The organism is Mediterraneibacter faecis (assembly GCF_055383675.1).
Map to the genome: position 1 here is coordinate 771,886 of NZ_AP043803.1, position 115,343 is coordinate 887,228.

Consider the following 115,343-nt stretch of genomic DNA (forward strand, 5'->3'; position numbering starts at 1 on the left):
GAAGATACCTCATCTGATGTTGAAGTGAAAAATGATACATTCAGTGTATACATCAGTGGCATTGATGTTTATGGAGCAATTGAGACAAACAGCCGAAGTGATGTAAATATCATAGCAGAAGTAAATCCAACAACACACCAGATCCTGCTTGTGACCACACCGCGTGATTATTATGTCGAAATTCCTGAGGTTTCAGGTGGACAGAAAGATAAACTGACACATGCAGGAATCTATGGCGTGGATAAGTCTATGAAGACATTAGAGAAGTTATATGATACGAATCTTGATTTCTACGCGCGAGTAAACTTTACCTCCCTGATCACAATGGTAGATGCACTTGGTGGAGTAGATGTAGAATCCGAGTATGCCTTTACAACAAGTGAAGATTCAGGACTTGTGATGGATGTTGTACAGGGAACCAACCACTTTAACGGAAAACAGGCGTTAGCATTTTCGAGAGAGCGTCAGAATGTACCAGGAGGAGATAATCAGCGCGGTAAGGATCAGCAGGCGGTAATTACAGCAATGATCAAGAAGATGGTATCTCCGGCAATTTTGACAGGAGCAAATGGAATTCTTAATAGTGTAAGTGGAAATGTTGAAACAAATATGTCTGAAGCTCAGATTCAGGAATTGATCAAAACCCAGCTTTCTGAGAACCCGCAATGGACAATTACATCAATGGCAGCAGAGGGAACAGGAGACACTCAGTATTGTTATTCTTATTCCGGTAAGCCTTTATATGTAATGCAGCCAAATCAGGAGTCTGTAGACGCAATCAAAGAAGCTATGGATAAAGTGGAGAACGGAGAAACTCTGGAAGGCGGAACAACAACAGAGTAATAGACAACGAGAGAAACCCGCAGGCAGAAATTTGTCTGCGGGAATCGTGATGTTATAGAGAAAAGATGATTAAGGATAATGATATGAGTAAGACACGCCCATTATTTACAGTTGTAATGCCGGCATATGGAGTAGAAAAATATCTTGCCAAAGCGGTAGAGAGTATAGAATCCCAGACATTTCAGGAATGGGAATTAATTATCGTAGAGGATGGATCTCCGGATAAAACAGGAAGTCTGGCTGAGAAATTAAAAGAGAAGGATGCAAGAATCCGGGTGATACATCATGAACAGAATAAAGGGCTCAGTGAAGCAAGAAATACAGGGATTCAACATGCAGCCGGAAGATATATCTGGTTTATGGATCCGGATGATACAGTAGACATGGACCTTTTACAACAAGTGGCAGATTCTTTAGAAAAAAACAGAGCAAAACTTGTTGTTTTTGGACATCTTGAAGAATATTACAATGAAGATGGAAGCTTTGCTTATGCCCATGAGATCCGGCCAGAAGAAAAATATTTTACGGATATTGAAGAAATCCATAATTATATGATCCGATTGGAACAGGAGACGATTTATGGTTATGCGTGGAATAAAGTGTATGATCTGGACTATATCAAAGAAAATAAATTTCGCTATGAAACGGTCAGATTGATTGAGGATATCGTATTTAATATTAATTATTGTAATGATATTGATTCAATGAATTTATTGAATATTGCACCGTATCATTATGCGAAAAGAATGACAGGAAGTCTGACAACTAAGTTTGTACCGGATTATTATCCGCTTCACAGAAGACGTATTGAAATGTTACTGAATCAGCAGAGGTATTGGAGAGTAGATACGCCTCAACACTGCGCTATTCTTGGAGGACTGTATGGAAGATATATTCTTTCAGCCTTAGAAAGAAATTGCGATCATCAGTCAGGAATGAACTCAAAAGACCGAAAGCAATTTTGCAGGGAAGTATTCCGGGATCCGTTGTTTCAGCAGCTGCTTCCAAAAGCAGAAGCGAAGGACAGTAAGGCACTTAAGATTACTTTAAAATGTTTGAACACACATTCCACATTTTTGTGTACAGCACTTGGAAGAATGGTGCATATTGTGCGAACAGGAATGCCTGTGATTTATTCAAAGACGAAGTCGGAGAGATAGATCATAGAAAAAAATATCAAGCGGGAGAAAAATAATGTATAAAGTAGCAGTTATTACAATGGGAATTCGTCTGGATGATGAAAAAGGATATACAAGATTTCGCTCTGTCTGTGAATTCCTCGCAGATGCTGGTTATCAGGTTGATCTGATTACAACGACCTTTCAGCATTGGGAAAAAGCACAGCGTGATCTGGAAAAAATTAAAAATGAAAAATACAAATTTGGGGTCAAGTTCATTTATGAGCCGGGATATAAGAAAAATATTGATCTACGTAGAATCTATAGTCATAGAATTGCAGCAAAGAACCTGATGAATCTTCTTGAGAAAGAGGGAGACTATGATCTTTTATATGCTGAGATTCCACCGAATGACGTAGCACTGGCGGCAGCAGAATATGCAAAGAAGAAAGGAATTCCGTTTGTTGCAGATGTGAATGATCTTTGGCCGGAAGCAATGAGGATGATAATAGATATTCCGGTGATAAGTGATATTATTTTTTATTCCCTGCTTCGAGATGCAGAGAAAGTTTACAGACTTGCAAGTGGAGTGATCGGTACATCGGATGAATACCGTGACCGCCCGTTTAAAAGACGGAACAGAGATATTCCGAGAGAAACAGTTTATGTGGGAAATGAACTGACGGTGTTCGATGCGGGAGCAGCACAGCGGACAGCTGAGATTGTAAAAGATAAAGAAGAATTCTGGGTATCGTACGCAGGAACGATCGGAACGAGTTATGATATCCGTACGATGGTTTTGGCAGGTGAAGAACTTGCAAAACGCGGTATGCCACAGATTAAGATAAAAATTCTTGGTGGTGGACCAATGAAAGAAGAATTGGAAGAACTTGCAAATTCAAGAAAGATATCAAATGTAGAATTTGTTGGATATGCACCTTATGATCTGATGGCAGCATATCTTAAGAAATCAGATATTCTGGTGAACTCTTTTGTTAAGAAGGCTCCGCAGAGCATTGTCACGAAGATCGGAGATTATCTGGCAGCAGGAAAACCAATGATCAATACCTGTATGAGTCCGGAATTCCGTGCGAAGGTGAAAAACGATGGCTTTGGTGTGAATATTATTCCGGAAGATGTAAATATTCTTGCGGATATGATTGAGAAGCTTTATAAAAATGAAGAAGCAAGAGTAAAAATGGGTGAAAAGGCACGCAAAATTGCGGAAGAGCAGTTTGACAGACCAAAGTCTTACCGAAAAATAGAAGAATTAATTCGAGGATTGATTGAGAAAAATCAGAACAGGAACTAGCGAGACAGATACTAATGAGATAGACACGAAGTGCAAAGGGGATCTAATGGATAAATTAAAACAGAACTATGAAGAAATATTAGAACTTGTATTTAAGATCAGTTATCTATGTCTAGCATTTGCGACATTTATTTCTATAATTTATATATCACCAATACAGCCAATCCTTGTGAAATTGACATTAGTGTTAGGATTATTTGTGATTTTGGTCCGTATTATAAACTGGAAGAAATATAGAAAAATGCCATGTCTGATCTTGATGATATTCTTTTGTTTGAGTTTTCTGCTTAGTACATTTATGAATAGACAGTATGGCATGACAGATAATCTGAAATGGATTCTCTGGACAGGAATTCAGTTTTTTGCATTATATGTATGTGATCTGGATCGTGACACGGAGAAGTACAGAAAAGAATTTAATATTCTTTCACACTTGATGATTATTGTAACGTCTGTATCTGCTGTAACAAGTCTTGTTATGATGGTTCAATCTTATTCGGAATATCTTACAACACCGGAGGGGGAATTCATTGTCACCGGGTATACCTGGGATAGATTATGGGGCGTATATACAGACCCTAATTATGGAGCGGTTTTTAGTGTGATAGGTTTTATCCTGGCTGTTCTATTCATATTTCAGCAGAAAGGAATAAAGAAACTTTTTTATGTAATTGCGGCATTACTTAATTTGGGATATGTAACCTATTCAGATTCAAGAACCGGTGAGATCGCTTTTGTTTTGTGCGGAGGCTTTCTTTTATATTTTTGCCTGATTCATAGGAAAAGTGAAAACAAGAAGTATAGATATGTTAAAAATCTTTTGATCGTATTGTGTATTATGATTGTATCAGTTGGAGGAATGCAGGTATTAAAGGCAGAAAATACCAAGTATCAGACTGAAATGGCAAAGAAAACTGCACAGAAGACTACACAAGATCAAACTACAAAACCTCAGACTACAATTTCTACGAAAACGAAGAAAGGAAACAAGATTCAGACAGCAAGAAATGAGAATATTGAAAAAGATGCTACCAATGGAAGAATCTCGTTATGGAAAAGTGCAGTAGAAGTCTGGCAGACAAGTCCTATATACGGAGCTGGGTATTCCACATTTATTTCATATGCAAAAGAACATGTGCCGGAGACATATGCTGTAAATAATGAAGTGGGTGATTATACGAGTATGCACAATGCATTTTTTAATACTTTGGCATTTCAGGGAATCCTTGGATTTGTTCTTTTCCTTTTGATCACATTTAGAATTATACAATATGTTTTAGTTCCGGTCTTTAAGAAATCGGACAGTGATAGTTTGTATCTTATCGCAATTCTTGCCGTGGCAGGAACAGTACTTATAAGTATGTTGCTTTTATTAGACGGAATCTATACGAATTCCCCAAGTGCTTTTGCTTTATGGGTGTTCAGTGGTTATCTGGTACAATATTCATATCAGGTTCGTAGAGAGGAAAAGGGATGAAAAAGCTTCTGGTAGGATTTATCATGGATGGAAAATCAGGAGGAATTGATAAATATCTTTTGAATTTCCTGACAAAAGTGTCAAATGAAGAGGTGAGGATTGATTTTCTCACAAATGAAATTGACGTAGAGTTACAGACAGAATTAAAAAAATTCCATTCAAATTTATATGCCATTGCCAATTTGAAACATCCGGTGTCTCAATATCGGCAAGTATGTAGAATTATGAAAGAGGGGCAGTATGATGCCGTTTATCTGAATATCTCAACAGCTATTGACTGTATTGCGGCAATTGCCGCAAAGCATTCGGAGGTGGAGAGAAGAATGATTCACAGTCATTCCAGTGGAAATGACTGTGAAAGTGCTTTAAAGAGAAATCTATTTAACGGGATTCATAAGTTCTGCCGCTTGTTTTTATATCGATACGGAACAGAATTTTATGGATGTTCTGTGAAAGCCGGCGAATGGTTATTTCCAAAAAAAATAGTGAATTCATCAAAATTCTGTGTAATTCATAATGCTGTAGATAGAGAAAAATATAAGTACAGTGCGCAGAAAAGAGAAGAAATCCGAGGGAGTATGGGGATAACTGACCAATTTGTAATCGGTCATGTGGGAAACTTCTGCTATCAGAAGAATCATTATTTTCTTCTAGATGTATTTGAAGAAGTTCATAAAAAAGATTCCAACACAGTTCTGCTTCTTGCAGGAGACGGAGTCAGATTTGAAAAATTCAGGCAAATAGTTGCTGAAAAGAATCTGGAAGATGTTGTAAAACTTCTTGGAAGACGAAGTGATACGGACTATTTGTATCAGGGAATGGACGCATTTTTACTACCTTCTAATTTTGAAGGACTTCCAATCGCAGGAATCGAGGCACAGTCAGCAGGTTTACCGTGTTTTATGAGTGATGAGATAACAAAAGAATCTAAAATAACGGAAGCGTGTTATTTTATTCCTCTAAAATCAGGCGCAAAATACTGGGCTGAGGAAATTTTGGACAACAGAATGGAAAGACAATCAGCAGAATTCCTTGATAATGCAGAACAGTATGATCTTGCAAATCAGGATCAGGAATTGAAGAGTTTGATTCGCTAAACTATAATTAGAAAAAGTGAACTGATCATTTTACTATATCATAATAGGAGCAAAATATGGAGCTTGTAAGTGTAATTGTACCCGTCTATAATGTGGAAAAATATCTTGCCAGATGTATTCAGAGTGTATGTGGGCAAAGCTATCAGGGATTAGAAATTATTCTTGTAGATGATGGTTCGAAAGACAAAAGTGGTGTGATCTGTGATGAATATGCAGAGCAGGATGGACGTATAAAAGTAATCCACAAGGAGAATGGCGGACTTGGAGATGCGAGAAACGCAGGCGTGGAAAAGGCAGAAGGAAAGTATCTCTTATTTGTTGACAGTGATGATAGAATCCATGAAAATCTTGTGCGTGATACAGTAGAGACAGCAGAAAAAAATCAGGCGGATATGGTTATCTTTGATTATATCGGAGAAGAGGAAAATGGAAATCTGACAGATCGGTTTACATTTCCTTTTTCAGAAAACCGGGTGATAGAGGTTGCAGAAGAAAAAGAATTGATCATGAGATCCTGTTCGGCTGTAAATAAGCTGATTCGCAGAGAGCTTTGGAAAGAAAGTGGCTTTCAATTTCCAAAGGGGAGATATTATGAAGACCTGGCAACGATTCCAAAAGTTATGACAAAGACGAAAAAGATCGTGTACTTGCCGGAAGTTTATTATTATTATCTTATGCGCGACGGATCAATTATGCACAGCAGAAATTTTGAAAAGAATTATGAAGATCGTACATGGGCGGTAGATCAACTTCTTGAATATTTTGAAAGAGAAAATCTTATAGAGACATATAGAAATGAACTGGAATATCTCGTATTTGAAAATACCTATTTCGTGCCATCAAAAGAAATCGTATTAAATGACAGAAAAAGCGAATATCTTAAGAAGTTCAGAGATTATGCATACAATAAATTTCCACAGATGAATAAGAATTATTATGTGCAGCAGATAGCAGGAAAAGATAAGATCCTCTTGAAACTATTACAGTATCGAATGTATGGAATGATGGTATTGATGTCTCAGTTGAGAAGAATGAAGGACAGACTGGCAGCAGTCAGCAGGAGGTAATGTGAGTGGAACTGGTAAGTGTAGTTGTACCGGTATATAAAGTAGAACAATATCTGGAACGTTGCGTGAAAAGCATCTGTGAACAGACGTATCAGGAACTGGAAATTATACTTGTAAATGATGGATCGCCGGATCGTTGCGGTGAAATGTGTGAAGAGCTGGCTCAAAAGGATAATAGAATTCAAGTGCTGCATAAACAGAATGGTGGATTAAGTGATGCACGAAATGCCGGCGTAAAACTGGCTACAGGGAAATATTTGCTATTTGTAGACAGTGATGATTACATAGCGAAAGATCTGGTTGAAAAAACAGTGACAGAAGCTGAAAAAATGGCATGCGATATGGTTCTTTTTGATTATTATTGCGTGGAAAACGGGATAGAGGAAGTTCGGACAACACAGATTCCTGGCGGAAAAGTGATTTCTTTAGAGAAGGAACACCAATTACTGCTTGCACCACCGGCGGCCTGGGCAAAATTGTTCAACAGAGAATTTTACGTGAAAGCAGATTGTCCATTCCCAAAAGGGTTATATTTTGAAGATCTGGCAACAACACCGATATTTTTCCTGAAAGCGGAAAGAATCAGTTATTTAAAAGAACCATTATATTATTATATTATTCGCGAAAATTCAATTATGACAGGGAAAAATCATGAGAAAAGCAGTCATGATAAAATGGAAGTAATAGATCATATATTGTCGGTATATCGTGAAAATGGAAAATACGAAACTTACCGCGAAGAATTAGAATATCTAGTTTTGGCAAATGCTTATTTTGAACCATCGAAAGAACTTGTACTTGAGGGAGACGATGGGACATATCTTCAGAAGTACAGAGACTATACAAAGTCAAGAATTGGGAATGTTAAGAATAATAAATACATAAATCAATGGAGTAGAAAAGATAAGCTTCATTTATGGATATTGAATTACAAACAGTATTGGCTGATGCGTCTTTTATCTAAAGCCAGAAGAATGGTATCAACAAAACTGTAAAAATCGGAAAGCAGGTAGAAAAGGTGGAAAAAATACTGACGGTCACAGTACCTTCCTATAATGTGGAAAAATTTTTAGAGAACACTCTGGACTCCTTTGTGGATGAGAGAGTGTTGGATGATATTGAAGTGCTTATTGTCGATGATGGTTCGAAAGATAAGACAGCAGAAATCGGAAGAAAGTATGAAGAAAAATATCCAGATACGTTTCGCGTGATCTCTAAGGAGAATGGAGGGCACGGTTCTACGATCAATAGAGGGATTGGTGAAGCAAAAGGAAAATACTTTAAGGTTGTAGACGGAGATGACTGGGTAGATCAGGATGGATTTGCAGAACTGATTCAAAGATTGAAAACATGCGATGCAGACTATGTATTTACTAATTATTATGAAGTGAATGACGTAACAGGCGAATTAAATCCAGTTACCTTCCCGGGAATTAGAAAAGAAGAACAGATGCCGTTTGAGATGATTGCGAATGAGACGAGAATCTCTATGCATGCGCTTGTTTTAAAAACATCAATTCTAAAAGAAAATCAGATCCGTTTAGACGAACACAGTTTCTATGTGGATGTAGAGTACATTTTGTATCCAATCCCGTATGTGAAAAATGTGATTTATTTTGATATTTTTGTTTATATGTATCGTCTTGCACAGGTGAATCAGAGTGTGAGCATGCTGGGATATCAGAAACATATGCAGAATCATATTGACGTTATTTTTCATGTACTTGATTATATTAATGCCTACAAAGAAAAAGCAGACTATGATAAATTAAAAGAATTGTATATGGCACGCAGAATAGCGGAAATGGTGCATGGACAGGTAGATGTGTTTATAAGCTTTGGTTCTGGAGATAAAGTAATACAGAAAAAATTTAAAGAATTTGATGCAGAAGTAAAAGAAAAAAATGCATATGTTTACGAAAAATCCGGAGAATTTAGCGGAATGCTGCGTCTCTTGAGAAAATCCGGATTTAGATTTTACTCGTTGATCGTCCGGTTGAGTAAGGTGCGAAATGGTTAAAGAAAGGTCGTAATATGAAGATTCACTCTGTTAAATTTAACTTTATCATGAATTTTATTATGTCAGCATCTTCAATTGTATTTCCACTGATTACATTTCCGTACATTTCAAGAGTCTTGATGGCAACCGGAAATGGTAAGGTGGCAACAGCGAGTGCTGTTATAACCTATTTCAATATGTTTGCATCTTTGGGAATTCCAACCTATGGAATTCGGGCATGCGCAAAAGTAAGAGATGATAAAGAAAAATTGTCAAAAACAGTGCAGGAATTATTGATCATCAATTCAATTACGATGTTTTTAACCTGTATCGTTTTCGTAGTTACAGTAGCGTCAGTGCCGGAGTTTGCAGCAGAAAAAGAATTGTATATTATTAACGGAATCGGAATGGTTCTAAACATGTTTGCTATCACATGGCTATATAACGCATTGGAGCAGTACGTGTATATTACGGTATGCAACATGGTTGTAAAACTATTATCACTGGTGTTGATGTTCCTTCTGGTACATAATCCGGAAGATTATATTGTCTATGGAGGAATTACTGTATTTGCGAGCTCTGCATCTTATGTGTTTAACTTTGTGTATGCAACAAAATTTGTTTCTTTTAAGAAAAGTGGGACATATGATTTTCGGATACATATAAAGCCGATTTTGCGTTTTTTTGCAATGGCAGCTGCAACCAGTGTTTATACGAATCTAGATGTTGTAATGCTTCGGTTCATGCAGGGGAATACAGAAGTTGGATACTATAATGCAGCAATTAAAGTAAAAACAATACTTGTTACGCTGATCACTTCTCTTGGAACAGTACTTTTGCCAAGGCTTTCTTATTATATTAAGAAAGAAAAAACAGAAGATTTTTACAGAATGATCGGGAAAGCAGTCAATTTTGTAGTTGTAGCAGGACTTCCATTGACCATTTATTTTATGCTGTATGCATCAGAATCGATTCAGTTTCTTGCAGGAGACGGGTATCAGGGCGCGGTACTTCCGATGATTATTCTGATGCCGACAGTACTTTTGATCGGTATGTCTAATATTACCGGGATTCAGATTCTTACGCCACAGAATCAGGAACAGAAGGTGTTAAATTCTATCGTGTGTGGTGCAGTTGCTGATTTCTTTCTGAATCTGGTTCTGATTCCGAAGATGGCATCATCCGGTGCAGCACTTGCTACTGTGATAGCTGAATTGGTGGTACTTCTGGTTCAATGTGTGTACTTGAAAGAGATATTAAAGGATATCATGCGGGATGTCAGTGGTATGAAAATTGGAGCAGCGATTGTAGTGGCAACCATCGGTGGGAGTTTAGTGAAGGGCTTGCTTGATTTAGAATCATCTGGTTGGAGCATGGAGATACAGTCATTTGTAATGCTCGCAATCAGCGCATGCGTGTTCTTTGGGATTTATGGAGTTGTACTCCTTATGACAAAAGAAAAACTGGTCTGGGAGATTGTAGGGAACTATATCGAAAAGAAATAGGAACAATAGAGATCAGGAAACTGATTAAATAGAAAAAAGAAGGTGAGAAGTATGGATAAGACGAAAAAAACAAGTTTGAAAAACTGTATCAGTAAGATCTGGAAATCGGAAATATTGTCTGCTATCACATTGAATCTTCTTTTTTTAGCTTCAATTTTAGTATTTTGTGATGTCAAATATGAAGTGTCAGATGATTTTGTGATGTCTGCGATTTTGTCAGGAGCTTATGGGGGGAGTTTAAATCCACATTTGATTTTTATCAATGTCCTGTGGGGATATCTGTTGACCCCATTCTATCTTATTTTACCAGAAATCAGTTGGTATCTTATTTTTCAGTTATTACTCTGTTTTCTTAGTTTTACAATACTTTCATATATGTTATTGAAAAAATTGAACAGATCAATGGCGCTTATGGTAATAACTTTATTATTGACTGTGTTTGGAAGTGATGCGTATATTCTTGTGCAGTTCACCAAAACAGCAATGATAGCTGTCATGGGAGGAAGCCTTGTATTCCTGTGGGCGCTGTTTGAACAGAGATCGTTGCGGATAGAGATATCGGCGGCGATTTTGTGCGTAATTGGAACGTGGTTCAGGTTTAATATTATTTATCTCGCGGGCGGTTTCCTTTTATTTATTCTTATTGTAGAGATTGTCCGGGTGTGGAAAAATGAGACGGATCACAGACGTTTTTGGCTAAAGATGAGAAAAATTATCAGTGCGGGACTGCTGTTAATCTTAGTAGTAACAGGCTGCAAGTTATTTGATGATTATTCTTATAATAAGGATCCGGAATACAAATACTTCAAAGAATATAGCGAAGCAAGGGCTGCAATCGTAGATGCAAGTGATTACGGATATGAAGCGTACGCGGAAGAATTACAGAAAATCGGAATTTCAGAAAATGATTATAAGATGATGCGTAACTGGAATTTTGCAGATAATGAAGTCTTCTCTTTAGACATTATGCAGAAGGCCGCAGATATTATACAGGATTATAAAAAAAATGTAGAGATATCTAAGGAGGTAATAATAGAAGAGATACAGAACCGTGGTTTACAGGGATATCCTGTTTTCCTTGCCTGTGTGGTGCTTACAATATTAAGTATTGTTTTTCAGAGAAAAAATTGTTGGACAGCAATTGTGATATGGGGAATCGGATTTGCCTATATTTTATATTGCTTTTTGATTGAAAGAACCGTGTATCGAACGGAATATGCAGTATTTTTAGGTGGATTTTTAACTCTCTTTTACTTTTGGAAAAAATTAGAATGTGAAAATAAAAGAGAATTTATTGAATATAGGAGAGTCTGTGTTATAATAAATACAGTATGTCTATTTTTGCAATTGCCGCTTTATTTACCGGATCGATCCTATCAGGATGTAGATAGTTGGGGGCGCAAGGAATATATAGAGAATACATTTTATGAGTCATGGAACTATAAAGCGAGTAAATATCGCAAAATAGTCAATAAAGGGGCGAAGTCGGAAGAACTGATCAACGAGATAGAAACACATAAGAAAAATTTGTATTTACTGGATTTTCAGACAATGATGCAAGTGTTCTATTATGACTGGAATCCGTGGAAAGCAATTCCGGCAGGAGAATTTGACAATGTTTTATATCTTGCAGGTGTAACAACAAATTTCCCGGATTGCAATCAGATATTGCAAACATATGATGCCGAACAGCCATTAAAAGCATTAATAAATGAGAAGGTATATCTTGTGGATTCGGAGTGGAAAACTTTAGACCAAAAAGTGCAGTATTTGCAGGAACGGTATTATCCTGAAGCAAAGGCAGAATTATACAAAGAGTTAGATGGCTATCAAATATGGAAGTTTTCAAAGGAATGAGGAAAAAAGAGAATGATTAATTTTAATGTACCACCAATCGTCGGAACAGAGATCGATTATATCAGACAAGCAATTGAAAATCATAAAATCTGTGGTGATGGAGCATTTACAAAACAATGTTCTAAATGGATTGAAGAAAATACAGGAACAGCCAAGACACTGTTGACGACATCCTGTACACATGCTACAGAGATGGCAGCAATCCTTCTGGATATTAAACCAGGGGATGAGGTGATCATGCCGTCCTATACATTCGTATCAACAGCGGATGCGTTTGTATTAAGAGGTGCCAAGGCAGTATTTGTTGATATTCATCCGGAAACAATGAATATTGATGAGAGGCTGATTGAGAATGCGATTACGGAGAAGACAAAAGCAATCGTTCCGGTTCATTATGCTGGTGTAGCCTGTAAGATGGATGAGATTTGTGCAATTGCACAGAAATATGATCTGAAGGTTGTAGAGGATGCTGCACAGGGAGTTATGGCTTCCTATAAGGGAAAAGCACTTGGTACAATCGGTGATTACGGCTGCTTTAGCTTTCATGAAACAAAGAATTACAGCATGGGAGAAGGTGGAGCACTTCTGATTCGTGATCCGGAAGATATTGAACGCGCAGAGATCGTAAGAGAAAAAGGAACAAACAGAAGTAAATTTTTCCGTGGTCAGATTGATAAATATACATGGATGGATGCGGGTTCATCTTATCTTCCAAGTGAATTGAATGCAGCATATCTCTGGGCACAACTTGAGAAGGCACAGGAGATTTATGATGATCGAATGAAAACATGGAACAGATATTATGAAGCTTTAAAGGAACTGGAAGAAGCAGGAAAGATTGAAATGCCGGTTATTCCTGAGGATTGCGTACATAATGCTCATATGTTCTATATCAAAGCGAGAGATCTGGAGGAACGTCAGAAACTGATTGGATACTTGAAAGAGAATGGTATTATTTCCGTATTCCATTATATTCCACTGCATACAGCTCCGGCAGGTATGAAATACGGAGAATTCCGTGGGGAAGATAAGTATACGACGACTGAAAGCGAAAGACTTCTGCGTTTGCCGATGTATTATGGACTCGAAGCAGAAAATGTAGATTACATTGCGGAGAAAGTAAAAGCATTTTATAGTGGAAAGTAAAAGAACCGGTATAGTAAAAACAGAGGATAAAAGAATGAAGAGAAAATGTGTGATCTTTGGTACGACAGATTTTGGGAAAATGCTTCGATATTATTTTGAAAAATATGCAGACGTACAGACTGTGGCATATACGGTAGATAAAGCATATCTTGAAAGTGATACCTATGATGGTCTGCCGGCAGTGGCTTATGAAGAAGTTGAAAAAGCATATCCACCAACAGAATATACGATGGTTATTGCGCTTGGTTATAAGAAAATGAATCAGATTCGACAGCAGAAGTTTGAAGATGCGAAAAGAAAAGGATATAGGATCGAAAATTTTGTTCATCCGAGTGTAGTAGACGAGAGTGTTGCAATGGGCGAGGGGAATATTATTCTCGAACATGTTACATTGGCGTATGGAACAAAGATTGGAAATTCCAACATTATATGGAACGGAAGCCAGATTTCACATGAATCGCAGGTTGGAGATTATAATTTCTTTTCAGTGGATTCTGTTATCGCAGGAAAAACAGTTGTAAAGAATAATTGTTTTCTCGGAATTAACAGTACGGTACTTGGAAACAGGACGCTGGAATATGCAACACTGGTTGGGGCAGGTGCATTTGTCAAAGAGAATACAGAGCCATATAGTGTCTATGTTCCGGCACGCAGTATCTGTCTGGAAAATAAAAAAAGTACAGAGATGGCTTATACGAGATAAAGAGAAAGGAGTACACAGGTCGGATTTTAATACTTTAGAAAATCTGATCTGTGAAATGATTGAATGGATATTTCATTTGTAATTCCATGCTATTGTTCAGAAAAGAATCTGGAAGGCGTGATCAGCGAGATTGAAGCTGCAATGAAAAAAAGAGAAGGATTTGAATATGAGATTATTCTGGTCAATGACAATTCAAAAGATAATACAAAGGGATTGATCAATCGGCTTTCAAAAGAAAATGGAAGAATCATCGGAATCAATTTTGCTAAGAATTTCGGACAGCCAAACGCATTGCTGGCAGGGTTTAACCAGGCATCCGGAAAGTATATTATGACTTCAGATGATGATGGACAGACACCGGTAGGAATGGTCTGGGATTTCTATGACAAGATGCAGGAAGGATATGATGTAGTCTGCGCAAAATATACAGAGACTACACAGAAATCGGCTGTTCGAAGATTTGGTACAAAAGTGAATGAATTTATGCTGTATCATATGATTGATAAGCCTAAAGAGATAGGATTATCATCTTTTTTTATGGCAAAAAGATTTGTAGTGAAAGAGATGGTCAAATATCAGAATCCATATCCTTACATTGCAGGACTTCTACTCAGAACATCAGGAAAGATAGGAAATGTTCATCTGAAACAGAGAGAAAGAGCAACAGGAAAGAGCGGCTATAATTTTAAGAAATTATTAAAACTGTGGATCAATGGATTTACAGCATTTTCAATTAAACCTTTACGAGTCGGAAGTGCACTTGGATTTATCAGTTCTGTATGCGGAGTGTTGCTAGGAATTATCTCATTAATAAGAAAACTGATTATACCTACAATTCAAGTGGGATATACATCGCAGATGGCTGTTACACTGTTTTTAGGAGGTCTGATCCTGGGAGTGCTTGGAATTATCGGAGAGTATACAGGAAGAATTTATATGTGTATCAATAATCAGCCACAGTATGTAATAGAGAGTATTGTAAAAGACGGAGAAGACCTGTTGTAAAAAAGGTTGTAGATTTAAAGGAAGGTCGGAGCGAATGATGAAAAGAGTAATGGTAATTGCAGGGGGAACATGGCAGGTTCCACTGATTAAGAAAGTAAAAAGTTTGGGATATGAAGTAGTGAATTCAAATCTTTATGAAGATTCTATTGGATTTAAGTACGCGGATTTTACAGGTGTAATGGATGTAAGAGACAAAGAGAAGAATCTGGCACTTGCAAAGGAATATAAGATTGATGCAGTGTTGACAGATCAGAGTGATATTGCTGTTCCAACAGTAGCTTATGTTGCAGAACAGATGGGGTGTCCTGGAATTGGTCATGAAATGGCAGAACTTTTTACAAACAAATTTAAAATGAGAGAGTATTGCCGGGAAAATAAATTTAAGTATCCGGAGTACAGATTATGTACAAATGTAGAAGAAGCAATCGAGTTCTACAGAGAATTGGGAAAAAAGGTGATTATTAAGCCATTGGATTCCCAGTCCAGCCGTGGAATATTTACGATAGAATCCGAACAGGAATTGAGGGATCGATTCGCAGAGACGGAAGCATTTACAAATAGTGGCGATTATGTGCTTGTGGAAAGATATATTGAAGGCACAGAATTTACTGTGGATGGTATTGTGATTGATGGAACACACCATACACTGGCGATCTCTCAGAAAGAACATTATTCTTATAACAGAAATATAGCCTCAAAGTTGTTTTTTACGAACTACAATGAGACATTTGATTATAACCTGCTCAGAAAAACAAATGACGAGCTGATCAGCGGAACAGGAATTAAATATGCGATCACACATTCCGAATACAAGTTCGAAGATGGAGATTATTATCTGATTGAGATGGCGGCACGTGGAGGTGGAAGCAGAATTGCTTCTGATATTGTTCCATTTATGTCAGGGGTAGACAACTATCAGCTGCTGATCAATGCAGCACTTGGCAAGACTCCATCTGTGGAAGAACTGCATATATCAGATGCGGAGAAAATGAAAGAAAGAGCAGCAGTTCTGGAATTTCTGGATATCGAATCAGAAGGAAAGAAGATTACCAAAATTGAAGGTGTTGAGCAGATTAATGCAATTCCGGAAATTTTACAGCTTCAGCTTGAATTTAAAGAAGGCGATATTATAGAGAAGGCACAGGATGATCGTTCCAGAGTAGGATTTTTTATTGCACGTGCAGAATCAAAAGAGAGAATTGAAGAAATTGAAAAAGAAGTAAAGAATACATTGAAAGTATCTTTCGAATCATAGGAGAAAACATGGATATTAAGAACGAAATCATAAGAAAAATCAGAATGAATCGAATTTCTACAACAGAAGTAGCAGACTGTCTGGGGAAAACAGGCGTATTTAAAGATTCTCATGCGGTGAACAGAGGGCATTTTGCGGTGGGAAATGTAAAATGGATCTACGCATTGGATGAATCAAACTGGAGCATACATGAACAGATCCGTGAAGTGCAGGCCGGAGATGTTGTAATGATCGAAGCTTTTAACTGTGGTGACCGTGCAATTATCGGAGAGCTTGTAACAAAGTTTGCAGTACTGTATCGAGAGGCAGTTGCGATTATATCAAATGCCAATATGAGAGATGCAAATGATATCATTAAGCAGAATTATCCGATGTGGTGTAAAGGATTTAGTCCGGTGGGCTGTTTTAATAAATACATTGAACAACCGTTAGACAGTGTAATTGAAAAAGAACACAGAGATAAATATGAAGGAAGTATTGCTGTATGCGATGATACCGGAGTCGTAATTATTCCGAAAGAACAACATACGGAAGAGTTCTTAAAGAAATTGGAAAATATTGAAAATCAGGAAGATATCTGGTTTGAGTATCTTGATAAATATAAATGGGATACATATGATATTGTGTGTTTAAAAAAATACTTAAATGATTAATAAAGTATAAGGATGAAAGAGGATGAATAAAGAACAGTTGTTAAGTAAAAAGGAGCAGTTGTTAAGTAAGAAGGAACAAATTGAAAAAATTGCGAAGATTGTGTTGATCGCAGGAATTTTTCTCTATCCATTTCTTTGCAGCTTTTTTGGCATTGACCTGGGTGATACTGGGATTCATATGTTTAACTATGAAAATATATATAGCAATCCGGATAAAGTTGGTTTTACCTGCTATCTGACAAATGTACTTGCATGGGGATGGCTTCAGATATTTGGTGGATTAGGAATCTGGGGATTAAATCTTCTGGAAGTAATTGTGGAAATGGTTATGGCATTCACTGTCTATAAGGTATTTCATAAATATTTGGGTGATTTACAGACATTATTCGGAATTCTTATTGCAATTATGGCATCAGATACATATTTGAATATTTTCAATTATCACCAGTTCAATGTATTTTTCCTGATTCTTATTCTTGGATTTGAATTTAAGGCTGTAGTTGAGAAGAAGTTTAAATATAGTTTTGTCGCAGGAATTTTCCTGACATTGGTTGTCTTTTCCAGAATGGGTAGTATAACAGCATTGGTTACATGCTTTATCTATGTTTTCTCTTATTTATATAACAATGAAGATGTGAAATATTTTATGAAGCATCTGGGAGTCTTTGCGGGAGGAGTAGCAGCAACGTTCGGAGTTCTGGCAGCATTTCTGGCAATTACAGGTCAGGTTGAATATTTTATCAATAATATTTTTCGATTATCTGGTATTGCATCTACGGCCGGAAGCGGTTACAGCATGGAAAATCTCTGGTCTACCTTTATATTTGGAAATCTTGATGCAATTGCTTCGGGAGTTATTTATCTTGCTGCTTCTATGATTCTTCTCTTAGGAATGAATATTTTGTTTTCATTAAAAGGAATTCATCCGAAGAAAATAATCCTGAATATTGCATTCAGCGCAGTAGTGATTGGAATTGCTGTTTATATGTTGGTTTATGCATATGATGTAAATACAGTACCAAACTGGCCGCAGATGACAACAGGTCCGTCCTTTTTTATAGGTATATTGTATGTAGTAACTTTTTGCTATGTATTTTTTAACATGTATAGTAAGAATGGAAATCCAGATCTGATTATTCTTGGAATCTGTGCCATTATGCTTCCACTTCTGACAATTGCAGGTTCTAATACAGGAACAAAACACGTGATTCTTGCATTTTGGATTATTGCTCCATTTGCAGTATCCGCTGTTTGCAGGTTTGTTTTCAGTAAAGCCGCACTTGAAGCAGTTAATGCAATGACAGAAAAATATGGATTGAAAATCCGACATGGTGCAGTTTTAGCCTGTACAGGGATTATTCTTGTCTGCATGGGAGTGAAATTTGCAGACATGCTTTATTGCACAATGAATTTTGACAGTGTGGATAGAAGTTCACTTCGATATTTTGTTAACAGTGATAAATTAAAATATATGAAGACAACAGAGAGAGAAGCAGATGCTGTCAATGGTGTTCTGGATTGCATAAATCATTTAGATGAGGAGAAAGAACGTCCATTAATGGTATTTGGCGGAGCTATTTTAATGTATTCATTGAATGAAATGGAATCTTATGTACAGCCATGGGTTACCAATCCGAATTATACGGAAGAGAAACTGAAAGAAGACCTGAAACTTGCAAAAGAGAACTGGGAGGAAAAACCGGTTGTTATATTCTGCAGAACAAACAATTATTATGGGTTTGAGGAATATAATTACGATGTTTTGATTGAAAGTGAATTATATAATCAGTACAATGGAAAAAAAGACTGGTTTATGAAATTCCTGCACAGGAATGATTATCGCCTGGAATATGCAAATGATTACTATATTGTACTTGCTCCGGGAGATATGACAAAATCCGAAGATTATGATTATAACTGGTATATTGTAGGAGAATGAAGCAGTCAGGCAGCATGACAACGTCGGAGTAGACATGGAAAGGTTGAAGAAAGTATGAAGAATAAGGGAGTTAAACGTGTACTTGCAATGGCGGTTGTTACAGTTCTGGTTTTGGAAACATTACCTTCTGTTACTGTATTTGCAGAAGAAACAGAAAGTACATCAGTACAAGAAGATTTAACAGAGCCACAGAAGGCACAACGAGAAGACAGAAGCAACAGCTGGAGGTACAAAGATGGAACTCCAATTTTGTCTGATACAGCAGAATATCTGCGCAGTTCTTCGGATGCGTGGTATGAAGAAGACGGGAAATTCTATAATGACCAGGGAGAAGAAATTATAGGAGCTGTTGCCAAAGGAATTGATGTAAGTAAGTGGAATGGAGACATTGACTGGGCAAAAGTAAAGGCAACAGATGTAGATTATGCAATTATACGTTGTGGATATGGAGATGATGAGACAAGTCAGGATGATCCATATTGGAAGACAAATGCAGATGCATGTACAAAAGAAGGAATTCCTTTTGGTACTTATATTTATTCTTATGCAGACAGTGTGACAGCAGCAAAAAGCGAAGCAAATCATGTACTTCGTCTGATCAAAGGATATGATCTTTCTTATCCGATTTACTATGATCTGGAAGAAAATAGTGTGAGGGAAAAACTGAGCACAAAAGAGATCGCAGAAGTTGCACAGACATTCTGTAGTATCATAGAAGATGCAGGATATGATGTGGCAGTTTATGCGAATAAAGACTGGTTTACAAATTATCTGACAGATTCTTATTTTGATACCGTTGATCATTGGGTCGCACAGTACAATTCTACCTGTACTTACCAGGGAGAGTATTCAATGTGGCAATGTACAGATTCTGGTACGGTTGATGGAATTGATGGAAAAGTAGATCTGAACATGGATTTCGGTGCAGAAACTACAAATAAAAAACCGGAAGCAGTTCAGAATTTAAAAGCTTCTTCCAAGATAGGTGCGGTGAATCTGTCCTGGTCAGAAGTAAAGAGGGCAGATGGATATTTAGTTTATGGAATCCGTGGTAGCGGGAAGTATGGTTATATTGGGATGACGAGCAAGACTTCCTTCTCGGATACAAAAGCATTGACGAGTGATTATAATTTTTATTGGGTATTTGCTTATCGTAAAGATTCAGAAGGAAATATGCTCGCCGGAAGTGCGCCGGAAAAATATGTTTATGGAAAAGCTCAAAAATGTGAAGCAGTAACAGACCTGAAAGCATATTCTGTCAGTGGAGGGGTAAAGTTGACCTGGACAAAATCAGAAGGTGCGGAAGGTTATCTTGTCTATGGAATTCGAGGAGAAGGAAGTTACGGATATATTGGCATGACAACAACAGGAACAACGTTTACAGATAAAAATGCATTAAGAGATGAGTATAATTTTTACTGGGTATTCCCATATCATACAGACGGTAATGGAAATAAAGTAGCGGGCGGTACAGCACACTATGTATATGGAAGAGCAGGATTATGATAAAAAAGATTCTATTTGACAGTAAGGACAAAATGAAGTCGGCGTACTTGTGGAATACATGTGCAGCAATGCTGAATGCATTCCAGACAGTATTTATACTGATGCTTATATCCCGCATTGATCCGGTGATCGATGCGGGCGTATTTACAATTGCATTTGCGATAGGAAATCTTATGATGGCGATAGGAAAATATGGAATACGCCAGTTTCAAGTGTCAGATGTCGAAGAAAAATATAGTTTTAAAGAATATACAGTTGCGAGAATCATAACGAGTATAATTATGATTGCTGCATCTTTTGTTTATGTCGGAGTGAATCTTGCATCAGGATTGTATAATTCTTCAAAATCTATAGTTATAATTCTAATCTGTCTGGCAAAAGTGATCGATGCGGTAGAAGATGTGATTCATGGAATGTTCCAGCAATATCTTCGCCTGGATGTGGCCGGAAAGATCCTGTCTATCAGAATGTGTACTTATATTTTTGTATATTTAGTATGTTATTATTTCAGCAAAAACCTTATCCTGACATCTGCAGTGGCTTTGCTTGTATCATTTATTCAGTTCGTGATATTGAATTATACGGCAATAAGAGGCTTTGAAATAAAAAAGAAAACATTTGAAATTAAAAATGTTAAAAATATATTTGTAGAATGTTTTCCGCTTTTTATAGCATCCTATTTGGTGATTTACATTGGAAATGCACCGAAATATGCGATTGATAAGGTGATGTCAAGTGAAGCGCAGGCATGTTTCACCTACATTTTCATGCCGGTCTTTGTTATAAGTCTTTTGAGTCAGTTTGTCTATCAGCCGGTAATCAGCAAAATGGCTCTTTTATGGCATGAGAAAAAGATCAGTCAGTTTAATAAGCTGATTTTACGACAGATTGCTTTGATCCTGTTGCTTTCTGTAGCTGCGATCATAGGGGGATACTTACTTGGAATTCCTGTCTTGTCATTAATTTACGGTGTGGATCTGACAGATTATAAGAAAGCACTTGTAATTTTGCTGATCGGAGGAGGAGCACTTGCGATTGTAAATTTCCTGCAGATGATCATTACTGTCGCAAGAAAACAAAAACTGCTGAATATAGGATATCTGTTAGCTTTTTTATTGTTTGTTTTTGGTGGAAAAACAATCACAGAAAAGCATGGAATGATCGGAATATCAGTTTTTTACACAGCAGTAGTCATGATCCTCGGAGCGGTATTTATTGTGTTGACGATAGGGATTATCAAAGGATATGCAAACAGTGATGGAAAAACGGTTGAAGAGAAAAAACAATAAATTCCAATTAATTATTTTAAATTAAAAAACGGTATGTTAAAATAAAATTAGAAAAAGATCAGATAAAAATAGTAAAAATACGAGGGAAACAGGGAATGAAAACATATTTAGTAACCGGTGGAGCCGGATTTATCGGAAGCAATTATATTCATTATATGTTTAAAAAGTATAAGGATATTAAAATTGTTAATCTGGATAAACTTACTTATGCAGGAAATCCGGAAAATCTGAAAGAATTTGAAAACAATGAAAACTATGTCTTTATTAAAGAAGACATCTGTAATGCAGAAGCTGTGAATAAGATTTTCCAGGAGTACGATATTGACAGAGTTGTACATTTTGCGGCAGAGAGCCACGTAGACAGAAGTATCAAGAATCCGGAGATTTTTGTGCAGACGAATGTAATTGGAACGACAGTTCTTTTGAATGCTGCAAGAAATGCATGGGAACAGGAAGACGGAACCTATAAAGAAGGGAAAAAGTTCCTCCATGTATCAACAGATGAGGTGTATGGATCTCTGGAGGAGGATGGGACATTCTTTTATGAGACAACACCGTATTCACCACACAGTCCATATTCAGCAAGTAAGGCATCTTCAGACATGTTGGTAAAGGCTTATATTGATACTTATAAGTTCCCGGCCAATATTACAAATTGCAGTAACAACTATGGACCATATCAGTTTCCGGAGAAACTGATTCCACTGATCATCAATAATGCTTTGAACGGAAAGAAAATTCCGGTTTATGGAGATGGACTCAATATCAGAGACTGGTTGTATGTAGAAGATCATGCTAAGGGAATCGATATGGTACAGGAAAAGGGCAGACTGGGTGAGACTTATAATATTGGCGGACACAATGAGCGCAGAAATATCGAGATTGTGAAGACAATCTTGAAACTGCTCTATGATGTACTTCCGGAAACTGACCCACGCAGAGAACATATTAATGAAAATCTGATCGAATATGTCGAAGACAGAAAAGGGCATGACAGAAGATATGCAATCGCACCGGACAAAATCCGCAAAGAAGTTGGCTGGGAGCCGGAGACAGACTTTGAGACGGGAATCCGTAAAACGATAAAATGGTATCTCAAGAATCTGGACTGGATGGAGAACATTACAAGCGGAGAATATCAGAACTATTATAAAGAGATGTATCATCTGTAAATAGTAGATGAATGGAGCAGATCATATGAAGAAGAGAAAAGGAATTATTCTTGCCGGAGGATCAGGAACAAGATTGTATCCGATTACACAGGCAGTTTCAAAACAGATTTTGCCGGTTTATGATAAGCCAATGATTTATTACCCACTTTCCGTGCTTATGCTTGCAGGAATCAGGGATGTCCTGATTATTACGACAGAGAGAGATATTAGTGTGTTCAAAGAACTGCTTGGTGACGGTTCACAGCTCGGAATGAGATTCGAATATAAAGTTCAGAAGAAACCAAGAGGACTTGCAGAGGCATTTATCATTGGAGAGGATTTTATCGGTGAAGATGATGTGGCACTGGTCCTGGGAGATAATATTTTCTATGGACAAAGCTTCTCCCCTGTTTTGCAGAGGGTGAACGAACGCGAGGGAGCCACAATCTTTGGATATTATGTAAAGAATCCAAAAGCCTATGGTGTGGTAGAATTTGACGAATACAATAATGTACTTTCTATAGAAGAAAAACCGAAAGTACCAAAGTCTAACTATGCAGTACCGGGATTATATTTCTATGATAATTCTGTTGTACAGTATGCAAAGGAAGTCGAGCCTTCCGAACGTGGAGAGCTTGAGATTACAAGTATCAACAACAGATATCTTCAAGAGGGAAAACTGAAAGTGGAACTTCTGGGTCGCGGCTTTGCATGGCTGGATACGGGAACTCCGGATGGACTTATAGATGCAGCTAATTTCGTAGCAACATTCCAGAACCGCCAGGGATTGCAGGTATCCTGTATAGAGGAGATTGCATATAAAAAAGGATTTATTGATAAAGAACAATTGAAGAAGTTAGGAAGTCGTTTACGTAAGACACCATATGGACAATACATACTATCTTTGTGTAAAGAACCTGGTGAGACGCGCAAACAGAAATAAATAAAGGCAGGTATTATGACACAAAGAAGTGAAAGCTGAATGAAAATGTGGCATAATATCTGCTTTTGGTATTTGGTGGGAAGAGTAATTTTACAGATTGCAAAATTTGTAAAAACATGGATGGTTAATTGACGCTCCGGATTTTAGGTGATATACTATATCTAATATGGACTTACTATTTGTTTTTGTTGAATTATTTACTTATAATTATTGCAGGCACGTTTGAATCAAGGAAGGAGGGTAGGTCCAAAGAAGAAAAAGGGGTGATGACGGGCGAAAAATGGATAGGGCGCTCAGAGGAGAGTATGAAAATTGTTTGAGAAAGGAAATAAAGGAGAACTATGAAAAAGAAAAAGACACAACTTTTAGGTATCGTTCTTTCAGCTGCTATGCTTGCAACATCTGTTCCGGCTCCTGTTTATGCAGAACCGACAGATAATGTGGCAGAAGAAGAGAACAATGGTGCCGTAGTTGCTCAGGAACCAACAGAAGATGCAGAAAATTCTGATGCAGCAGATAAAGTAACTCCTGAAGATGAGCAGACACAGGAAGAAGCACCAACAGCTCAGGTTGAAGAAGGAGAGAAGAATATCACTGTAGAAGATGGATATACAGTTTCTATCCCATCAATTAATTTTCAAGGGGCTAATGCAGCAGTAGCAGAAGCCATTGCGAAAGACGTAGAAATTGATGAAAAAGATCCAGTAATCAAGAGCTTGCGTGGAGCATTGGAAGGTCTGGAACTTGAAGGCGGCGAAGCAGGAATTGAAGACGATATATCTACAATTGCACAGTATGCTGCAGAAGAAAAGAAGAATGCATTGTCAGAAGACCAGATTAATACAGTTGTTGGAATGTACCAGCAGTATCTGAATCAGTGGAAAGATAATGCGGAATACTTAGGAGTTCAGAATCCATTTTTCCTTGACTTTAATGATGAAAAAGATGGTCTTGGAATTATGGGAGAGATGCTTGCACTTGACGGAGCATCTGTGGATGATGTCAGAAATGGTAAATACAGTTATGATGATCTGACAGGTATGATCATGAACTTCATGTATGGAGATAAGCTGGGTATTCAGTATTATGGTAAAGATGTTACCAGTGCAAGAGATTCCGTGCTTGATGCTATCTCAAAATCAGGAGCAAAGACTACAGCACAGAAGCTTCTTGTTATTAACGACTGGCTTGCACATGAGAATACATTTGATATGTCTTATATCATGAACTCAGGCAAGAATGATGAAGATAAACCGATGATCGCAAAGAATCCTCAGAAACAGGAGCACGAGCAGGATGTTTATAATGTGGTTTATTCTGAATACGAGAAGCAGATTAAACAGAACTTCCATGATCAGATTTTTGCAGGAATCGAAAATAATCTTCTCCAGCAGTTTTATGAAAAAGCAATCCAGAACATCGTATATCAGCAGGCTTTAGGAAAAGATGAAAGCGCTGCTACAGATGAAGAGAAAAAAGCTGCACAGGAGCAGGCAGAAGGATTTGTTCAGCAGAACAAAGACGCTATTGATGCGGATCCAGATGGATTTGTAAGAGAGAAGTTTAACGCAGAAGTAGCAGATCAGTTAAAAACACAGGCAGATGCATTTATTAAAGATGCAGAAGAAAATGGAGTCGAGGTTCAGCCAGGGACAAAGATGACAGTAGAGCAGCTGACTCAGAACTCTATGGCGAACGATAAGATTGTGGATCTTGACGGAGATGGAACAAACGATACTACAGCAAATGATGCTGTTCCGATTTATGCTAAACAGGCTGCAGAAGGTCTTACAACAGGTATTCTTAATTACTGGGAAGGTACTCAGTTTGGAGCACTTGGGTTTGGGACATCTGTATGTCTTGGATATTCGAAGGCATATACATATCTTGTACAGTGCATGGATAAGAATATCTATCTGAAAGATGCAAATGCAGGATATACAAGTTCTAACTGGAAGACATCAAAAGACTTGTATTACGATGCAGATGGAAAGATTGATACAAATGCAGGTTATACAGTTGACCTTGTAAGAATCTCCTTCCAGTCAGAAGTTACAATGTTTGGTCATACAGAAGACAATTTCGCATCCGATCATTATTGGAATGCTGTTAAGGTAGATGGAAAATGGTATTATGTAGATCCATGCTATACAGACGTATATACAGAGGTTATGAGCCGTGATCGTGTAGAGACAGATGGAGATATGAGTCATGCATTCTTCATGTTCAGTCACAGCAGTTCAGAAAGTCTGTATAATGGAAATTACAGTGAGATCAGATCACTTTATAAGGATACAGCAAACGATCAGACGTATGAAAAGGCATGGATGGCACGTGCAGCAAGTAATGTATACTCTGATGGAACTTATATGTACTATCTGTATGATTCTACAGATCTGTTCTCAAGAGCATCCGGAAGTATGTCAACTCAGCAGAAATCAGCAGAATATAAGCTGGTTCGTCATAAGATTACTGATTCCGACGGAGGAGAGGGAGACAGTGATTATGAGACATTGATTGATTTTACAGCAAAAGACAATGAGGATGACACAGATACTTATGTAAAAGTTCGCAACAAAGATGGCGAATTAGTAAAGGATAAGGCACTTACAAAACTGTATGCACAGTTTAAAGATGAGCAGAGTGTTTACCCATCAATTGGACTTACAGCCGCTCTTTACAATGGAATACTTTACTTCAATGTATCAAATGACATCATGTCTTATGATCCAGCAACAGGAAAAGTAGCAACTGTGAAAGAATATAATACAGTATCAGCAGTTCGTGACGAAACAAAATTATTCGGCGGTATGGCATTCAGCACAGTAGCTAATGGAACTGATGGAGCACTTACTGTTGAGAATCATCCGATTGCAGGATTGACAATTAAAAGTGACGGAACAATGGTTGTATCCATTGCTACAAACTTTGCATTCATTTCCGGAAAAACAAGCATGACTGATCATAATAGTTACGGATATGAATTTGAAGAAACAGACTATAATCCGAATTACACAAATTATAAAAAGTATGCAAGTATCATGGGTGACCAGAAGAACGATAATGACGAGTTCATGTGGTCAGCAAACTTTGTGGACAAAGTTGATATGAAAAAACTTGCAGGCTCTTCTCATGATTATAAAGAAGTGACTGTACCAGCGTTCTGTGGACGTAATGAATTTACAGAAGAGCGTTGTTCTGACTGTGGACTGATTAAAGAAGGCACACGAAACGAAAAGAAAGATACAGCTCATGAGCATCATTACATCAAGTTTCATGAGGTATATTATACAAAATCAAACGATACAGCAAATGAAGCTGACAACTACGTATGCCCAGAATGTGGAGCTTGTATTACAGAACCTGTAAAATCAAAATTTGAGCAGGCAAATACAACTTATGAAAAGAGAAAAGCAATTTGGGATGCAGCACAGAAGAACGCAGCTGAAGGTCATGCTTATTCTGTAGAAGATGCAGAATGGAGTGAAGATAACGCAACAGTTACATTCCAGACTTTAAAATGTGAATCTTGTGCAAATAAAGTAGATAAACTTGATTGTTTACTTTCCTCTGATACAAATGAAACAAATAAAGCAAACATTGATTCTATTCAGAAGAAACTGGCGGATAAAGTTACAGTTGAGACAAAAGTTGTTGAAAGAACTGGTGTATGTACTGATGGTATAGTTACTCTTTACAAAGCAGAAGGTAAGACTGCAGATGGATATAAATATAAAATATCCAGAAGTGTAAAAGGTGAAGCAGGAAAGCACGCATACGATGATGTAAAATTCAACTGGGATGCAGCAGCAATCAAAGATGATGATGGAAACATCACAGGTTATAAGACAGATCAGAAAGAAGGCACTTCAGTAACAGTTGATGAAGTGAAGTGTTCCGTATGTGGAGAAGTTCAGAAAAATGTATCCGTATCTGTAGTAAAAGATACAGATGCATATAAAGCACCTACATGTGAAGAAGCAGGAAAAGATGTTTATGTAGCAACAGTAACATCAACAGATGATAATACTGTACTTGCAAAAGAGACAAAAGAAGTAGCAATTGCAAAACTTGGTCACAAATACGGCGATCCGGTATGGTCAGACTGGGAAGAAAAAGATGGTAAGTGGACAACAACAGCAACATTTACATGTGCAAATGATGCAACACATGTTCAGACACCGGAAGTTAAGATCGATAGTGAAACAGTCGAGAAAGCAACTTATACAAAAGAAGGAAAAGTTGTTTATACAGCGTCCGTAACATCACCAGATGGAAAGAAAGTTGTTAATCCGACAACTAAGGAAATCGTAGTTGAAAAAGAAAGACTTGCAGCAGTAGAAAACCTGAAAGCATCTTCTTCAGTAGGTAAGGTAAAACTTACATGGAGTGAAGTGAAGGACGCAGAAGGATACCTGATCTATGGAATCCGTGGAGGCGGTAACAAGTATGGCTATATCGGTATGACATCTAAGACATCGTTCGTTGATGTAAAAGCAATTACAAGTGATTACAACTATTACTGGGTATTTGCATATTGCAAAGATGAGAATGGCAAGATGTATCCAGGACTGACAGCACATTATGTATATGGTAAGGCACAGAAATGCGCAGCTGTTACAGACCTGAAAGCTTCATCTGTAAAGGGTGGAGTAAAACTTACATGGACGAAGTCAGCCGGAGCAGAAGGATATCTTGTATATGGAATCCATCCAGGCGAGAAATATGGTTACATTGGTATGACAACAAAAGGCACAACATTTACAGATAAGAAGGCATCCAGCACAGATTGGAACTTCTACTGGGTATTCCCATACCATACAGACTCTAACGGAAACAAGGTTGTTGGTGGAACACCGGAGTATGTATATGGAAAAGCAAAATAATTGAATGAGATCTGAATCATAAGTTATAAACAGGATTCAACTTGTGAAGATTATACGCAGAAAGCACAGTGATTTATTCACTGTGCTTTTTGCATAATATGTTTCTCTTTGATTGTGTAAGACACTGAGGGATGATATAATTAATTCAGTTAATAATATTCGTTATATTCCAAATGTAAGGGAGGGAAAGTGTATGAAGAAGAAGCGAGGCGGGCAGAAAAAAAGAAGGGGGATGGGCCTGTTACTGATTTTATCTATGATAGTTCTGGCTCTTTCAGGCTGCTCTAAGAAAAAGGAGACAAAAACAGAAAAACCACCAACTAAGAAAATAGAAGTGGAAAAGCCGGAATCAGTAGAAGAAGTGCCGGAAGAACCGGAAGAAGAAAAGATTCCGGAAAATCAAAACCTGCTGACAGGTCTTGCAGATCTGACAGATGCTGCTATTGGTAAACGTCCGGTGGCGGTTATGGTGAATAATATTCCGGCAGCAATGCCACAGTACGGAGTAGAAAAAGCAGATATTATCTTTGAAATTCCGGTAGAGGGTGATCAGACACGTTTTATGGCTCTTTATGCGGATTATACAACTGTTCCGCAGATCTGCGCGATACGAAGCTGCAGATATTATTTCCCGGCACTGTCTCAGGGATTTGATGCGTTTTATGTAAATTGGGGAATTGATGACAGTATCGCAGATTATCTGGAAGCTTTGAAACTGGATCAGTATGATGGAATTTACAATGCAGGAGGTCTGTTTGGACGAGATATGGAACGTCGGAATCAGGGGTATGCATTGGAACACACAGGATATTTTGATGGAACAAAGTTTGCAGAAGTAGTGCAAAATACCGGAAAGAGAACAGACCTTGCAGAGGATAAGAAAGGGACAGCATTTCAGTTTAATGGATTAAATGAACAAGTGAAACCATCAGAGGATGTGTGTAAGAAAGTGAGTATTGATTTTGGCGCACAGTCCGCTACACTTGTCTATGATGAAGCAAGCAATACTTATAAAAAAGAAATTGACGGAAATGCCCAGATAGACGGAAAAACAGGAAACCAGCTTGCTTTTACCAATGTGTTTGTGTTAGAGACCACTATCTCTGTCAAAGATGATTTGGGACATAAAGCAGTTGACTGGGATGGCTGGGAAGACTCCATGGGATATTATATTTCGAATGGTGCAAAACAGAAGATTCATTGGAGTAAAGAGGAAAATAATGAATTATCAAGATTAACATTTTATGATGAATCAGGAAATGAAATATCAATTAACCGCGGAAAGAGCTATATTGCATTTAACTATCCGAATCAGACAGCATATGAGTAAACAAATAATCCCCTGCCAGTTGCAGATTGATTTGAAATAGCAACAGGTAGGGGATTACTTTATAGATGTTCATTTTTAGTTGACTTCAAGCATAATTTCTATTGCACGAATTGCATGCTGAAGCATGGAGACGACAGTGTTATGGCTATTTTTATCAACATTAGAATTCCAAACATCATCGAAGAACTCTTCAAAGATACGATGCAATAGAATCTTATTCGGAATGCAGATATTATATTCCGGAGTTAGTTTCTTTAAACGAAGATAGCACATGGAATCTGACATGAAAAGTGTCGGGTGTGCTATATGCTGATGATCAGAAAGAAGTCCTTCCGGAAGAACGCATACGTGCATAAAATCAAGTCTGTTTAACATTTGCTCCAGGTTCTTAAGGCAACGCAGTCTTTGCGATATAGTTAACGACATTCTTACACCAAAGAAATCAAGTTCTCCAGTAACTGTGAAATCTTTTAATACTGAAGCATAAATGATCAGATGGATTGGTGTGGTCTCCAAAATACGTTGTGTCAGGTGAGTTAGTTTTTTGATGTCTTGCTTTTGGAGGTCATTGTTATTCAGGCAGTATTCATCCAGAAGTTCCATGCATAAATCTTCTGGAAGAAAATGCTCTGTCAGATGTCCGATGAGACAATATTGATTCTGCGAAATTAGTGCCTGCTCATATTCAAATCGGTGAATCATTTCTGAAATTGTTGTTTTACGGATCAACAATGTTTCCTTATTGCAAAGAAGCCGAATCTTATGATATAGTTCATTGGTTAGATCACTGTCTTCAATTGTAGTGATTCCAAGACAGTGATTGCTGTCCACTAGCATTCCTGAGATTGCGTAAGTGTCTCTGATTGCAAAAATAAGTTTGCGCTGTGCCTGTGAACCACTATAAAGATTAAAATCAATATTTGCGAGATTGGTCATCACATTCATTAGAAACCCAGCAGTATAAGTAGGAGTTGAAGCGGCAGATTCTAGGTCTATAAGGAGTGAAAAATGTACACCTGGAAGAATAAGATTCCGGTCTCCGTGTGCACTGTTGAGTTCTGCAATCAAAAGCTGGTAATTAGGATCGACATTCAAAATATCAACAATTGCGTATACGTTTAGAGAATTAACTTTTCGAAGTGAAGGATGTTTCATTTTAAAAATGAATTGGTCTAATGTAAGCTCCGGATAATAAGAAATCTTTGGAGCTATTTCTGTACCGGTTGAGTTTTGTAATTCTTTTACATACATATATTCAGATTCGAGATTGTCATAAATAGCAGTTTCAAGATTTTTGATATCCTGTAGCTGATATTCCTGTAACAGTTGTGTAGTGCTTTCTTCCGAAAGAGCTTCAACAATACAGTGACTGATAGCCTGAAGTGTATTTTCATGATTTTTTTCAGTTGGCAACAGTTTTCCGCTGATCCATTTACTGATATAGGAGTCATCATACTGAACAGCTTTTGCGAGAATACTATTTTTTAGCTCAGCAGTAGCCATAAGGTGTTCTAGCAAAATGCTGAAACGGTTTTTATCTTTCATATTTTTGTTATATTACAGAGTATAGAATAACTTGTAATATGTCCCCCTTCCTTTTAAAAATACTTTAAAGAAGTTGATAGTATGATATTAGTTTAGAACAGAGGAAATAAAATTGCAATAAAAGAACCATAATTTACCTACTGATTTTGTATTTATTTCCAAAACGAAGCGTGAAAAACAAAAGAAAAGAGGATAAAATTATGAATTTTACAGAGCAGAAATTGACAGGTAAAGCAAGTATTGATAAACCATGGCTGAACTTTTATCCGGAACAGTTCAGAAATATCGAGATACCAAGAATGACAATCGAAGCTTTTCTGAAAATGAAAAACCCGAATGAGGATAAGATCGCATTTGAGTATTATGGAAATAAGATTACATGGAAGCAGTTATGGGAAGAAGTAGATGTTGCAGCAAGAGCACTGAAAGCCCTCGGACTTAACGAAGGTGACAGAGTTCCGTCCTTTTTAGTATGTACGCCAGCTCATTTTATTTTGCTTCTTGCAGCAGAAAAAGTTGGTTTAACAATTATTTGCCGTGATGACGAACCGGAAGAACTTTGTTTTGCAATCCGTAAATGTAAAACAGATACAGCATTTGTAATGGATTATCTTTCAAAAGAAGATGAAGAGTTATTCCGTACAACAACTCCGATGACACGTATGATTAAAGTGTCACCATTTGAATATGCAGACAAGAGCCAGATGAAAGATTATGTATTAGAAGAAATCACTGCCCGCTATCAGGCAGTGACAGAGACAACAGAAGGTGATATGAGCTGGCAGGAGTTTATGGAGATGGGAAGAAACTTCAAAGGTGAATATCTTGTGTCTGTAGATCCTGAGAGAGCTGTGTTTGGAGCTTACACAAGTGGTTCAACAGGAATCTCTAAACTTGTAATTCACTCTTCAGCGAATATAGTAGCAACTGCATACCAGATGTCAATCTTTATTCCGCCGTCAGATGTGCAGGAAGTTTGGTGGACACCAATTCTTCCACCGGCATTGATCGCGGTAACAGTTTCAATGACAATTTTCCCACTTTCTACAGGATTAATGGTATCACTTGATCCATTCTGTCCGTTAGAGAATATTGACATTGAATTTATGGATCGCAAACCAAACTTCTGGGCACTGATTCCGCGTTATTGCGAACTGTTAATGGCCAGCGATAGAATTCCGGAAGATTACGATATGTCTCATCTGAGAACAATCGGTGCAGGTGCTGAGGCCATGAATGACCGTAAGTATGCAGAGGTAGAAGAGTTCTTCCATAAACACAACGTTCAGGCAAAATTAAGTGCAGGTTATGGACAGAGCGAGGGATGCTCAAACTTCACATTGCCGAACCCAATGTTCCCATTAGAGGATGGATGTGTGGGTATGCCGATGACAGCAACTGTACTTGGTGTATTTGACAAAGATCTGAATGAATTAAATTACGGAGAATCAGGAGAGCTTTGTATGACAGGTCCGTCTATGATGCTTCATTACTCAGGCTGGAGAGGTGAAGAACTGACGGAGCAGACTCTTATTGAACATTCAGATGGAAACACATGGTTACATACAGGAGATGAAGCTTATATCACAGAGCAGGGAATTGTGCATATCCTTGGACGTGGTGAAATCAAAGCTTACGGAGACAAACCGCTTCATGTAATGAGAATGGAGACAAAAACAGTTAGAACTCCTGGTGTAAAAGATGGTTTCTTCTGTCTTGTTCCGGATCAGGAGCATGAAGGATATTATCGTCCATATCTGTTTGTGATTCTTGATGGAACAAAGACACTTGAGGAAGTAGCAGAACTGCTGAAAGATACACTGGAAGAACATGAGTATCCGGTAGAGATCAGAGAAATTACCGAAAGACCTTATTTCCACTTCAAAACAGATAGAAAAGGTCTTACAGCTCAGATTCTTGAAGAATTGGAGCAGGCAAAAGAAGAAAAATAAGAAAATCGAAGGTTTTGATTGTTCCAAGGAGCAATAACCATTGGTTGGGGGAATGTGAAAAAAGTGCTGAGTCATAGGAAAAAATATATGACTTGGCACTTTTTAGGTACGAAATAGAGAGGATTTTGTAAAAGAATAAAAAAGTTTTGCTTTGCTGTTGAGAACTGAAAGAAAAATGCGATTTTATGTAAAAAACACTTGACACAGAACACAAATCAACATATAATAGCAAGGTATGACATAAGGAGAAACAGTATGCACCAAAGCCCCGGAGTATGCTGATTTCAAATAAATAAGCAATAGTAATTAATGATTATTTATAGGAGGAACATCCATGAAAACTTATATGGCAAACCCTGATAAGATTGAAAGAAAATGGTATGTGGTTGACGCTGAAGGCGCTACACTTGGACGTCTTGCATCTGAGATCGCAAAAGTACTTAGAGGAAAGAACAAACCGGAATATACACCGCACATCGATACAGGAGATTATGTAATCGTTGTTAACGCTGAGAAAGTTAAAGTAACAGGAAAGAAATTACAGCAGAAGATTTACTACAATCACTCTGACTACGTTGGAGGAATGAGAGAGACTACACTTGCTGAGCTTCTTGCTAAGAAGCCAGAGAAGGTTATCGAGCTTGCTGTTAAAGGAATGCTCCCGAAGGGACCTATGGGAAGAGATATGATCAAGAAACTTCATGTATACGCTGGACCAGAGCATGCAAATCAGGCTCAGAAGCCGGAAGTTCTTACATTTTAGGTAGAAGGAGGAAATAACAGTGGCTAACGCAAAATATTACGGAACAGGAAGAAGAAAAAAATCTATCGCAAGAGTATATCTTGTACCTGGAACAGGAAAGATCACAATCAATAAAAGAGATATCGACGAGTATCTTGGACTTGAAACTCTGAAGGTTGTTGTTCGCCAGCCGCTCGTGGCTACAGAGACAGCTGACAAGTTCGACGTAATCGTTAATGTATGTGGTGGTGGATACACAGGACAGGCTGGAGCTATCCGTCACGGAATCGCTAGAGCACTCCTTGAGGCAGACGCAGATTACAGACCGGTTCTCAAGTCAGCAGGTTACCTGACTCGTGACCCACGTATGAAAGAGCGTAAGAAACCAGGTCTCAAAGCAGCTCGTAGAGCACCACAGTTCTCAAAGAGATAATTATCTCGCAAGAGAAATACAATTCAAAGAGATCCAAAACCCCAGAACTTCGGTTCTGGGGTTTTTCTTTACCTTTTGATTCAGTGAGACGTCTAGAAACGTGATGAAAATTGGTGGATATGTAGCAAGTATGCAGCAAAAATCACAGCAACTATGAGAATAGATTTACCGGTGAAGCATGGGTGGAAAGGCGCAGACCAGTTTATTATTGTCAAGGGTACCTGGGTTGAAAAATTGATGGCGGAATAATATGATGCTGTGATAGAATGAAGAAAATGATTGGATGTGTAAACTGGAAGTTTCACATGAGATGTGTTATTGGGAAATATTCGTGGAGGGGAACTGAAGGATGAAGAATGAAATTGTATTATTTACAGATGGTGATGTTAATATAGAAGTTCAAATCAATCCTGAGCAGGAGACAGTTTGGCTGACGCAAAAACAAATGGAAGTGTTGTTTGATGTTAAGCACGCTACAGTAAGCGAACATATTTCAAATATTCTTGCTTCAGGAGAACTGGATGAGACTTCTGTCGGTTTTTCCGACAGAAGTACAGGGGGACGAAAACCCAAAATTTATAATTTGGATATGATTTTGTCTGTCGGATATCGAGTTAATTCTAAAAGAGGTATAGCTTTCAGAAAATGGGCAAATAATGTCCTTAAACAGTTTATTTTGCAAGGCTATGCAATCAATGAAAAGCGTCTTCAGGCGCTTAAGAAAACAGTTGATATTCAGTCAAGGATGCTTGCAGATGCACTTGATATAGAGGAGAAAGATGTGCTCAGACGAGGAATTAAGAGATCCCAAGATGCGTTTTTGATTTCCAAGGCAAGCCGTTACGATATTAAGGGAGGGATTTGCATGAAAAGAAATTACTGGGCGTTATTAGTTTTTGCGTTAATAATAGTATTGCAGTGGATCGGATTAGGATTTCACGGTCAAATAAGGTTTATTTTTTTGATAATTATATTAGTTCTAATTGTTTTATTGGCAATATTATTACGGAAATAGTAAAAGTGAATAGCGAGGCGATTGTATGAAAAAGTTAATTGCATCAGTTTTGACATTAGTTTGTATTCTTACTTTGGCAAGGTGTGGAAAATCAGGTAGTGGTGACTACCCTGCAACTATAATGGTAAATGGTACTAACTACTATTCCACTGATCATGCTGTTCCTGTTGAAGTGGACGAGAGTGTTATTCAATATACTACTTCTTATGCAGAAAACGGCATACCTCAAAAAGATGGCGAAGCCAATTTCAACAGAGATTTAGGAACACCTTATGCAGTTATTGAGGATGACAGTGTAGTTGTCCTTATAGATAATGAGTGGATAGAGTTCAAAGCGAAGTAAGATAACTTCAAGTCTGATGAAGAGCGCGAAGCGTGAAAGAAAATACAGAAAGAGGCTAGATACTATCCTGAATTTCTATAAAAAATTGATTCAGTTAAGAAAAAAACTGCCGGTTATTGCAAATGGAACCATTCAGTTTTTAGATGAAGAAAGCGAAGGCGTGATCGGCTATGTAAGAGAATTAGAAGGAACAAAACTTGTTGTGCTGTGCAATTTATGTGAGGAAGAAAATAAAGTTGTATGGCAGAGTGAGTGGGATTCATATGAATTGTTGCTTGGAAATTACTCTGATGGAAAAGTAGATGGAACGTTGAGACCATACGAGTGCAAGGTGATGCGTTCCATCTAGAGAGTATAAATTATGTAGAGAAAGAATCGATTGAGGTTAGGATAAGAAATTCAACTTCAACTGAAATTAAACTGTATGAAGCGATTCCTGCGTCTTCTTCCCCTTGCAAAGAATAAATAACATGATCAAGAGAACAAGTGGAAAGATAAGACCTATCCCCATTCCAACACGGATATTATTATCAGAATTCTGGGTAACATAACCTACAATACCAGGTCCAATGCTGCCTCCCAAATCGCCGGCCATGGCGAGCAATGCAAACATTGCGGTTCCACCGGCCGGCACTCTTTTGGATGTAATACTGATCGTTCCAGGCCACATGATTCCAACCGAAAAACCACATACAATACAACCGGTTAACCCGATTACCGGATTCGATGATAAGGTGGTTAAAAGATAACAGATCACACAAAGGATTCCGGAACCTGTCATAAACTTCATCAAATCCATTTTTTCACCATATTTTCCAAAAATCAGGCGACTTATTCCCATTGTAATTGCAAACATGCAAGGTCCAATCAAATCCCCAAAAGTTTTAGAAAGTCCCAGTGCAGCTTCGGCATAGGCTGATGCCCATTGTGCCATAGCCAATTCAGATGCTCCTGAACAAATCATCAGGCAGATTGCCAGCCAGACAACAGGAGTTCGGAATAACTGTCTGACGCCCATTCCATTTCCGTCACTTACTAAATGTTCTATCGGACAAGTTGCGAAATTATATATATTAATCGCCGGAATAAGTGCCCACATGACTGCCAGCCATTTCCAACTATTCATCCCGAACAGGAAGAAAAATAAGCTCGAAATCAGTATGGTGGCTGCCGCACCCCAACAGTAAAAGGAGTGAAGCAGGCTCATAGTTGCTTCTTTATTTTTAAACGGGCATGCTTCGATGATAGGACTGCAGAGAACTTCGATCAATCCACTCCCCACAGCATAGATAATTACACTTACAATAATTCCGGTAAAAGGATTCGGTAACAGATCAGGAAGAAATGCAAGTCCAACTAATCCGGCAGCAGCGCATATTTCAGAAGTTACGATACATACACGATAACCGATTCGATCTACAAACTTCGCACAAAATAAGTCGACTAAAAGCTGTGTGAAGAAAAAGAATGTAGATATTAAAGCAATGTTACCCAATGAAATATCATAATCATTGTGAAATTTTAAAAATAATAGTGGTGCGAAATTTGCGGATATCGCCTGAGTGACGAATCCCAGATAACATGCCACTTTTGTTTTTTGATAATCTGGCATAACAGAAAACTCCTTTGTTCTTTTTATACCGTATTATATATTAGATAACAAGAAAAAACATTGACTTATATTGCATAAATATTGTATTATATCGTAAATCCAATAAAAAGGTTGTTGTGAGGAAAGATATGGCACAAAATAAAATTGTAACAGATGAGAATTTAATGGAATCAGCAAAACATGGGACGGACAGTTATCCGTTTAAATGCTATTTTGAAAAGTTATCTCAATTTGATTTTCATTGCATTGACTGGCATTGGCATACAGAATGGGAATTTGTATATGTCGAATCCGGAAACATGACGGTATGTGTTGGTGAATCGATGTTTTCACTATCAGAGGGGAATGGTATTTTTATAAATTCAAAGATTTTGCACAAATTTTATTCCAGTGATGAAACTGTCATCCCCAATTTCCTTTGTATGCCGTCCTTTCTTGCGCCGGAAAATAGTTTGATCTATCAAAAATATATTCAACCGATTGTTTCATCATCGTTGTCATACTTGATTTTAAACGGGGAGAATTTATGGCAAGGAGAGGCATTAGAAATTATGAAGCAAATATTTTCCGCACAGGATAGAGAAGGTGATGGTGAGCTGTTTACATCAGTTCTTATGCAGAAATTATGGCTGATCATTTATGAAAATATTGACAAAACGTGTATGGAAGAGCAAGTGGACGATTCCGGTTCAGTTCAGGCACGCTTGCAGCTTATGATGCAGTTTTTGCACCAAAATTATGCAGAAGATATTTCTTTGGAGGAAATTGCCTGTTATGCTAATATTAGTAAAAGTACGGTGTTGAATCTTTTTAATAGATTTTTACATATCACTCCGATTAAGTATTTGATTGGTTACCGGCTGAAGAAGGCAGCATTGTTGATTAAAAATACAGAGAAAAAAATCAATACGATTTCTTACGAAACAGGGTTTCATAATGTAGATTATTTTTGTAGAGCATTTAAAAAGAGTTATAAAATGACTCCAACAGAATATAGGAAAAGTAAAAATTCAACAGTACAATAAAGTTAGGCCAGAAGAGGAAAATGACATTATGATAATTAGAAAATATACAGAAAAAGATATTTCCGAGATGGTTCACATCTGGAATGAAGTAGTAGAAGATGGTGAAGCATTTCCACAGGAAGAGTTCCTGGATGATAAGACAGGGGAAGAATTCTTTGCATCACAGACTTATTGTGGCGTTGCAGATAACGATGGGAAAATTGTAGGACTTTACATTTTGCATCCGAATAACATTGGCCGCTGTGACCACCTTGCAAATGCAAGTTATGCAGTGGATTCAACTTACAGAGGACAACATATCGGTGAGAAACTTGTAAGTGACTGCCTTGTACAGGCAAAGTTGCATGACTTTAAGATTTTACAGTTCAATGCAGTGGTAGAAAATAATGTTCACGCACGTCATTTGTACGAGAGATTAGGATTTGTGCAGATTGGAACTGTACCGAATGGATTCCGTATGAAAGATGGGACATATCAGAATATTTGTTTGTATTATAAGGAAGTGTAATAATAAACAAATATTGACAATATAAAGATACGAGGAAAATGAAATGAACATACAGATTTTTGGAACTAAGAAATGCAATAACACCAAGAAAGCAGAGCGGTTTTTCAAAGAACGTGGAATCAAATTCCAGTTCATTGATATGAAAGAAAAAGGTATGAGTAAGGGTGAATTCAATTCAGTTGCCCAGGTGAATGGTGGATTAGAAAATATGATCAACTGGGAAGGAAAAGACAAAGATCTTCTTGCTCTCATTAAGTATATTGCAGATGAAGATAAGCTGGAAAAGGTGCTCGAAAATCCGCAGGTAATAAAAACTCCGGTTGTCAGAAATGGAAAGCAATCCACACTTGGTTATCAGCCGGATATTTGGAAAACGTGGAAATAAGAAAAGTAAAGGATAAATTATCATGATTTATACAGTAAAGAGAATCGATGAAGATTTAGATTTTGGTTGCGAAGAACGAGCTGAAGGAAGTCCAGTCATGGCAGTGGTTACACTTATAGATTCATCTGGAGAAGAATTGAGAGTGAAAGTAGAGGATGACCTACTTTATAAAAACAATATCAATGAAGGAGACAAGGTTTGTTACGATAAAAATGATCCGGATTTTGTTATTAGTCAGATAGAAGCAAAGAATAGCGATTGTTCAGTGTTTCGGCTGAATTAAGATAAAAAATAAATTGTTTTTTTTGAGGAAGAACTTATCTACAGTTTCTTCCTCTTTTTTGAGCTTTTTGTAAACAAAATCTGTGCAGGAAGCATAGAAAATATCAAGCAGATTCAGATGTTTGTTAATAAGATAACAATACAAGTATTGAGGAAAACGAAGTTGTACTATCGACTAATCTAAAAATTACACATAACGCACAAAAACAATGACAAACATGTGAAAAATGTGTGAAGATAAAGGAAAAATGTATAAAAGAATACAAAAATGAACAATACAACTAGTAAAAATGTTAAAAAATGGTACAACTTTAAAAGAAAACTTTCTTGTATTTTATTGAAAGAAAAAGGGGCAGATAATATAATCAAACCATCAAGAAAAACTTAGATGGAGGAGAAAAATATGAGAAAAGTTTTCAAAAAAGCGTTAGCAGTCACAATGGCAGCTACAATGGTAGTCGGACTTGCTGCATGCGGAAGCAGCGAATCCTCAGACAAGGGTACTTCCAAATCAGATCAGATTAAAATCGGAGTTTCTATCTGGTCATCAACAGATGTACTTGGATCACAGTGTAAAAAGATGCTGGACGAAGCAGCAAAGGCATTGGACGTAAAATTACAGTATGTGGACCAGGGACATGTTTCAGAGAAAGTTACAGCTTCTGTAGAAACACTTGCAGCAGCAGGATGTCAGGGAATCATCATCTGTAACTCATCTGATACAGAGATGACATCTGCAATCAAAACATGTAACGATAACAAAGTTTATCTGTCACAGTTCTTCCGTGTAATCAGTGAAGAAAACAGCCCGGACATCTATCAGGCAGCAAAGGATTCAGAGTACTACATCGGAGCAGTACATGAAGATGAGCCAGCAAATGGTGAAGAGCTTGTGAATATTCTTCTTGAAAAAGGAGATCGTAACATCGGTCTGATCGGCTGGGAGCAGGGAGATGCTACATGGCTTGGAAGATGGGAAGGTTACAAAGCAGGCGTTGAAAAATGGAACAAAGAACATCCAGATGACAAAGCAAACCTTTCAGAACCACAGTATGCAGGTACTACATCAGAAGGTGGATCAAAAGCAGCAGAAGCCTTAATGGCAGCAGATCCGAACCTTGACGCACTGATTCCGGCAGGTGGCGGCGGAGACCCACTTCAGGGAGCAATCGCAGCAGTAGAACGTGCAGGAAAAACAGACAGCATTGATATTGTTTCAACAGACTTCCTTCCAGATCTTGGAGAAAGACTTGAAAACGGTTCAATGGCAGGTGAATCCGGTGGACACTTCTGTGATCCTCTGATTTCTTTCATGATGGTTTACAACGCAATCAAGGGTGACTATGCAGACTTTGGTGGAAAATTCGAAGATGTTCCATTCCCATATCTGTATGTATCATCACCGGAAGACTACAAAGCATATGAAGAATATTTTGTAGATCAGCTTCCATATACAGATGAAGAATTGGTTGAAATGTCAAAACTTAGTCTTGACGACTTAAAAGCAACAGCTGCTAAGGTATCTATTGAAGATGCAGCAGAACGTGCTGGAAAATAAGACAGATAATAATAACGACGATTAACTTGTAAAGGGTGATGTCGCAAAGGCGATGCCACCCTTTCTAAATCAGAAATGATAATTATAAAGAGGTAGATAATATGGGCACTACTAAAAAAATATCAGGGAAAGCGATGGGATATGTGATCTTAATAGGTCTGGTCATACTTTCCTGGGCGATCTTTAAAATTTTAACACCACATAACTTCGGTTCTTTTTCCAATATGCTCAATTACTTTCAGGCCAGCCTGATCGCTACCGTGGGTGCAGTTGGTTTTTACTTTGTAATGGTAATGGGAATGTTCGATTTCTCAATTGGTGCAAATATCATGCTTTCAGCAATCGTTGGATGCGTATTTGCAACCAGATTTAACCTGGGTTATTTTGGACTTATCGCAGGATGTATTATTACAGGTGCGATCGTAGGAACATTAAACGGATTATTCTATGTAAAGCTTCGTATTCCGTCGATGATCGTAACAACAGGTCTGGCTCTTATTTATGAGTCGGTTGCAAACTATATTGCAGGTGGTGTTGAGCAGACACTTCCATCAAATCTTCGTGCATTTGGTCAGATGCCTGGAGATATCATTCTTGCATTAGTGGCTTGCGCAGTAGCTTACATTTTTTTGAATTATACTAAAATCGGAACTTATACCTACGCAATCGGAAGTGACGAGTTCGTTGCAAAGAACATGGGTATTAATGTAAATAAATATAAAGTACTTGCATTTATTTTGAGTGGTGCTTTTCTGGGAGTTATGGCGATTTTAACAATCAGTTATGGTTCCTCTATGGTAGCTGTTACAGGAATGGCGTCCATGAGCCGAAACTTTATTCCGACTATGGGATGTTTCTTTGGTCTGGCATTTAAGAAATACGGAATGCCGCTTCCGGCAATCATTATCGGTGAGTTCGTAATCAACATCATTTTCTTTGGTTTCATTGCACTTGGAGCACCGACTGCAATCCAGGATGTTATCACAGGACTTGCACTGCTTATAATCATTACAGTGACAACAAAGGCTACTAAGGGCGAAATCGTCAAGTAATGAAGGAGGGAGACAGCAATGAGTGAAGTAAGATTACAGGTAAAAAATCTTTGTAAAAACTTCGGTATTACAAAAGCAGTTCAGAATGTATCCTTCAATGTGAATAAAGGAGAGGTTCATGCGCTGATCGGAGAAAATGGTTCCGGTAAGTCAACTCTGACAAATATGCTAACAGGTATTTACAGTATCGGAAGCGGAACATTTATTCTGGACGGAAAAGAGATTCATCCAAAGAACCAGGTAGAAGCAAACAACGAAGGAGTATCCATTATTGTGCAGGAACTTGGAACTCTGTCAGGACTTACTGTTGCAGAGAATATTTTCCTTGGACATGAAGATCAGTTCGTACATTTCGGAATTAAAAATACAAATGCAATGAACAAAAAAGCAACAGAGCTTTTGAAAAAATATGGCTTTGACAGAATCAAAGCAGCAGATATGATCGATAACTACAATTTCGAGGATCGTAAATTGGTTGAGATTGTAAAAGCTACTTATTTTGATCCAAAGGTTGTTGTGATCGATGAGACAACAACAGCGCTTTCACAGGAAGGACGTGAAGAGCTTTACAAACATATGGAAAGAATCAGAAAGAGTGGAAATACAGTTATTTTTATTTCCCATGACCTTCCGGAAATCCTGGATAAGTCTGATACAATTACAATTCTTCGAGATGGTGTTTACATTGATACAGTTAAGAGTAAAGATGTGACAGAAGAAGACTTGAAAAAGCTGATGGTAGGACGTGAAGTGACAGGTGATTATTATCGTTCTGATTATGGCGAAAAAGTATCTGATGAAGTCGTGTTATCAGTGAAAAATGTTACAGTTCCAGGATTGATTGAAAATGTATCCTTTGATCTTCATAAGGGAGAGATTCTTGGATTTGGAGGACTTTCCGAATCAGGTATGCATGAAATCGGAAAAGCTGTTTTTGGAGCATCTTATGATCGTGAAGGTGCGGTGACACTGGCAGACGGAACTCAGATCAACAGCATTCCTACTGCGATTAAAAACAGTATTGCATATACATCTAAGGATCGTGATAATGAATCGGTTGTCCTTAACCAGAGTATCGGAGATAACATTTGCCTTCCGTCACTGGATGAGCTGGCAGGAAAATCACATATTTTAAGAGATAAAAAACGAAAAGAGTTTGCAGATAAGTATGCAAAACAGATGTCTGTAAAAATGGTGGATGTAAACCAGTTTGTATCAAATCTTTCAGGCGGTAATAAGCAGAAGGTTGTTCTTGCAAGATGGATCGGTAAAGATTCTGATATCGTTGTTTTGGACAGTCCGACTCGTGGTATTGATATCAAGGTAAAACAGGATATCTACCAGCTGATGAATCAAATGAGAAAGAATGGAAAATCTATCATTATGATTTCAGAAGAGCTGATGGAGCTGATCGGTATGTGTGACCGCATTATAATCATGAAAGATGGAAAAGTCAGTGGTCAGCTTGATAGAAATAAGGATCTGAATGAAAACAGTCTTATTTCTATGATGGTATAAGGAGGCAACTATGGGAAGTCAAGTGAGTGTAAAAACAAATGATAAAGAGCAGCAGCTGAAAAAAGCATCAAAAATGTCTTTGATCCGTTCGCTCTTACCGATCGTTGGATTGGTTGTTATTTTCCTGTTATTTAACGTTTTGACAGATTTCAGAATGATGGGAAATCTGTCGCTGGTATTTTCACAAATATATGTAACAATGATTGCAGCAATGGGAGTTTTCTTCATTATGACAATGGGAGGCCTTGATTTCTCCCAGGGATCCATTCTCGGTATTTCTTCTATTGTTGTATGTATGCTTTCACAGAAGAGCATTCCGCTTGCAATTATCGGAGGTATTGTAAGCGGTGCTGCAATCGGAGCATTGAACGGTTACTTTTATGTATTTCGTAAGATCAAATCATTTATTGTAACAATCTGTACAATGTTCTTGTTCCGTGGATTTATCAAATACCTTACAACAAATGCGCCGGTTGCGGGTTCTGCAAAACTGATCAACTACGATAGTACAGAGCTTAAGATTGCTTGTACAGTAGTGATCCTTCTTATTGGATTTGTTGCATTTCGTTATACGAAATTTGGAACTTATCTGAAAGCAATCGGAGCAGGAGAGAAAGCAGCGATGTTTTCAGGTATCCGTACAGATAAGATGAAATTCCTTATCTATGTACTTGCAGGAGCAATTACGGGATTTGCTGCATTTATCAATGTAATCAAAGTTGGATCAGTTACTTCTTCAGGAGGTAATCAGCTCGAAACACAGATTCTTATCGCGTTGGTATTAGGCGGAATGCCTATTTCCGGTGGTGCAAAGGTTCGTTTTGAAAATATTATTGTTGGATCATTACTGTATGTTGTACTGAATAGTGGACTGACAATGATGGGATTCTCAACACAGATGATGCAGTTGATTCAGGGAATCGTATTCTTGATTTTCGTTGCAGTATTTGCGGATCGTGAATCTATTCAGGTAATCAAATAATATAGAATAAACTATACGTGATCGGGGAATGCTCTTGTCAGAAGCACTTCCCCGGAAGTATAATATAAAGATCAGAATCTTTACCATAAAGCGCGGTTAGAGAGTCTGGTCTTTATTTTATGGGAAAGGCAGAAGTTATGAGTAACATGGATCAAGAATGTTTGAAATATCAAAAATTATATAATTGGGCTCATACACTTATCACCAGTGGTGTGATAAAAAATATGGATAAATTTCCGTCAGAACCAAGTCTTCAAAAGAAATTTGGGTATTCTAGACAGACTGTAAGAACTGCACTGCAGAAACTAGAGGAAGAGGGGCTGGTAACTCGTGTAAGAGGAAGCGGAACCTATGTGTCTTATGACTGCAGTAAGGTAAATGAAGAACGACCGCAGGTCGGACTTCTTTTGAGTTATTATTCGGATTATCTTTTTCCAAGAGTATATGATGGGATTGAATCTTGTCTTACGGAAAAAGGATATGCTATAGAGGTGGCTGTGACAAAGAATCGATTGAATGATGAAGCTATCTATTTGGAAGGGATTCTGAAAGGGGATGTCAGTGGTTTGATCATAGAAGGCTCAAGATCTGCATTTCCGAATCCCAATATCCGACTTTATAAAGAAATTAAAAGAAGGAATATTCCGACACTTTTTATTCATAATCATTATGAAAATATGGTGTTTGACAGTGTGGAAATGTCAGATAAGAAGTGTTCGTACGAATTGACAAAACTTTTAATTGAAAATGGACATCGCAGGATAGGCGGGATTTTTAAATATGATGATATGCAGGGGATTGAGAGATATAAAGGCTTTATTCAGTGTTTATCAGATTATGGAGTAAAATTTGATGATGATTATATTCGTTGGTATTCAACAAAAGATATGGAAGAAAAGCTGAGCAAAAAAGGTTTACTCCGAATGTATAGACGTACGAAAGACTGTACGGCAATGATTGTATATAATGATGAAGTTGCGAATTATTACATGGATTTCTTGGAGGAGAGGGGATTACATGTGCCAGAGGATGTTTCGCTGGTATCATTTGATGATGCGGAGCTTTTAGATGCAAACAACGGGGCTCAGCTGGTTTCTGCAATTCATCCGAAATATCAGCTTGGACGTATTACAGCAAAGAATCTTCTTAGAATGATGGAAGATGAAAAGTGGCAGGAAAAGAATTATTCGTACCGATTTCCGGTGAAGATAAAAGAAGGTAATTCTATACAAAAAATAGGCAGATAGAAATTTGGTGACGAAAAGGAGGCAATCACGATGGATTTCTACAAGAGAGCACTTGAATTAAAAGACGAAACAGTAGCAGACAGAAGATACATTCATCAGAATGCAGAGACAGGACTTGAGCTTTCGAAGACGAAAGCTTATGTGATGGATAAGTTGAAAGAGTATGGTCTGGATCCGGTTGAATGCGGAGAGGGAGTTACGGCAACGCTTGGAAATGGCGGTAGGGTTCTTCTCCTGCGTGCAGATATGGATGGACTTCCGATGCCGGAGGAAAGTGGTGAAGCATTTGCTTGTCCAACAGGAAAAACAGCACATACTTGTGGACATGATTTTCATGCGGCAATGCTTTTGAGTGCGGCAAGAATCTTAAAAGAACAGGAGAGCAAGTTGAAAGGAACTGTGAAATTCATGTTCCAGCCGGCGGAAGAGACATTTCAGGGAAGTAAGAATATGATTGAGCATGGGATTCTTGAAAATCCGAAGGTAGATGCAGCACTTGCGTATCATGTATCTCCGGGAAAGATGCCGGTCGGACTTTTTATGTATAATGATAAAGGCACAATGATGTATTCTGTTGATGGATTTAAAATCACGGTCAAAGGGAAAGGTTCTCACGGAGCCTATCCTCATGCGGGTGTGGATCCGATTAATATCGGAGTACACATTCATCTTGCATTGCAGGAGTTGATTGCAAGAGAGACTGATCCGGCGCACGCATGCGTTCTGACAATTGGACAGTTTAAGGCCGGCGAGGCGGCAAATATTATCCCAGAGACAGCAGTTCTTCAGGGAACAATTCGTACAAATAATACAAAAGAGCGCGAACTTCTTGTTCGTCGAATGAAAGAAGTGGCAGAGAAGACTGCAGCTGTGTATAATGGCAGTGTAGAAATCGAGATGATCTCTGAAGTCCCGCCGCTGATCTGCAATCCGGCATTGACGGACGAAATGATTGGATATATGAAAGAGATGGATATTCCGGGCCTTACTCCGGTTCCGGATGTGAGTGCAAGTGCATCGGAAGATTTTGCAGTGATCGCAGAGAAAGTTCCGAGTACATTTATGTATCTCTCAGCAGGTTATACGGATGAGCGGGGAACTTATCCGGCACACAATCCGAAGGTACAGTTTAATGAAGATGTCTGCCCGATCGGTGTGGCATGTCTGGCACAGTGTGCGGTGAAATGGCTGGAGAGTCATCAGGAATAAGAAGTAAAATACAAAATCAAGAGAAGAAACAAGAATACGATTGGAGAGCGATATGAGCATATTAAATGTAGAACACCTGACACATGGATTTGGAGACCGTGCAATCTTCAATGATGTGTCATTCCGACTTTTGAAAGGAGAGCACATTGGTTCTTGTCGGGGCCAACGGAGAAGGAAAATCCACTTTTATGAGTATTGTTACAGGGAAAATGTTACCGGATGAAGGGAAGGTTGAGTGGTCAAAGAATGTGCATGCAGGTTATCTGGATCAGCATGCAGTTCTTGAGAAAGGAATGACGATCCGTCAGGCTTTGAAATCTGCATTTGATCCACTCCTTCAGAAGGAGCAGAGAATGAATGAAATCTGTGATATGCTTGGAACAGCAGATGAGGAAGAAATGAATGCGTTGATGGAAGAACTTGGTACGATCCAGGATGAACTGACACTGCATGATTTTTATACGATTGATGCGAAGGTAGAAGAGGTTGCGCGTGCACTTGGATTACTTGATCTTGGATTGGACAGAGATGTGACAGACTTAAGTGGTGGACAGAGAACAAAAGTTCTTCTTGCAAAACTTCTTCTTGAGAAACCGGATATCCTGCTTCTTGACGAGCCGACAAACTATCTGGATGAGGAGCATATTGCATGGCTGAAGCGTTATCTTCTGGACTACGAGAATGCATTTATCCTTATTTCACATGATATTCCGTTCTTAAATGAAGTCGTGAATATTATTTATCATATGGAAAATCAGGAATTGAACCGTTATGTGGGCGATTATGATCATTTTCAGGAAGTTTATGCAGTGAAGAAAGCACAGTTGGAAGCGGCTTACCGTCGTCAGCAGCAGGAAATCAGCGAGCTGAAGGATTTCGTTGCAAGAAATAAAGCTCGTGTGTCTACAAGAAATATGGCGATGTCCCGTCAGAAAAAGCTGGATAAGATGGATGTGATCGAGCTTGCGGCAGAAAGACCAAAGCCGGAATTCCATTTCAAATATGGAAGAATTCCTGGTAAGATGCTTTTTGAGACGAAGGATCTTGTGACAGGATATGATGAACCATTATCTAAACCGTTGAATTTCTCTATGGAACGTGGACAGAAAATCGCACTTGTTGGAACAAATGGAATTGGAAAAACCACATTGCTAAAGAGTATTCTTGGATTGATTCCTTCTTTATCAGGAAGTGTTGAACTTGGTGATAACCTTGAACTTGGTTATTTTGAGCAGGAAGTAAAAGGAGAAAATCGTAATAGTTGTATTGAGGAACTGTGGCAGGAATTTCCTTCTTATACACAGTATCAGGTGCGTTCCGCGCTTGCAAAATGCGGACTTACAACGAAGCATATCGAAAGTCAGGTGCGTGTACTCAGCGGTGGAGAGCAGGCAAAGGTGCGTCTCTGTAAGTTGTTAAACAGAGATACGAATTTCCTTCTCCTTGACGAGCCGACGAATCATCTTGATGTGGATGCAAAGGACTCTCTCAAGCAGGCATTACAGGAGTACAAGGGAAGTATCCTTCTGATCTGCCACGAACCTGAATTTTATCAGGATGTGGTTGATGAAGTGTGGGATATGAGCCAGTGGACAACAAAAGTATTCTAAAAATTGCACAAATAGAGCTGCATGTGAATTATGCAATAATCACGAAAATGTTTGAAAATTTAAAAATCTCTTAAAATAATACTGAAAAAATGTTATACTACACACGTAGAGTCTGTTATAAAAAGGGCAGTACATTGTGGACAACAACAGTGTAAATGAAAAGAACAGGAGGTTTTGAAAATGCTCAGCAGAGGAGACGCAGTTGTATATAAGTGCAGAGGAGTGTACAAGGTAGAAGAAGTAGGAAAACTGGATTTTTCATTTGTGGATGGCAAGAAAGATTATTATACATTACAATCCATAGACAATCAGAGAGATAAGGCGTATGTTCCGATTGATGATGAGAAGAACATCCGTCGTCCGGTGAGTGAGCAGAAGGCGAAGGAACTGTTGGATAATCTTACAGAGGTTGGTATACTGAATGTAAAGAATGAAAAGTACAGAGAACAGGAATACAAGGATTGTATCTCAAGCTTCTGTCCTGAAAACTGGGTCAAAGTGCTGAAGACATTGTATAGCCGAACAAAACGAAGAGGCAGCATGACAAGCATGGATAAGAAATATCAGCTGCTTCTGGAACATGCTCTTTCGAGTGAAATGAATTATGTTCTTGGAATTCCGGCAGGCGAGATGACAGAACTGATCAAAAAGAGTGAATAGTTACTAGAATTTAATAGAAAGAGGTCCGAAGCTACGGAAAATCAGGATTTTTCATTCAATAGCTGCCGGGCCTGGACTTGCGAAAAAAGCATGTGCATGATATACTTCTCCTGAATCTATTATTTTAGGAGAAGTTTTTCGTTTTTTTCTAGTAGATTGTCAAGAAAGCGAACGTACCGAAAGGAGAACAACAATGAAGATGCTGTCGATTGAGCAGGAACTTAAGAGTAACTCTTATCCAGGAAGAGGAATTATTATTGGTAAAAGCCCGGATGGAAAGAAGGCTGTCACTGCCTATTTTATTATGGGACGCAGTGAGAACAGTAGAAACCGTGTGTTTGTAGAGGACGGAGAGGGAATCCGTACACAGGCATTTGATCCATCGAAGCTTACAGACCCAAGTCTGATTATTTACGCACCGGTCAGAGTATTGGGGAATAAGACGATCGTAACAAACGGAGATCAGACAGATACGATTTATGAAGGAATGGATAAGCAGCTTACTTTTGAGCAGTCTCTTCGTTCTAGAGAATTCGAGCCGGATGGTCCGAACTACACACCACGTATTTCTGGTGTGATGCATATTGAGAATGGCAATTTCAATTATGCAATGTCAATCCTGAAGAGCAATAACGGAAACCCGGACAGTTGCAACAGATATACTTTTGCATACGAGAATCCGGCAGCCGGTGAAGCTCATTTTATTCACACTTATATGCATGATGGCAACCCGCTTCCAAGCTTTGAGGGAGAACCGAAGCTGGTAGAGGTGCTGGACAACATGGAAGAGTTTGCAGACCTTCTGTGGAACAGCCTGAATGAGGAAAATAAAGTGTCATTATTTGTCCGTTACATTGATATCGAGACAGGTAACTATGAGACAAAGATCGTGAATAAGAACAAATAAGGAGCGTAAAGACAGATGAAAGAATTAGAATTGAAATACGGATGTAACCCGAACCAGAAACCTTCAAGAATTTACATGAACGACGACAGAGAGCTTCCAATCAAGGTGCTCAGCGGACGTCCAGGATATATTAACTTTCTGGATGCGTTCAATGGATGGCAGTTGGTATCAGAACTGAAGAAAGCAACAGGACTTCCGGCCGCAACTTCATTCAAGCATGTATCACCAGCCGGAGCAGCTGTTGGTCTTCCACTGTCAGAGACACTGGCGAAGATTTACTGGGTAGATGATCTTGGAGAGCTCTCTCCACTTGCATGTGCTTATGCAAGAGCGCGTGGCGCAGACCGTATGTCTTCTTTCGGTGACTTTATTTCTCTGTCTGACGTCTGTGACGTTGATACAGCGCGCCTGATCAAGAGAGAGGTATCTGATGGAGTGATCGCACCGGGATATGAGCCGGAGGCACTTGAACTTCTGAAACAGAAGAAAAAAGGAAATTACAATATTATTCAGATCGATCCGGATTATGTGCCTGCACCGTTAGAGCACAAGGAAGTATTCGGAGTTACATTTGAGCAGGGAAGAAATGAACTGAATATCGATAAAGATTTCTTCTCAAACGTTGTGACAGATGTGAAAGAGATCCCGGATGCAGCGAAGATCGATCTTGCTATTTCCATGATTACACTGAAATATACACAGTCTAACTCTGTATGTTATGTAAAAGATGGACAGGCAATCGGAATCGGTGCCGGCCAGCAGTCAAGAATCCACTGTACACGTCTTGCCGGACAGAAGGCAGATAACTGGTGGTTACGTCAGAATCCGAAGGTACTTGGACTTCAGTTCAAGGATGGAATCGGACGTGCGGACAGAGATAATGCAATCGATCTTTACATCGGAGAGGAATATATGGATGTTCTCGCAGATGGTGTCTGGGAGAATACATTTAAGGTAAAACCGGAAGTATTTACGAGAGAAGAGAAGAGAGCATGGTTGGACCAGCTGACAGGTGTTGCGCTTGGTTCTGATGCATTCTTCCCATTCGGTGATAATATTGAGCGTGCACATAAGAGTGGTGTAACTTATATTGCACAGCCCGGTGGATCTGTGCGTGATGATAATGTAATTGCTACATGTAACAAATACGGCATGGCAATGGCATTTACAGGAATCCGTCTGTTCCATCATTAGAAACTTAAGATAAGATGATAAAAGAACCGGGACTTTTGGTGAAGAACCGGCGGTATAGAAAGGCTGAAATATTATGGTAATAGAGACAAGAAGCCCGGAAGAGACATTTGCAGTCGGTAAAAGTCTTGGTGAAAAAGCATTCCCAGGTCAGGTGTTAACCCTGACAGGGGATCTTGGAGTTGGGAAAACGGTCTTTACTCAGGGACTTGCAGAAGGACTTGGGATTGAAGAACCGGTGAATAGTCCGACATTTACCATCGTTCAGGTTTATGAAGAAGGGCGTCTGCCCTTCTATCATTTTGATGTCTACAGAATCGGTGACATTGAAGAGATGGACGAGGTGGGATTTGAAGAATACGTGATGGGGGAAGGTGTCTCACTGATCGAGTGGGCGAATCTGATAGAAGAGATTCTTCCGGAACGTCGGACAAATATTCTGATCGAGAAGGATCTGACACAGGGATTTGATTATCGTCGGATCACAATCGAGGAACAATAACGATAAAAAATTAGAAGAATGGAACAAAGAGAAGGCTGTTGATACAGAGAACATTTTTACAGCAGCTGACAGAGGAAGGAAGCAAGACCATGAGAGTATTGGCGATAGACAGCTCAGGACTGACAGCAACGGTTGCAGTCGTTGAGGATGAACAGACAATTGCGGAGTATACCGTGAATTATAAGAAGACACATTCGCAGACACTTCTGCCGATGATTGATGAGGTAAAGAAGATGATCGATCTGGATCTGTCCAGCATTGATGCTATTGCTGTGTCAGGAGGTCCGGGCTCTTTTACCGGGCTTAGAATCGGATCTGCTACTGCGAAAGGACTGGGACTTGCTCTCGGAAAACCTCTGATCCATGTTCCGACAGTGGATGCACTGGCCTATAATGTTTATGGATGTGGCGACTTGATCTGCCCAATCATGGATGCCAGAAGAAAACAGGTTTATACAGGATTGTATTCATTTTCACATGAAGTGAAAGATGGAACACATCTGACAGAGGCAGTATTTCATGTGGAAGAACAGCAGATGGCGATTGCAGTAGAAGAGTTGATCAGTAAGCTGAATGCGTATAAACGTCCGGTTGTATTTTTGGGAGACGGAGTACCAGTGTATCGTCAGATGCTTGAAGAGGGACTTGAAGTCCCGTATTCATTTGCCCCATCATACATGAACCGTCAGAGAGCGGCTGTAGTAGGAGCACTTGGTATTGCGTATTATTATGCAGGAAAATATGAGACAGCAGAGGCGCATAAGCCGGATTATCTGCGTGTGTCTCAGGCAGAGCGCGAACGTGCTCAGCGTGAAAAGGAAGCAAAGACAGAAGTGCGTGAGATGACGATTGAAGACGGTGCTGTAGTTGCTGAGATTGAGCACCAGTCATTTTCTGATGCCTGGAGCGAGAAGGCGATTCTAGAGACGCTGGAACAGAACAATAGTGTCTGCTTTGTTGCGGAAAAAGCAGGGAAAAGAGTAGGATATCTGCTTGGCTATACTGCGGTTGATGAAGTGGAGATTGCAAGAATCGCAGTGATTGATGAGATGAAACGTCAGGGGGTTGGTCATGCATTAATGCTAACTTTGAAGGCGTGGAGTAAAGAACATCAGATTGCAAAGGTTCTGCTGGATGTAAGAGAAAGTAATCAGGCAGCAGGAGCATTTTATGCGAGAGAAGGATTCGTAAACGATGGAGTCCGCAAAGCATTCTATCAGGATCCGAAGGAAGATGCAGTACTGATGAGTCTGGAAATAGATAAATAACCAGCAGTTTCCAGTGGAAATTGCGAAAACTGTTTTGTATAATTGAGGCGTAACAAAGGAAGAAAACAGGAATATTCCGTTTTTGTAAATTACAATGATGAGTAACAACATAATTGCTGCTCACAGGAGGAAAACGTATGCGCCAGTATCAGTTGAAAGAAACAAAAGAAATTACGAAAATTATTTGTAACCGGTGTGGAAAAGAAACAAAAGTTGTGAGTGGGATTCCGAAAAGAGAGATGCTTCATGTAGAGCATACCTGGGGGTATTTTTCTGGAAAAGATGGAGAAAGCTGCAGTTTTGATCTGTGCGAGGAGTGTTTTGATGAAATTACAAAGGGGTTCCTCATTCCAACCGAATGTAAAGATGAATGAAAGAGTCTGGTTTGCAGTTTCGGGCAAACCGTAATGGACCAGAAGATAGAGGAATATTATGTTAGATGTATGTTTGCTCGGAAGTGGTGGGATGATGCCGCTTCCTTATCGTTTCCTTACTTCCTTAATGACAAGGTTTAATGGAAGCAGTCTGATGATTGACTGCGGAGAAGGAACACAGGTAGCTGTAAAAGAGAAGGGCTGGAGTTTTAAACCAATCGATGTGATCTGTTTTACTCATTATCATGGGGATCATATCAGTGGACTTCCGGGTCTTCTACTTACAATGGGAAATGCAGACCGTAGGGAACCGTTGACACTGATCGGACCGAAAGGCCTTGAAAGGGTTGTCAGTTGCCTGCGCGTAATTGCGCCGGAACTGCCATTTCCAATCATTTATCAGGAGATTCAGGGAGCGGAGCAGACATTTGAGTTAAATGGATACCGGTTGAAAGCATTTCGTGTGAACCATAATGTACTTTGCTATGGTTATACGATTGAAATTGACCGCGCCGGTAAGTTTGATGTGGAGCGTGCCCGTGCAAATGAGATTCCGCAGAAATACTGGAGTCGCTTACAGAACGGAGAAACTGTAGAAAGTGAAATGGGAATTTTGACACCGGATATGGTGCTCGGTCCACAGAGAAAAGGAATTAAGCTGACTTATACAACAGATACAAGGCCGACAGATTCGATTCGTGAGAATGCGAAAGATTCAGATCTTTTCATCTGTGAAGGCATGTATGGAGAGAAAGAGAAAGCAGCGAAGGCAGTAGAGTATAAGCATATGACATTTTATGAAGCGGCGGAACTGGCGAAAGAAGCGAATGTTGGCGAGATGTGGCTGACACATTATAGCCCGTCACTTACAAAGCCGGAACATTATATGAATGATGTGAAAAAGATATTCCCTCGGGCGAAAGCTGGAAAGGATGGAATGTCTGTTGATCTGATGTTTGAAGATTGAGAGGGATAGAAAATGAGTGAAAGCAAAGAGATTAATATACTGGCGATCGAAAGTTCCTGTGATGAGACAGCGGCAGCAGTAGTACGAAACGGGCGAGAAGTGCGCTCAAATATCATTTCTTCTCAGATTGATCTGCACAAATTATACGGTGGTGTTGTGCCGGAAATTGCATCAAGAAAGCATATTGAGAAGATTAATCAGGTGATTAAAGAGGCGCTTAGTGAAGCAGGGACAACATTAGATGAGATTGACGCAATCGGTGTAACTTATGGACCGGGGCTTGTAGGAGCCCTGCTTGTTGGCGTGGCTGAAGCAAAAGCAATCGCATGGGCGAAAGATATTCCACTGGTTGGAGTGCATCATATTGAGGGACATATTTCTGCAAATTATATCGAACATCCGGATCTTGAGCCACCGTTTGTGTGTCTTGTTGCATCCGGCGGACATACGCATCTTGTATGTGTGAAAGAATATGGAAAATATGAAATCCTCGGAAGAACCAGAGATGATGCAGCGGGTGAAGCTTATGATAAAGTGGCTCGTGCAATCGGGCTCGGTTATCCGGGCGGTCCAAAGATTGACCGTATTGCCAAAGAGGGGAATCCGGATGCAATCCAGTTCCCAAAGGCAAAGGTAAATGATGCAGAGTATGATTTTAGTTTCAGTGGACTGAAATCAGCGGTATTGAATTATATTAATGGCTGTAAGATGAAAGGTGAGACATTTGATCCTGCAGATCTTGCAGCATCTTTCCAGAAGGCAGTAGTAGAAGTTCTTGTGGGTAATTCAATGCGTGCAGTAGAAAAACTCGGCATGAAGAAATTTGCGATTGCGGGAGGAGTTGCGTCTAATTCAGCGCTTCGTGAAGCGATGGAAGAAGCTTGTGAGAAACGTGGAATGAAATTCTACCGTCCGTCACCGATTTACTGTACAGATAATGCGGCAATGATCGGAGCGGCGGCTTATTATGAATACCTTGCCGGAACTCGTTCGGGATGGGATTTGAATGCTGTACCGAACCTGAAGCTTGGAGAGAGATAGAAATATTTTGTGTATCGAGGCATGATTTTGTCATATGGTATAGGTACCGTGAGTATGAATGGAATAAGTGGGAAACGAAAAGTTATCCACACGATTCTTTAAATTGTAATTAGATATGAACAGGATTTTGTGATGAGTTGTGAATAACTTTGCAAAATCCTGTATTTAATGTGAATAACAGGAGAGAAAAATGGAGAAGAAATATTGTACAGCGGTTGTTCTTGCTGGCGGAAGTGGAAAAAGAATGGGGACAAAAGTTCATAAACAGTACTTGATGCTGAAAGGTTATCCTGTACTTTATTATTCTCTGAAAGCATTTCAGGATTCCTCATGGATTGATGAAATCGTTCTTGTCAGCGGTACAGGTGAAGAAGAATATTGTCAAAAAGAAATCGTAGAAAAATATGGTTTTTCAAAAGTACGCAAAATTGTATCTGGAGGAGCAGAGCGATATAATTCTGTTTGGAATGGTCTTCAGCAAATAACAGAAGAAGATGGGTTCGTATATATTCATGACGGGGCGAGACCTTTTGTGGATGATACTATGATTGAACGCGCCTATTCTTGCGTGGAAGAAACAAATGCATGTGTTGCCGGCATGCCTGTAAAGGATACAATCAAAGTTGTGGACGAAAAGAATTATGTGAAAGGCACACCGGAGCGAAAAACACTCTGGCTTGTTCAGACACCACAGGTTTTTAATATCCAGCTGATCAAAGAAGCTTATCAGAAATTAATCAACGAGAAAATCGAAAATGCGACAGATGATGCGATGGTAGTCGAGCAGATGATGGGACATACTGTTAAATTATATCCCGGAGCATATGAAAATATAAAAATCACAACACCGGAAGATCTTCTTGTGGCGGAAGCGTTTCTGTAGGAATATACAAGGGAATTCAAGAAAAGAGGGGGATTTTCCGATGTTGTAAAGTGTGGAAAAAGCCCCAAAAATCAAGGAAAACAAAGAAAGTTAAAAAAATGTGAAAAAAATGAAAAAAAGGTGTTGACATTTAGGTCCACCTTATGATAAGATTATCAGCGTCGCAAGTGAAACGACAACAACTTAATAAGAATTGCTAATCGGCAATGATTAGGTATTATGGAGAGGTATCGAAGTGGTCATAACGAGGCGGTCTTGAAAACCGTTTGTCCGAAAGGGCGCGTGGGTTCGAATCCCACCCTCTCCGTTTTTTATGGAGAAGTACCCAAGCTGGCCGAAGGGGCTCCCCTGGAAAGGGAGTAGGTCGTTAGTAGCGGCGCGAGGGTTCAAATCCCTCCTTCTCCGTTTGTTTTATGAAAACTCATAAAACTTTTTAAAAAAGTTCTTGACAAACAAAAACAGCTATGTTAATATAAACAAGCTGTCGCTTGAAAAGAACGACACAAACAAAGAACCTTGATAACTGAACAATAGACAACAACAACCCTTGAAAATTTCTTTAAGGGAAGATTTTTAAGAACGGTTTTTAAACAAACCAAAACAACAGTAAAAAGGGAAGAATTAGCTAGTTAGTTGATTCTGAACTGGATACAAACACTTTTAACGAGAGTTTGATCCTGGCTCAGGATGAACGCTGGCGGCGTGCTTAACACATGCAAGTCGAACGAAGCACCTTGATTTGATTCTTCGGATGAAGATCTTGGTGACTGAGTGGCGGACGGGTGAGTAACGCGTGGGTAACCTGCCTCATACAGGGGGATAACAGTTAGAAATGACTGCTAATACCGCATAAGACCACAGCACCGCATGGTGCAGGGGTAAAAACTCCGGTGGTATGAGATGGACCCGCGTCTGATTAGGTAGTTGGTGGGGTAACGGCCTACCAAGCCGACGATCAGTAGCCGACCTGAGAGGGTGACCGGCCACATTGGGACTGAGACACGGCCCAAACTCCTACGGGAGGCAGCAGTGGGGAATATTGCACAATGGGGGAAACCCTGATGCAGCGACGCCGCGTGAGCGATGAAGTATTTCGGTATGTAAAGCTCTATCAGCAGGGAAGAAAATGACGGTACCTGACTAAGAAGCACCGGCTAAATACGTGCCAGCAGCCGCGGTAATACGTATGGTGCAAGCGTTATCCGGATTTACTGGGTGTAAAGGGAGCGTAGACGGAGTGGCAAGTCTGATGTGAAAACCCGGGGCTCAACCCCGGGACTGCATTGGAAACTGTCAATCTAGAGTACCGGAGAGGTAAGCGGAATTCCTAGTGTAGCGGTGAAATGCGTAGATATTAGGAGGAACACCAGTGGCGAAGGCGGCTTACTGGACGGTAACTGACGTTGAGGCTCGAAAGCGTGGGGAGCAAACAGGATTAGATACCCTGGTAGTCCACGCCGTAAACGATGACTACTAGGTGTCGGGCAGCAAAGCTGTTCGGTGCCGCAGCAAACGCAATAAGTAGTCCACCTGGGGAGTACGTTCGCAAGAATGAAACTCAAAGGAATTGACGGGGACCCGCACAAGCGGTGGAGCATGTGGTTTAATTCGAAGCAACGCGAAGAACCTTACCTGCTCTTGACATCTCCCTGACCGGCAAGTAATGTTGCCTTTCCTTCGGGACAGGGATGACAGGTGGTGCATGGTTGTCGTCAGCTCGTGTCGTGAGATGTTGGGTTAAGTCCCGCAACGAGCGCAACCCCTATCTTTAGTAGCCAGCGGTTTGGCCGGGCACTCTAGAGAGACTGCCAGGGATAACCTGGAGGAAGGTGGGGATGACGTCAAATCATCATGCCCCTTATGAGCAGGGCTACACACGTGCTACAATGGCGTAAACAAAGGGAGGCAGAACCGCGAGGTCGAGCAAATCCCAAAAATAACGTCTCAGTTCGGATTGTAGTCTGCAACTCGACTACATGAAGCTGGAATCGCTAGTAATCGCGAATCAGAATGTCGCGGTGAATACGTTCCCGGGTCTTGTACACACCGCCCGTCACACCATGGGAGTCAGTAACGCCCGAAGTCAGTGACCCAACCGTAAGGAGGGAGCTGCCGAAGGTGGGACCGATAACTGGGGTGAAGTCGTAACAAGGTAGCCGTATCGGAAGGTGCGGCTGGATCACCTCCTTTCTAAGGAAGAAAAAAGTAGAGAGTTTTTACTGTTGTCTATTGTTGGGTTATCAAGTAACCAAAACTTTTGGTGGCGATGCGCTTAGGGGTAACACCCGTTCCCATCCCGAACACGATGGTAAAGACCTAAGCGGCCGATGGTACTGCACTGGAGACGGTGTGGGAGAGTAGGTGGCCGCCAAATTAAAAAGAAAATAAACCGAGAGGTTCTGCGATAAAGCTGGTCTTCACCAGTGATCAGAGTTTAAAAGAAAGCTTTTAGTCTCTGATGACTGATGAAAAAGTCAGTCAGATGAAGAACTGAATAAGGACTTCATCTTATGTACCTTGAAAACTGCATATAGTAAAAATCAATAGATTTAGATAAATATCTAATCAAGACATCCGAGGTAATGTTAACAACATTAACTTACAGTCTGAAGAAAACAGACTTAAAATAAATTGACTATCACCAACGCATACAACGCTATGTATGTGTGGACATTATCCCATTCCCGTGGGATGAGGTCGAGTTGGTTATGCTGATAAGAGCGTATGGTGGATGCCTTGGCACTAAGAGCCGATGAAAGACGTGATAAGCTGCGAAAAGCTTCGGGGAGGAGCAAATATCCTTTGATCCGGAGATTTCTGAATGGGGAAACCTACTTGAGCAAACCTCAAGTATCCTTAAGCCAATACATAACTTAAGGAAGGGAACCCGGTGAACTGAAACATCTAAGTAGCCGGAGGAAGAGAAAACAACATGTGATTCTGTGAGTAGCGGCGAGCGAAAACGGAAGAGCCCAAACCAGCGTGCGTGCATGCTGGGGTTCGGACCGCGGAATTGATTCAACGAGTTTAGCAGAACGGTTTTGGGAAAGCCGGCCAGAGAGGGTGAAAGCCCCGTAAGCGAAAGACGAGTTGACATGGCGGGATCCAGAGTACCACGAGACACGTGGAACCTTGTGGGAAGATGCGGGGACCACCCCGTAAGGCTAAATACTACTTAGTGACCGATAGCGCATAGTACTGTGAAGGAAAGGTGAAAAGGACCCCGGGAGGGGAGTGAAAAAGAACCTGAAACCATATGTTTACAAGCTGTGGAAGAGCTTTATATGCTCAACCGCGTACTTTTTGTAGAACGGTCCGGCGAGTTACGCTGGCTGGCGAGGTTAAGGACTAAAGGTCCGGAGCCGAAGGGAAACCAAGTCTGAATAGGGCGCATAGTCAGTCGGAGTAGACCCGAAACCGGGTGATCTATCCATGTCCAGGTTGAAGTTGCCGTAAAAGGCAATGGAGGACCGAACCCACATCCGTTGAAAAGGGTGGGGATGAGGTGTGGATAGGGGAGAAATTCCAATCGAACCCGGAGATAGCTGGTTCTCCTCGAAATAGCTTTAGGGCTAGCCTCATACGAGTCTTGCGGAGGTAGAGCACTGAATTCCTAAGGGGGCGTCAAAGCTTACTAAGGGATATCAAACTCCGAATGCCGTGTAGATGATGTATGGGAGTCAGACGATCCGAGATAAGTTGGGTGGTCAAAAGGGAAAGAGCCCAGACCAACAGCTAAGGCCCCAAAATGTGTGTTAAGTGGAAAAGGATGTGGGATTTCGAAGACAACTAGGATGTTGGCTCAGAAGCAGCCATTCATTCAAAGAGTGCGTAATAGCTCACTAGTCGAGAGGTCCTGCGCCGAAAATGTCCGGGGCTAAAACACACTGCCGAAGCTTTGGAATTGAGAATTCAATTGGTAGAGGAGCATTCTTAAAGGGACGAAGCAGTACCGAAAGGAGCTGTGGACTTTTAAGAAGAGAGAATGCCGGAATGAGTAGCGAGAGGAAGGTGGGAATCCTTCCGGCCGAATATCTAAGGTTTCCAGAGTAAAGCTGATCTGCTCTGGGTAAGTCGGGGCCTAAGGCGAGGTCGAAAGACGTAGTCGATGGATAACAGGTTGAAATTCCTGTACTATCCTGTAACAGAACTGTGGGGACACAGGCAGAGAGCGTGAGCCGGGAATGGAAAGACCGGTACAAGCGAGGTAGGAGAAGAGTTGGCAAATCCGCTCTTTAATCTGAAGACGTGATGTGGACTGAAAATAAGTAGGGAAGCACGTGAGCTGACTGTCAAGAAAAGCCGCTATTGTTTGCAGGATACCCGTACCGTAAACCGACACAGGTGGATGAGGAGAGAATCCTAAGGCCGACGGGAGAAGCATTGTTAAGGAACTCGGCAAAATGACTCCGTAACTTCGGGAGAAGGAGTGCCAGTAAGATGGCCGCAGAGAATTGGCCCAAGCAACTGTTTAGCAAAAACACAGGTCTATGCAAAACCGAAAGGTGAGGTATATGGGCTGACGCCTGCCCGGTGCTGGAAGGTTAAGGGGAGAGGTTAGCGCAAGCGAAGCTTTGAACTTAAGCCCCAGTAAACGGCGGCCGTAACTATAACGGTCCTAAGGTAGCGAAATTCCTTGTCGGGTAAGTTCCGACCCGCACGAAAGGCGTAATGATTTGGGCACTGTCTCAACAATGCACCCGGTGAAATTGAAATACCAGTGAAGATGCTGGTTACCTGCGCCAGGACGGAAAGACCCCATGGAGCTTTACTCCAGCTTGATACTGGGATTCGGTATTGCATGTACAGGATAGGTGGGAGGCTAGGAAATGGTAACGCCAGTTGCCATGGAGCCAATGTTGGGATACCACCCTTGCAGTACTGGGTTTCTAACCAGCAGCCGTGATCCGGCTGGGGGACAATGTCAGGTGGGGAGTTTGACTGGGGCGGTCGCCTCCGAAAGGGTATCGGAGGCGCTCAAAGGTTCCCTCAGAATGGTTGGAAACCATTCGAAGAGTGCAAAGGCAGAAGGGAGCTTGACTGCGACACCGACGGGTGGAGCAGGTACGAAAGTAGGACTTAGTGATCCGGTGGTATAAAGTGGGATTGCCATCGCTCAACGGATAAAAGCTACCCTGGGGATAACAGGCTTATCACTCCCAAGAGTTCACATCGACGGAGTGGTTTGGCACCTCGATGTCGGCTCATCGCATCCTGGGGCTGAAGTAGGTCCCAAGGGTTGGGCTGTTCGCCCATTAAAGCGGTACGCGAGCTGGGTTCAGAACGTCGTGAGACAGTTCGGTCCCTATCCGGCGTGGGCGTAAGATATTTGAGAGGAGCTGTCCTTAGTACGAGAGGACCGGGATGGACTGGCCGCTGGTGTATCTGTTGTCTTACCAAAGGCATAGCAGAGTAGCCAAGCCGGGAAGGGATAAACGCTGAAGGCATCTAAGCGTGAAGCCCCCCTCAAGATGAGATATCTCATAACGTCAAGTTAGTAAGACCCCTTGAAGACGACGAGGTAGATAGGGCAGAGGTGGAAGTGTGGTAACACATGGAGCTGACTGTTACTAATAGGTCGAGGGCATAACCAAAGCAGTGATAGGTTTGGATGATGATGTTGGTTTTAACTGTATGTAGTTTTGAAGGTACATAACCTTTAATTAAATATTCCTCCTTAGCTCAGTCGGTAGAGCATTCGGCTGTTAACCGAAGTGTCGTTGGTTCAAGTCCAACAGGGGGAGCTTGAAGATCTTGCAGAAATGTAAGATCTTTTTATTCTCTGATTATCGGATCAGGAGTAGGAAACTAAGAAGTTCGATTTGTCGAATTATTTGAAAAGTTTCAAAAATTAAAAAAATATCAAAAAAGTACTTGCCAAACGGTGATTTATATGATATGATTATAATCGCTGTTGAGGAAGTCGACAGACAAAGTATGGCCCCGTGGTCAAGCGGTTAAGACATCGCCCTTTCACGGCGGTAACACGGGTTCGATTCCCGTCGGGGTCATTTATGCCGATGTGGCTCAATTGGCAGAGCAGCTGATTTGTAATCAGCAGGTTATCGGTTCGAGTCCGATCATCGGCTTGTTCTTAGGAACAGAAATAATCAATTGGACCTTTAGCTCAGTTGGTTAGAGCAACCGGCTCATAACCGGTCGGTCCTGGGTTCGAGTCCCCGAAGGTCCATTTAGCTAGACTGCTTGGAAGTAGTAAGGGGCAGCGAGCTGACAATTAAATATTTGGCCCAGTGGCTCAGTTGGTTAGAGCGCCGCCCTGTCACGGCGGAGGTCGAGAGTTCGAGTCTCTTCTGGGTCGTTCAAGATGCGAGAGCATTTTGAGGAATGCCGCAGTGGCGGAACTGGCAGACGCCCGGGACTTAAAATCCCGTGGGTAGTGATACCCGTACCGGTTCGATTCCGGTCTGCGGCATTATTTTTTCTCTGAGATTTTTGTGAAGTCAATATTTGCAAGAATCTCAGAGTTTTTTGTTTTATGCATTCCATTTGGAGGCAAGGATATTATTCAAAAAATAACGGCATTGCATCTCATCTTACGAGATATAATGCCGTTATTTTAAAGTCTTCACACTTTTCATTAAAAAGTGGACCTGGCGGGAATCGAACCCGCGTCCAAAAACCTGTCCCATGTACTTCTACTATCATAGTCAGTTATTTGACATTCCCTCTGCCGTACGAAAACTAACATCCTTACGGGTTTAGTAGCTTCATAATACGCCTGACAGCTCAAAGCTTTGCCGTCATCGTTTCTCACATAGTCGGTGCCAGATTCCTAAAGTGTGAGTGCTTCAGGGCTGACATGCAGCATTTAGGCTGCAGCTAATTCGAAATTATCGTTAGCGTTTAATTTTAAGTTTGCGATTTAACGCATCAGCCTACGGATAGCTTCTCCATCTTCGAGATCCCTGTCGAAACCAGTACAAGCCCTGATCAGGGTAGAGTAATAAATACTCTCTACTGTAACAGACACATTCTCTTGTGTGCTGTACATACTAATATAGTAAAAAGAAATATAAATGTCAAGTGATTATTGCGTTAAAAGAAGTGAAAAAGCAGTAAAAATTTAGCATTTTTAATGTCATTTCACATATTTTTTATAAAGATAATTACTGTCAGACAGGGAAGAATGTGTTAATATAATAATATGAGTAATTATAAATCTTAACAAGAAAATTCGGAAAAAGGAGAGGTTTCTTATGCCAACAACATACGCACATTATAAATTCGGAAAAGAGGTGCTCAGCGCACTTCCAAGACCCCTTCAGAATTCTATAGAAGCGCATAGAGAGTTGTTTGATATTGGGTTACATGGACCGGATATTTTATTTTATTATAATGCATTAAAGAAAGATCCGGTGAATGAACAGGGGCATACACTTCATGAACAATTTGCCGATGAGTTTTTCCATCATGCTGTTGAAGTGATTGAGAAAGCAAAAGATCCGGCAGCGGCGCGTGCATATATTTATGGATTTATCTGTCATTTTGCTTTAGACAGTGAATGCCATCCTTATGTTGAAAAAATTATGCAGGTCGGAAGAGTTTCACACAATGAGATTGAGATGGAACTGGATCGAATGATGCTGACGGAAGATTATCATGATCCTTTGCGCTATCTGACAGCAAAGCACATTCAGCCGAAGATGGAGTATGCGGAAGTGATCGCACCATTTTTCAAAGATGTAACAGCCGAGCAGATCTATAAGGCATTAAAAGGGATGGTTTTTTATCATAAGCTGTTTCTGGCACCGACATCTGGAAAGCGAAAAGCGTTGTTTCTTGGGATGAAGGCAGTGGGGAAATACGATTCATTGCATGACATAGTGATGAGTGTAAAGCCAGATCCGTTATGTCAGAAATATTGTAAGGTTTTGAAACGGCAATATTCAGGTGCAGTGCCGTTAGCTGCGAGTTTGATCGTACAGTATCAGAAGAAATTATTCCAGGATACACCGCTTCCGGAACGTTTTCATGAAACATTTGGTGCAGGAGAAGAGTGGGAGAAACTGCGCCTGTAGAGAATCGAAGAAAAGAGCAACAGACTGCTTGCCAGGAGAGATGCAGAAGAAGAGAAAAAGAGTCAGGAGAATGTAGATGAAGGAATTCGTTAAAGTGCAGGATATCACGAAAACTTATAAAATGGGTGAAGTTGAGATTCATGCAGTGGATCACATCAGCTTTTCGATTGAGCAGGGAGAACTTGTTGTAATCGTTGGACCAAGTGGTGCAGGTAAAACAACTGTGCTTAATATTCTCGGCGGAATGGATACGGCAACAAGCGGGAAGCTGTATGTAGATGGAAAAGATATTACAGCTTATAATTCCAAACAGCTGACAGGATACCGCAGAGATGACATCGGATTTGTTTTTCAGTTTTATAATCTTGTGCCGAATCTGACCGCATTGGAAAATGTTGAGCTTGCATTGCAGATCAGTAAGGATCCGTTGGATGCACAGGCAGTTTTGGAGGAAGTTGGTCTGGGGGAACGGAAGAATAATTTTCCGGCACAGCTTTCTGGCGGTGAGCAGCAGCGAGTTTCAATCGCGAGAGCATTAGCGAAGAACCCAAAGCTTTTGCTTTGTGATGAGCCAACAGGTGCATTGGATTACAATACAGGAAAATCAATTTTGAAATTACTTCAGAATATGTGTAGAGAAAAGGGAATGACAGTTATTATCATTACACATAATCAGGCACTTGCGCCGATGGCAGATCGATTGATTCATATAAAAAATGGACAGGTAGCAAGAATAGAATCTAATGAGAATCCGACTTCGATTGATGAAATTGAATGGTAGGGGATGTGGATGAAGAAAGCATTACGAAAAAACTTTTATATGGAGATCCGTCATAGCCTTGGACGTTTTTTATCCATTTTCTTTATTGTTGCGATAGGATGTGCATTCTTTTCCGGAATCCGTGCATCAGAGCCGGATATGAGATATTCAGGAGATGCATATTTCGATGAGAAGAACCTGATGGATATTCAGGTAATGAGTACAATGGGACTGACAAAAGATGATCTGGATGCAATTCGTGCTGTGGATGGTGTATTGGATGCAGAAGGAAGCTATGCAACAGATGTACTTTGTACGATTCGGGGAAACCAGGTAGCAGTTCATGTTATGGCGCTCCAGGATAAGATGAATCAAGTTCAGTTAGAAGATGGCAGGCTTCCGGAAAAGGAAAATGAATGTGTAATAGATGCAGATTATCTGGATGGAAAGAATCTGAAGATTGGGGATAAGATCACATTATCGAGTGGGACTTCGGATTCTTTGGAAGATACACTTAAGACAGATACATTTACCATTGTTGGTACGGTCAGCAGTCCGGAGTATATTGCATTTCACAGAGGCAGTACAACAATTGGAAATGGAAGTGTCAGTGCCTTTCTTTGCGTTCCGGAGAAAGCATTTTCATTAGATGTGTATACAGAGATTACAGTGCAGGTTGAAGGTGCAAAGGAAGCGACTGCATTTACGAAAGAATATGAAGAACATGTGGATTCTGTGCTGAAAAAGGTTCAGGCAATTAAAGCGGAAAGAGAACAGGCCAGATATGATGAGATTACTTCGACAGCGCAGGAAAAAGTGGATGAAGCACAAGATGAGTTAGCTCAGGCAGAACAGGATCTGGCGGATGGAAAAAAAGAGGCGGAAGAAGAACTTGCAAGTGCAAGAGAGAAACTTGATGCAGCGCAGAAAGAACTTGAACGAGGAAGAAATCAGCTGGCAGCTTCGAAGCTTGAACTGGAGCAGTCGAGAAATCTTCTGATATCAAAGCAAAAGGAGCTGGATCAGTCCAAAGCACAAGTTGAGCAGGGTGCACAGGAACTTAGCGAAAAACAGATTGCACTTACAACATTAAGAAATCAGCTGGCACAACTAAAAGAGCAGGAAGAAAGTCTGGAAGATCAGAGACAAGAACTTTTAGCGCAACAGACACAGATGCAGCAAAAGAAAGACGAGCTTCTGAAAGCAAAGGAAGAATTGCAGCAACAGGCAGAAGACTATCAGTCTGCGTATCAGCAGATTTATCAGCCGTTGAAACAGTCTTATGAAGAACTAAATACACAGTATGAACTTCTTTTACAGAACTATGAGGCACTGAAAGAAGAATACGACCGGAAGCAGGAAGCAGGAGAAGAAGATCCGGAATTAAAGGCTCAGTTAGAACAGTTGGAAGCTGAAAAAACAGCAATGGAAGAGAAGTTGACTGAATTGAAAGCAAATCTGGATAAAATGGAACTGGAGGCGAAAGCTGCCGAAGCGGAGATTCAGAAAAACCAGACAAAGATCGAAGCCGGATTGACGCAGATTAACGAAGGGCTTCCAGCAGTTGAAGCCGGGATAGCTCAGATTGAAGAAGGTATTCTGGTATTGCAGGATAATATACAGAAACTGACGGATGTGTTGACACAGGGAGATGCTGCAATCCTTACCGCAAGGCGGCAGATAGATCAGGCAAAGGCGCAGATTACATCCGGTCAGCAGCAGATTGACAGCGGATGGCAGCAGATCAGTGAGGGACAGAAGAAGATTGAGGAGGCACAGCAGCAGTTAAGCAGCGGAACAAAGGAGCTGGAAGACGGTTGGGCAGTGTATGAGGAAGGTCGTATAGAAGCTCAGAAGAAGATTGAAGATGGAGAGCGGCAGATTACAGAAGCAAGAGAAGAGCTTGCGAAAGCACAGCAGAAGATTGATGATCTTGAAAAGCCAAAGTGGTATGTTTATGATCGGAACAATCTGGCAGAATACAGTGGATACGGAGATAATGCAGACCGTATGCGGGCAATCGGTAAAGTGTTCCCACTCATTTTCTTTCTTGTTGCAGCATTGATCAGTCTGACAACAATGACACGAATGGTAGAGGAGGAGAGAACGCAGATCGGTACTTTGAAGGCTCTCGGATATGGAAATGCTTCAATTGTTGGAAAATATCTCTGGTATGCGATCCTTGCGACATTAACCGGTGGTGTTTTCGGAATTCTGATTGGAGAAAAGATAATTCCATATATCATTATCACTGCATATAAGATCTTGTATCGTCATATGTATGATGTTGTGATCCCGTATAATTTGTATTATGCTGTAACAGCATGTGCAGCGGCACTTGCATGTACAGTAATCGCAACACTATTCTCATGTATGAAAGAATTACGAGAGCAGGCAGCAGAATTGATGCGTCCGCCGACACCAAAACAGGGAAAACGAGTATTTCTGGAACGAGTTCCGTTTATCTGGAAAAATCTGAATTTCACATGGAAATCGACCGTGCGTAATCTGGTGCGGTATAAAAAACGCTTCTTCATGACAGTATTTGGAATTGGCGGTTGTATGGGTATGATGTTGTTTGGTTTTGGATTAAAAGATTCTATTTCAGCAATCGTTCCGCTTCAATACGAACAGATTCAGCTTTATGATGGAGACGTTATTTTAAAGGAAGATGTGACAGAAGAAGAGAGAATTGAGGTTCAGAAAGAACTGGATACGGATAAGAAGGTATCGGTGACTGCAGAAAATCTTTTGAAAAATATTGAGATCAGTTCAGGAGAGTCTTCTCAGGAAGTTTATTTAGATGTACCAAAAGATGTGGAAGCATTCAAAAAGTTTGTCGTGATCCGGGATCGGAAAACAAAAGAAATTTATTCATTGGATGATAAAGGAGCAATCCTGACTGAAAAAGTAGCGAAACTGCTGGAAGTCAATGTCGGTGATAAATTAACGATTGATACAGATGATGGAGAGAAAACGGTCTTGATCAGTGCAATCTGTGAGAACTATATGGGACATTATCTCTATATGACATCTGAAGTCTATGAAAAGACATTCGGTGAGGCTCCGGTCTATAATTCAATTTATTATAGAACTCAGGACCGTACAACAGAGGAGGCAAAGGATGTCGGCGAAAATATAATGAAGTGTGATGGAACACTTAGCATCAGCTATACGACAAGCCTGAAAAAGCAGGTGGATCATATGCTGGAGAGTCTGGACATCGTGATTATTGTATTGATTATTTCAGCAGGAATGCTGGCGTTTGTAGTGCTGTATAATCTGAATAATATTAACATTACAGAGCGCAAGAGAGAACTGGCAACATTAAAGGTACTTGGATTTTATGACAAGGAAGTTTCTTCTTATGTTTACAGAGAGAATATCCTGCTGACCTTGATTGGGGCACTGGCGGGATTGTTGATCGGAAAAATTCTGCACCGCTTTATTGTTGAGACAGTGGAGATTGATTCGGTTATGTTTGGACGAAATATCGATCCACCAAGTTTCCTGTATGCCTTTCTTCTGACAGTGGCTTTTTCATTGTTTGTCAATGGAGTGATGTATTTTAAGTTAAAGAAGATTAACATGGTTGAATCACTCAAGAGTGTAGAATAAGACAGATTTGTCAGGAAATATAATAACGAACATAATAATGGATTGCAGAGAAGCTGCATGGAATATAGATATAATTGTGAAATGTTCCATGACAGCTTCTTTGTTGTTGACGGCCGCATATAGCGTAAGCAGCAACCGCACGTAGCATGAACAGTAACTTTTTGTTAAAAAGCACTTGAAATATACCTGTAGGGGGTATATATTAATAATTAGAAAATATACCCCCTGGGGGTTATACGACAGGAGAAATACAATGGAAGAAAAGAAAGTCTGTCCGGGATGTTGTCACAAGACAAAGGACCGCCCGGAAAAAGAATATAAAGATCTGATGAATCGTCTGAGTAGAATTGAAGGACAAGTCAGGGGAGTTCGAAGGATGGTTGAAGAAGGCGCGTATTGTCCGGATATTCTGATTCAGGTATCTGCGGTGAATGCGGCTCTGAATAGTTTCAATAAAGTGCTTTTGGCAAACCATATCCGGACATGTGTGGCAGATGATATCCGGGATGGAAAAGATGAAACGATTGACGAGCTCGTGACGACACTTCAGAAATTGATGCGATAAAAGATCTGAAGAGAGATCTGGCACAAAAAGTCCGGATCACAACTTGAAGGAGGAGTAAGATGGAACAATATAATGTGACGGGAATGAGCTGTGCAGCCTGCAGTGCCCGTGTTGAGAAAGCGGTTGGAAAAGTCCCCGGAGTTGAGAACTGTTCAGTCAGTCTTCTGACGAATTCCATGGGGGTGGAAGGCACAGCAACAGTAGATGCGGTCATTGCGGCTGTTGAGGAAGCTGGATATGGGGCAACGTTGAAATCTGCAAAGAATGAAAGGCATGGAATGAATCAAAGTGAGCAGAACTGTGCGGAAGATGCGTTGAAAGATAGGGATACACCGAAGATGAAAAGGCGTCTGATCGCTTCTTTGTGTTTTTTGATTCCGCTCATGTATCTGTCAATGGGGCATATGATGTGGGGCTGGCCACTTCCGGTATTTCTGGAAGGGAATCATGTGGCGATGGGGCTGGCGCAGCTCCTGTTAACGACAATCGTTATGGTGATCAATCAGAAGTTTTTTATCAGTGGATGGAAAGGCATGATCCATAGAGCACCAAATATGGATACGCTGGTTGCACTCGGTGCAGGTGCATCTTATGGATATAGCGTGTATGCATTATTCGCTATGACAGCAGCGCAGACGGCAGGCGATATGGATCATGTGATGGAGCTGATGCATGAATTTTATTTTGAATCAGCAGCAATGATTTTAACGTTGATCACAGTCGGAAAGATGCTTGAAGCGCATTCAAAGGGAAAGACAACAGATGCATTAAAAAGCCTTATGAAGCTGGCACCAAAGACAGCAACGCTCCTGCGTGATGGAAAAGAACAGGAAGTTTCGATTGACCAGGTGAGAAGAGGAGATCAGTTTGTTGTAAGACCTGGGGAGAATATTCCGGTGGATGGAATTGTTCTGGAAGGAAACAGTGCAGTAGATGAAGCTGCCCTGACCGGAGAGAGTATACCGGTAGATAAAGCAGAAGGGGATAAAGTGTCTGCGGCTACAATGAATCAGTCAGGTTTTCTGCGTTGCGAGGCGACGAGAGTTGGCGAGGATACGACATTATCACAGATCATTCAGATGGTAAGTGATGCGGCAGCAACAAAAGCGCCAATTGCCAAAGTGGCAGATAAAGTTTCAGGAGTATTTGTTCCGGCAGTTATTTCTATTGCAGTTGTCACAATGATCGTATGGCTGCTTGTCGGAGAGCCTGTTGGATTTGCACTTGCAAGGGGAATTTCTGTTCTGGTGATCAGCTGCCCGTGTGCATTAGGTCTGGCCACTCCGGTTGCAATTATGGTTGGAAATGGAATGGGCGCGAAGAATGGAATCATGTTTAAGACAGCTGTTTCGCTGGAAGAGACAGGAAAGACGGAGATTGTCGCACTGGATAAGACAGGAACAATCACAAGTGGAGAACCGAAGGTGACAGATCTGCTCCCTGCGGACGGAATGACAGAACATGAATTATTATTTTTTGCAAATGCATTGGAGAAGAAAAGTGAGCATCCGCTTGCCCGGGCAATTCTTGCAAAGGCAGAAGAAAATGGGGAAGCAGAGCAGAAAAGTGAAATCACACAGTTTCAGGCAGTTCCGGGAAATGGTCTGTCAGGAAAACTTGGAGAGGACTGGCTGTACGGAGGCAATTTTAAATTCATTTCTGACAAAATGAAGATTTCTGCCAGCATAAAAGAACAGGCGGAACGGTTGGCACAGCAAGGAAAGACACCGCTGTTCTTTGGAAGGAATGAGCAGTTCCTTGGCATGATCGCAGTTGCGGATGTGATCAAGGAAGATAGTCCACAGGCAGTGAAAGAACTTCAGAATATGGGAATCCATGTTGTTATGCTGACCGGAGATAATGAGCGCACAGCGAAGGCAATTGGTGAGCAGGCAGGTGTGGATGAAGTGATCGCAGGTGTTCTTCCGGAAGGAAAAGAACAGGTGATCCGCAAGCTGAAAGAAAAAGGAAAGGTTGCGATGGTAGGTGACGGTATCAATGACGCACCGGCACTGACCAGGGCAGATATGGGAATTGCCATTGGAGCGGGGACAGATATTGCAATCGATGCAGCGGATGTTGTGCTGATGAAGAGCCGGTTAAGTGACGTGCCGGCGGCAATCCGTATGAGCCGTGCAACATTGCGCAACATTCATGAGAATCTGTTCTGGGCATTTTTCTATAATGCGATAGGAATTCCACTGGCAGCAGGAATCTGGATCCCGGTCTTTGGTTGGAAATTAAATCCGATGTTCGGAGCGGCGGCAATGAGCCTGTCCAGCTTCTGTGTAGTAACAAATGCATTGAGACTGAATCTGTTTAAAATGCACGATGCCAGCAAAGACAGAAAAAGAAAGATGAAAAAGGTAGAAACAGCAGAAAATACTGTTTCAGATATTGTCTTAGCAGACAAAAATGAGTCAGAAAACAAGGAGGAGACAAAGATGACAAAGACAATGAAAATCGAAGGAATGATGTGTGGACACTGTGAGGCGGCTGTGAAGAAAGCTCTCGAGGCACTTGAGCAGGTTGATACAGCAGAAGTCAGCCATGAGGCCGGAACAGCAGTTGTGACACTGAATTCTGAAATCAGTAATGAAGTGCTGAAAAAGACAGTCGAAGACAAAGATTATACAGTAACAGCGATCGAGGATTAATCCAAGAGGTCCCCTGCAGAAATGAAAGATTCTGCAGGGGACCTCTTGGATTAATCCTTGTATACAATCTTCCCATCACAGATTGTATATTTTACTTTTCCATACAATTCCCATCCGGTAAATGGAGAATTAGAAGACTTAGAAGCATAAGTCTCAGGAGTCCATTTCTCATTCGGATCAAACAGTACAAGATCAGCTGATTTTCCTTCTGCGACAGAACCGCACGGAAGGTGATACAGGCTGGCAGGATTGATCGTCATCTTCTCAATCAGCTGGCTTAATGTCAGGTGTCCCGGACGTACAAGGGAAGTGATTCCGAGAGCAAGGGAAGTCTCAAGACCAATAATACCGCTTGGTGTTTGGGTGATAGGACGGGATTTCTCTTCCGTACTGTGTGGCGCGTGGTCTGTAGCAATCAGATCAATCGTACTGTCTTTGAGACCTTCGATGATAGCAAGGCGGTCATTTTCTGTACGAAGCGGTGGGTTCATCTTGGCAAGTGCGCCGTATTTTAATACAGCTTCATCTGTCAAAGTGAAATGATGCGGAGTTGCCTCTGCATGCAGATTTGCTCCCATAGCTTTAAAGGTACGTACCAGTTCAACGGACTGTCCGGAGCTGATATGCTGGATCACGACCTGTGCACCGGAACGAAGCGCCAGCAGACAATCTCTGGCAACAAGAGATTCTTCAGCAATCGAAGGAGATCCGTAGATGCCCAGCGCATCAGATACAGGTCCGTGATTGATTCCGTTTGTTTCAATAAATGCAGGATCTTCTTCATGAAGACTGATCGGAAGGTCAAGTGCCTTCGCCTCTTCCATGGCCTTATAGAGAAATGCAGCGTTCTTAAGAGGGATTCCGTCATCTGTGAATCCACAGGCACCGGCAGCGGCAAGTTCCTTCATAGAAGTCATCTCTTCACCCTTGAGTCCGCAGGAGACAGCAGCAGCCTGGAAAATATGGATGTCTTCCAAAGCCTCCCGTTCCATCAGTTCTTTGAGAACCGGAACAGAATCGATGACCGGTGAAGTATTTGCCATACAGATCACGGAAGTAAATCCACCGGCAGCAGCTGCTAGAGATCCGGTATGGAGATCTTCTTTATAAGTAAATCCGGGATCGCGGAAATGAATGTGTGTGTCAACAAGTCCTGGAGAAATCATAAGTCCTGCAGCATCAAGCTCATCCTCTCCATTTTCAGGTGTCAGAGTTCCGGCATCTGCGAGTGTCTGGATCAGACCGTCTGTGATGCGAAGGTCGACAAGACGTTCTGTATCAGATGCAGGATCAATTAGAAAACCATTTTTTATAAGCATAATTCATCCTCCTTTTGCTGTTAAGTATACCGTATTTTTGATAGAGATTCAAATTTATTAGAAAATGTGTTATCATAAACACACTGTAACATGAAAAGAAAGAAGGCAGAAAGGTTGATCTCTGAATTTTACCGGATCTAGACAATCGTTCTGCGGAAAGAAGGAGTAAATGAAAGAATACGATTATCTGATTGTCGGAGCAGGTCTTTATGGAGCTGTCATGGCACATGAATTAAAGAAAAAAGGGAAGAAATGTCTTGTGATTGACCGAAGAGATCATATTGCAGGAAATATTTACTGTGAGGACATAGAAGGAATCCATGTACATAAATATGGTGCACATATTTTCCATACGTCTGATAAAAAGATATGGGATTACATGAATCAGTTCGCGGAATTTAATAATTACATCAATTCACCGGTAGCAGTTTATAAAGATGAACTTTATAACCTGCCATTTAATATGAATACATTCAGTAAGATGTGGAATATCCGCACACCACAGGAAGCAAAAGAGATTATTGAAAAACAGCGCAAAGAGACAGGAATCACAGATCCACAGAATCTGGAGGAACAGGCACTTTTTCTTGGCGGAAGAGATATCTATGAGAAGCTGATCAAGGGTTATACAGAGAAACAGTGGGGAAGAAAGTGTACAGAACTTCCGGCATTTATTATCAAACGTCTGCCATTCCGATTTGTTTACGATAATAACTATTTCAATGACAGATATCAGGGAATTCCGGTTGGCGGTTATACAGCAATCGTTGAGAAGATGCTGGAAGGAACAGAAGTTCGTACAGGGATTGATTTCTTTGAATTCAGAAAAGAGAATCCGGAGATTGCAGAGAAGATTATTTTTACAGGAATGATCGATGAATATTTTGGATATCAGCTGGGAGCATTGGAGTATCGTTCTGTCAGATTTGAGACAGAAGTTCTTGATTGTGAGAACTATCAGGGAAATGCTGTTGTCAATTACACAGAGCGTGAAGTTCCGTATACAAGAATTATCGAGCATAAGCATTTTGAGTTTGGCAAGCAGGAGAAGACGGTTATTTCCAGAGAGTATTCATCAGAATGGAGTGTTGGCATGGAACCATACTATCCGGTAAATGATGAGAAGAATAATGCATTGTTTGAAGAATACAAGAAGCTTGCAGAAAAGGAAGAAAATGTAATCTTTGGCGGACGACTGGGAGATTATAAATATTATGACATGGATAAAGTTGTTGCCGCAGCTCTTGACAGACTGGAAGAATTCAATTAATATGAGAGTCACACTTCAGTCGTTCTGACTGAAGAATCAGGAAAGATTCTGAAGAGTAGTTCGTATCAGATTCTGATAATTTTCAATTGGACAGGTATTGTATCGTGTGCGGTGTGGGGCCGCACACGTTTAGATGACAGATCGCAGTAGAATTAAATATGGAAAAAATGTATGAAGTACTTCGCTTCGTGGAAAAAGGAACCGAATGTCAGCCAAGTATTGATTGCCTGCAGGGAGAACTTTTGATTTATTATCTGCGGGATAATACACAGTTGGATAAAGCGGTGTTATTTGAATGGTTCCGACAAATTGCCGGAGAAATAAGAAAGTATCAGCAGTCGAGACGTGGGCAGAATTATCGTTGTCTGACCCCATATAGTATTGTTGTGACAGAAGAAGGAGAATTGCTGCTTTTAAATCCGGATGCACAGGAAAATGAATTTGTTATGAAGAAGATGCAGCAGAAAGCGGTGAGAAGTCATTTTATCCGTCCGACAGCGTCAGGCAGCAAGAAAAATTGTTCAGTGGATTTGTTCGGATATGGTAAAATTTTGCAGTTTTTACTGGCATATACAGAGCAGATTCCAGAACTTAGCAGAAGTGAAGAACGCAGACTGGAGCGAATCATTGAACGTTGTACCGGTGGCGGAAGACGGCATTATGATAAGATCAGCCAGGTGATACGTGATCTTCCGGAGGAACGCGAGGAATGGAATCTGGAACAGAAAGTAAAACTTCGGAATGTCAAACTGGCGGTTCTTTTATTTGCTGCCGGGGCAGTAATTGCGGCAGCAGGAATTGGGATGAGCCAGGGAAGAGAAGGCAACAATACAGTTGGGAAAAGTGAAACAGCAGTGCAAGCTCAGAAAGCAGACGATGTAAAAACAATACCAAAAGAACATAGTGAAACTGAACAGGACAGAAAAAAAGCATTGGAAGATATGAAATGGAAGAAAGAGATGGAAGAACGGGTTCAGGAGATTCTGGAATCGGTCAAAGCGTGTGAAAAGAAGATAGAAGAAACGACGAAAGAAGAGGATAACGGGGAAAACAAGGAAGAAGCAGAGCAAACGCCAGAACAGCAAACAGAGGAAACTGCGGAAAAATCTGTAGAAGAGGAAATACAACAGGAAACGAAACAAGAAGTGATAAATGATCCGGTTGTTCCGGAATAAGAAAAAAGTCTCCATAAAAGGGAGGATGCCGGGTAACCATTTACTGGTTCCCGGCATGTATTATGAAAAAGTTTATTCAAAGTTTTTTGTTTTTTCCTTTGATGCTTATAGTATATGTGAGAGAAATGAAGAAAAAGTGATAAGAAGATGAAAGATTTTTAAATGATAAATGAACAAATTATGAACGACAGATGTAGTGGAAAATAACGGTTTAAAAAAGAATGGCAGTGTGGTATTCTACATCTAAAGAGAACTTCGGAAGTTACTGTTCACTCCCGTGTCAATCACTCCGCTGATTGACACGGAGGATGCGTGTTTTGACTTGAATGCATCTCGCCCCATCGCCAAAGGCGATTTAAAATGGCGAGATGCGTTGCTGGTCGCACATCGTGTGAACAGTAACCTTTGGAACAGGAGGTAATAGTTGAATATGACAAGACAGGAATTTATCCGAAAATTACAGGAGGCTTTGAATGGAAAGCTTGATGCCGCAACAATTCAGGATCATCTTAAGTTTTATGATGATTATATTATAGAAGAAATGAGAAAAGGAAAGAGCGAGCAGGAGGTCTTGGAACTGCTCGGAGATCCGTGGGCAATTGCGAAAACCATTGTAGATGCAAGTGATGGAACAGACGAAGAAGTGGTTTATGAGAACAGGAGTCCATTTAATAATTCGTACAACCAGACAACGCAGGCACAGAATAGCTATACTGGTTATGGACAGAAGGATGAATATGGAACAGAGCATTCTTATGGTTCCTATCATGAGTTCAGATTAGATACCTGGTGGAAGAAGGCTTTGCTGATCCTTGCAGTTGTATTTGTAGTCGTAGTAGTTGTGTCTGTTATAACAGGAATCATCAGTTTTCTGGCACCGGTTCTTGTTCCTCTTCTGATCATTATGATCGTGATCAGACTGATCGGTGGGAACCGACGATATTAGAAAAAAGAAAAGTAAAAGACCGATGGGGGAGCCATCGGTCTTTTGAGGGGAGTATAAATAATTAATAAGGGGTTGTAGAAAATAATCTTTCTACATGAATCAGTATAATATATGCATTTGGAAAAAGCAAGCAAAATATTCAAAATATGGTTGAAACAAAATGCATAAAAAGACCTCCGTTTGGGATAATAAAGATTGTACTAAATAGTTACTGTCAGTTAATAAGAACAGTAACACCAAATAAGGAGGAAGTATCATGGCAAAAAATTATAGCAACACAAGTAAAAATTCCCAGAATGGATTCTATTCATCGAAGGAAGAAAATCAGAGTAAGAACAGAAATTCAACATCTAATTCAGGTTCGAATAAGAATTCCAGCAAAAATTCTTATTCAAATAAGAATAAGAACAGCACAAACTGCAATTCCAAAAATGCAGATGACTGCTATGGCGGAAAAGATGATTATGATGAGTCAGACAGATATTAACAGATACTGTGAGCAGTAACAAACAAGTGAGTGGCAAAATTTACTTTTGAAACTCACTTCATAAGATTATTATAAACAGCAACAAGGCAGAGAAGAAAGGCAATCGCACTTTACTCTGCCTTTCATTTATAGTAAAATTATAATACTGTAAAAAGAATCAGTTAACAGTAATTAATAGTTACTGTTCACTCCCGTGTCAATCACTCCGCTGATTGACACGGAGGATGCATGTTTTGGCTTGAATGCATCTCGCCCCATCGCCAAAGGCGATTTAAAATGGCGAGATGCGTTGCTGGTCGCACATCGTGTGAACAGTAACAATTAATAAGTACATAAAGATAATATGAGGTAGATATGGAAAGAATGGAATGGATTGCGCCGTGTCATTTCGGTCTTGAATCAGTATTAAAAAGGGAGATTCAGGATCTGGGATATGAGATCGCACAGGTGGAAGATGGAAGAGTTACCTTTTACGGAGGAGCAGATGCAGCGTGCAGAGCGAATGTATTTCTCCGTACAGCAGAACGTGTTTTGCTCAAGGCAGGAAGTTTTAAAGCAGTTACCTTTGATGAATTGTTTGAGAAGACCAAAGCAATTCCGTGGGAGAATTATATACCGAAGAACGGGAAGTTCTGGGTGGCGAAAGCTTCATCGGTAAAGAGTAAGCTGTTCAGCCCTTCAGACATTCAGTCAATTATGAAGAAAGCGATGGTAGATCGTCTTAGAAGCAGATATCATGTACAGTGGTTTCAGGAAGATGGAGCTTCTTATCCACTGAGAGTATTTTTGATGAAGGATATCGTTACGATCGGAATCGATACATCGGGAGATTCTCTTCATAAGAGAGGATACCGTCCGTCAGCCGGCAAGGCACCGATTTCTGAGACACTGGCAGCAGCACTGATCATGCTGACACCGTGGAGAAAAGAGCGTATCTTAGTGGATCCGTTTTGCGGAAGTGGAACATTTCCAATTGAGGCAGCAATGATGGCAGCAAATATTGCACCGGGAATGAATCGTTCTTTTACGGCTGAGAGCTGGGCAAATCTGATTGATAAGAAACTCTGGTATGAGGCCATTGATGAGGCGAATGATCTGATCGATGATCAGATTGAGACGGATATCCAGGGATATGATATTGATGGGGATGTTGTGCGGATGGCAAGACAGAATGCAGAGAATGCAGGTGTGGATCATCTGATCCATTTCCAGGAGAGACCGGTCAGTGCACTGAGTCATCCGAAGAAATATGGATTTATTATAACAAACCCGCCGTATGGAGAGCGTCTTGAGGAGAAAGAGGCACTTCCTGGTTTATATCGTGAATTTGGCGAGAGCTTTAGGAAACTTGACAGCTGGTCTGCATACATGATCACAAGTTATGAAGACGCAGAACGTTATTTCGGAAGAAAAGCAGATAAGAACCGTAAGATTTATAATGGTATGCTGAAAACATATTTCTATCAGTTCCAGGGACCAAAGCCACCGAGACCGAAGAAATAAGAAACGCTGTACCAGATTGTTGGCGAAAAAGAATAGAAGGTAGAAAGCAAAATGAAGAGAAGAATTGTATTTGCAACAGGAAATGAAAATAAGATGAAAGAGATCCGGATGATTCTTGCTGATCTTGGTATGGAGATCGTATCGATGCGTGAGGCAGGAGTCGATGAAGAAATCGTAGAAGACGGAATGAGCTTTGAAGAAAATGCAGAGATCAAGGCAAGAGCTGTATCACGAGTGCTGGTCAACGATATTGTTCTTGCAGATGATTCAGGTCTTGAGATTGACTATCTGGATAAGGCACCTGGAATTTATTCTGCGAGATTTGCCGGAGAGGATACTTCTTATGATATAAAGAACAGAATCCTTCTGGACAGACTGGAAGGGGTTCCGGACGATGAGCGTACCGCAAGATTTGTCTGTGCGGTTGCAGCAGTATTTCCGGATGGAACGACAAGCATAGTCCGTGAGACGATTGAAGGACAAATTGGACACGAGATTGTCGGTGCGAATGGATTCGGGTATGATCCGATCTTCTATGTTCCGGAATTCGGATGTACAACAGCGGAGATGACACCGGAGCAGAAAAATAAATTGAGCCACAGAGGAAAAGCACTTCGAGCAATAAAAATCCTGCTGGAAGAGAAATTGAACGAGGAAGAAGCATGAAAATTCTGATTGTCAGTGATACACACGGAAGACACCAGGCACTGGACCGCGCATTAGAAGAGGCTGGGAAAATTGATATGTTTATCCATCTTGGAGATGTAGAAGGTGGAGAAGACTATCTGGAGGCTGTCGTAGAGTGTGAGAAGCATATTATAAGAGGAAATAACGACTTTTTTACAGAACTTCCGAGAGAAGAGGAGTTTGAGATTGGTCCTTATCATGCATTTATTACCCATGGACATTATTATTATGTGTCCATGGGGATGGAAACTATCATAGAAGAGGGCAGATCAAGAGGTGCGGATCTCGTAATGTTTGGTCATACACATCGTCCTTTCTTTCTTCAGAAGGATGGAATGACAATTTTAAACCCGGGAAGTCTATCTTTTCCACGTCAGGAGGGAAGACGAGGCAGCTATATGATCATGGAAGTCAATGGGGACGGAAAATTGAGTTTTGAGCAAAAATATCTATAATTGTTTTAATTATCAGAAAACTAAAACAAAAGAAACAATTTGCACACTCTTCTTGTGAAAAACAGGTAAAAAAACAGTCGTAAAAAAGTAAAAAAACTTTAAAAAACCTGTTGACTTTCTGAGAAACATGCCATATAATATATCTTGTCGCTGCGGGAGATACGAAAGAAACACAAAACCGCAGGGGCAAGGAAATAAAACTGATATCGGGGTGTGGCTCAGCTTGGCTAGAGCGCCTGGTTTGGGACCAGGAGGTCGCAGGTTCGAATCCTGTCACCCCGATCATCCTGCGGGTGTAGTTCAATGGTAGAACACCAGCCTTCCAAGCTGGATACGTGGGTTCGATTCCCATCACCCGCTTCTCGTTTGAAAACGAGAGGTTCTCATTAAGAGAAATGAGTCTGTAGCTCAGCTGGATAGAGCAACGGCCTTCTAAGCCGTAGGTCGAGGGTTCGAATCCCCCCAGGCTCGTTTTATGGTGGGTATGGTGCAGTTGGTTAGCGCGCCAGATTGTGGTTCTGGATATCGCCGGTTCGAGTCCGGCTATCCACCTTTTTCTTTAAATATTCCAACTGGCCGTGCAGTGTCAGATATGAAGTCTTCGATGGGCTATCGCCAAGCGGTAAGGCACAGGACTTTGACTCCTGCATTCGCTGGTTCGAATCCAGCTAGCCCAGTTATCCTGCTAGCAGGAAAGAAATAAAAATGAATAAGGGCGTGTAGCTCAGGTGGTAGAGCACTTGACTTTTAATCAAGTTGTCCGGGGTTCGAATCCCCGCACGCTCACTGGAACAAGCAAATTGCTTGTTCTATTTTTTTCTTAATCAATAATTGAATAAGAAATATGCGGATGTGGCGGAATTGGCAGACGCGCCAGATTTAGGTTCTGGTGTTTACGACGTGCAGGTTCAAGTCCTGTCATCCGCAGTAAATTTTTTTCCCGGAAGTGCTGATCAACATTGCACTTTCGGGATTTTTTCTATCTGAAAACCAGTATGAAAAAAGAAGCCGCACATTAAAGTGCAAGCTCCTTTTCTTTCTTTTCCCAATCAATAAACATCATAAAGAATGAAATTAATAACAAGAAGGAACAGCCAAGAATTGCCTTTGTCTGGAACAGCTGGACTGCTGCATTACCGATCACTGCGCCGACAATAAAGCAGGCAATGATTCCGTAATACAGAAGACTTGTATCCAGAAAATGTCGTTCTTTTGTATGGAAATAGTGGTGCAGGTTCTCTGTTCCACTGCGCAGATTACCGATGCACATTGTAGTTGCGATTCCTTTGCCATGAATCTTGCGAAAACTTTCAACCTGAATTCCACAGGCAAAAGAAGTTAACGCATTGGCCGGAAGATTCAATGCTGTTGGGAAGAAACTGACTGCGATCAGGATTAGTGCTTCTGCCAGAACAGAAATCTGTCTCCAGTGAAGCAGATTTCCTGCCTTAGCCCGGACAACTTCAGCAAGAGCGATTCCAAGTGCAAAGGCGAGTACAGGGAAAAGGTATTTCAGTGTGTTCTGGAAGTCTCCCTGAGAGAGATGTACCCCAAAGAGAAGCATGTTTCCAGTCTGTGCATTGGCAAATACTTCTCCACGCTCCATATAAGAGTAAGCATCCATGAATCCACCGGAAAGTGCAAGAATTGCTCCAAGCCGGATAGATTCAGAAATTTGAAATTTGTGTTTCATAGATATCACCTCATTTTCGTGTGTAGTACCTACTGTCATGATTGAATTGCTGCTTTCTGGCGGAAAGCAGTAATAATAAGCCATCAATTATTATAAAAGTGACAGTAGTGGCTGTCAAGATTCTCCGGGTGAGAACTTTATATCAAAAAAGGTAGACAATATGTCGAAAAAAATCGAAAATTCACTTGCACCTCCGGAATAAGTGGTATATACTGGTCAAGTATGTTTGAAATTACAGTAATCTGCATTCAGGCATTGTGCAGATTTCTGTGTTGGCTTTTATTATTACTTGTACTCGATAGACAGATGGAGGTAAAAAACATGGTAGAAAAGAAAGTGAAGTTTATGTCAGCAGGGCAGATCATGACATTTTGCAACACTTGTCAGAAATTAAAATCAGACGTTGATGTAACTGATATGGCAAACAGAAATTATATCATCGATGGTAAATCCCTTATGGGGTTAATGTCTATTAAGCTGGGACTGCCAATGCGTGTAGTTGTGAATGGACAGGATGAAGAAGAGGCAAATGAATGTTTTTCTAACTATGAGTTTGAATAATCCTGCCGGAGGCATTCTTGAATAAAAGAAGAGACGGTCAGTCTGTAAATGAAGTTTTGACACACATTTATAGACTGACCGTTTTGTTGTTCACAATATTGACAAAACTATTTGGTATATTAAAAGGTAATTAAATGTAGAAGTGATCTGGTACACGCAAATATAAGTTAGGAGAAAAGAAGATGGAAAGAGCAAAAATATTAGTTGTGGATGACGAGAGCAGAATGAGAAAACTTGTGAAGGATTTTCTCACAAGAGAAGGGTATATAGTATTAGAAGCCGGAGATGGAATGGAAGCAATGGATCTTTTTTACGAAGATAAAGACATTGCCCTGATCATTTTAGATGTAATGATGCCGAAAATGGATGGCTGGCAGGTGTGCCGTGAGGTTCGAGAGACTTCTAAAGTGCCAATCATTATGCTGACAGCGCGTTCTGAGGAGAGAGATGAGCTGCAGGGATTTGAACTTGGTGTGGACGAATACATTTCTAAGCCATTCAGTCCAAAGATTCTTGTGGCAAGAGTAAATGCGATCCTTCGCAGAACTTTGGGAGCGGTCGGCAATGATTCGCTGGAGGCAGGCGGTATTACGATTGATAAGTCAGCACATATCGTGAAGATTGATGGAACACCGGTTGAACTTAGTTATAAAGAATTCGAATTGTTGACCTATTTTATAGAAAATCAGGGAATTGCGCTTTCCAGAGAGAAAATATTGAATAATGTATGGAATTATGATTATTTTGGTGATGCAAGAACAATTGATACACATGTGAAGAAACTGAGAAGTAAATTAGGCGATAAGGGCGAATATATCAAAACAATCTGGGGCATGGGATATAAGTTTGAAGTTCAGAGCACGGAGAAATAAATCAGATGAAGAAAGCAAAAAGAGAACTGAAATATACGTTGAGCGGACAGATGACAGCTATTTTTGTTGGACTTCTAGTGTTTGTTCTGATGTTAGTTTTCATTGTTAATACGGGGTTTCTTGGACGATATTATATGTCTCATAAGCAGAAAGATCTGATTGAGATGTATGAGGAAATGAGTGAAGCAGTGAACAATGGAAATCTTGGAAATGAGGCAGTGCAGAAGAAATTTGTGGCGGAACTTGAAAAAACGAATATTGATGTCTGCGCGATGGATATTTCTGACGATGGAAAGGTTGTATTTACAAATGTAAAGGAAGAAGGTTTCCTGTACAAACAGATGCTCCGTATTTTCTTCCTGAAAGATGATGATCAGGAAAAGATTCTCAAGCATTCGGATGATTATGTGGTTCGTAAAATCCAGGATCCACAGAGCGGTACGGATTATCTGGAAATGTGGGGGTATTTAAGTGATAGTGTGTTTGTCACAATGCGAAGCCCATTGGACAGTATTCGTGAAAGTGCCAATCTTGCCAATCAGTTTCTGATTTATCTTGGAATTTTCGGAATGTTCTTTGGAGGAATCCTTGTATGGATTTTTTCACGAAGGATTACAAAACCAGTGTTGGAACTGGCAAGACTTTCCGAAGATATGGCAAATCTGAATTTTGATGCGAAGTATACGAGCGGCGGAAAGAATGAGATTGGTGTTCTGGGCGAGAATTTTAATAAAATGTCAGATCAGCTGGAAAAGACAATATCTGAATTGAAGACTGCGAATAATCAGCTGCAGCAGGACATTGAGCAGAAAGAGAAACTTGAAAATATGAGAAATGAATTTCTTGGAAATGTTTCCCATGAGCTGAAGACGCCGATCGCATTGATCCAGGGATATGCCGAAGGGTTAAAAGAAGGAATCAATGACGACCCGGAAAGTACAGAGTTTTACTGTGATGTCATTATTGATGAAGCAGGAAAGATGAACCGGATGGTCAAGAATCTGCTGACACTGAATCAGTTGGAATTCGGTACAGATGAAGTGGAATTTGAACGGTTTGATATTGTGAAGCTTGTGAAAGGTGTTATTGCAAGTTGTGATATTCTGATCCAACAGGTTAATGCGAATGTAGATTTTATTGCTGATGAGACAGCTTATGTCTGGGCAGATGAGTTTAAGACAGAACAGGTTGTACGGAATTATCTTACGAATGCGATTCATCATGTCGGAAATGAGAAGCGGATCGAAGTGAAGATCGTTTCAATGGATGGAAAAGTATGTGTTTCCGTCTTTAATAGTGGAAAACCGATTCCAGAAGAGGATGTACCAAAACTGTGGGATAAATTTTATAAAGTGGATAAAGCACATACACGTGAATATGGTGGAAATGGGATTGGACTTTCAATCGTTAAGGCAATCATGGAATCTTTCCATCAGGGGTACGGCGTGAAAAATTATGACAATGGAGTCGAATTTTGGTTTGAACTCGACGCAAAGTGTGGTAAAGTATAGAAAATAGATACTAGATTACAGATAAGAGGTAGGCTAATGATAGCAATAATTGATTATGATGCCGGTAATATCCGCAGTGTTGAGAAAGCATTGCTTGCACTTGGACAGGATGTTATAGTTACAGCGGACAGAGATGAGATCCTTCATGCAGATAAAGTGATTCTTCCGGGTGTCGGTGCATTTGGAGATGCTATGGAGAAATTAAAACAGTCAGGGCTTGATGAAGTAATCCGCGAGGTTACAGAAAAGGGAACACCATTTCTTGGAATTTGCCTTGGATTGCAGCTTTTATTTGAGCACAGCGATGAGGCTCCGGGTGTAGAAGGACTTGGAATTCTAAAGGGTGAGATCTTAAGGATACCTGATAAAGAAGGATATAAGATTCCCCATATGGGATGGAATTCCCTTCATTTAGAGAATGATGGAAGACTTTTTAAGGGAATCGCTGAGAATTCTTATGTATATTTTGTACATTCTTATTATCTGAAAGCAGAAGAGGAACAGATTGTCAAGGCATCAACAGAGTATACAACACATATCCATGCGTCTGTTGAGAAGGACAATATTTTCGCATGCCAGTTCCATCCGGAGAAGAGCAGTGATGTAGGACTGAAGATTCTGAAAAACTTTGTAGAGCTGTAGGAGGAGTGCGAGAATGTTTACAAAAAGAATTATCCCATGTCTGGATGTGAATGCCGGACGTGTTGTAAAAGGTGTGAATTTTGTTGATCTTCAGGATGCCGGAGACCCGGTGGAGATTGCAAAGGCATATGATAAGGCAGGAGCTGATGAACTTGTATTTCTGGATATCACAGCTTCTTCAGATGATAGAGGAACAGTTGTTGATATGGTACGAAAGGTTGCGGAATGTGTGTTTATTCCGTTTACTGTCGGCGGAGGAATCCGGACAGTTGATGATTTCCGTGCATTGTTAAGAGAAGGTGCGGATAAGATTTCAATCAATTCTTCTGCAATCAACAGACCGGAGCTAATCCGTGAAGCGGCAGAGAAGTTTGGAAGCCAGTGTGTAGTAGTGGCGATTGATGCAAAGAAAAGAGCAGACGGAACAGGATGGAATATTTATAAGAACGGTGGACGTCTGGATGTCGGTATCGATGCAGTTGAGTGGGCGAAGAAAGTAGAGTCCCTTGGTGCAGGTGAGATCCTTCTGACAAGTATGGACGGTGACGGAACGAAGGCTGGATATGATCTGGAACTGACACGTGCGATTGCTGACAGTGTATCGATTCCTGTAATCGCGTCCGGTGGAGCCGGAACGTTGGAGCATTTTAAAGAGGCACTGACAGACGGTGGTGCAGATGCGGCACTGGCAGCATCTTTGTTCCATTATAAGGAATTGGAAATTAAAGAAGTAAAAGAGTATTTAAGAAACGAAGGAATTTCTGTCAGACTGTAGAGAATGGTTAAGCAGAAAGAAGAGGAGAGCAGGAACTATGAGTGGTTTGAACGGAGACTGGTATGAGGCATTAAAAGGTGAGTTTTCTAAGCCTTATTATAGGAAATTATTTGAGACGGTAAATGAGGAATACAGGACAAAACTGATTTTTCCACCGGCACAGGATATTTTCAATGCATTTCATCTGACTCCGCTGAAGGATGTGAAGGTTGTGATCCTTGGACAGGATCCTTATCATAATAACGGTCAGGCACATGGATTAAGCTTTTCCGTGCAGAAAGGTGTGGATATCCCGCCGTCACTTGTGAATATCTATAAAGAACTGCATGATGATCTTGGATGCACGATTCCAAATCATGGATGCCTGACAAAATGGGCCGAGCAGGGTGTATTAATGTTGAACACTGTGCTGACAGTACGAGCACATCAGGCGAACTCTCACAGAGGAATCGGATGGGAAGAATTCACAGATGCAGCGATTCTGGCACTGAACAGCCAGGACAGACCGATTGTCTTTATTCTGTGGGGAGCTCCTGCACAGAGGAAGAAGAGAATGCTTACGAATCCAAAGCATCTTATTCTGGAAGCACCGCATCCAAGCCCGCTGGCTGCTTACAGAGGTTTCTTTGGAAGCAAGCCATTTAGTCAGACAAATGCATTTCTGGAGAAGAATGGAATCGAGCCGATTGACTGGCAGATTGAGTAAATCATAGTAGCAAAGTATTAAAAATAGACGTCTGCTGGCCAAAGCAAGGACGTTTATTTTTTATGTGTATAATTCAAAATTAAAACAATCAAACTGGCTGTCGTCAGAATAACCATCAATCAAAGAGAAAATGTCTATATTTATATTGACAAAACTAAAAACCTAGTGTACTATCTAACTATAGCACTGATACAGCAAATGCAAAAAAGATAAATGGAGGAATCACATGGAATATAATTCAGGAAGTCCAATCTATCTTCAGGTGATCAACGAGCTTAAGAAAAAGATGGTAAAGGGCGAGTTGAAACCGGGTGAGAAGATGCCATCGAACAGGGAGCTTGCAGTTTTGTATAAAGTGAATCAGAACACAGCGGCGAGAATCTACCGGGAGATGGAGATGGCAGGATATTGTTACACGAAGCGTGGAATCGGTACATTTGTGTCGGAGGAGGAGTATATGTTTGACAATGTGAAGAAGGAGATGGCAGAAGAGCTGTTGAAGAATTTTGTACACGAGATGCGTGATCTTGGCTTTCAGAAAGGCGAGATTATTGAGCAGATTGCCGATTACGAGGAGGAGCAGAAATAATGTTAGAGTACAGAAATATCACAAAGAAATTCGGGAATAAAGAAGCAGTTAAAGAGCTTACTTTGAAGTTGAAAAAGGGCACGATTTATGGTCTTCTCGGAGAAAATGGAAGTGGTAAGACGACACTTATGAAGATGGCAGCGGGACTGACACAGCCAACAGAGGGAGAGATTTTATTTGAGGGACATCCGCTTAGCTATCAGGACAAAGCATCCATTGCGTATATGTCAACGGAACCATTTTTCTATAGTTATATGAAGGTAAAAGATGTAGAAGAATATTATGCAGATTTCTTTGAGGATTTTGACAGAGAGCAGTTTAGAAAAACAATTGAACGCCTGGGCTTGAATGAAGAGATGAAAGCATCTGCAATGTCAAGCGGAATGAATGCCAAGCTGAAAGCGGCTGCAACATTGGCAAGAAAAGCAGATCTTCTCTTGTTAGATGAGCCTTTGAACGGTGTGGACTATAAAGCGAGAGAAGAGATCATTGCTTTGATCCTGGAAGAAGCAGATGAGAATCGTACAATGGTGATCTCTACCCATCTGATTGAAGAGGTAGAAAGCTTTATTGAGGATGCGATTTTTATAAAAGATGGACAGCTTGTGGATGTCGTGAATGTTGAAACAGAGAGAATGACAACGGGAAATTCACTTGCAGAGCTTTATCTGCAGAAGATGTAAGGAGGGAGTATCGATGGGAAAATTAATGAAATATGAATGGAAGAAACAGCGGACTTCGAGAATGATTGTTATGGTAGCTTTAGCTGTCTGTGTGCTTACATTTCTTGGAGGTATGCTGGTTGAAAAGGATGCATTGATGGGAATCAGTGCAACGCTTTTATTAGTCGGATCGTATTTTGTAGTGTTCTATATGGGAATTGAGAGTATTCTGATTCTGAACAGAGATTTGAAAACAAAGCAAAGCTATATGATCTGGATGACTCCGAAATCCGTATGGGAAATTCTTGGAGCAAAATTTGTTGTAGCGATCGCACAGATGTTTTTCGTGTTTGCACTTTATGCGATTGCCGGACTGCTTTGTTTTGTAGGGACGATCCAGTATGTCGGAGAACTTGGAAATGTATTTGCGATCATAAGAGATAGTTTTATACGAGTGTCAGGCGAAGGGCAGCTGATCGCACAGATTGTCTGGAATCTTCTCTGCATCTTTGTCGGATGGACAGAGGTTGTGATGGTTGGTTATCTTGCGGTAATCGTTTCTCGAACTATTTTAAGGGATTCAAAATATGCAGGAGGAATCTCAATCGTAGCTTTCTTTGTGATTACATTTATAATAGAAAAGATTTATAATCTGATCAGCAATGTACTTCCGAATGTGGAAGTAGCAGGAAATTCATTCTTTGGCGTCGGATATCTTGTATACTACATTATAATCTGTGTAGCGGTATTTTTACTTAGTGGATGGATGGCAGATAAGAAGCTTAGTGTATAAGAATAGATAGAAAAACACTCCCTGATTTGTGGTGGGGAGTGTTTTCGCGCATAGTGTTCTTTAAATAAGAATCTTCTTCATATCTTTCGGTAATTCCGCTGTGAATTCCATCGGCTCCTTTGTGATCGGATGAATAAAGGAGAGCTTCCAGGAATGTAATGCCTGGCGGTGGATGTATTCCATATCCGGATTATATAGATAATCACCGACAAGTGGGAATCCTAAATATTGCATATGGACACGGATCTGATGGGTACGGCCGGTCTCTAAGATAAGAGAGACAAGGCTGTGCCCGTTTTTTTCTTCTACAACTTTATAATGTGTGACTGCACGCTCTCCATGCTTGAAGTCTACTTTTCGCTCAATCATGGAACTGCCGGTGCGGGCGAGTGGTGCATCAATCGTGCCGGATGGAGGTGTTACACTGCCACGGACGATCGCGAGATATTCACGCTTGATCTCGTGTCGTGCGCCCATGGAAGATAGGATGCTGGAACTGATCAGGTGCTTGGCAATGACGGTCAGTCCTGAAGTGTCACGGTCCAGGCGGTTCGTGCAGCGGAAGATAAAAGGCTTTCCTTGCTCTGTATAATACCACATTAGTCCATTTGCCAGAGAATTCTCATAATTATTCAGTGATGGATGGATCGGCATTCCGGCAGGTTTGTTGACAACAAGGATATCTTCATCTTCATATATAATGCTAAGCGGCAGTTCGACAGGAGGAATATTCGGTGAACTTTCATTTTCCTGAATATGTACTGTGAGAATATCTCCGGTAGCAAGTAGTGAACGCATATATTCCCAGACTCCGTTTTTTAAAATGCTTTCCGGCATCTTTTTTAACTGAGTGATGTTCTGGTAGGAGTAGCCCTGGTGACGCAGGAACTGCTCGATACGCAGGCCGTCCGCTTCTTCTGTTATCTGATAGTTGATCGTACGATCCATCTTTTTCTATCCTGTCGTGTCTGATAGCATAAAAACAGACACATCCTTTCCGATTTGACTCTTTATGAACTCTTGTATCATACACAAAATTTTCAAAAATTACAATAATCTTGAAATAGTGTTATGTTTCTTGGAATTTTATTATATCTTATTTTGGCACTTTTTATTATAATAACACTATCAAGAAAAACAAAGACAAGTAGTAATAAAAGGAGGATTCTATTATGAAGAAGAAAAAGATTCTTGCACTTGTACTTGCAGCTTCAATGGCAGGCGGAATGCTTGCAGGATGTGGAAGCACATCAGGCGGAGATGAAACAGCGAAAGGAGATAAGTCATCCGGAAAAGTTTATTATCTGAACTTCAAACCAGAGCAGGCTGATCAGTGGGTAGAACTTGCTAAAGAGTACACAGATGAAACTGGTGTTAAGGTTGATGTACAGACAGCTGCATCAGGAACATACGAGTCACAGCTGAAATCAGAGATGGCAAAAGACGAGGCCCCAACATTGTTCCAGGTAAACGGACCGGTTGGACTTGCTACATGGAAGGATTATTGCTATGACCTTTCAAAAAGTGACGTTTACAAAGACGTTGAGTCTGATGACTATGTATTAAAAGATGGTGATGCAGTAGACGGAATCGCTTATGTTATTGAGACTTATGGTCTGATCTACAACAAAGCACTTCTGAACAAATACTTCGAACTGCCGGATGCAAGCATCAAATCCATCGATGAGCTGAATAACTTCCAGGCACTTAAGACAGCAGCAGAAGAGATTCAGGCACATAAAGATGATCTTGGAGTAGAAGGAGCTTTCACTTCAGCAGGAATGGATTCTTCTTCTGACTGGAGATTCAAGACTCACCTTGCAAACCTGCCAATTTACTATGAGTACAAGGCAGACGGAATTGATAGTACAGATGCTATCAAGGGAACATACCTTGACAACTACAAACAGATCTGGGATCTGTATCTGAACAACTCTACATGTGAGCCATCTATGATCTCTTCTAAGACAGGAGATGACGCAGCAAGCGAATTCTCACTTGGTGAAGCAGTATTCTATCAGAATGGTACATGGGCTTACAATGATATCAAAGATAACGAAGTAGCAGAAGAAGATATGGGAATGCTTCCAATCTACATCGGAGTTGATGGAGAAGAGAACCAGGGACTTTGTACAGGATCAGAGAACTACTGGTGTGTAAATAAAAACGCTTCTGAAGAAGATATTCAGGCAACACTTGATTTCATGAAATGGGTAGTTGAGAGTGACGAAGGTCGTGACATGCTGGCAAATCAGATGGGATTCGTAACACCGTTTACAACATTCGCAGATTACCTTCCGGACAACCCGCTTGTAAAAGCAAATGCCGAGTACACAGAGGCTGGAAAGACACCAGTAAGCTGGAACTTTACAACAATGCCATCTGAGAACTGGAAGAACAATCTTGGTGGTGCTCTTCTGAACTATGCACAGGGCACAGGCACATGGGATAGTGTACAGACAGCATTCGTTGATGGATGGGCTGAAGAATACGCAGCAGCAAATGAATAAAAAAGGCTTTTCACAGGACCGACAGATAAAAAGGCTGTGAAATAGAGAAATAGTATGCAGCCTGCCAACGAGAATACCGGGGGCAGGCTGAAAGTGTGTTATTAGAAGTGTAAAAAGAGACAGACCTTTTTACAGAAAGAGAGACAGGAGGAGAAGAACATGCAAAAAGCTATAAAAAGATATTTTCCGGTATTTGTATTGCCGACGCTGATTGCATTCACGATAGGTTTCCTTGCACCATTCGTGTTAGGTGTATACCTTTCGTTCTGCAAGTTTACAACGGTAACAGATGCCAGATTTATTGGACTTGGCAACTATGCAAAGATACTGGGAGATGGGGATTTCCTTCACTCTCTCTGGTTTACTGCATTATTTACGATCGTAACAGTATTACTGATCAACATTTTCGCTTTTGCGGTAGCAATGCTTTTGACAAAGAAGATTAAGGGAACTAATATTTTCCGTACCGTATTCTTTATGCCAAATCTGATCGGTGGTATCGTACTTGGATATGTATGGCAGCTGTTATTAAACGGTATTCTGGCACATTTCCAGAAAACACTTACATATTCTTCAAAATATGGTTTCTGGGGATTAGTTATCCTGATGCTCTGGCAGCAGATTGGATACATGATGATCATCTACATCTCAGGTATTCAGAATATTCCTGGAGAGCTGATCGAGGCAGCGGAGATCGACGGAGCAAATAAAGTACAGCTTTTAAGATATGTTACAATTCCGATGGTTATGCCATCCATCACAATCTGTACTTTCCTGACACTTACAAACGGATTCAAACTTTTCGATCAGAACCTTGCATTGACAAACGGTGGACCGGACAAGATGTCAGAAATGCTTGCCCTGAATATTTATAATACATTCTATGGAAGAACCGGTTGGGAAGGTGTAGGACAGGCAAAAGCAGTTATCTTCTTCATTATTGTAGGAGTGATCGCATTAATTCAGAATAAAATGACAACATCAAAGGAGGTGCAGCAGTAATGAATAAAAAAGTAAAACATGGCACATTATTAACCGTTATTTTTACAGTACTCAGTCTGCTGTATCTGTATCCGATCGTACTGGTATTTATCAACTCCTTTAAGAAAAAAGCCTATATCAGTAAAGCCCCGTTCGAGATACCGACCGGAAAGATGTATGTCGGATTAGAGAACTATATCCGTGGTATTAAACAGACAGGATTGATTCAGGCATTTGGATGGAGTTTGTTTATCACAATCTTATCTGTAGCAGTGATCATCTTATGCTGCTCCATGTGTGCATGGTATATCTGTCGTGTGAAGACAAAGTTCACAAAAGTCTTATATATGCTTTGTCTGTTTGCAATGATCGTACCATTCCAGATGGAAATGTTTACATTATCTAAGATTGCAAATATGCTTCATATGGGAAATCCATGGGGACTGATTGTGATCTATCTTGGATTTGGTGCAGGACTTTCCGTCTTTATGTTCACTGGATTCATGAAATCCATTCCACTGGAGATTGAAGAAGCTGCGATGATCGATGGATGTACACCAATCCAGACATTCTTCAAAGTTGTACTTCCGATTGCAAAGCCGACTTGTGTAACTGTTACAATTCTTCAGGCAATGTGGATCTGGAACGACTATCTGCTTCCATCACTTGTATTGGATCAGAGAAAATATAAGACAGTGCCGATGGCAGTCCAGTATCTGAAAGGTGGATATGGTTCCGTAGATATGGGAGCAATGATGGGAACTTTGGTTCTTGCAATCGTGCCGATCATCATCTTCTACCTGTTCTGCCAGAGATATATTATCGAAGGTGTTGTAGCAGGAGCAGTTAAAGGCTAGTTACTGTTCACTCCCGTGTCAATCACTCCGCTGATTGACACGGAGGATGCGTGTTTTGACTTGAATGCATCTCGCCCCATCGCCAAAGGCGATTTAAAATGGCGAGATGCGTTGCTGGTCGCACATCGTGTGAACAGTAACAAAGGCTAGTATAGACAATGGCTGAGAGATGAATTAAAATAGAATTATAAAAACTTAAAAAAGACAGCAGAGAGTGAGTGATCATTCCCTGCTGTTTTCGGACGTTATAAAAGAAATAGTGAAAATATAAAGTGAGCGTGTGGGAGGCGCGGGGGAATGATTACAATACTGATCGTAGATGATGAAAAACTGGAGAGAAGGGGAATCCGTTTTCTGCTGAAAAGAGAGGGAGACTTCCAGATTTTAGAAGCGGCGAATGGAAAGGATGCACTTGGTATACTGGCTTCGAATCATGTAGATATTTTATTTTCGGATGTAAAGATGCCTTACATGAACGGACTGGAACTGACAAAAGCAGCAAGAGAAGATCATCCGGAGATGGAAATCGTGATTTTCAGCGGATATAATGATTTTTCCTACGCGAGAGAGGCTCTGCGATATGGTGTCGTGGATTATGTCCTAAAGCCGGTCGATCCGAACGAATTTCATAAGACCTTTCAACGAGTGATGGAAAATATCTCATCTAAGGAAGAGAAGCAAAAGCAGCAGAACAGAAAAGAAGATTATCTGAAGAAATACTTCTTCCTGAGATATCTATATTCGGGAAAAGAAGAGGATTTTGTTCAACTTGAGAAATTAACGGATGAAACAGAAGACGATGTTTCACAGTTTTCGCGCATGGTTCTTGTCAGTGCATCCAATGGTTTTTTTGAGACGGAGGAGGAACATTTTCTGACAAGTCTGAAGGAAGAGGTGCAGAGAGAATTTTATTATGTGAATCTGAATTCAAATGAGTCCATCTTTCTGTTCCCGGAGAAGTATACAGACTATCATGTGGTTGTAGAGAAAATGTATCGGTTCTTTGCGCATCAGTTTGACAGTGAATGTTATTTTGCGGTCAGTAAAGAAATTGAGGATAGAAAGAATCTGGCAGAGGAGTTTAAAGCCCTGGAAGGAATGCTGGAAGAGCAGTTCTACCAGCCACATCAGCATTTATTTTTTCACGGAGAAAAGCAGGAAGAGAAGAAAGCAGACCCGGCAGAAGATTCTGAAATCATGGAACAGATCACGAATGATATTCAATATAAAGATCTGCCCCATCTCCGTCAGGATTTTCAGAAATTGGAAGATAAATACCGTGCCAATAAGCAGTTTTCAGATATGTATGTAAAGTTTGTATTTTCCGGAATTTTAAAAGAATTGCTTGATCAGATGGATGAAATGGATGAGAAAATGCTTTCGAAGAGAGTGGATCGGTTATATCGTTGCAAAAACCTGAAGGATGTGATCACTATAGTAGATGAAGCACTTCAGGAATATGAACACTGTATACAGGAACAGGAAGACGGATTCCGTTCAGAGATTACGAAAGTAAAAAGTTACATTTATCATCACTACCAGGAGAGGAATCTTGGAGCAGAGACGCTTTCAGCAATGGTATTTCTTTCTCCCGGATATTTGAGTGCTGTGTTCAAAGAAGAAACGGGAGTGACACTGAACCGCTTTATCCGTGAAGTGCGGATGGAAAAAGCGAAAGAACTTCTTGAGACAACGAATATGAAGATCTCCGGAATTGCAAAAGAAGTAGGATTTTCCAATAACTCATACTTCTGCAGAAGCTTCCGGGAATTTTTCGGAGACACACCGGAAGCATGCAGGAAAGGAACAGAGGCGGATGAAAAAACAAATACGGAAGCTGCTCCATCGATTTGAAAATCTGAAATTCCGTAAGAAACTGTCAGTTTTGATGTTGATTGCAGGATTGGTGCCGGTTGTATTCCTGGCTTTTTCTATGCAATATGGCATGACGAATCAGCTGAGAGAAAAGGAACAGTATAACCTGGAAAAAATACTGGAGCAGTCGGTGAACTCAATTGAGAACCAGTCACAGATTTATGAAAATCTGGTCGATTATTTATCCTATTCACAAAGTCTCAGGAATATTTTCGATACGGAAATGGAATCAGATTATGAGAAATATTTGAAATATGTGAAAGTAGCAGATCCGTTGCTTCAGATGCCGACCATCTATCACAAAGAGATTCGGAGTATTACGCTGTATTCTGACAATATAGAAGTGCCACATGGAGATACACTTCTTCCAATGTCAGAAGCGGAGAATCAACAGTGGTATTCCAGACTGAATGAAGGAACGCTGATGCAGTGGAGCATTACTCGTGGGGGAAATAAATCAATCATTGCCAGTCGAAAATTCTACGATAATGATACGATCAAAGCAGTATTGGAGATGCGTCTGGATTATGAAAAAGTTCTTAGTCCATTCATGAGTCAGATTACAGATAATACAGGTGGCATGATTATGGACGATAATGGAAATGTTGTTTATGCGGATTGTTCTATGGATAAAAAATATCGTCCAAAGAATATTGAGAATCTTAAGGATATCAGTGATAAGTATTATATTTCACAGAGAACAATGAAAGATACCGGATGGAATTTCTATATCTATCGTCCGAAGGCGGTAAGTGAAAATGCAATCCATAAGCTTTTGCTTAAAAATATTCCGTTAATTTTAATCAGTGTTCTCCTTTTGAGTCTTTTAGGGTATGTTTTCTCCATCCGTATGGTGTCACAGTTGGAATTATTGACAGAGAATATGAACCAGATCAATATGGGACTTCGCAAGGTTACGGTGCAGAGTAAGTCCAAGGATGAGGTTGGTGTGTTGATTCGGTCATTCCAGCGCATGATGGATCAGATGAACCATTTGATCTCAGAAGTATATGAGAGTAAGATCCAGCTTCAGAATAGTGAGATGAGAGCGCTACAGGCACAGATCAATCCACATTTCCTTTACAATTCACTTTCTATTATCAACTGGAAAGCAATTGAAGCGGGGGAGGATGAAATCAGTTATGTGACATTGGCACTGTCTACTTATTATAGAACAAGCCTGAATCGTGGTGAAACAATGACTACAGTGGCAAAAGAAATTGATAATATCCGTGCATACCTCAAGATCCAGTTGGTTATGCATGATAACGAGTTCCGTGTGGTCGAACAGATTTCAGACGGTCTTAATGATTATATGATACCGAAGCTGATCCTGCAGCCGCTGGCAGAAAATGCAATCGATCACGGAATCGATGTGTCAGATAATGAGGATCCAACATTGTGGCTGACGATTCGTGAAGAAAATGAGCATATTTTCTTTGAAATCAGGGACAACGGAGCAGGAATGACGCAGGAAAAGGCAGATCAGATCCTGACCTATCAGTCGTCCGGTTATGGCGTGCGAAATGTCTGTGACAGAATCCATGTTCTTTACGGAGAGAAAGGTGAGATGAAGATAGAAAGCACTCCTGGAAAAGGAACGCGTGTCTTTATCCGGATTCCGAAGAAGACGGAGGCAAAGGTGCTATGAAAAACGATAGGAAAAAGCGAATTCTTTCAGCCCAGCTTGTATTAATTTTGTTGATGATACTTTGGTGCGGAACTTGTTTTGAATCAAAAGAAAGTCAAAGACAGATGGAACAGTCAGATGCATCTCAAAGTGAGTCTGGTGCAGGCGAAGCAGCTGAAGGGAAAAGAAAACAGATGTATGAAGCAATGCATACGCCGCTTGGAAAATATCCTGAGACAGTCACGTATACACTTGGCAAGATTGCAGGAGCAAATAATTCGAATCTCCCGGTGGGAAATACGTACGAAAACAATGCGTATACGAGATATCTGAAGAAAGTGCTTAATATTAAAAATGCAGATGTCTTTGAATTGCAGGATGGCAATACGTATGAAGAGGCAGTCAATGTAGCGATTGAAGATCGAGATATTCCGGATGTGCTTGTCGTGAAGGGAAGAGATAACCTGCTCCGCCTGATTGAAGCAGGTATGATTGAAGACCTCACAGAAACTTATGAAGAGTGTACGACAGATACAATCAAAGAAATGTATGACAGTTATGGAGATTCTCTCTTACAATCTGCAACAGTTGATGGAAAGTTGTATGCATTTCCGAATACGGTGATCGATGACGGAGCTCCACTTCTCTGGTTGAGGAAAGACTGGATTGAGAAGTTGGGATTGAAGGAACCGGAAACGGTAGAAGAAGCGTTGGAGATAGTGCGTGCATTTGTAGAACAAGATGCAGCAGGAGACGGTCAGACGATTGGTCTTGCCTGTAGTACAGATGTGATTGCCGGGGCGGACCAGACTTATGGAGTGGATTCAGCGTTTATACATGCAGGTGCAATGCCATGTCACTGGATTCTGGATGAAAGTGGAGATGTAGTTTATGGGTCAGTAACGCAGGAAACAAAAGAAGCACTTTCAAAGCTTCGTAATCTATATGAGGATGGGATACTCGACCAGAGATTCTTGTTGAGAAAGACGGAAAACATAGATAATCTGTTAAAAACCGGACATTGCGGAGCAATCTACGGACGTTGGTGGGCTCCGAATAATCCGCTTAGTGCGGCATATAGTGTCGATTCAAATGCAGAGTGGAAACCGTATCTTTTAGACAAAGAACAAGTGAATGAGACACAGAAGATATCAGTTTTTGAATCGTATGATCAGTGGATGTATGTGGTGGTACGCAAAGGATATGAGCATCCGGAAATTGTAGCAAAGTATGTGAGTGCTATTTTTGATCAGTCCAGATATGCAAATGATGCTTCAGCAAGAGAGGTGAATGACTATTTTTCCATTAATGTAGATCCGACGGCCCGTCCGCTGAATATTAATGTGGATTATGAGGATGCACTTTATCGGACAACGGAACATATTCAGGCAGCGTTGGATAAAACGCTTGATGTGTCGGAATTGAGTGGACTAGAAAAATCTTATTATGATACATGTAAATCATTTTTGAATGGACAGTTGACAACGGCAAATGGCTGGGCAGCTTATGCATCAAGAATTGAGGCAGTGGGGGAACTGCAGAAAGCGGGAATACGAAGTGCACAGACACTGCCTTTGGAAAACGTAAATGCCGAAATCCCGCAGGAATTACAAGAACTGGAGAATGAAGCGTTTCTTCAGATTATCAGTGGGGAGAAACCAGTGGATTACTTTGATACTTTTGTGGTAGAATGGTATGCGAACGGCGGAAAAGAGCTGACCGAACAGGTACAGAATGCCTATGAAAGTGGAAAGGACTAAAAAGAATGGATATTAATCAGAGACTGACAGAAGAACTGGATGTAAAACGCTGGCAGATCGATGCGGCAGTACAGCTGATCGATGAAGGCAATACGATTCCATTTATTTCAAGATATAGGAAAGAAGCAACCGGAGAACTGAATGACGAACAATTGAGAAAGCTATATGAGCGTCTGGTGTATTTAAGAAATCTGGAAGAGAAGAAAGAACAGGTAATCTCAAGTATCGAGGAGCAGGGAAAACTGACAGAAGAATTAAAGAAACAGATTCTGGCAGCGGAAACACTTGTGGCAGTAGAAGACCTGTATCGTCCGTATCGTCCGAAACGACGTACCCGTGCGACAATCGCGAAGGAAAAGGGACTTGAGCCATTAGCTGCACTGATCACATTGCAGAAGACAAAAGAGCCGCTTGAGAAGGCAGCGGAAGCGTATATTTCCGAAGAAAAAGGTGTGGAAAGTGCAAAGGATGCAATCAGCGGAGCGTGTGATATTATTGCAGAAAGCATTTCAGATGAGGCAGCTTACAGAACCTGGATCCGAGAGACGACAATGAGAAAAGGAAAGGTTACTTCTCAGGCGAAGGATCCGGAGGCAGAGTCTGTTTATGAGATGTATTATGAGTTTGAAGAAGCCGTTGCGAAGCTTGCAGGACATCGAATTCTTGCATTGAACCGTGGTGAGAAAGAGAAATTCCTGACAGTGAAGGTGGAAGCACCGGAAGAAGATATTTTAAGATATCTTGAGAGAAAAGTGATCCGTACAGAGAATCCTTATACAACACCGGTATTGAAAGAGACAATTGCAGACAGTTACAACCGTCTGATCGGACCGGCTATTGAGCGTGAGGTCAGAAACGAACTGACAGAGAAGGCAGAAGACGGGGCAATCGAAGTGTTTGGAAAGAACCTTCATCAGCTCCTGATGCAGCCGCCGATTGCAGGCAAGGTTGTGCTTGGCTGGGATCCGGCTTTCCGTACGGGATGCAAGCTGGCAGTTGTTGATGAGACAGGAAAGGTAATCGGAACAACCGTTATTTATCCGACTGCACCGACAACAGAGAAGAAGATCCAGGCAAGTAAAGATCTGCTTAAGAAGATTATTCCGAAGTATCACGTTTCTCTGATCTCTCTTGGAAATGGTACTGCTTCCCGTGAATCAGAACAGTTTATCGTAGAGCTTCTGAAAGAGATTCCGGAGAAGGTACAGTATGTGATCGTTAATGAGGCGGGAGCATCTGTCTATTCTGCAAGTAAGCTGGCAACAGAAGAATTCCCGAAATTTGATGTGGGACAGAGAAGCGCGGCATCAATCGCACGCCGTCTGCAGGATCCGCTTGCAGAGCTTGTAAAGATTGATCCGAAATCCATCGGTGTCGGCCAGTATCAGCATGATATGAACCAGAAGAAGCTTGGGGAGTCTTTAAACGGAGTTGTAGAGGATTGCGTAAATAAAGTTGGAGTAGATTTAAATACTGCTTCTGCACCGTTACTTTCTTACATCTCAGGAATCAGCAGTGCAATCGCAAAAAATATTGTGGCTTACAGAGAAGAAAACGGTCGTTTTACAGACAGAAAAGAATTGCTTAAAGTACCGAAACTCGGACCGAAAGCGTTCGAGCAGTGCGCAGGTTTTATGCGTATTTCCGAAGGTAAGAATCCACTTGATGCTACAGGTGTTCATCCGGAATCTTATGCTGCAGCAGAAAAGCTGTTGAAGAAGCAAGGGTACGAAGCAGATGCTATCACAGCACATCAGCTGACAGGACTTGGTCTTACAATCGGAGATTATAAGAAGCTTGCAGAAGAGCTTGGAATCGGTGAGATTACGCTTCGTGATATTGTCAAGGAGCTTGAGAAACCGGCGCGTGATCCGCGTGATGAGATGCCAAAGCCAATCCTTCGCACAGATGTCCTTGAGATGAAAGATCTGAAGGAAGGTATGGTGCTGAAGGGGACTGTAAGAAATGTGATCGACTTTGGAGTATTTGTGGATATCGGAGTTCATCAGGACGGACTTGTACACATTTCCCAGATTACAGACAGATATATCAAACATCCGCTGGAAGCAGTCAGTGTTGGAGATATTGTGGATGTGAAGGTGATGAGTGTGGATCTGAAGAAAAAGAGGATTCAGCTGACGATGAGAGGGATTTAAGGTTAAGTAAGTATTTTGGTTTGATTAAGATGCGTGAGGAAGTTTCTTTATTGCATCGGACACCGGCCCGCTACCTCACTTACATTATTCAAACCGAAAGTATTTGCTTCGAGGAGACGGATTCGAAAAAAATATAAAAAGAGGATAGTCATTTTAATAACAATTATTATTAAAGTGACTGTCCTCTTTCAAGTTCTTAATATAACTATCGAATTTTCTGTGTTGCTCCGTAAAGTTTTGGTCCTACGATTGCTGCGATGATGATTTTAGCTGCATCTCCCGGAAGGTATGGAATAACACCCATCATAAGACCTTCTTTGAAGGAGAGGCTTAACAGTTTGGCAAGCCATACAGTTCCGAATGCATAACATACAGCCATTCCGATGATCATTCCGATGATCGTAGGAACGAGCTTACGGTCAAAGTGATCGAGTGCAAATCCCATGATCAGTGCGAGGAAGATGAATCCGATCAGATATCCACCGGTTGGTCCTGCGAGAACTTGGAAACCTCCGCGGAAAGAGGAGAAGACCGGGACACCAACTGCTCCGAGTAGGAGGTAGATGATAAAGCTGATTGTTCCAGATTTCATTCCGAGAACGAAGATTGCAAGGAAGATTGCAAAGTTTGTAAGGGAAATCGGAACAGGGCTGAATGGCAGCGGGATGGAAAGTGGTCCGAGGACGCAGGTTACTGCAGTCATCAGGGCGATGAGTACCATCTGTTTTGTTCTTATTTTCTGGTTGTCTACGGCAACTGTGCCGGAAGTTTCATTCTGTGACATTTCAATTTACTCCTTTAGATCTTAATACTTATCGCTGTTTCAAGCGAGCTTTAACATCGTTGTCTGAAATATGGCAACGATTGAGTCCTTCGTTAGTATAATTCATGAAAAGTTAATTGTCAACTACAAAATACAAAAAGGTTAACAATTAAAAACTTATTAATTTTATTAATTTTGCAGACATGTGATAGGCAAAATGGAAAGAATAAGGTAGAATAGATAAAGTCAGGAAAATTGCCAGAAGAGAAAGGAATTGCATGTTTGGATATGTAACGGTCTGTGAACCGGAATTAAAAGTAAAAGATCTGAAGAAATACAGGGCATATTATTGTGGACTTTGCCGGACATTGAAAGAAGATTATGGATTTATGGGGCAGATGACATTGACGTATGATATGACATTTGCAGTTATTCTGTTATCTTCTTTATATGAGACAATTGCGAAACATGAGGAACACCGCTGTAAGGTTCATCCAGTGAAGCGGCAACATATGTTGCGGAATGAAATTACATCTTATGCGGCGGCGATGAATGTGCTGCTTGCATATTATCATATGGAAGATGACTGGCAGGATGATCACAAGATCTCAAGTCTGATGACAAAGAGCATGATTCAGGGGAAAGCAAAGAAAATTATAGAGAAATATCCGCGGCAGAGCAAGGTGATTCAGCAGTCTTTGAGGGAACTTGGAGAATGTGAGCGTGAGAATAGTATGGATATTGACCGGGCAGCAGGATGTTTTGGCAGATTAATGGCGGAGCTTTTTGTCTGGAAGGAGGATATCTGGGAGAAGACGCTCAGAAAGATGGGATTCTATCTCGGAAAATTCATTTATCTGATGGATGCCTATGAGGATCTGCCGGAAGATAGAAAGAAGAATCGCTACAATCCATTGAAAGAACTGGCAAAGCGGCCGGATTATGAGGTGCAGATGGAACAGATTCTTCGGATGATGATAGCGGAGAGCACAGTCCGTTTTGAACAACTGCCATGTCTGGTTGACGTGGACATTTTGAGAAATATACTGTATGATGGAGTCTGGAATCATTACAATAAGATTCAGATGAAGAAAAGAGAGGAAAAGAATGATGACAAAAAATCCATATGATGTGCTTGGTGTGTCACCGAATGCGTCGGATGATGAGATAAAGAGAGTGTATCGGGATCTGACAAGAAAATATCACCCGGATGCAAATGTGAATAATCCGTTAGCAGATCTTGCAGAAGAGAAGTTTAAGGAAGTACAGGAAGCGTATGATATTATCATGAGAGAGCGTGCGAACGGAGGAAATTCGTACGGGAATAATTATGGATATGGTTCCTCTGAAAGTTATTCTTATGGAAATCAGAACAGCTCTTATGGCTATGGAACGATGGATCCTAAACTGCAGGCAGCTGCGAATTATATTAACAGCAGACGTTACAGAGAGGCAATCAATACACTGGATCAGGTTCAGCAGAGAAGTGCGATGTGGTATTATCTGAGCGGCTGTGCGAATGCAGGAATCGGAAATCAGATTCTGGCGAGGGATCACGCGGCACAGGCAGTAAATATGGAACCAAACAATCTGCAGTTTCGTCAGCTGTTGAATCAGTTGGATTTCAATAGCAGAAGGTATCAGAACAGTCCGTATGGTGGCGGCTATGCACCGGGAGGACAGAATTCCTGTGGTACAGGAAATATGTGTTGCGACTTATGGCTTGCGGACACATTGTGTGAATGTATGGGAGGCGATCTCTGCTCATGCATGTAAAAGCAAAACAAATGGCATTTGGAGGTTTGATCCTTGCGGTGACTGTCGTGTGTATGGCACTTGGAAGCGTGATCGAGACGAATACATTGTTTTTGTTGGCAGCAGCGGCATTTTTTGTAGGGATTGTTATTCGTGAGTTCGGCCTTCGTACAGGGGCAGCCTTTTATCTGGCAGCAATTTTATTAGGATTCCTGGTTACGCCGAACAAATTTTATGTAATAACATTTGCTGCGATGGGATTCTATATTCTTGGAATTGAAGCGGTCTGGATATTTCTTGCGAAAAGACCACAGATGGGACATAGGATGGGGATTTACTGGCTTGTGAAATATGTGATCTTTAATCTGGTGTATCTTCCGTGTCTTTTCGGATTCCGTTCGATGCTGTTTCAGAAAGCAGTGTCAGATCAGTTGCTTTTGGTAGCTGTAATGGTTGGGCAGATAGCAATATTGGTTTATGATAAAGCTTATCAGTATGTTCAGGGAACCCTATGGGAAAAATGGAGAAAACGTATTCTATAAAGAATGTATGAGAAAATCTTGTCGAGAAGACAGGATTTTTCTTTATATAAAAGGAATGAGCCACATCTCTGTGACTCAAGGGGGAAAAAGTTTATGAAAAAGTGTTCTTTTTAAGAACACTTATAGTATAGAGGTATTTTGTGAAAAAAGTGTGATGAACTTTTGAACCGAAAATGAACATTATTGAAAAAATTTATTAAGAACAAGACAAACCTAGTAGGAAAAAAGGAATATCAATATATTAGTCGAAAGTGCTACAAGTGATATCGATTACGGTGCAAAATGATATTAAATATCAATAAAAGGGGTTGCATTTTTAGTAAGAGCGCGCTATAGTAGTAAGAGTAAAAGGAATTTAATCTTCGGGGTAGGGTGCAAGTCCCAACCGGCGGTATAGTCCGCGACCCGCATATGATGCGGCTGAACTGGTGACTCGTCTGTGATGGCATTACAGAATGGGAATTCCGGTACCGACAGTAAAGTCTGGATGAGAGAAGAAGTTCATGCCCGCAGGATCAGAAAAAGAGATATTCGAATATGATATCTGGTTGCCTGAGAATCTTGCGAGAATGCCATTAAGAGCAGAAAACATGAATCCCGGAAGGTAATTACCTTCCGGTTTTTTTCTTGTGAAGATTACCTTTTTCAAAAAGAAAAAATGCTGTTTAGGATAAAGACAGCGGATAGAAAAAGGAGAGTAACACTATGAGTACAGAGACAAAGACACTAACAAACGCAGATGCGAAGATTCAGCCGAAGCTGGGGGTAAAGGCATTAGTTCAGATCGGAATGCTTTCAGCAATCGCAATTATTCTGATGATGTTCGAGATTCCACTTCCGTTTGCACCGACATTTTATAAGATTGATTTAAGTGAAGTTCCGGTTCTGGTAGGATGCTTTGCAATGGGACCTATGGCAGGTGTTCTGGTAGAGCTTGTTAAGATCTTATTAAACTTTGTTATGACAGGAACATCAACAGCAGGTGTTGGAGAAATTGCAAACTTTATTATCGGATGTTCTTTCTGTGTACCGGCAGGTCTGATCTATAGAAAAAACAGAACAAGAAAAAGCGCTCTGATCGGAATGGCAACAGGAACGCTTCTGATGATCGTGATCGGATGCTTCGTGAATGGATTCGTACTTCTTCCGACTTATGCAAAAGCATTCGGAATGCCGATTGATGCACTGGTTGGTATGGGAACAGCAGTTAACTCACATATCACAAGCCTTTCTACATTTGTTATGTTTGCGGTAGCACCGTTCAACCTTGTGAAGGGAATTGTTGTATCACTTGTTGTATTTCTGATCTACAAGAAGATCAGCCCGATCTTCAGAATCAGATAATAGACGAAGAGAAAACCTACAAATAAAAGAATATAAGTAGCCCTGGAACAGATTGGTTTTAAATCTTGTTCCAGGGTATTTTTTGTTTGGATTTATTTATCCAGACCAGTAGAATGTATAACATACAAAACAGATAGGAATTGCATAGAAAAGAAAAGTGTGCTATGATGTGAAAAACAAATGACAAAAAAATAGTTTCACACAAAGAAAGGACCGGGAAGATATGACCAGAGAAGAAGCATGGAACTTATTAACAGAATACAATAAAGATGCATTTCATTTGGAACACGCGCAGATCGTTGAGAATACCATGCGTTATTTCGCGAGAGAACTGGGCTATGGCGAGGAAGAAGAATTCTGGGGAATCGTCGGACTTCTGCATGATCTTGATTTCGAGCAATTTCCAGAAGAACATTGTATAAAATCACAGGAAATTATGAGAGAGCGCGGGATTGACGAGAAGATCGTTCGCGCAACAGCAAGTCACGGATATGCGATTACCGTAGATATAAAACCAGAGCATGAGATGGAGAAGGTACTTTATGCAGTAGATGAGCTGACCGGGTTGATCGGAGCGGTTGTATTGATGCGCCCGTCCAAAAGCGTTCAGGATCTGCAGTTAAAGTCAGTGAAGAAAAAGTATAAGAGCAAGGGATTTGCCGCCGGCTGTTCCAGAGAAGTGATCGAAAGAGGGGCAGAGATGCTTGGATGGACACTGGATGAACTGATCCAGAGGACAATTGATGCATTGAAAACATTTCAGGAATAACGAATATTGAGGATTATGCGATGGTGTAGAAGAGGGAAGCTGCAAGTGAAAGCAGCTTCCCTCTCTAACAATTCTCCTTATACCAAGTCCCCCATTCTTTCATGGCATCCAAAATAGGGCGCATAGTTTCACCAAGATCACTTAAAGCATATTCTACATGAGGAGGGACTTCGGGAAATACGGTTCGGGTGATGAGTCCATCCTCTTCCATGGATCTTAAGGAATCAGTTAATACTTTCTGGCTGATTCCATCAAGATTTTTTTTCAATTCATTGAATCTCCAGGGTCTTGTAAGAAGATTTCTTAAAATCAGTAATTTCCATTTACTTCCGATTAATCCAACAGTAATAGCTACAGGACATTCCGGTAATTCTTCTTTTGTTAACATATGATCGCCTCCTAATATAACATCCTTTTTTATTGTTATATTTAATTTTAATGTAACAGACAAAAAGAAGCAATAGGTTATAAAAAAGTGCGTACTTTTGTCAGTTAAGAACTCTTGATATTATAATCTTGCAACAAAGATAACAACAAACAAAAATATCAGGAGGTAACAAAATGTCATTATCAAATCTTTTTGGATGGAAAAAGAAAGCAGAAACAGAAACTAGTGCAGCATGCGGAACAGCGTGTGGAGCAGCAGACAAGCCAGAAGAAAAACCAGCAGCATGCGGAACAGCATGTGGAGCAGCAGACAAGCTAGAAGAGAAACCGGCAGCATGCGGAACAGCATGTGGAGCATCTGACAAGTAAAATTAGTTAAGGAAGGAGTTGGATAGGATGAGTCAGTATTTTTCTTTTCAGTGGCATATTACAGATGAGTGTGACCAGCGTTGCAAACATTGCTATATATTTTCAGGTGAAGGTTGTAAGGAATTAAAGTCCATGACCTGGAAGCAGATGACAGAGATAGTAGCAAGCTGTGAGGATTTCTGCAAAGTATATGGCAGAGTGCCATATTTTTATATTACTGGCGGAGATCCTATCCTTCATCCGGATTTCTGGAAACTGATGGTGTTGTTAAAATCAAAAAATATACCATTTACGTTGATGGGAAATCCATTTCATCTAGATGATGAAGTCTGTCGTATGCTTAAAGTGTGCGGTTGTGACAAATATCAGATGTCCTTTGATGGAATGAGAGAAACTCATGACTGGTTCAGAAAGCCGGGAAGTTTTGATCTGACGATTGAGAAAATCGGATGTTTGAACAGAGCAGGAATAAAAAGTGTAATTATGAGCACGGTATCCAAAACAAATATGGATGAGATACCGGATATTATTGATGAAGTTGTAAAAGCGAAAGTAAAGGTTTTTGCATTTTCCCGTTATGTGCCTATAGGCGGTGAAGTTGACACAAGCATGACACCGGAAGAATACAGAAAACTTCTGGAAGTCTGTGATGCAAAGTATAAGGCATATGAAAAGGCAGGATGCGAGACCTATTTTAATAAAAAGGATCATTTGTGGACGCTGTATGAATATGAAACCGGACAGTTTAAGCTTCCTGAGAGTACAGAGGCAGGAATGATCTATGGTGGTTGTAACTGTGGAAATTGTCATATTACCATATCTTCCAATGGAGATATTATGGCATGTAGAAGGGTGACAGACAGTAAAGTGGCCAATATTTTTGAAGACCGACTGGCAGACGTCTGGATCTGTCAGATGGAAAAATACAGAGATTACGATAAATTTGTAAAATGCAGCAAATGTGAACTAAAGGCATGGTGTCGTGGATGTCCTGCCGTTGCCAATGGAACAAGCGGTGACTTTTATGGGGCAGATCCACAGTGCTGGAAGACAAGAAATGAGATTACCGGGGAGAGATTGGAGGAGCAATAAATGGATTTACAAACATGTCTGAAAAAAATGGAACTGGTGGGAGTGCTTGCATTTGCAACAGTAGACAGTGAAGGAGCACCACAGATACGGAATATCAGTGCGATTCATTATGAGCCGGATGCACTCTATTTTTTCATCGCCAGAGGTAAAAATTTTTGCAAAGAATTAATGGAAGATGGAAGGGTTCAGATTCTTGCTTATACAAAATACAAAGAAATGATTCGTTTGTCAGGAAAGGCTTACGCAGTAGCAGAGAATGAACAGAAAAAATGGATGGATCTCATTTTTGAAGAACAGCCGTACCTTGCGAATGTATATCCGGGAGATACACGAGAAATCGGAATTATTTTCTGTATTGATCAGGCGGAAGTGGAGTATTTTAATCTTGGCGTAAATCCAATTTTCCGGGAGACATATATTCTGGGGAATGTTAATATAAAAGAAAAAGGATATTACATAACGGAATCCTGCATTGGCTGTGGCACATGTAGGAAACATTGTCCACAGAAATGTATTGAGAAGGGAACAACTTTTGTCATCCGGCAGGAGCACTGTCTTCATTGTGGAAATTGTTATGAAAAATGTCCGGTGAAAGCGGTGATCAGGAAATGAATCAGAATGACAGAAGAAGATATTTAATCGAAGAATTATTGGAAGAGCGACCAGAATATGAGAACATGCAGATTCCATCAGATGCAGACGAGCAGAAAATGTTACTCAGATCGCTTATGAATATAAGAATGCCGAAGGAAATTGATCCTGCATTTTTGCAGATTCAGGATGCGTACCTTTCAGAAGAAAATGAGAAGAAGGGGATTGTCACATTGGCAGATATCAGGGAGGTGCAGCCTGATCTGTATATCTGGAAGGGTGATATTACAAGACTTAGAGTGGGAGCAATCGTAAATGCGGCTAACAGCGGTATGACAGGATGCTATCATCCTTGTCATAACTGTATTGATAATTGCATACATACTTATGCAGGAATTCAGCTTCGAAACTATTGCAATGATATGATGATAAAGCAGGGACAGGAAGAACCGACAGGGCAGGCCAAGATCACGCCAGCGTTTAATCTGCCGTGTGAACATGTGATTCATACAGTTGGACCGATTGTACAGGGACGGCTGACAAAGGAACATGAGCGTTTACTGATATCCTGCTATGAATCATGTCTTAGGATTGCTGATGAGAATGAGGCGACTAGTATTGCTTTTTGTTGTATTTCGACAGGTGTGTTTATGTTTCCAAATAAAAGAGCTGCCGAGCTTGCGGTACAGACGGTAAAAGAATATAAGGAAAGAACAAAATCAAAGATAAAGGTGATATTTAATGTTTTTAAAGAGGAAGATGAACGACTCTACAGGCAGTTACTCGGATAAGATATTACAGATAAAAGAAAAAATCAGACAGGCAGATACAGTTATAGTTGGGGCAGGAGCTGGGCTTTCTACAGCGGCAGGGTTTGTATATACCGGAGATAGATTTACATACTATTTTTCAGATTTTGAGAAAAAGTATGGGTTTTCAGATATGTATTCAGGTGGATTCTATCCCTATTCGACTTTAGAGGAACACTGGGCATATTGGAGCAGGTATATCTATATCAATCGATATATGGATGCGCCAAAACCGGTATATCAGAACCTGTATGAGCTAGTAAAAGAAAAAGATTATTTTATTCTGACGACAAATGTGGATCATTGTTTCCAGAAGGCTGGTTTTGATAAAAACAGAATCTTTTATACACAGGGAGATTATGGGGTGTTTCAATGTAGCGAACCTTGCCATAAGGAAACTTATGACAATGAAGAAACAATTAAAAAAATGATGCTGAGTCAGGGATTTCAGATGAAAGATGGCGAACTGCAAAAACCGGAAGATGGAGAAGTTAAGCGTATGGTTCCGTCTGGTCAGATTCCATATTGTCCACGTTGCGGTAAGCCGATGAGTATGAATCTCAGAGCGGATCAGACATTTGTTGAAGATGAAGGATGGCATCAGGCAGCAGAAAGATATGAGAGATTTATACAGGAACATAAAAAGCAGAAAATGGTGTTCCTGGAGCTTGGTGTAGGATATAATACTCCTGGTATTATAAAATATCCGTTTTGGCAGATGACAAACAAATTTCAACATGCATTTTATGTGTGTTTGAACCAGAGTGAAGCATATGCACCTGCAGAAATAACGAGAAAGTCTGTTTGTATGAATGAAGATATTGGAGAGATTCTGAAAGAACTGTAGACTTGTGATAAAGAGCGGTTGTGAACGGAGTGAACAGTGACAAAAGAGGGTATGATAAAATGATAATACAAACAGGAATGAGAACAGATATACCTGCATTTTATTCGAAATGGTTTTTGAATCGGATAAAAGATGGATATGTATGCGTGAGGAATCCCTATAATCCAAAACAGGTGACGAAATACAGCCTTTCACCAGAAGTTGTGGATCTGATCGCATTCTGCACGAAGAACCCTCTTCCAATGCTGCCGTTTCTTGATAAGTTAAAACCGTATGGTCAATACTGGTTTGTAACAATTACGCCTTACGGACGAGATGTTGAGCCAAATGTTCCGGATAAAGAAACTGTGATGGAAGGTTTAAAAAAATTGTCGGATGTCGTGGGCGTAGACAGTATTGGATGGAGATATGATCCGATTTTTATAGATAAAAAACATTCTGTGGAGTGGCATATATCTGAATTTGAAAAAATGGCTGAAAATCTTGCCGGATACACAAAGACATGTGTAATCAGCTTTATAGATATTTATAAAAAGGTGGAACGCAATTTTCCAGAAGCAAAATCAGTACGGGCAGAAGACCGGGCTATGATAGGAAAAGCATTTGTAAAAATAGCATCAAAGTATGGAATGGTTCTGAGGCCTTGTGCAGAAGGAGAAGAGCTTGCCCAATATGGTGCAGATTGCTCCGGGTGTATGACTGTTCATACATTTGAGACAGCTCTCCATAGCAGACTGGAAGTTCCAAAGAGAAAGAAAAATCAGAGAAATGGGGAATGTGCGTGCCTTTTGGGGACAGATATAGGTGCCTATGATACTTGCGGACATTTGTGTAAATACTGTTATGCGAATGTAAATCCTGTTTTGGTCAAAGAAAATATGAGAAAGCATAATCCTGCATCTCCTTTTCTAATTGGTGGACATATGCCGGGTGATATTGTTCGTGAGGCAAAGCAGGAAAGCTGGATTGACAGACAGATTCGATTGGAGTTTTAGAATAAAATTGCATAATAACGGTAATAGAGAAAAGATAATTAGAACATAACAATTGATTTTCAAGTAGCACAACTATATTAGAAAAATGACCGAAAGGAGAACGTCAGAACGGAAAAAGAGTTCTGATGTTCTCCCTTGATTTTATTTAGAAATCTGTAGAGTTTCAGCAGATATTTAATGTAAGTTTTTGTGTGTCTAATCCTTTTCCGGAAACTTTTACAGTGACAGTACCTGGTTCATATCCAGCCCGGATAACGGCTAAGGATTTTCCGTAGAATGTCTTGAAAGTATCACTGCAGAAGCTTTTTTCAATATTCGGTCTTGCAGAGCCATAGCCCTGAAGGGTTGCAGGACCGGAGATTTCTATCTTCAGATTCTGGTCGACAGAAGATTTTGTGATTCCGTTTTCCCCGATAAGATCGATATTAAGGAAGCAGAGATCCTGACCATTTGCGCAGAGACTGGTTGCCTCAGGAGTAAGCTTTATCAAAGTTTTTCCAGTGGCAGAGATCAGTGAGGTGCGGCCTGTTTCTTTTCCGGAGGAGTCATAAGTAACGGCTTCAATTTTTCCGGCTTCATATGGGATTTTTTTGAATTTTGCAATATCTTTTTTTGTTTTCTTTTTACCGGCACTTTTTCCATTGACAAACAGTTCTACTTTGGCTGCATCGGAGTAGACTGTTACAGATGCCTTTTTACCTTCACAGCCTTCCCAGGACCAGCTTTCTACCGCATCTGTGATACGCCACATAGAAAGAGACTGGAAGTAGTCTGCACGTGTATAAGGATCAACGCCAATTGTTGGAGTTTTCTGTAATCCCCAGATGATTTTACTCCATCCGACTTCCGGGCGTTTCTTTCCACAGATATCAATGATACCGGCACCACCGGAAATAATGAGACCTGGATCAGCAGGTTGCTTTGTTTTCTTATCTTTATACTGGATGGTACCGATTCCTGACTCGCCAAGATAATCATATCCAGTCCACATAAAGTCGCCGGTCATAGTGGAAATGGATTTTACAAGCTGCCAGTTATCGTAAAGAGTCTGTGGAAGGGTTTCGGAACCGGTTGTTGCCTGTTCAGGATGATTTTTTGCATCAATTTTATAGCGGCTGGACGCGTAATTATATCCGGGAATATCAAAAATATCGGACATGATTTCAGCAATGGCAGTCGCCTTTTTGGTTTTGGCAGCTTTATTGATGAGTCCGCCCATTTTGTTCATCATGATATTGAAAAATTCAGAGGTTGGAGCATCATCCATTCCTCCGGTACCACTGTTTTTGACGTTGCCGTCTTCGTCTGTGCCATAAATACTTTTTTTACTTTTAGCCATTGTTGCGAGCATCAGGTTGATCCCGGCTGTGACAGGGCGTGTGTGATCCTGTGTATGGCAGAATTCAGTCATGATACGGGCTTGTTCCTGTCCGGTTGCAAGGCCAAGTTCTGTAATCTCGTTTCCAATAGAGTACATCACAACAGAAGGATGGTTATAGTCTTTTGAAATCATGGCAGCAATGTCATCTTTCCACCATTTGGAAAACTTTTCACCGGCGTAATCGTAAGGATTTTTTTTGATCAGCCACATATCAAAAGCTTCGTCAATAACGTACATACCAAGTTTATCACATGCATCCAACATTGCCTTTGAAATAGGGTTGTGTGAAGAACGGATGGCATTAAATCCGGCTTCTTTTAAAATGCGTACTCGCCGAAATTCGGCATCATGGAAGCCACAGGCGCCGAGTACTCCATTATCATGATGGATGCAGGCACCCCGGAAAAGGACGGGATTGTTGTTTACAAGGAATCCATCTTTTCCCCAGGAAAGGGTACGGATTCCGAAAGAGCTTTTTGCAGTATCAATGACAGTTCCGCCTTGCAGAAGAGTAGCCTGACAGGTATATAAATAAGGATCTTCGGAAGACCAGAGGTGTGCATCTGGGATGGTAATTGTGACATCTGTGCCTTCGGCAGATGCAATTTTGCCACTGTCACTGAAAATTTCCAGTACAATTTTTTCATTAGGCTGCATAACCGCATCAGCAAAAATGTGGATTGTATTAAGATCAACAATCTGCACTTTCAACCCTTCTGGGCGAATATAAGAACTTTCGGAACGGTAAAGGTGCACTTCGCGGTAGATACCGGATCCGGAGTACCATCGGCTGTTCGGGACATCTGCGTTGTCTGCAACGACTTTCAGTTCATTTGTTCCGGCAATGACTTTTCCAGTGATGTCAACAAAAAAGTTTGTGTATCCGTAAGGACGTTCGGCAACCTGTCTACCGTTTAAGAATACGATTGCGTTTTGATAGACAGCCTCAAATTCTAAGATCAGAGTCTGTCTGGTTTCATCTTCCGAAAGATTGAAAATTTTAGTGTAAATATATTTGCCACCGGCGAAATAGGCGCTTGCACTTGCAGTTTTATTCTCTTTTGAGCGCTCTTCACGGATCATGGCGTCATCTGGAAGATTGACATGAAGTATTTCGGTGGAGCCGTCTTTCTGCACGGTCCAGTCACGGTTGAAATCTGTTTTTTGCATAAGTTTTCCTCCCCTTTTACTATTGAACAGAACAATTCGGTTATACTAGTGAGTGGTAAAAAAATTTTGACACCCATATCATTTCATATTATTATAAATAATATGAAATGGAGTATAAATGGCATATATGAGGGGATTGAATCCTATATGTATCAGATTCAATTATTAAGAGCTATTCGTGCTAAACAGGAATGATAACTATAAAAAGACGAAAACTGATTTTTATCAGAAAGAGGAATAAACGATGTATTTTCAATCTACGCGTCTTATGATGCATCAGGATTTAATTAAAGAAATGAAGGCGTATGAAAAAGGTTTTGGAGAAAATCATTTTACAGAAGACAGTCTTTCTTTTATTTTAGATTCCTATTATCCGGAAAAAGAAGAAGGAAGAGAGGTGCTTACATTTATAGGACCGAAGGATGTAGGATATTTTTGCATGGACAAGAAGGAATCGGACAAAATTCTTGAAGGAAAAAGTATGCACAGACATAATTTCTATGAGTTGATGTATGTTGCGGATGGAAGGTTATATCAGAATATTGAGAATACCATACATCTTTATCCGAAAGGAAGTTGCTGTCTGATGAATATGAATATTCGCCATCTGGAGGAATTCGATGAGTATTGCAGAGTGATTTTCCTGGAGTTTACACAAGAATATATTTTGAATTTACTACAATTTCCAAGTGTTTTTACCAGGAAACTCACACCGGAATATGAAATGGTAAGGAAGTTCTTTTTACATGAACTGGATAAAGAAGAGGCATCACAACGGGCTTATATCGATTTTATTCCGATGAAAGAGACAAAAGTAGTGCATGATTGTTTTGACAAAATTGCACTAGGCCTGCAGGAGAGAACGCCAAAATCAAATTTTCAGATTGCAGGAGCAATGATTGAAATGTTATCTGCATTGTTTGATAAAGAAGCCTATACGAATACGCCGGTTGCTTTTGGAAATACATCTGAAAGGGAACTGTTTGATCAGATAAGCAGTTACATTCGAGAAAAAGATGGACAGGTACGTAGAAAGGATTTGGAGAAAAAGTTCAGTTATTCAGGGGATTATCTTTATAAAACGGTTGAAAAATATACAGGGTTGTCTCTGTATGAATATAGTACGAAATTTACAATGGAAAAGGCGGGGGAACTTCTTTTGGATTCTGACCTTACAGTGGCGGAAATTATGGAACGGATTGGATTTAGCAATAGGACACAATTTTACAGACTTTTTCAAAAAAATTATGGAATGACTCCGAGAGAATATAGAAAATCGCAGTTTCACTAAATGGAAAGCAAGAACAGCAAATGTATTTGCACGTGTCGAACCTGAAGTAAAAGAACAGGCAGAGTGTATTCAGCAGATGAAGTTGAAGCAGAAATGAAACGGGAATAGTATACGTAGTGCGAATTATGTATGGTGGACGTAATGTTCATAAACAGTTAAGTCAAACAGAAGACGTATAAAAGCACTTCTTAGGAGTTAATCTGAGAAGTGCTTTTTGTGTGCGCCTTGCGGCGCACGTTTCTAATGGGTGAAAGTCCCTAATCCACCCTAGTAGTGGGAAGGATATAGCCAA

95 protein-coding genes, 15 tRNA genes, 3 rRNA genes, 1 other RNA gene, 1 pseudogene and 1 riboswitch (1 of these 116 running past the window's edge) are annotated in these 115,343 nt (G+C 40.4%); of the genes and pseudogenes, 106 read left to right on the forward strand and 9 right to left on the reverse strand.

Annotated elements, in window-relative coordinates; genetic code table 11:
* The 22 genes from ACZ47Z_RS03665 to ACZ47Z_RS03770 all read left to right on the forward strand — a co-directional run.
* Positions 1 to 843 carry the 3' portion of an LCP family protein gene (locus ACZ47Z_RS03665; RefSeq protein WP_464525892.1) on the forward strand. The gene continues 633 nt to the left of window position 1, outside the view, so only the last 843 of its 1,476 coding nucleotides appear in the window; its start codon lies off the left edge, out of view; the stop codon is at positions 841 to 843.
* An 83-nt stretch (positions 844 to 926) separates the two neighbouring features.
* Positions 927 to 2,003 (forward strand): glycosyltransferase family 2 protein, encoded by a 1,077-nt coding sequence (locus ACZ47Z_RS03670; protein ID WP_020437277.1) that lies wholly within the window; start codon positions 927 to 929, stop codon positions 2,001 to 2,003.
* Positions 2,004 to 2,037: 34 nt separating this feature from the next.
* The gene (locus tag ACZ47Z_RS03675) at positions 2,038 to 3,273 is read left to right on the forward strand and encodes a glycosyltransferase family 4 protein (protein WP_020437276.1); all 1,236 of its coding nucleotides are present in this window, start codon (positions 2,038 to 2,040) and stop codon (positions 3,271 to 3,273) included.
* Between the two features lie 46 nt (positions 3,274 to 3,319).
* Positions 3,320 to 4,750 carry an O-antigen ligase family protein gene (locus ACZ47Z_RS03680; RefSeq protein WP_118174326.1) on the forward strand — a complete coding sequence of 477 codons (1,431 nt, stop codon included), beginning with the start codon at positions 3,320 to 3,322 and terminating at the stop codon, positions 4,748 to 4,750.
* Positions 4,747 to 5,847, forward strand: coding sequence for a glycosyltransferase (locus tag ACZ47Z_RS03685; RefSeq protein WP_226870982.1), 1,101 nt, complete (start codon positions 4,747 to 4,749; stop codon positions 5,845 to 5,847). Before ACZ47Z_RS03680 ends, ACZ47Z_RS03685 begins: the two co-directional genes overlap by 4 nt.
* A gap of 56 nt (positions 5,848 to 5,903) precedes the next feature.
* Positions 5,904 to 6,914 carry a glycosyltransferase family 2 protein gene (locus ACZ47Z_RS03690; RefSeq protein ID WP_054753361.1) on the forward strand — a complete coding sequence of 337 codons (1,011 nt, stop codon included), beginning with the start codon at positions 5,904 to 5,906 and terminating at the stop codon, positions 6,912 to 6,914.
* 5 nt (positions 6,915 to 6,919) lie between these two features.
* Positions 6,920 to 7,909: a glycosyltransferase family 2 protein gene (locus tag ACZ47Z_RS03695; protein ID WP_020437272.1), complete on the forward strand. Its 990-nt coding sequence runs from the start codon at positions 6,920 to 6,922 to the stop codon at positions 7,907 to 7,909.
* A gap of 23 nt (positions 7,910 to 7,932) precedes the next feature.
* Positions 7,933 to 8,934: a glycosyltransferase gene (locus ACZ47Z_RS03700; RefSeq protein WP_226870981.1), complete on the forward strand. Its 1,002-nt coding sequence runs from the start codon at positions 7,933 to 7,935 to the stop codon at positions 8,932 to 8,934.
* A gap of 47 nt (positions 8,935 to 8,981) precedes the next feature.
* Positions 8,982 to 10,418, forward strand: a complete 1,437-nt coding sequence (locus ACZ47Z_RS03705; protein ID WP_464526042.1) for a flippase — start codon at positions 8,982 to 8,984, stop codon at positions 10,416 to 10,418.
* 51 nt (positions 10,419 to 10,469) lie between these two features.
* Positions 10,470 to 12,275: a glycosyltransferase family protein gene (locus ACZ47Z_RS03710; protein ID WP_464525893.1), complete on the forward strand. Its 1,806-nt coding sequence runs from the start codon at positions 10,470 to 10,472 to the stop codon at positions 12,273 to 12,275.
* Positions 12,276 to 12,287: 12 nt separating this feature from the next.
* Entirely contained in the window at positions 12,288 to 13,421 is a 1,134-nt protein-coding gene (gene rffA, locus ACZ47Z_RS03715) for a dTDP-4-amino-4,6-dideoxygalactose transaminase (RefSeq protein ID WP_020437268.1), read from the forward strand.
* 34 nt (positions 13,422 to 13,455) lie between these two features.
* Positions 13,456 to 14,124 (forward strand): acetyltransferase, encoded by a 669-nt coding sequence (locus ACZ47Z_RS03720; RefSeq protein WP_464525894.1) that lies wholly within the window; start codon positions 13,456 to 13,458, stop codon positions 14,122 to 14,124.
* A gap of 63 nt (positions 14,125 to 14,187) precedes the next feature.
* Positions 14,188 to 15,129 carry a glycosyltransferase family 2 protein gene (locus tag ACZ47Z_RS03725; protein ID WP_020437266.1) on the forward strand — a complete coding sequence of 314 codons (942 nt, stop codon included), beginning with the start codon at positions 14,188 to 14,190 and terminating at the stop codon, positions 15,127 to 15,129.
* A gap of 34 nt (positions 15,130 to 15,163) precedes the next feature.
* On the forward strand, positions 15,164 to 16,384 hold the full coding sequence (locus ACZ47Z_RS03730) for an ATP-grasp domain-containing protein (protein WP_054753378.1): 1,221 nt from the start codon (positions 15,164 to 15,166) through the stop codon (positions 16,382 to 16,384).
* An 8-nt stretch (positions 16,385 to 16,392) separates the two neighbouring features.
* Complete coding sequence (locus ACZ47Z_RS03735) at positions 16,393 to 17,037, forward strand: RraA family protein (RefSeq protein WP_055147718.1); 645 nt, start codon at positions 16,393 to 16,395, stop codon at positions 17,035 to 17,037.
* 22 nt (positions 17,038 to 17,059) lie between these two features.
* Entirely contained in the window at positions 17,060 to 18,976 is a 1,917-nt protein-coding gene (locus ACZ47Z_RS03740; RefSeq protein ID WP_117827379.1) for a glycosyltransferase family 39 protein, read from the forward strand.
* Between the two features lie 54 nt (positions 18,977 to 19,030).
* On the forward strand, positions 19,031 to 20,482 hold the full coding sequence (locus ACZ47Z_RS03745; RefSeq protein WP_054753386.1) for a GH25 family lysozyme: 1,452 nt from the start codon (positions 19,031 to 19,033) through the stop codon (positions 20,480 to 20,482).
* Entirely contained in the window at positions 20,479 to 21,771 is a 1,293-nt protein-coding gene (locus tag ACZ47Z_RS03750) for a lipopolysaccharide biosynthesis protein (RefSeq protein ID WP_117827378.1), read from the forward strand. Before ACZ47Z_RS03745 ends, ACZ47Z_RS03750 begins: the two co-directional genes overlap by 4 nt.
* A 95-nt stretch (positions 21,772 to 21,866) precedes the next feature.
* The gene (gene rfbB, locus ACZ47Z_RS03755; RefSeq protein WP_055147732.1) at positions 21,867 to 22,943 is read left to right on the forward strand and encodes a dTDP-glucose 4,6-dehydratase; all 1,077 of its coding nucleotides are present in this window, start codon (positions 21,867 to 21,869) and stop codon (positions 22,941 to 22,943) included.
* 25 nt (positions 22,944 to 22,968) lie between these two features.
* Positions 22,969 to 23,865 carry a glucose-1-phosphate thymidylyltransferase RfbA gene (gene rfbA / locus ACZ47Z_RS03760; RefSeq protein ID WP_464525895.1) on the forward strand — a complete coding sequence of 299 codons (897 nt, stop codon included), beginning with the start codon at positions 22,969 to 22,971 and terminating at the stop codon, positions 23,863 to 23,865.
* A 341-nt stretch (positions 23,866 to 24,206) separates the two neighbouring features.
* Complete coding sequence (locus tag ACZ47Z_RS03765; protein ID WP_054753394.1) at positions 24,207 to 28,751, forward strand: fibronectin type III domain-containing protein; 4,545 nt, start codon at positions 24,207 to 24,209, stop codon at positions 28,749 to 28,751.
* A 193-nt stretch (positions 28,752 to 28,944) separates the two neighbouring features.
* The gene (locus ACZ47Z_RS03770) at positions 28,945 to 30,081 is read left to right on the forward strand and encodes a DUF3048 domain-containing protein (RefSeq protein WP_464525896.1); all 1,137 of its coding nucleotides are present in this window, start codon (positions 28,945 to 28,947) and stop codon (positions 30,079 to 30,081) included.
* Between the two features lie 75 nt (positions 30,082 to 30,156).
* Here ACZ47Z_RS03770 and ACZ47Z_RS03775 read toward each other — a convergent pair whose 3' ends face one another.
* Positions 30,157 to 31,584: a hypothetical protein gene (locus ACZ47Z_RS03775; RefSeq protein WP_054753396.1), complete on the reverse strand. Its 1,428-nt coding sequence runs from the start codon at positions 31,582 to 31,584 to the stop codon at positions 30,157 to 30,159.
* A gap of 242 nt (positions 31,585 to 31,826) precedes the next feature.
* Between ACZ47Z_RS03775 and ACZ47Z_RS03780 the strand changes: the two genes are divergently transcribed.
* The 6 genes from ACZ47Z_RS03780 (at position 31,827) to ACZ47Z_RS03805 (ending at position 36,460) form a co-directional block, all read left to right on the forward strand.
* Entirely contained in the window at positions 31,827 to 33,578 is a 1,752-nt protein-coding gene (locus ACZ47Z_RS03780; RefSeq protein WP_117826813.1) for an AMP-binding protein, read from the forward strand.
* A 334-nt stretch (positions 33,579 to 33,912) separates the two neighbouring features.
* Entirely contained in the window at positions 33,913 to 34,341 is a 429-nt protein-coding gene (gene rplM / locus ACZ47Z_RS03785) for a 50S ribosomal protein L13 (RefSeq protein WP_005609864.1), read from the forward strand.
* A gap of 19 nt (positions 34,342 to 34,360) precedes the next feature.
* Positions 34,361 to 34,753, forward strand: a complete 393-nt coding sequence (rpsI, locus tag ACZ47Z_RS03790; RefSeq protein WP_020437258.1) for a 30S ribosomal protein S9 — start codon at positions 34,361 to 34,363, stop codon at positions 34,751 to 34,753.
* Between the two features lie 349 nt (positions 34,754 to 35,102).
* Positions 35,103 to 35,768 (forward strand): RhuM family protein, encoded by a 666-nt coding sequence (rhuM, locus tag ACZ47Z_RS03795; protein WP_464525897.1) that lies wholly within the window; start codon positions 35,103 to 35,105, stop codon positions 35,766 to 35,768.
* 25 nt (positions 35,769 to 35,793) lie between these two features.
* Positions 35,794 to 36,111 (forward strand): lipoprotein, encoded by a 318-nt coding sequence (locus tag ACZ47Z_RS03800; protein WP_054753403.1) that lies wholly within the window; start codon positions 35,794 to 35,796, stop codon positions 36,109 to 36,111.
* A gap of 16 nt (positions 36,112 to 36,127) precedes the next feature.
* Positions 36,128 to 36,460: a hypothetical protein gene (locus tag ACZ47Z_RS03805; RefSeq protein ID WP_117826815.1), complete on the forward strand. Its 333-nt coding sequence runs from the start codon at positions 36,128 to 36,130 to the stop codon at positions 36,458 to 36,460.
* Between the two features lie 66 nt (positions 36,461 to 36,526).
* On the opposite strand, the gene ACZ47Z_RS03810 is transcribed toward ACZ47Z_RS03805, so the two are convergent.
* Positions 36,527 to 37,723 (reverse strand): MFS transporter, encoded by a 1,197-nt coding sequence (locus ACZ47Z_RS03810; protein WP_118175709.1) that lies wholly within the window; start codon positions 37,721 to 37,723, stop codon positions 36,527 to 36,529.
* Positions 37,724 to 37,851: 128 nt separating this feature from the next.
* Between ACZ47Z_RS03810 and ACZ47Z_RS03815 the strand changes: the two genes are divergently transcribed.
* From ACZ47Z_RS03815 to ACZ47Z_RS03965, 31 genes and pseudogenes are all read left to right on the forward strand, one after another.
* Positions 37,852 to 38,748: an AraC family transcriptional regulator gene (locus ACZ47Z_RS03815; protein WP_464525898.1), complete on the forward strand. Its 897-nt coding sequence runs from the start codon at positions 37,852 to 37,854 to the stop codon at positions 38,746 to 38,748.
* A gap of 28 nt (positions 38,749 to 38,776) precedes the next feature.
* Positions 38,777 to 39,256, forward strand: coding sequence for a GNAT family N-acetyltransferase (locus ACZ47Z_RS03820; protein ID WP_054753410.1), 480 nt, complete (start codon positions 38,777 to 38,779; stop codon positions 39,254 to 39,256).
* Between the two features lie 43 nt (positions 39,257 to 39,299).
* Positions 39,300 to 39,641, forward strand: a complete 342-nt coding sequence (locus tag ACZ47Z_RS03825) for an arsenate reductase family protein (protein ID WP_054753412.1) — start codon at positions 39,300 to 39,302, stop codon at positions 39,639 to 39,641.
* A gap of 22 nt (positions 39,642 to 39,663) precedes the next feature.
* On the forward strand, positions 39,664 to 39,924 hold the full coding sequence (locus ACZ47Z_RS03830; RefSeq protein WP_054753414.1) for a hypothetical protein: 261 nt from the start codon (positions 39,664 to 39,666) through the stop codon (positions 39,922 to 39,924).
* A 402-nt stretch (positions 39,925 to 40,326) separates the two neighbouring features.
* Entirely contained in the window at positions 40,327 to 41,481 is a 1,155-nt protein-coding gene (locus ACZ47Z_RS03835; protein WP_054753417.1) for a sugar ABC transporter substrate-binding protein, read from the forward strand.
* 101 nt (positions 41,482 to 41,582) lie between these two features.
* The gene (locus ACZ47Z_RS03840; protein WP_054753419.1) at positions 41,583 to 42,533 is read left to right on the forward strand and encodes an ABC transporter permease; all 951 of its coding nucleotides are present in this window, start codon (positions 41,583 to 41,585) and stop codon (positions 42,531 to 42,533) included.
* Between the two features lie 18 nt (positions 42,534 to 42,551).
* On the forward strand, positions 42,552 to 44,051 hold the full coding sequence (locus ACZ47Z_RS03845) for a sugar ABC transporter ATP-binding protein (protein ID WP_054753421.1): 1,500 nt from the start codon (positions 42,552 to 42,554) through the stop codon (positions 44,049 to 44,051).
* Positions 44,052 to 44,061: 10 nt separating this feature from the next.
* Complete coding sequence (locus tag ACZ47Z_RS03850) at positions 44,062 to 45,033, forward strand: ABC transporter permease (RefSeq protein WP_081016917.1); 972 nt, start codon at positions 44,062 to 44,064, stop codon at positions 45,031 to 45,033.
* Between the two features lie 137 nt (positions 45,034 to 45,170).
* The gene (locus tag ACZ47Z_RS03855) at positions 45,171 to 46,280 is read left to right on the forward strand and encodes a GntR family transcriptional regulator (protein WP_055148811.1); all 1,110 of its coding nucleotides are present in this window, start codon (positions 45,171 to 45,173) and stop codon (positions 46,278 to 46,280) included.
* 30 nt (positions 46,281 to 46,310) lie between these two features.
* Complete coding sequence (locus ACZ47Z_RS03860; RefSeq protein ID WP_055148805.1) at positions 46,311 to 47,489, forward strand: M20 family metallopeptidase; 1,179 nt, start codon at positions 46,311 to 46,313, stop codon at positions 47,487 to 47,489.
* Between the two features lie 52 nt (positions 47,490 to 47,541).
* Positions 47,542 to 49,099: pseudogene (locus ACZ47Z_RS03865) on the forward strand (ABC-F family ATP-binding cassette domain-containing protein).
* Between the two features lie 180 nt (positions 49,100 to 49,279).
* Entirely contained in the window at positions 49,280 to 49,759 is a 480-nt protein-coding gene (locus ACZ47Z_RS03870; RefSeq protein WP_054753423.1) for a CarD family transcriptional regulator, read from the forward strand.
* Between the two features lie 193 nt (positions 49,760 to 49,952).
* Complete coding sequence (locus ACZ47Z_RS03875; RefSeq protein WP_054753425.1) at positions 49,953 to 50,666, forward strand: IMP cyclohydrolase; 714 nt, start codon at positions 49,953 to 49,955, stop codon at positions 50,664 to 50,666.
* A gap of 15 nt (positions 50,667 to 50,681) precedes the next feature.
* Positions 50,682 to 51,860, forward strand: a complete 1,179-nt coding sequence (locus tag ACZ47Z_RS03880; RefSeq protein WP_054753427.1) for a phosphoribosylaminoimidazolecarboxamide formyltransferase — start codon at positions 50,682 to 50,684, stop codon at positions 51,858 to 51,860.
* Between the two features lie 73 nt (positions 51,861 to 51,933).
* Positions 51,934 to 52,359 (forward strand): tRNA (adenosine(37)-N6)-threonylcarbamoyltransferase complex ATPase subunit type 1 TsaE, encoded by a 426-nt coding sequence (tsaE, locus tag ACZ47Z_RS03885; RefSeq protein ID WP_015529907.1) that lies wholly within the window; start codon positions 51,934 to 51,936, stop codon positions 52,357 to 52,359.
* An 89-nt stretch (positions 52,360 to 52,448) separates the two neighbouring features.
* Entirely contained in the window at positions 52,449 to 53,627 is a 1,179-nt protein-coding gene (gene tsaB, locus ACZ47Z_RS03890) for a tRNA (adenosine(37)-N6)-threonylcarbamoyltransferase complex dimerization subunit type 1 TsaB (protein ID WP_464526043.1), read from the forward strand.
* A gap of 137 nt (positions 53,628 to 53,764) precedes the next feature.
* Positions 53,765 to 54,001 carry a hypothetical protein gene (locus ACZ47Z_RS03895; RefSeq protein WP_015529908.1) on the forward strand — a complete coding sequence of 79 codons (237 nt, stop codon included), beginning with the start codon at positions 53,765 to 53,767 and terminating at the stop codon, positions 53,999 to 54,001.
* A 58-nt stretch (positions 54,002 to 54,059) separates the two neighbouring features.
* The gene (locus tag ACZ47Z_RS03900; protein ID WP_020435984.1) at positions 54,060 to 54,968 is read left to right on the forward strand and encodes a ribonuclease Z; all 909 of its coding nucleotides are present in this window, start codon (positions 54,060 to 54,062) and stop codon (positions 54,966 to 54,968) included.
* A 12-nt stretch (positions 54,969 to 54,980) separates the two neighbouring features.
* Entirely contained in the window at positions 54,981 to 56,009 is a 1,029-nt protein-coding gene (gene tsaD, locus ACZ47Z_RS03905; protein ID WP_055166698.1) for a tRNA (adenosine(37)-N6)-threonylcarbamoyltransferase complex transferase subunit TsaD, read from the forward strand.
* Positions 56,010 to 56,199: 190 nt separating this feature from the next.
* Entirely contained in the window at positions 56,200 to 56,892 is a 693-nt protein-coding gene (gene ispD, locus ACZ47Z_RS03910) for a 2-C-methyl-D-erythritol 4-phosphate cytidylyltransferase (RefSeq protein WP_055148809.1), read from the forward strand.
* A gap of 221 nt (positions 56,893 to 57,113) precedes the next feature.
* A tRNA-Ser gene (locus ACZ47Z_RS03915) sits at positions 57,114 to 57,199 on the forward strand.
* Between the two features lie 8 nt (positions 57,200 to 57,207).
* Positions 57,208 to 57,297: transfer RNA gene (locus ACZ47Z_RS03920), tRNA-Ser, on the forward strand.
* Between the two features lie 254 nt (positions 57,298 to 57,551).
* A 16S ribosomal RNA gene (locus tag ACZ47Z_RS03925) occupies positions 57,552 to 59,082 on the forward strand.
* Between the two features lie 66 nt (positions 59,083 to 59,148).
* Positions 59,149 to 59,266: ribosomal RNA gene (gene rrf / locus ACZ47Z_RS03930) — 5S ribosomal RNA — on the forward strand.
* A 330-nt stretch (positions 59,267 to 59,596) separates the two neighbouring features.
* Positions 59,597 to 62,486 (forward strand): 23S ribosomal RNA (locus tag ACZ47Z_RS03935).
* Together the 16S, 23S and 5S rRNA genes with 8 tRNA genes alongside form the textbook arrangement of a ribosomal RNA operon.
* A 77-nt stretch (positions 62,487 to 62,563) precedes the next feature.
* A tRNA-Asn gene (locus tag ACZ47Z_RS03940) sits at positions 62,564 to 62,636 on the forward strand.
* Between the two features lie 195 nt (positions 62,637 to 62,831).
* A tRNA-Glu gene (locus ACZ47Z_RS03945) sits at positions 62,832 to 62,903 on the forward strand.
* Between the two features lie 5 nt (positions 62,904 to 62,908).
* A tRNA-Thr gene (locus tag ACZ47Z_RS03950) sits at positions 62,909 to 62,981 on the forward strand.
* Between the two features lie 27 nt (positions 62,982 to 63,008).
* Positions 63,009 to 63,082: transfer RNA gene (locus ACZ47Z_RS03955), tRNA-Ile, on the forward strand.
* 55 nt (positions 63,083 to 63,137) lie between these two features.
* Positions 63,138 to 63,211: transfer RNA gene (locus ACZ47Z_RS03960), tRNA-Asp, on the forward strand.
* 28 nt (positions 63,212 to 63,239) lie between these two features.
* A tRNA-Leu gene (locus tag ACZ47Z_RS03965) sits at positions 63,240 to 63,325 on the forward strand.
* 170 nt (positions 63,326 to 63,495) lie between these two features.
* Here ACZ47Z_RS03965 and ssrA read toward each other — a convergent pair.
* Positions 63,496 to 63,840, reverse strand: a transfer-messenger RNA (tmRNA) gene (gene ssrA, locus ACZ47Z_RS03970).
* Between the two features lie 269 nt (positions 63,841 to 64,109).
* Between ssrA and ACZ47Z_RS03975 the strand changes: the two genes are divergently transcribed.
* The 5 genes from ACZ47Z_RS03975 (at position 64,110) to ACZ47Z_RS03995 (ending at position 72,531) form a co-directional block, all read left to right on the forward strand.
* Positions 64,110 to 64,931, forward strand: a complete 822-nt coding sequence (locus ACZ47Z_RS03975) for a zinc dependent phospholipase C family protein (RefSeq protein ID WP_020437313.1) — start codon at positions 64,110 to 64,112, stop codon at positions 64,929 to 64,931.
* Between the two features lie 76 nt (positions 64,932 to 65,007).
* Positions 65,008 to 65,712 (forward strand): ABC transporter ATP-binding protein, encoded by a 705-nt coding sequence (locus tag ACZ47Z_RS03980; protein ID WP_054753705.1) that lies wholly within the window; start codon positions 65,008 to 65,010, stop codon positions 65,710 to 65,712.
* Positions 65,713 to 65,721: 9 nt separating this feature from the next.
* Positions 65,722 to 69,309 carry an FtsX-like permease family protein gene (locus ACZ47Z_RS03985; protein WP_054753707.1) on the forward strand — a complete coding sequence of 1,196 codons (3,588 nt, stop codon included), beginning with the start codon at positions 65,722 to 65,724 and terminating at the stop codon, positions 69,307 to 69,309.
* 253 nt (positions 69,310 to 69,562) lie between these two features.
* Positions 69,563 to 69,874 carry a metal-sensing transcriptional repressor gene (locus ACZ47Z_RS03990; protein WP_015529301.1) on the forward strand — a complete coding sequence of 104 codons (312 nt, stop codon included), beginning with the start codon at positions 69,563 to 69,565 and terminating at the stop codon, positions 69,872 to 69,874.
* 59 nt (positions 69,875 to 69,933) lie between these two features.
* The gene (locus ACZ47Z_RS03995) at positions 69,934 to 72,531 is read left to right on the forward strand and encodes a heavy metal translocating P-type ATPase (RefSeq protein ID WP_226901139.1); all 2,598 of its coding nucleotides are present in this window, start codon (positions 69,934 to 69,936) and stop codon (positions 72,529 to 72,531) included.
* Positions 72,532 to 72,581: 50 nt separating this feature from the next.
* Here the strand turns inward: ACZ47Z_RS03995 and ACZ47Z_RS04000 are convergent, their stop codons facing one another.
* Positions 72,582 to 73,850, reverse strand: a complete 1,269-nt coding sequence (locus tag ACZ47Z_RS04000) for a dihydroorotase (protein ID WP_464525899.1) — start codon at positions 73,848 to 73,850, stop codon at positions 72,582 to 72,584.
* Positions 73,851 to 74,019: 169 nt separating this feature from the next.
* Here ACZ47Z_RS04000 and glf point away from each other — a divergent pair, with 169 nt between their 5' ends.
* The 14 genes from glf to ACZ47Z_RS04070 all read left to right on the forward strand — a co-directional run bounded on the left by glf (position 74,020) and on the right by ACZ47Z_RS04070 (position 81,300).
* Positions 74,020 to 75,120: a UDP-galactopyranose mutase gene (glf, locus tag ACZ47Z_RS04005; RefSeq protein ID WP_015529304.1), complete on the forward strand. Its 1,101-nt coding sequence runs from the start codon at positions 74,020 to 74,022 to the stop codon at positions 75,118 to 75,120.
* Between the two features lie 158 nt (positions 75,121 to 75,278).
* Positions 75,279 to 76,295, forward strand: coding sequence for a hypothetical protein (locus tag ACZ47Z_RS04010; RefSeq protein ID WP_464525900.1), 1,017 nt, complete (start codon positions 75,279 to 75,281; stop codon positions 76,293 to 76,295).
* A gap of 430 nt (positions 76,296 to 76,725) precedes the next feature.
* Positions 76,726 to 77,241 carry a DUF1700 domain-containing protein gene (locus tag ACZ47Z_RS04015; RefSeq protein ID WP_015529306.1) on the forward strand — a complete coding sequence of 172 codons (516 nt, stop codon included), beginning with the start codon at positions 76,726 to 76,728 and terminating at the stop codon, positions 77,239 to 77,241.
* A 256-nt stretch (positions 77,242 to 77,497) separates the two neighbouring features.
* Entirely contained in the window at positions 77,498 to 77,728 is a 231-nt protein-coding gene (locus ACZ47Z_RS04020) for a hypothetical protein (RefSeq protein WP_054753714.1), read from the forward strand.
* Between the two features lie 354 nt (positions 77,729 to 78,082).
* Positions 78,083 to 79,231, forward strand: a complete 1,149-nt coding sequence (locus tag ACZ47Z_RS04025) for a THUMP domain-containing class I SAM-dependent RNA methyltransferase (protein ID WP_015529308.1) — start codon at positions 78,083 to 78,085, stop codon at positions 79,229 to 79,231.
* A gap of 51 nt (positions 79,232 to 79,282) precedes the next feature.
* Positions 79,283 to 79,897: an XTP/dITP diphosphatase gene (locus ACZ47Z_RS04030; protein ID WP_196021366.1), complete on the forward strand. Its 615-nt coding sequence runs from the start codon at positions 79,283 to 79,285 to the stop codon at positions 79,895 to 79,897.
* Positions 79,894 to 80,373: a metallophosphoesterase family protein gene (locus ACZ47Z_RS04035; protein WP_020437304.1), complete on the forward strand. Its 480-nt coding sequence runs from the start codon at positions 79,894 to 79,896 to the stop codon at positions 80,371 to 80,373. The genes ACZ47Z_RS04030 and ACZ47Z_RS04035 overlap by 4 nt, the downstream gene beginning before the upstream one ends.
* A 207-nt stretch (positions 80,374 to 80,580) precedes the next feature.
* Positions 80,581 to 80,655 (forward strand) — tRNA-Pro (locus tag ACZ47Z_RS04040).
* 7 nt (positions 80,656 to 80,662) lie between these two features.
* Positions 80,663 to 80,733, forward strand: a tRNA-Gly gene (locus tag ACZ47Z_RS04045).
* Positions 80,734 to 80,770: 37 nt separating this feature from the next.
* Positions 80,771 to 80,844: transfer RNA gene (locus ACZ47Z_RS04050), tRNA-Arg, on the forward strand.
* A gap of 7 nt (positions 80,845 to 80,851) precedes the next feature.
* Positions 80,852 to 80,925 (forward strand) — tRNA-His (locus tag ACZ47Z_RS04055).
* 53 nt (positions 80,926 to 80,978) lie between these two features.
* Positions 80,979 to 81,050: transfer RNA gene (locus ACZ47Z_RS04060), tRNA-Gln, on the forward strand.
* Between the two features lie 36 nt (positions 81,051 to 81,086).
* A tRNA-Lys gene (locus ACZ47Z_RS04065) sits at positions 81,087 to 81,159 on the forward strand.
* Between the two features lie 60 nt (positions 81,160 to 81,219).
* A tRNA-Leu gene (locus ACZ47Z_RS04070) sits at positions 81,220 to 81,300 on the forward strand.
* 88 nt (positions 81,301 to 81,388) lie between these two features.
* On the opposite strand, the gene ACZ47Z_RS04075 is transcribed toward ACZ47Z_RS04070, so the two are convergent.
* Positions 81,389 to 82,066 carry a YoaK family protein gene (locus ACZ47Z_RS04075; RefSeq protein ID WP_227165478.1) on the reverse strand — a complete coding sequence of 226 codons (678 nt, stop codon included), beginning with the start codon at positions 82,064 to 82,066 and terminating at the stop codon, positions 81,389 to 81,391.
* Between the two features lie 321 nt (positions 82,067 to 82,387).
* On the opposite strand from ACZ47Z_RS04075, the gene ACZ47Z_RS04080 reads away from it, so the two are divergent.
* From ACZ47Z_RS04080 to ACZ47Z_RS04120, 9 genes are all read left to right on the forward strand, one after another.
* The gene (locus ACZ47Z_RS04080) at positions 82,388 to 82,627 is read left to right on the forward strand and encodes an HPr family phosphocarrier protein (protein WP_015529312.1); all 240 of its coding nucleotides are present in this window, start codon (positions 82,388 to 82,390) and stop codon (positions 82,625 to 82,627) included.
* 182 nt (positions 82,628 to 82,809) lie between these two features.
* Positions 82,810 to 83,499, forward strand: a complete 690-nt coding sequence (locus ACZ47Z_RS04085; RefSeq protein WP_054753719.1) for a response regulator transcription factor — start codon at positions 82,810 to 82,812, stop codon at positions 83,497 to 83,499.
* Positions 83,500 to 83,504: 5 nt separating this feature from the next.
* Positions 83,505 to 85,010, forward strand: a complete 1,506-nt coding sequence (locus ACZ47Z_RS04090) for a sensor histidine kinase (protein ID WP_227176936.1) — start codon at positions 83,505 to 83,507, stop codon at positions 85,008 to 85,010.
* A gap of 36 nt (positions 85,011 to 85,046) precedes the next feature.
* Positions 85,047 to 85,652 carry an imidazole glycerol phosphate synthase subunit HisH gene (hisH, locus tag ACZ47Z_RS04095; RefSeq protein WP_020436210.1) on the forward strand — a complete coding sequence of 202 codons (606 nt, stop codon included), beginning with the start codon at positions 85,047 to 85,049 and terminating at the stop codon, positions 85,650 to 85,652.
* Between the two features lie 13 nt (positions 85,653 to 85,665).
* Positions 85,666 to 86,427, forward strand: coding sequence for an imidazole glycerol phosphate synthase subunit HisF (gene hisF, locus ACZ47Z_RS04100; RefSeq protein ID WP_015529316.1), 762 nt, complete (start codon positions 85,666 to 85,668; stop codon positions 86,425 to 86,427).
* A gap of 37 nt (positions 86,428 to 86,464) precedes the next feature.
* A complete protein-coding gene (locus ACZ47Z_RS04105) occupies positions 86,465 to 87,133 on the forward strand; it encodes a uracil-DNA glycosylase (RefSeq protein WP_015529317.1) in 669 nt (222 codons plus the stop codon).
* 226 nt (positions 87,134 to 87,359) lie between these two features.
* A complete protein-coding gene (locus tag ACZ47Z_RS04110) occupies positions 87,360 to 87,722 on the forward strand; it encodes a GntR family transcriptional regulator (protein WP_015529319.1) in 363 nt (120 codons plus the stop codon).
* Positions 87,722 to 88,405 (forward strand): ABC transporter ATP-binding protein, encoded by a 684-nt coding sequence (locus tag ACZ47Z_RS04115; protein WP_444317326.1) that lies wholly within the window; start codon positions 87,722 to 87,724, stop codon positions 88,403 to 88,405. Before ACZ47Z_RS04110 ends, ACZ47Z_RS04115 begins: the two co-directional genes overlap by 1 nt.
* A 13-nt stretch (positions 88,406 to 88,418) precedes the next feature.
* Positions 88,419 to 89,177 carry an ABC transporter permease gene (locus ACZ47Z_RS04120; protein ID WP_054753724.1) on the forward strand — a complete coding sequence of 253 codons (759 nt, stop codon included), beginning with the start codon at positions 88,419 to 88,421 and terminating at the stop codon, positions 89,175 to 89,177.
* A 60-nt stretch (positions 89,178 to 89,237) separates the two neighbouring features.
* On the opposite strand, the gene ACZ47Z_RS04125 is transcribed toward ACZ47Z_RS04120, so the two are convergent.
* On the reverse strand, positions 89,238 to 90,125 hold the full coding sequence (locus ACZ47Z_RS04125) for an RluA family pseudouridine synthase (RefSeq protein ID WP_055148454.1): 888 nt from the start codon (positions 90,123 to 90,125) through the stop codon (positions 89,238 to 89,240).
* A gap of 224 nt (positions 90,126 to 90,349) precedes the next feature.
* Between ACZ47Z_RS04125 and ACZ47Z_RS04130 the strand changes: the two genes are divergently transcribed.
* The 7 genes from ACZ47Z_RS04130 to ACZ47Z_RS04160 all read left to right on the forward strand — a co-directional run bounded on the left by ACZ47Z_RS04130 (position 90,350) and on the right by ACZ47Z_RS04160 (position 100,946).
* Positions 90,350 to 91,687 (forward strand): ABC transporter substrate-binding protein, encoded by a 1,338-nt coding sequence (locus ACZ47Z_RS04130; RefSeq protein ID WP_015529323.1) that lies wholly within the window; start codon positions 90,350 to 90,352, stop codon positions 91,685 to 91,687.
* A gap of 159 nt (positions 91,688 to 91,846) precedes the next feature.
* Positions 91,847 to 92,689: a carbohydrate ABC transporter permease gene (locus ACZ47Z_RS04135; protein WP_020436207.1), complete on the forward strand. Its 843-nt coding sequence runs from the start codon at positions 91,847 to 91,849 to the stop codon at positions 92,687 to 92,689.
* Positions 92,689 to 93,525, forward strand: coding sequence for a carbohydrate ABC transporter permease (locus ACZ47Z_RS04140; protein WP_015529325.1), 837 nt, complete (start codon positions 92,689 to 92,691; stop codon positions 93,523 to 93,525). The genes ACZ47Z_RS04135 and ACZ47Z_RS04140 overlap by 1 nt, the downstream gene beginning before the upstream one ends.
* Before the next feature lie 297 nt (positions 93,526 to 93,822).
* Positions 93,823 to 95,379 (forward strand): response regulator transcription factor, encoded by a 1,557-nt coding sequence (locus tag ACZ47Z_RS04145; protein WP_055166651.1) that lies wholly within the window; start codon positions 93,823 to 93,825, stop codon positions 95,377 to 95,379.
* Complete coding sequence (locus ACZ47Z_RS04150; protein WP_081016903.1) at positions 95,342 to 97,051, forward strand: cache domain-containing sensor histidine kinase; 1,710 nt, start codon at positions 95,342 to 95,344, stop codon at positions 97,049 to 97,051. The genes ACZ47Z_RS04145 and ACZ47Z_RS04150 overlap by 38 nt, the downstream gene beginning before the upstream one ends.
* The gene (locus tag ACZ47Z_RS04155; protein WP_055166652.1) at positions 97,048 to 98,790 is read left to right on the forward strand and encodes an extracellular solute-binding protein; all 1,743 of its coding nucleotides are present in this window, start codon (positions 97,048 to 97,050) and stop codon (positions 98,788 to 98,790) included. The genes ACZ47Z_RS04150 and ACZ47Z_RS04155 overlap by 4 nt, the downstream gene beginning before the upstream one ends.
* A gap of 5 nt (positions 98,791 to 98,795) precedes the next feature.
* Complete coding sequence (locus tag ACZ47Z_RS04160; protein ID WP_227159575.1) at positions 98,796 to 100,946, forward strand: Tex family protein; 2,151 nt, start codon at positions 98,796 to 98,798, stop codon at positions 100,944 to 100,946.
* A 205-nt stretch (positions 100,947 to 101,151) separates the two neighbouring features.
* Here the strand turns inward: ACZ47Z_RS04160 and ACZ47Z_RS04165 are convergent, their stop codons facing one another.
* Positions 101,152 to 101,730 (reverse strand): biotin transporter BioY, encoded by a 579-nt coding sequence (locus ACZ47Z_RS04165; RefSeq protein WP_054753732.1) that lies wholly within the window; start codon positions 101,728 to 101,730, stop codon positions 101,152 to 101,154.
* Positions 101,731 to 101,987: 257 nt separating this feature from the next.
* Between ACZ47Z_RS04165 and ACZ47Z_RS04170 the strand changes: the two genes are divergently transcribed.
* The 5 genes from ACZ47Z_RS04170 to ACZ47Z_RS04190 all read left to right on the forward strand — a co-directional run bounded on the left by ACZ47Z_RS04170 (position 101,988) and on the right by ACZ47Z_RS04190 (position 106,119).
* Positions 101,988 to 102,839 (forward strand): DUF5685 family protein, encoded by an 852-nt coding sequence (locus ACZ47Z_RS04170; protein WP_464525901.1) that lies wholly within the window; start codon positions 101,988 to 101,990, stop codon positions 102,837 to 102,839.
* On the forward strand, positions 102,820 to 103,485 hold the full coding sequence (locus ACZ47Z_RS04175) for a J domain-containing protein (protein WP_054753811.1): 666 nt from the start codon (positions 102,820 to 102,822) through the stop codon (positions 103,483 to 103,485). The genes ACZ47Z_RS04170 and ACZ47Z_RS04175 overlap by 20 nt, the downstream gene beginning before the upstream one ends.
* Positions 103,476 to 104,006 (forward strand): hypothetical protein, encoded by a 531-nt coding sequence (locus ACZ47Z_RS04180; RefSeq protein ID WP_441910042.1) that lies wholly within the window; start codon positions 103,476 to 103,478, stop codon positions 104,004 to 104,006. Before ACZ47Z_RS04175 ends, ACZ47Z_RS04180 begins: the two co-directional genes overlap by 10 nt.
* A 354-nt stretch (positions 104,007 to 104,360) precedes the next feature.
* A riboswitch (FMN riboswitch) is annotated at positions 104,361 to 104,509 on the forward strand.
* A 202-nt stretch (positions 104,510 to 104,711) separates the two neighbouring features.
* Complete coding sequence (locus ACZ47Z_RS04185) at positions 104,712 to 105,350, forward strand: ECF transporter S component (RefSeq protein ID WP_020436912.1); 639 nt, start codon at positions 104,712 to 104,714, stop codon at positions 105,348 to 105,350.
* Between the two features lie 223 nt (positions 105,351 to 105,573).
* On the forward strand, positions 105,574 to 106,119 hold the full coding sequence (locus ACZ47Z_RS04190; RefSeq protein WP_055158004.1) for a hypothetical protein: 546 nt from the start codon (positions 105,574 to 105,576) through the stop codon (positions 106,117 to 106,119).
* Positions 106,120 to 106,183: 64 nt separating this feature from the next.
* Here the strand turns inward: ACZ47Z_RS04190 and ACZ47Z_RS04195 are convergent, their stop codons facing one another.
* Positions 106,184 to 106,507 carry a winged helix-turn-helix transcriptional regulator gene (locus ACZ47Z_RS04195; protein ID WP_055157986.1) on the reverse strand — a complete coding sequence of 108 codons (324 nt, stop codon included), beginning with the start codon at positions 106,505 to 106,507 and terminating at the stop codon, positions 106,184 to 106,186.
* A gap of 173 nt (positions 106,508 to 106,680) precedes the next feature.
* On the opposite strand from ACZ47Z_RS04195, the gene acgA reads away from it, so the two are divergent.
* From acgA to ACZ47Z_RS04225, 6 genes are read left to right on the forward strand one after another with little or no spacing between them, the layout of a single operon-like run.
* Positions 106,681 to 106,875 (forward strand): ACGX-repeat peptide, encoded by a 195-nt coding sequence (gene acgA, locus ACZ47Z_RS04200; protein ID WP_054753741.1) that lies wholly within the window; start codon positions 106,681 to 106,683, stop codon positions 106,873 to 106,875.
* A 27-nt stretch (positions 106,876 to 106,902) separates the two neighbouring features.
* Positions 106,903 to 107,967, forward strand: coding sequence for a radical SAM/SPASM domain protein, ACGX system (gene acgM, locus ACZ47Z_RS04205; protein WP_412941779.1), 1,065 nt, complete (start codon positions 106,903 to 106,905; stop codon positions 107,965 to 107,967).
* Positions 107,968 to 108,579 (forward strand): 4Fe-4S binding protein, encoded by a 612-nt coding sequence (locus ACZ47Z_RS04210; protein WP_054753757.1) that lies wholly within the window; start codon positions 107,968 to 107,970, stop codon positions 108,577 to 108,579.
* Positions 108,576 to 109,349 carry a protein-ADP-ribose hydrolase gene (locus ACZ47Z_RS04215; protein WP_054753760.1) on the forward strand — a complete coding sequence of 258 codons (774 nt, stop codon included), beginning with the start codon at positions 108,576 to 108,578 and terminating at the stop codon, positions 109,347 to 109,349. Before ACZ47Z_RS04210 ends, ACZ47Z_RS04215 begins: the two co-directional genes overlap by 4 nt.
* Positions 109,300 to 110,214, forward strand: coding sequence for an SIR2 family NAD-dependent protein deacylase (locus ACZ47Z_RS04220; protein WP_227176927.1), 915 nt, complete (start codon positions 109,300 to 109,302; stop codon positions 110,212 to 110,214). Before ACZ47Z_RS04215 ends, ACZ47Z_RS04220 begins: the two co-directional genes overlap by 50 nt.
* 59 nt (positions 110,215 to 110,273) lie before the next feature.
* Positions 110,274 to 111,209 (forward strand): DUF1848 domain-containing protein, encoded by a 936-nt coding sequence (locus ACZ47Z_RS04225; RefSeq protein ID WP_020436943.1) that lies wholly within the window; start codon positions 110,274 to 110,276, stop codon positions 111,207 to 111,209.
* A gap of 163 nt (positions 111,210 to 111,372) precedes the next feature.
* Here the strand turns inward: ACZ47Z_RS04225 and ACZ47Z_RS04230 are convergent, their stop codons facing one another.
* Positions 111,373 to 113,760 carry a glycoside hydrolase family 2 TIM barrel-domain containing protein gene (locus ACZ47Z_RS04230; RefSeq protein ID WP_055157974.1) on the reverse strand — a complete coding sequence of 796 codons (2,388 nt, stop codon included), beginning with the start codon at positions 113,758 to 113,760 and terminating at the stop codon, positions 111,373 to 111,375.
* Positions 113,761 to 114,004: 244 nt separating this feature from the next.
* Here ACZ47Z_RS04230 and ACZ47Z_RS04235 point away from each other — a divergent pair, with 244 nt between their 5' ends.
* A complete protein-coding gene (locus ACZ47Z_RS04235) occupies positions 114,005 to 115,051 on the forward strand; it encodes a helix-turn-helix domain-containing protein (RefSeq protein ID WP_054753773.1) in 1,047 nt (348 codons plus the stop codon).
* Positions 115,052 to 115,343 lie beyond the last annotated feature (292 nt).

Excerpts from the sequence above, each read along its gene's own strand:
- ACZ47Z_RS03670 (WP_020437277.1), top strand. The coding sequence starts at position 927 with ATGAGTAAGACACGCCCATTATTTACAGTTGTAATGCCGGCATATGGA.
- ACZ47Z_RS03675 (WP_020437276.1), top strand. The coding sequence starts at position 2,038 with ATGTATAAAGTAGCAGTTATTACAATGGGAATTCGTCTGGATGATGAA.
- ACZ47Z_RS03680 (WP_118174326.1), top strand. The coding sequence starts at position 3,320 with ATGGATAAATTAAAACAGAACTATGAAGAAATATTAGAACTTGTATTT.
- ACZ47Z_RS03685 (WP_226870982.1), top strand. The coding sequence starts at position 4,747 with ATGAAAAAGCTTCTGGTAGGATTTATCATGGATGGAAAATCAGGAGGA.
- ACZ47Z_RS03690 (WP_054753361.1), top strand. The coding sequence starts at position 5,904 with ATGGAGCTTGTAAGTGTAATTGTACCCGTCTATAATGTGGAAAAATAT.
- ACZ47Z_RS03705 (WP_464526042.1), top strand. The coding sequence starts at position 8,982 with ATGAATTTTATTATGTCAGCATCTTCAATTGTATTTCCACTGATTACA.
- ACZ47Z_RS03710 (WP_464525893.1), top strand. The coding sequence starts at position 10,470 with ATGGATAAGACGAAAAAAACAAGTTTGAAAAACTGTATCAGTAAGATC.
- rffA (WP_020437268.1), top strand. The coding sequence starts at position 12,288 with ATGATTAATTTTAATGTACCACCAATCGTCGGAACAGAGATCGATTAT.
- ACZ47Z_RS03720 (WP_464525894.1), top strand. The coding sequence starts at position 13,456 with ATGAAGAGAAAATGTGTGATCTTTGGTACGACAGATTTTGGGAAAATG.
- ACZ47Z_RS03725 (WP_020437266.1), top strand. The coding sequence starts at position 14,188 with ATGGATATTTCATTTGTAATTCCATGCTATTGTTCAGAAAAGAATCTG.
- ACZ47Z_RS03730 (WP_054753378.1), top strand. The coding sequence starts at position 15,164 with ATGATGAAAAGAGTAATGGTAATTGCAGGGGGAACATGGCAGGTTCCA.
- ACZ47Z_RS03735 (WP_055147718.1), top strand. The coding sequence starts at position 16,393 with ATGGATATTAAGAACGAAATCATAAGAAAAATCAGAATGAATCGAATT.
- ACZ47Z_RS03740 (WP_117827379.1), top strand. The coding sequence starts at position 17,060 with ATGAATAAAGAACAGTTGTTAAGTAAAAAGGAGCAGTTGTTAAGTAAG.
- ACZ47Z_RS03745 (WP_054753386.1), top strand. The coding sequence starts at position 19,031 with ATGAAGAATAAGGGAGTTAAACGTGTACTTGCAATGGCGGTTGTTACA.
- ACZ47Z_RS03750 (WP_117827378.1), top strand. The coding sequence starts at position 20,479 with ATGATAAAAAAGATTCTATTTGACAGTAAGGACAAAATGAAGTCGGCG.
- rfbB (WP_055147732.1), top strand. The coding sequence starts at position 21,867 with ATGAAAACATATTTAGTAACCGGTGGAGCCGGATTTATCGGAAGCAAT.
- rfbA (WP_464525895.1), top strand. The coding sequence starts at position 22,969 with ATGAAGAAGAGAAAAGGAATTATTCTTGCCGGAGGATCAGGAACAAGA.
- ACZ47Z_RS03765 (WP_054753394.1), top strand. The coding sequence starts at position 24,207 with ATGAAAAAGAAAAAGACACAACTTTTAGGTATCGTTCTTTCAGCTGCT.
- ACZ47Z_RS03770 (WP_464525896.1), top strand. The coding sequence starts at position 28,945 with ATGAAGAAGAAGCGAGGCGGGCAGAAAAAAAGAAGGGGGATGGGCCTG.
- ACZ47Z_RS03775 (WP_054753396.1), bottom strand. The coding sequence starts at position 31,584 with ATGGCTACTGCTGAGCTAAAAAATAGTATTCTCGCAAAAGCTGTTCAG.
- ACZ47Z_RS03780 (WP_117826813.1), top strand. The coding sequence starts at position 31,827 with ATGAATTTTACAGAGCAGAAATTGACAGGTAAAGCAAGTATTGATAAA.
- rplM (WP_005609864.1), top strand. The coding sequence starts at position 33,913 with ATGAAAACTTATATGGCAAACCCTGATAAGATTGAAAGAAAATGGTAT.
- rhuM (WP_464525897.1), top strand. The coding sequence starts at position 35,103 with ATGAAGAATGAAATTGTATTATTTACAGATGGTGATGTTAATATAGAA.
- ACZ47Z_RS03800 (WP_054753403.1), top strand. The coding sequence starts at position 35,794 with ATGAAAAAGTTAATTGCATCAGTTTTGACATTAGTTTGTATTCTTACT.
- ACZ47Z_RS03805 (WP_117826815.1), top strand. The coding sequence starts at position 36,128 with ATGAAGAGCGCGAAGCGTGAAAGAAAATACAGAAAGAGGCTAGATACT.
- ACZ47Z_RS03810 (WP_118175709.1), bottom strand. The coding sequence starts at position 37,723 with ATGCCAGATTATCAAAAAACAAAAGTGGCATGTTATCTGGGATTCGTC.
- ACZ47Z_RS03815 (WP_464525898.1), top strand. The coding sequence starts at position 37,852 with ATGGCACAAAATAAAATTGTAACAGATGAGAATTTAATGGAATCAGCA.
- ACZ47Z_RS03820 (WP_054753410.1), top strand. The coding sequence starts at position 38,777 with ATGATAATTAGAAAATATACAGAAAAAGATATTTCCGAGATGGTTCAC.
- ACZ47Z_RS03825 (WP_054753412.1), top strand. The coding sequence starts at position 39,300 with ATGAACATACAGATTTTTGGAACTAAGAAATGCAATAACACCAAGAAA.
- ACZ47Z_RS03830 (WP_054753414.1), top strand. The coding sequence starts at position 39,664 with ATGATTTATACAGTAAAGAGAATCGATGAAGATTTAGATTTTGGTTGC.
- ACZ47Z_RS03835 (WP_054753417.1), top strand. The coding sequence starts at position 40,327 with ATGAGAAAAGTTTTCAAAAAAGCGTTAGCAGTCACAATGGCAGCTACA.
- ACZ47Z_RS03840 (WP_054753419.1), top strand. The coding sequence starts at position 41,583 with ATGGGCACTACTAAAAAAATATCAGGGAAAGCGATGGGATATGTGATC.
- ACZ47Z_RS03845 (WP_054753421.1), top strand. The coding sequence starts at position 42,552 with ATGAGTGAAGTAAGATTACAGGTAAAAAATCTTTGTAAAAACTTCGGT.
- ACZ47Z_RS03850 (WP_081016917.1), top strand. The coding sequence starts at position 44,062 with ATGGGAAGTCAAGTGAGTGTAAAAACAAATGATAAAGAGCAGCAGCTG.
- ACZ47Z_RS03855 (WP_055148811.1), top strand. The coding sequence starts at position 45,171 with ATGAGTAACATGGATCAAGAATGTTTGAAATATCAAAAATTATATAAT.
- ACZ47Z_RS03860 (WP_055148805.1), top strand. The coding sequence starts at position 46,311 with ATGGATTTCTACAAGAGAGCACTTGAATTAAAAGACGAAACAGTAGCA.
- ACZ47Z_RS03870 (WP_054753423.1), top strand. The coding sequence starts at position 49,280 with ATGCTCAGCAGAGGAGACGCAGTTGTATATAAGTGCAGAGGAGTGTAC.
- ACZ47Z_RS03875 (WP_054753425.1), top strand. The coding sequence starts at position 49,953 with ATGAAGATGCTGTCGATTGAGCAGGAACTTAAGAGTAACTCTTATCCA.
- ACZ47Z_RS03880 (WP_054753427.1), top strand. The coding sequence starts at position 50,682 with ATGAAAGAATTAGAATTGAAATACGGATGTAACCCGAACCAGAAACCT.
- tsaE (WP_015529907.1), top strand. The coding sequence starts at position 51,934 with ATGGTAATAGAGACAAGAAGCCCGGAAGAGACATTTGCAGTCGGTAAA.
- tsaB (WP_464526043.1), top strand. The coding sequence starts at position 52,449 with ATGAGAGTATTGGCGATAGACAGCTCAGGACTGACAGCAACGGTTGCA.
- ACZ47Z_RS03895 (WP_015529908.1), top strand. The coding sequence starts at position 53,765 with ATGCGCCAGTATCAGTTGAAAGAAACAAAAGAAATTACGAAAATTATT.
- ACZ47Z_RS03900 (WP_020435984.1), top strand. The coding sequence starts at position 54,060 with ATGTTAGATGTATGTTTGCTCGGAAGTGGTGGGATGATGCCGCTTCCT.
- tsaD (WP_055166698.1), top strand. The coding sequence starts at position 54,981 with ATGAGTGAAAGCAAAGAGATTAATATACTGGCGATCGAAAGTTCCTGT.
- ispD (WP_055148809.1), top strand. The coding sequence starts at position 56,200 with ATGGAGAAGAAATATTGTACAGCGGTTGTTCTTGCTGGCGGAAGTGGA.
- ACZ47Z_RS03975 (WP_020437313.1), top strand. The coding sequence starts at position 64,110 with ATGCCAACAACATACGCACATTATAAATTCGGAAAAGAGGTGCTCAGC.
- ACZ47Z_RS03980 (WP_054753705.1), top strand. The coding sequence starts at position 65,008 with ATGAAGGAATTCGTTAAAGTGCAGGATATCACGAAAACTTATAAAATG.
- ACZ47Z_RS03985 (WP_054753707.1), top strand. The coding sequence starts at position 65,722 with ATGAAGAAAGCATTACGAAAAAACTTTTATATGGAGATCCGTCATAGC.
- ACZ47Z_RS03990 (WP_015529301.1), top strand. The coding sequence starts at position 69,563 with ATGGAAGAAAAGAAAGTCTGTCCGGGATGTTGTCACAAGACAAAGGAC.
- ACZ47Z_RS03995 (WP_226901139.1), top strand. The coding sequence starts at position 69,934 with ATGGAACAATATAATGTGACGGGAATGAGCTGTGCAGCCTGCAGTGCC.
- ACZ47Z_RS04000 (WP_464525899.1), bottom strand. The coding sequence starts at position 73,850 with ATGCTTATAAAAAATGGTTTTCTAATTGATCCTGCATCTGATACAGAA.
- glf (WP_015529304.1), top strand. The coding sequence starts at position 74,020 with ATGAAAGAATACGATTATCTGATTGTCGGAGCAGGTCTTTATGGAGCT.
- ACZ47Z_RS04010 (WP_464525900.1), top strand. The coding sequence starts at position 75,279 with ATGGAAAAAATGTATGAAGTACTTCGCTTCGTGGAAAAAGGAACCGAA.
- ACZ47Z_RS04015 (WP_015529306.1), top strand. The coding sequence starts at position 76,726 with ATGACAAGACAGGAATTTATCCGAAAATTACAGGAGGCTTTGAATGGA.
- ACZ47Z_RS04020 (WP_054753714.1), top strand. The coding sequence starts at position 77,498 with ATGGCAAAAAATTATAGCAACACAAGTAAAAATTCCCAGAATGGATTC.
- ACZ47Z_RS04025 (WP_015529308.1), top strand. The coding sequence starts at position 78,083 with ATGGAAAGAATGGAATGGATTGCGCCGTGTCATTTCGGTCTTGAATCA.
- ACZ47Z_RS04030 (WP_196021366.1), top strand. The coding sequence starts at position 79,283 with ATGAAGAGAAGAATTGTATTTGCAACAGGAAATGAAAATAAGATGAAA.
- ACZ47Z_RS04035 (WP_020437304.1), top strand. The coding sequence starts at position 79,894 with ATGAAAATTCTGATTGTCAGTGATACACACGGAAGACACCAGGCACTG.
- ACZ47Z_RS04075 (WP_227165478.1), bottom strand. The coding sequence starts at position 82,066 with ATGAAACACAAATTTCAAATTTCTGAATCTATCCGGCTTGGAGCAATT.
- ACZ47Z_RS04080 (WP_015529312.1), top strand. The coding sequence starts at position 82,388 with ATGGTAGAAAAGAAAGTGAAGTTTATGTCAGCAGGGCAGATCATGACA.
- ACZ47Z_RS04085 (WP_054753719.1), top strand. The coding sequence starts at position 82,810 with ATGGAAAGAGCAAAAATATTAGTTGTGGATGACGAGAGCAGAATGAGA.
- ACZ47Z_RS04090 (WP_227176936.1), top strand. The coding sequence starts at position 83,505 with ATGAAGAAAGCAAAAAGAGAACTGAAATATACGTTGAGCGGACAGATG.
- hisH (WP_020436210.1), top strand. The coding sequence starts at position 85,047 with ATGATAGCAATAATTGATTATGATGCCGGTAATATCCGCAGTGTTGAG.
- hisF (WP_015529316.1), top strand. The coding sequence starts at position 85,666 with ATGTTTACAAAAAGAATTATCCCATGTCTGGATGTGAATGCCGGACGT.
- ACZ47Z_RS04105 (WP_015529317.1), top strand. The coding sequence starts at position 86,465 with ATGAGTGGTTTGAACGGAGACTGGTATGAGGCATTAAAAGGTGAGTTT.
- ACZ47Z_RS04110 (WP_015529319.1), top strand. The coding sequence starts at position 87,360 with ATGGAATATAATTCAGGAAGTCCAATCTATCTTCAGGTGATCAACGAG.
- ACZ47Z_RS04115 (WP_444317326.1), top strand. The coding sequence starts at position 87,722 with ATGTTAGAGTACAGAAATATCACAAAGAAATTCGGGAATAAAGAAGCA.
- ACZ47Z_RS04120 (WP_054753724.1), top strand. The coding sequence starts at position 88,419 with ATGGGAAAATTAATGAAATATGAATGGAAGAAACAGCGGACTTCGAGA.
- ACZ47Z_RS04125 (WP_055148454.1), bottom strand. The coding sequence starts at position 90,125 with ATGGATCGTACGATCAACTATCAGATAACAGAAGAAGCGGACGGCCTG.
- ACZ47Z_RS04130 (WP_015529323.1), top strand. The coding sequence starts at position 90,350 with ATGAAGAAGAAAAAGATTCTTGCACTTGTACTTGCAGCTTCAATGGCA.
- ACZ47Z_RS04135 (WP_020436207.1), top strand. The coding sequence starts at position 91,847 with ATGCAAAAAGCTATAAAAAGATATTTTCCGGTATTTGTATTGCCGACG.
- ACZ47Z_RS04140 (WP_015529325.1), top strand. The coding sequence starts at position 92,689 with ATGAATAAAAAAGTAAAACATGGCACATTATTAACCGTTATTTTTACA.
- ACZ47Z_RS04145 (WP_055166651.1), top strand. The coding sequence starts at position 93,823 with ATGATTACAATACTGATCGTAGATGATGAAAAACTGGAGAGAAGGGGA.
- ACZ47Z_RS04150 (WP_081016903.1), top strand. The coding sequence starts at position 95,342 with ATGAAAAAACAAATACGGAAGCTGCTCCATCGATTTGAAAATCTGAAA.
- ACZ47Z_RS04155 (WP_055166652.1), top strand. The coding sequence starts at position 97,048 with ATGAAAAACGATAGGAAAAAGCGAATTCTTTCAGCCCAGCTTGTATTA.
- ACZ47Z_RS04160 (WP_227159575.1), top strand. The coding sequence starts at position 98,796 with ATGGATATTAATCAGAGACTGACAGAAGAACTGGATGTAAAACGCTGG.
- ACZ47Z_RS04165 (WP_054753732.1), bottom strand. The coding sequence starts at position 101,730 with ATGTCACAGAATGAAACTTCCGGCACAGTTGCCGTAGACAACCAGAAA.
- ACZ47Z_RS04170 (WP_464525901.1), top strand. The coding sequence starts at position 101,988 with ATGTTTGGATATGTAACGGTCTGTGAACCGGAATTAAAAGTAAAAGAT.
- ACZ47Z_RS04175 (WP_054753811.1), top strand. The coding sequence starts at position 102,820 with ATGACAAAAAATCCATATGATGTGCTTGGTGTGTCACCGAATGCGTCG.
- ACZ47Z_RS04180 (WP_441910042.1), top strand. The coding sequence starts at position 103,476 with ATGCATGTAAAAGCAAAACAAATGGCATTTGGAGGTTTGATCCTTGCG.
- ACZ47Z_RS04185 (WP_020436912.1), top strand. The coding sequence starts at position 104,712 with ATGAGTACAGAGACAAAGACACTAACAAACGCAGATGCGAAGATTCAG.
- ACZ47Z_RS04190 (WP_055158004.1), top strand. The coding sequence starts at position 105,574 with ATGACCAGAGAAGAAGCATGGAACTTATTAACAGAATACAATAAAGAT.
- ACZ47Z_RS04195 (WP_055157986.1), bottom strand. The coding sequence starts at position 106,507 with ATGTTAACAAAAGAAGAATTACCGGAATGTCCTGTAGCTATTACTGTT.
- acgA (WP_054753741.1), top strand. The coding sequence starts at position 106,681 with ATGTCATTATCAAATCTTTTTGGATGGAAAAAGAAAGCAGAAACAGAA.
- acgM (WP_412941779.1), top strand. The coding sequence starts at position 106,903 with ATGAGTCAGTATTTTTCTTTTCAGTGGCATATTACAGATGAGTGTGAC.
- ACZ47Z_RS04210 (WP_054753757.1), top strand. The coding sequence starts at position 107,968 with ATGGATTTACAAACATGTCTGAAAAAAATGGAACTGGTGGGAGTGCTT.
- ACZ47Z_RS04215 (WP_054753760.1), top strand. The coding sequence starts at position 108,576 with ATGAATCAGAATGACAGAAGAAGATATTTAATCGAAGAATTATTGGAA.
- ACZ47Z_RS04220 (WP_227176927.1), top strand. The coding sequence starts at position 109,300 with ATGTTTTTAAAGAGGAAGATGAACGACTCTACAGGCAGTTACTCGGAT.
- ACZ47Z_RS04225 (WP_020436943.1), top strand. The coding sequence starts at position 110,274 with ATGATAATACAAACAGGAATGAGAACAGATATACCTGCATTTTATTCG.
- ACZ47Z_RS04230 (WP_055157974.1), bottom strand. The coding sequence starts at position 113,760 with ATGCAAAAAACAGATTTCAACCGTGACTGGACCGTGCAGAAAGACGGC.
- ACZ47Z_RS04235 (WP_054753773.1), top strand. The coding sequence starts at position 114,005 with ATGTATTTTCAATCTACGCGTCTTATGATGCATCAGGATTTAATTAAA.